109 protein-coding genes and 2 pseudogenes (1 of these 111 only partly in view) are annotated in these 110,219 nt (G+C 63.2%); 24 read left to right on the top strand and 87 right to left on the bottom strand.

The annotated features are described in order from the left end of the window. Positions 1-551 precede the first annotated feature (551 nt). The gene (locus MON38_RS19950) at positions 552-2,021 is read left to right on the top strand and encodes a Fic family protein (RefSeq protein ID WP_241937916.1); all 1,470 of its coding nucleotides are present in this window, start codon (positions 552-554) and stop codon (positions 2,019-2,021) included. A gap of 145 nt (positions 2,022-2,166) precedes the next feature. Continuing rightward, the gene (locus MON38_RS19955; RefSeq protein ID WP_241937917.1) at positions 2,167-3,246 is read left to right on the top strand and encodes a ComEC/Rec2 family competence protein; all 1,080 of its coding nucleotides are present in this window, start codon (positions 2,167-2,169) and stop codon (positions 3,244-3,246) included. 128 nt (positions 3,247-3,374) lie between these two features. On the opposite strand, the gene MON38_RS19960 is transcribed toward MON38_RS19955, so the two are convergent. After that, on the bottom strand, positions 3,375-3,566 hold the full coding sequence (locus tag MON38_RS19960; RefSeq protein WP_241937918.1) for a hypothetical protein: 192 nt from the start codon (positions 3,564-3,566) through the stop codon (positions 3,375-3,377). 102 nt (positions 3,567-3,668) lie between these two features. On the opposite strand from MON38_RS19960, the gene MON38_RS19965 reads away from it, so the two are divergent. Further along, positions 3,669-4,565 (top strand): nucleotidyl transferase AbiEii/AbiGii toxin family protein, encoded by an 897-nt coding sequence (locus tag MON38_RS19965; RefSeq protein ID WP_241937919.1) that lies wholly within the window; start codon positions 3,669-3,671, stop codon positions 4,563-4,565. On the opposite strand, the gene MON38_RS19970 is transcribed toward MON38_RS19965, so the two are convergent. The 5 genes from MON38_RS19970 to MON38_RS19990 form a co-directional block, all read right to left on the bottom strand. After that, positions 4,562-5,446 (bottom strand): type IV toxin-antitoxin system AbiEi family antitoxin domain-containing protein, encoded by an 885-nt coding sequence (locus MON38_RS19970; protein ID WP_241937920.1) that lies wholly within the window; start codon positions 5,444-5,446, stop codon positions 4,562-4,564. The two genes, MON38_RS19965 and MON38_RS19970, sit on opposite strands and share 4 nt — an antisense overlap. 561 nt (positions 5,447-6,007) lie before the next feature. Continuing rightward, on the bottom strand, positions 6,008-6,451 hold the full coding sequence (locus tag MON38_RS19975; RefSeq protein ID WP_241937921.1) for a type IV toxin-antitoxin system AbiEi family antitoxin domain-containing protein: 444 nt from the start codon (positions 6,449-6,451) through the stop codon (positions 6,008-6,010). Between the two features lie 476 nt (positions 6,452-6,927). Further along, positions 6,928-7,305 carry a hypothetical protein gene (locus MON38_RS19980; RefSeq protein ID WP_241937922.1) on the bottom strand — a complete coding sequence of 126 codons (378 nt, stop codon included), beginning with the start codon at positions 7,303-7,305 and terminating at the stop codon, positions 6,928-6,930. Position 7,306: 1 nt separating this feature from the next. Beyond that, positions 7,307-7,678, bottom strand: a complete 372-nt coding sequence (locus tag MON38_RS19985; RefSeq protein WP_241937923.1) for a hypothetical protein — start codon at positions 7,676-7,678, stop codon at positions 7,307-7,309. Positions 7,679-7,688: 10 nt separating this feature from the next. Then, positions 7,689-8,129: a hypothetical protein gene (locus MON38_RS19990; RefSeq protein WP_241937924.1), complete on the bottom strand. Its 441-nt coding sequence runs from the start codon at positions 8,127-8,129 to the stop codon at positions 7,689-7,691. Positions 8,130-8,673: 544 nt separating this feature from the next. Here MON38_RS19990 and MON38_RS19995 point away from each other — a divergent pair. Together MON38_RS19995 and MON38_RS20000 are read left to right on the top strand one after the other, a co-directional pair. Further along, positions 8,674-9,288 carry a DUF305 domain-containing protein gene (locus MON38_RS19995; protein ID WP_241937925.1) on the top strand — a complete coding sequence of 205 codons (615 nt, stop codon included), beginning with the start codon at positions 8,674-8,676 and terminating at the stop codon, positions 9,286-9,288. Between the two features lie 116 nt (positions 9,289-9,404). Beyond that, a complete protein-coding gene (locus tag MON38_RS20000; protein ID WP_241937926.1) occupies positions 9,405-10,184 on the top strand; it encodes a DUF6122 family protein in 780 nt (259 codons plus the stop codon). 60 nt (positions 10,185-10,244) lie between these two features. Here MON38_RS20000 and MON38_RS20005 read toward each other — a convergent pair whose 3' ends face one another. From MON38_RS20005 to MON38_RS20025, 5 genes are all read right to left on the bottom strand, one after another. Continuing rightward, positions 10,245-10,955: a DUF6577 family protein gene (locus tag MON38_RS20005; RefSeq protein WP_241937927.1), complete on the bottom strand. Its 711-nt coding sequence runs from the start codon at positions 10,953-10,955 to the stop codon at positions 10,245-10,247. Between the two features lie 36 nt (positions 10,956-10,991). Continuing rightward, on the bottom strand, positions 10,992-13,442 hold the full coding sequence (locus tag MON38_RS20010) for a TonB-dependent receptor (RefSeq protein ID WP_241937928.1): 2,451 nt from the start codon (positions 13,440-13,442) through the stop codon (positions 10,992-10,994). After that, complete coding sequence (locus tag MON38_RS20015; protein ID WP_241937929.1) at positions 13,423-14,787, bottom strand: HTTM domain-containing protein; 1,365 nt, start codon at positions 14,785-14,787, stop codon at positions 13,423-13,425. Before MON38_RS20015 ends, MON38_RS20010 begins: the two co-directional genes overlap by 20 nt. Beyond that, entirely contained in the window at positions 14,787-15,899 is a 1,113-nt protein-coding gene (locus MON38_RS20020; protein ID WP_241937930.1) for an imelysin family protein, read from the bottom strand. The genes MON38_RS20015 and MON38_RS20020 overlap by 1 nt, the downstream gene beginning before the upstream one ends. 98 nt (positions 15,900-15,997) lie before the next feature. Next, on the bottom strand, positions 15,998-17,146 hold the full coding sequence (locus MON38_RS20025; protein ID WP_241937931.1) for a DUF4856 domain-containing protein: 1,149 nt from the start codon (positions 17,144-17,146) through the stop codon (positions 15,998-16,000). Positions 17,147-17,375: 229 nt separating this feature from the next. Here MON38_RS20025 and MON38_RS20030 point away from each other — a divergent pair, with 229 nt between their 5' ends. Continuing rightward, positions 17,376-18,302, top strand: a complete 927-nt coding sequence (locus MON38_RS20030; RefSeq protein WP_241937932.1) for a toxin-antitoxin system YwqK family antitoxin — start codon at positions 17,376-17,378, stop codon at positions 18,300-18,302. Positions 18,303-18,338: 36 nt separating this feature from the next. Here MON38_RS20030 and MON38_RS20035 read toward each other — a convergent pair whose 3' ends face one another. The 12 genes from MON38_RS20035 to MON38_RS20090 form a co-directional block, all read right to left on the bottom strand. Beyond that, positions 18,339-18,578: a hypothetical protein gene (locus tag MON38_RS20035; protein WP_241937933.1), complete on the bottom strand. Its 240-nt coding sequence runs from the start codon at positions 18,576-18,578 to the stop codon at positions 18,339-18,341. A gap of 202 nt (positions 18,579-18,780) precedes the next feature. Then, positions 18,781-21,252 (bottom strand): multicopper oxidase domain-containing protein, encoded by a 2,472-nt coding sequence (locus MON38_RS20040; RefSeq protein ID WP_241937934.1) that lies wholly within the window; start codon positions 21,250-21,252, stop codon positions 18,781-18,783. A 7-nt stretch (positions 21,253-21,259) separates the two neighbouring features. Then, complete coding sequence (locus MON38_RS20045) at positions 21,260-22,426, bottom strand: DUF2231 domain-containing protein (RefSeq protein ID WP_241937935.1); 1,167 nt, start codon at positions 22,424-22,426, stop codon at positions 21,260-21,262. Between the two features lie 264 nt (positions 22,427-22,690). After that, positions 22,691-23,497: a cytochrome c3 family protein gene (locus MON38_RS20050; protein WP_241937936.1), complete on the bottom strand. Its 807-nt coding sequence runs from the start codon at positions 23,495-23,497 to the stop codon at positions 22,691-22,693. Then, positions 23,485-24,246: a hypothetical protein gene (locus MON38_RS20055; protein ID WP_241937937.1), complete on the bottom strand. Its 762-nt coding sequence runs from the start codon at positions 24,244-24,246 to the stop codon at positions 23,485-23,487. Before MON38_RS20055 ends, MON38_RS20050 begins: the two co-directional genes overlap by 13 nt. Before the next feature lie 6 nt (positions 24,247-24,252). Next, complete coding sequence (locus MON38_RS20060; RefSeq protein ID WP_241937938.1) at positions 24,253-26,325, bottom strand: 2Fe-2S iron-sulfur cluster-binding protein; 2,073 nt, start codon at positions 26,323-26,325, stop codon at positions 24,253-24,255. Between the two features lie 66 nt (positions 26,326-26,391). Next, positions 26,392-27,057, bottom strand: coding sequence for a hypothetical protein (locus tag MON38_RS20065; RefSeq protein ID WP_241937939.1), 666 nt, complete (start codon positions 27,055-27,057; stop codon positions 26,392-26,394). A gap of 52 nt (positions 27,058-27,109) precedes the next feature. Continuing rightward, entirely contained in the window at positions 27,110-27,529 is a 420-nt protein-coding gene (locus tag MON38_RS20070; protein ID WP_241937940.1) for a hypothetical protein, read from the bottom strand. A gap of 24 nt (positions 27,530-27,553) precedes the next feature. Beyond that, a complete protein-coding gene (locus tag MON38_RS20075) occupies positions 27,554-28,144 on the bottom strand; it encodes a hypothetical protein (protein WP_241937941.1) in 591 nt (196 codons plus the stop codon). 30 nt (positions 28,145-28,174) lie between these two features. Then, positions 28,175-28,540: a DUF6799 domain-containing protein gene (locus MON38_RS20080; protein WP_241937942.1), complete on the bottom strand. Its 366-nt coding sequence runs from the start codon at positions 28,538-28,540 to the stop codon at positions 28,175-28,177. Positions 28,541-28,923: 383 nt separating this feature from the next. After that, entirely contained in the window at positions 28,924-29,133 is a 210-nt protein-coding gene (locus MON38_RS20085) for a heavy-metal-associated domain-containing protein (protein WP_241937943.1), read from the bottom strand. Between the two features lie 180 nt (positions 29,134-29,313). Next, a complete protein-coding gene (locus tag MON38_RS20090) occupies positions 29,314-29,655 on the bottom strand; it encodes a four-helix bundle copper-binding protein (RefSeq protein ID WP_241937944.1) in 342 nt (113 codons plus the stop codon). A gap of 458 nt (positions 29,656-30,113) precedes the next feature. Between MON38_RS20090 and MON38_RS20095 the strand changes: the two genes are divergently transcribed. The 3 genes from MON38_RS20095 (at position 30,114) to MON38_RS20105 (ending at position 31,700) form a co-directional block, all read left to right on the top strand. Then, positions 30,114-31,064, top strand: coding sequence for an Abi family protein (locus tag MON38_RS20095; RefSeq protein WP_241937945.1), 951 nt, complete (start codon positions 30,114-30,116; stop codon positions 31,062-31,064). A gap of 42 nt (positions 31,065-31,106) precedes the next feature. Next, positions 31,107-31,265, top strand: a complete 159-nt coding sequence (locus MON38_RS22770) for a winged helix-turn-helix domain-containing protein (protein ID WP_338423790.1) — start codon at positions 31,107-31,109, stop codon at positions 31,263-31,265. A 285-nt stretch (positions 31,266-31,550) separates the two neighbouring features. Beyond that, on the top strand, positions 31,551-31,700 hold the full coding sequence (locus tag MON38_RS20105) for a hypothetical protein (protein ID WP_241937946.1): 150 nt from the start codon (positions 31,551-31,553) through the stop codon (positions 31,698-31,700). Positions 31,701-31,704: 4 nt separating this feature from the next. Here MON38_RS20105 and arsB read toward each other — a convergent pair whose 3' ends face one another. The 8 genes from arsB to MON38_RS20145 form a co-directional block, all read right to left on the bottom strand. Beyond that, complete coding sequence (arsB, locus tag MON38_RS20110; RefSeq protein WP_277881583.1) at positions 31,705-32,799, bottom strand: ACR3 family arsenite efflux transporter; 1,095 nt, start codon at positions 32,797-32,799, stop codon at positions 31,705-31,707. A 15-nt stretch (positions 32,800-32,814) separates the two neighbouring features. Further along, positions 32,815-33,309 carry a GNAT family N-acetyltransferase gene (locus MON38_RS20115; protein ID WP_241937947.1) on the bottom strand — a complete coding sequence of 165 codons (495 nt, stop codon included), beginning with the start codon at positions 33,307-33,309 and terminating at the stop codon, positions 32,815-32,817. A gap of 22 nt (positions 33,310-33,331) precedes the next feature. Continuing rightward, positions 33,332-33,775: a DMT family transporter gene (locus MON38_RS20120; RefSeq protein WP_241937948.1), complete on the bottom strand. Its 444-nt coding sequence runs from the start codon at positions 33,773-33,775 to the stop codon at positions 33,332-33,334. Between the two features lie 27 nt (positions 33,776-33,802). Beyond that, positions 33,803-34,576, bottom strand: coding sequence for a metallophosphoesterase family protein (locus MON38_RS20125; protein ID WP_241937949.1), 774 nt, complete (start codon positions 34,574-34,576; stop codon positions 33,803-33,805). Positions 34,577-34,646: 70 nt separating this feature from the next. Continuing rightward, positions 34,647-35,111: a DUF6428 family protein gene (locus tag MON38_RS20130; protein ID WP_241937950.1), complete on the bottom strand. Its 465-nt coding sequence runs from the start codon at positions 35,109-35,111 to the stop codon at positions 34,647-34,649. A gap of 46 nt (positions 35,112-35,157) precedes the next feature. After that, complete coding sequence (locus MON38_RS20135) at positions 35,158-35,469, bottom strand: hypothetical protein (RefSeq protein WP_241937951.1); 312 nt, start codon at positions 35,467-35,469, stop codon at positions 35,158-35,160. 11 nt (positions 35,470-35,480) lie between these two features. After that, positions 35,481-35,831 carry an ArsR/SmtB family transcription factor gene (locus MON38_RS20140; protein WP_241937952.1) on the bottom strand — a complete coding sequence of 117 codons (351 nt, stop codon included), beginning with the start codon at positions 35,829-35,831 and terminating at the stop codon, positions 35,481-35,483. Continuing rightward, complete coding sequence (locus MON38_RS20145; protein ID WP_241937953.1) at positions 35,828-36,097, bottom strand: hypothetical protein; 270 nt, start codon at positions 36,095-36,097, stop codon at positions 35,828-35,830. The genes MON38_RS20140 and MON38_RS20145 overlap by 4 nt, the downstream gene beginning before the upstream one ends. Before the next feature lie 112 nt (positions 36,098-36,209). Between MON38_RS20145 and MON38_RS20150 the strand changes: the two genes are divergently transcribed. Next, positions 36,210-36,854, top strand: a complete 645-nt coding sequence (locus tag MON38_RS20150; protein WP_241937954.1) for a hypothetical protein — start codon at positions 36,210-36,212, stop codon at positions 36,852-36,854. 90 nt (positions 36,855-36,944) lie between these two features. Continuing rightward, complete coding sequence (locus MON38_RS20155) at positions 36,945-37,289, top strand: hypothetical protein (protein WP_241937955.1); 345 nt, start codon at positions 36,945-36,947, stop codon at positions 37,287-37,289. A gap of 82 nt (positions 37,290-37,371) precedes the next feature. Here MON38_RS20155 and MON38_RS20160 read toward each other — a convergent pair whose 3' ends face one another. The 3 genes from MON38_RS20160 to MON38_RS20170 all read right to left on the bottom strand — a co-directional run bounded on the left by MON38_RS20160 (position 37,372) and on the right by MON38_RS20170 (position 38,377). Beyond that, positions 37,372-37,569, bottom strand: a complete 198-nt coding sequence (locus MON38_RS20160; RefSeq protein ID WP_241937956.1) for a hypothetical protein — start codon at positions 37,567-37,569, stop codon at positions 37,372-37,374. Between the two features lie 85 nt (positions 37,570-37,654). Further along, positions 37,655-37,927, bottom strand: coding sequence for a glutaredoxin (locus MON38_RS20165; protein WP_241937957.1), 273 nt, complete (start codon positions 37,925-37,927; stop codon positions 37,655-37,657). A gap of 57 nt (positions 37,928-37,984) precedes the next feature. After that, positions 37,985-38,377 carry a metal-sensing transcriptional repressor gene (locus tag MON38_RS20170; RefSeq protein ID WP_241937958.1) on the bottom strand — a complete coding sequence of 131 codons (393 nt, stop codon included), beginning with the start codon at positions 38,375-38,377 and terminating at the stop codon, positions 37,985-37,987. 182 nt (positions 38,378-38,559) lie between these two features. Between MON38_RS20170 and MON38_RS20175 the strand changes: the two genes are divergently transcribed. From MON38_RS20175 to MON38_RS20195, 5 genes are read left to right on the top strand one after another with little or no spacing between them, the layout of a single operon-like run. After that, positions 38,560-38,925 carry an ArsR/SmtB family transcription factor gene (locus MON38_RS20175; protein ID WP_241937959.1) on the top strand — a complete coding sequence of 122 codons (366 nt, stop codon included), beginning with the start codon at positions 38,560-38,562 and terminating at the stop codon, positions 38,923-38,925. Next, entirely contained in the window at positions 38,922-39,545 is a 624-nt protein-coding gene (merTP, locus tag MON38_RS20180) for a mercuric transport protein MerTP (protein ID WP_241937960.1), read from the top strand. The genes MON38_RS20175 and merTP overlap by 4 nt, the downstream gene beginning before the upstream one ends. Then, positions 39,545-40,900, top strand: a complete 1,356-nt coding sequence (locus MON38_RS20185) for a dihydrolipoyl dehydrogenase family protein (RefSeq protein ID WP_241937961.1) — start codon at positions 39,545-39,547, stop codon at positions 40,898-40,900. Before merTP ends, MON38_RS20185 begins: the two co-directional genes overlap by 1 nt. Before the next feature lie 13 nt (positions 40,901-40,913). After that, on the top strand, positions 40,914-41,150 hold the full coding sequence (locus MON38_RS20190) for a GDCCVxC domain-containing (seleno)protein (protein WP_241937962.1): 237 nt from the start codon (positions 40,914-40,916) through the stop codon (positions 41,148-41,150). Between the two features lie 44 nt (positions 41,151-41,194). Next, a complete protein-coding gene (locus MON38_RS20195) occupies positions 41,195-41,413 on the top strand; it encodes a hypothetical protein (RefSeq protein ID WP_241937963.1) in 219 nt (72 codons plus the stop codon). A 184-nt stretch (positions 41,414-41,597) separates the two neighbouring features. Here MON38_RS20195 and MON38_RS20200 read toward each other — a convergent pair whose 3' ends face one another. The 8 genes from MON38_RS20200 to MON38_RS20235 form a co-directional block, all read right to left on the bottom strand. Further along, positions 41,598-41,924, bottom strand: coding sequence for a four-helix bundle copper-binding protein (locus MON38_RS20200; RefSeq protein WP_241937964.1), 327 nt, complete (start codon positions 41,922-41,924; stop codon positions 41,598-41,600). 51 nt (positions 41,925-41,975) lie between these two features. Beyond that, positions 41,976-42,233 (bottom strand): heavy metal-binding domain-containing protein, encoded by a 258-nt coding sequence (locus MON38_RS20205; RefSeq protein WP_241937965.1) that lies wholly within the window; start codon positions 42,231-42,233, stop codon positions 41,976-41,978. 72 nt (positions 42,234-42,305) lie between these two features. Continuing rightward, a complete protein-coding gene (locus MON38_RS20210; protein ID WP_241937966.1) occupies positions 42,306-43,697 on the bottom strand; it encodes a heavy metal-binding domain-containing protein in 1,392 nt (463 codons plus the stop codon). Then, positions 43,690-45,090, bottom strand: a complete 1,401-nt coding sequence (locus tag MON38_RS20215) for a heavy metal-binding domain-containing protein (protein ID WP_241937967.1) — start codon at positions 45,088-45,090, stop codon at positions 43,690-43,692. The genes MON38_RS20210 and MON38_RS20215 overlap by 8 nt, the downstream gene beginning before the upstream one ends. Next, positions 45,068-46,333, bottom strand: a complete 1,266-nt coding sequence (locus MON38_RS20220; protein ID WP_241937968.1) for a TolC family protein — start codon at positions 46,331-46,333, stop codon at positions 45,068-45,070. Before MON38_RS20220 ends, MON38_RS20215 begins: the two co-directional genes overlap by 23 nt. Positions 46,334-46,336: 3 nt before the next feature. Beyond that, positions 46,337-48,229, bottom strand: a complete 1,893-nt coding sequence (locus tag MON38_RS20225) for an efflux RND transporter permease subunit (protein WP_241937969.1) — start codon at positions 48,227-48,229, stop codon at positions 46,337-46,339. Beyond that, positions 48,222-49,574 (bottom strand): efflux RND transporter permease subunit, encoded by a 1,353-nt coding sequence (locus MON38_RS20230; RefSeq protein ID WP_241937970.1) that lies wholly within the window; start codon positions 49,572-49,574, stop codon positions 48,222-48,224. The genes MON38_RS20225 and MON38_RS20230 overlap by 8 nt, the downstream gene beginning before the upstream one ends. A gap of 168 nt (positions 49,575-49,742) precedes the next feature. Then, positions 49,743-50,138 carry an HYC_CC_PP family protein gene (locus MON38_RS20235; protein ID WP_241937971.1) on the bottom strand — a complete coding sequence of 132 codons (396 nt, stop codon included), beginning with the start codon at positions 50,136-50,138 and terminating at the stop codon, positions 49,743-49,745. 218 nt (positions 50,139-50,356) lie between these two features. Between MON38_RS20235 and MON38_RS20240 the strand changes: the two genes are divergently transcribed. Then, positions 50,357-50,617: a hypothetical protein gene (locus MON38_RS20240; RefSeq protein WP_241937972.1), complete on the top strand. Its 261-nt coding sequence runs from the start codon at positions 50,357-50,359 to the stop codon at positions 50,615-50,617. Positions 50,618-50,651: 34 nt separating this feature from the next. Here MON38_RS20240 and MON38_RS20245 read toward each other — a convergent pair whose 3' ends face one another. Together MON38_RS20245 and MON38_RS20250 are read right to left on the bottom strand one after the other, a co-directional pair. Then, complete coding sequence (locus MON38_RS20245) at positions 50,652-51,386, bottom strand: DUF305 domain-containing protein (RefSeq protein WP_241937973.1); 735 nt, start codon at positions 51,384-51,386, stop codon at positions 50,652-50,654. Between the two features lie 382 nt (positions 51,387-51,768). Further along, the gene (locus tag MON38_RS20250) at positions 51,769-52,599 is read right to left on the bottom strand and encodes a murein L,D-transpeptidase catalytic domain family protein (protein ID WP_241937974.1); all 831 of its coding nucleotides are present in this window, start codon (positions 52,597-52,599) and stop codon (positions 51,769-51,771) included. 154 nt (positions 52,600-52,753) lie between these two features. Between MON38_RS20250 and MON38_RS20255 the strand changes: the two genes are divergently transcribed. Continuing rightward, positions 52,754-53,191, top strand: a complete 438-nt coding sequence (locus MON38_RS20255; RefSeq protein WP_241937975.1) for a hypothetical protein — start codon at positions 52,754-52,756, stop codon at positions 53,189-53,191. 17 nt (positions 53,192-53,208) lie between these two features. On the opposite strand, the gene MON38_RS20260 is transcribed toward MON38_RS20255, so the two are convergent. From MON38_RS20260 to MON38_RS20385, 26 genes are all read right to left on the bottom strand, one after another. Then, complete coding sequence (locus MON38_RS20260) at positions 53,209-54,030, bottom strand: phosphatase PAP2 family protein (protein WP_241937976.1); 822 nt, start codon at positions 54,028-54,030, stop codon at positions 53,209-53,211. A gap of 520 nt (positions 54,031-54,550) precedes the next feature. Beyond that, positions 54,551-55,252, bottom strand: a complete 702-nt coding sequence (locus tag MON38_RS20265) for a DUF305 domain-containing protein (RefSeq protein ID WP_241937977.1) — start codon at positions 55,250-55,252, stop codon at positions 54,551-54,553. Between the two features lie 127 nt (positions 55,253-55,379). Then, the gene (locus MON38_RS20270) at positions 55,380-55,658 is read right to left on the bottom strand and encodes a hypothetical protein (RefSeq protein WP_241937978.1); all 279 of its coding nucleotides are present in this window, start codon (positions 55,656-55,658) and stop codon (positions 55,380-55,382) included. 175 nt (positions 55,659-55,833) lie between these two features. Then, the gene (locus tag MON38_RS20275) at positions 55,834-56,559 is read right to left on the bottom strand and encodes a DUF305 domain-containing protein (RefSeq protein ID WP_241937979.1); all 726 of its coding nucleotides are present in this window, start codon (positions 56,557-56,559) and stop codon (positions 55,834-55,836) included. 183 nt (positions 56,560-56,742) lie between these two features. Further along, the gene (locus MON38_RS22920) at positions 56,743-57,513 is read right to left on the bottom strand and encodes a phosphatase PAP2 family protein (RefSeq protein ID WP_241937980.1); all 771 of its coding nucleotides are present in this window, start codon (positions 57,511-57,513) and stop codon (positions 56,743-56,745) included. A gap of 167 nt (positions 57,514-57,680) precedes the next feature. Further along, on the bottom strand, positions 57,681-58,490 hold the full coding sequence (locus tag MON38_RS20285) for a YfiM family protein (RefSeq protein WP_241937981.1): 810 nt from the start codon (positions 58,488-58,490) through the stop codon (positions 57,681-57,683). A 157-nt stretch (positions 58,491-58,647) separates the two neighbouring features. Next, entirely contained in the window at positions 58,648-59,583 is a 936-nt protein-coding gene (locus MON38_RS20290) for a bestrophin family protein (protein WP_241937982.1), read from the bottom strand. A 31-nt stretch (positions 59,584-59,614) separates the two neighbouring features. Next, on the bottom strand, positions 59,615-60,313 hold the full coding sequence (locus MON38_RS20295; protein ID WP_241937983.1) for a DUF1345 domain-containing protein: 699 nt from the start codon (positions 60,311-60,313) through the stop codon (positions 59,615-59,617). Positions 60,314-60,372: 59 nt separating this feature from the next. Next, complete coding sequence (locus MON38_RS20300; protein WP_241937984.1) at positions 60,373-61,572, bottom strand: family 1 glycosylhydrolase; 1,200 nt, start codon at positions 61,570-61,572, stop codon at positions 60,373-60,375. Between the two features lie 179 nt (positions 61,573-61,751). Next, entirely contained in the window at positions 61,752-62,474 is a 723-nt protein-coding gene (locus MON38_RS20305) for a DUF305 domain-containing protein (RefSeq protein ID WP_241937985.1), read from the bottom strand. A gap of 75 nt (positions 62,475-62,549) precedes the next feature. Next, the gene (locus tag MON38_RS20310; RefSeq protein WP_241937986.1) at positions 62,550-62,993 is read right to left on the bottom strand and encodes a putative quinol monooxygenase; all 444 of its coding nucleotides are present in this window, start codon (positions 62,991-62,993) and stop codon (positions 62,550-62,552) included. A 32-nt stretch (positions 62,994-63,025) separates the two neighbouring features. Then, positions 63,026-63,295 (bottom strand): hypothetical protein, encoded by a 270-nt coding sequence (locus tag MON38_RS20315; RefSeq protein WP_241937987.1) that lies wholly within the window; start codon positions 63,293-63,295, stop codon positions 63,026-63,028. Between the two features lie 41 nt (positions 63,296-63,336). Further along, complete coding sequence (locus tag MON38_RS20320; RefSeq protein WP_241937988.1) at positions 63,337-64,068, bottom strand: hypothetical protein; 732 nt, start codon at positions 64,066-64,068, stop codon at positions 63,337-63,339. A gap of 56 nt (positions 64,069-64,124) precedes the next feature. Beyond that, positions 64,125-64,970: a ZIP family metal transporter gene (locus MON38_RS20325; protein ID WP_241937989.1), complete on the bottom strand. Its 846-nt coding sequence runs from the start codon at positions 64,968-64,970 to the stop codon at positions 64,125-64,127. A 63-nt stretch (positions 64,971-65,033) separates the two neighbouring features. Continuing rightward, entirely contained in the window at positions 65,034-65,528 is a 495-nt protein-coding gene (locus tag MON38_RS20330) for an MgtC/SapB family protein (RefSeq protein WP_241937990.1), read from the bottom strand. Further along, positions 65,525-65,902 (bottom strand): hypothetical protein, encoded by a 378-nt coding sequence (locus MON38_RS20335; protein WP_241937991.1) that lies wholly within the window; start codon positions 65,900-65,902, stop codon positions 65,525-65,527. Before MON38_RS20335 ends, MON38_RS20330 begins: the two co-directional genes overlap by 4 nt. Positions 65,903-65,983: 81 nt before the next feature. Next, the gene (lpdA, locus tag MON38_RS20340) at positions 65,984-67,396 is read right to left on the bottom strand and encodes a dihydrolipoyl dehydrogenase (RefSeq protein ID WP_241937992.1); all 1,413 of its coding nucleotides are present in this window, start codon (positions 67,394-67,396) and stop codon (positions 65,984-65,986) included. 45 nt (positions 67,397-67,441) lie between these two features. Beyond that, on the bottom strand, positions 67,442-68,341 hold the full coding sequence (locus MON38_RS20345) for a cation diffusion facilitator family transporter (protein WP_241937993.1): 900 nt from the start codon (positions 68,339-68,341) through the stop codon (positions 67,442-67,444). 50 nt (positions 68,342-68,391) lie between these two features. Further along, a complete protein-coding gene (locus MON38_RS20350) occupies positions 68,392-69,288 on the bottom strand; it encodes a cation diffusion facilitator family transporter (protein ID WP_241937994.1) in 897 nt (298 codons plus the stop codon). After that, a complete protein-coding gene (locus MON38_RS20355; RefSeq protein ID WP_241937995.1) occupies positions 69,285-71,576 on the bottom strand; it encodes a heavy metal translocating P-type ATPase in 2,292 nt (763 codons plus the stop codon). Before MON38_RS20355 ends, MON38_RS20350 begins: the two co-directional genes overlap by 4 nt. Positions 71,577-71,631: 55 nt before the next feature. Then, positions 71,632-72,243: a hypothetical protein gene (locus tag MON38_RS20360; protein WP_241937996.1), complete on the bottom strand. Its 612-nt coding sequence runs from the start codon at positions 72,241-72,243 to the stop codon at positions 71,632-71,634. Between the two features lie 9 nt (positions 72,244-72,252). Continuing rightward, positions 72,253-72,576: a YnfA family protein gene (locus MON38_RS20365; RefSeq protein ID WP_241937997.1), complete on the bottom strand. Its 324-nt coding sequence runs from the start codon at positions 72,574-72,576 to the stop codon at positions 72,253-72,255. Positions 72,577-72,616: 40 nt separating this feature from the next. Continuing rightward, positions 72,617-73,822 (bottom strand): efflux RND transporter periplasmic adaptor subunit, encoded by a 1,206-nt coding sequence (locus tag MON38_RS20370; protein WP_241937998.1) that lies wholly within the window; start codon positions 73,820-73,822, stop codon positions 72,617-72,619. A 29-nt stretch (positions 73,823-73,851) separates the two neighbouring features. Continuing rightward, entirely contained in the window at positions 73,852-78,330 is a 4,479-nt protein-coding gene (locus MON38_RS20375; RefSeq protein WP_241937999.1) for a CusA/CzcA family heavy metal efflux RND transporter, read from the bottom strand. A gap of 161 nt (positions 78,331-78,491) precedes the next feature. Beyond that, the gene (locus tag MON38_RS20380; protein WP_241938000.1) at positions 78,492-78,815 is read right to left on the bottom strand and encodes a DUF6660 family protein; all 324 of its coding nucleotides are present in this window, start codon (positions 78,813-78,815) and stop codon (positions 78,492-78,494) included. 58 nt (positions 78,816-78,873) lie between these two features. Then, the gene (locus MON38_RS20385) at positions 78,874-79,299 is read right to left on the bottom strand and encodes a YybH family protein (protein WP_241938001.1); all 426 of its coding nucleotides are present in this window, start codon (positions 79,297-79,299) and stop codon (positions 78,874-78,876) included. 229 nt (positions 79,300-79,528) lie between these two features. On the opposite strand from MON38_RS20385, the gene lpcA reads away from it, so the two are divergent. Both lpcA and feoB read left to right on the top strand, forming a co-directional pair. Then, positions 79,529-80,122 (top strand): D-sedoheptulose 7-phosphate isomerase, encoded by a 594-nt coding sequence (lpcA, locus tag MON38_RS20390; protein ID WP_241938131.1) that lies wholly within the window; start codon positions 79,529-79,531, stop codon positions 80,120-80,122. A 511-nt stretch (positions 80,123-80,633) separates the two neighbouring features. Continuing rightward, the gene (gene feoB, locus MON38_RS20395) at positions 80,634-82,802 is read left to right on the top strand and encodes a ferrous iron transport protein B (protein ID WP_241938002.1); all 2,169 of its coding nucleotides are present in this window, start codon (positions 80,634-80,636) and stop codon (positions 82,800-82,802) included. A gap of 33 nt (positions 82,803-82,835) precedes the next feature. On the opposite strand, the pseudogene nadE reads toward feoB, so the two are convergent. From nadE to MON38_RS20445, 10 genes and pseudogenes are all read right to left on the bottom strand, one after another. Continuing rightward, positions 82,836-84,749, bottom strand: a pseudogene (gene nadE / locus MON38_RS23040) (NAD(+) synthase). 183 nt (positions 84,750-84,932) lie between these two features. Beyond that, on the bottom strand, positions 84,933-85,907 hold the full coding sequence (locus tag MON38_RS20405) for a hypothetical protein (RefSeq protein WP_241938003.1): 975 nt from the start codon (positions 85,905-85,907) through the stop codon (positions 84,933-84,935). A 336-nt stretch (positions 85,908-86,243) separates the two neighbouring features. Continuing rightward, on the bottom strand, positions 86,244-87,392 hold the full coding sequence (gene dgoD / locus MON38_RS20410) for a galactonate dehydratase (protein ID WP_241938004.1): 1,149 nt from the start codon (positions 87,390-87,392) through the stop codon (positions 86,244-86,246). A gap of 115 nt (positions 87,393-87,507) precedes the next feature. After that, positions 87,508-88,806: a TolC family protein gene (locus MON38_RS20415; protein WP_241938005.1), complete on the bottom strand. Its 1,299-nt coding sequence runs from the start codon at positions 88,804-88,806 to the stop codon at positions 87,508-87,510. A 79-nt stretch (positions 88,807-88,885) separates the two neighbouring features. After that, on the bottom strand, positions 88,886-89,341 hold the full coding sequence (locus tag MON38_RS20420; RefSeq protein ID WP_241938006.1) for a DUF6328 family protein: 456 nt from the start codon (positions 89,339-89,341) through the stop codon (positions 88,886-88,888). A 79-nt stretch (positions 89,342-89,420) separates the two neighbouring features. Then, positions 89,421-90,116 (bottom strand): DUF1345 domain-containing protein, encoded by a 696-nt coding sequence (locus MON38_RS20425; RefSeq protein ID WP_241938007.1) that lies wholly within the window; start codon positions 90,114-90,116, stop codon positions 89,421-89,423. 34 nt (positions 90,117-90,150) lie between these two features. After that, complete coding sequence (locus tag MON38_RS20430; RefSeq protein WP_241938008.1) at positions 90,151-91,431, bottom strand: sodium/calcium exchanger protein; 1,281 nt, start codon at positions 91,429-91,431, stop codon at positions 90,151-90,153. Positions 91,432-91,575: 144 nt separating this feature from the next. After that, the gene (locus tag MON38_RS20435; protein ID WP_241938009.1) at positions 91,576-92,358 is read right to left on the bottom strand and encodes a DUF2490 domain-containing protein; all 783 of its coding nucleotides are present in this window, start codon (positions 92,356-92,358) and stop codon (positions 91,576-91,578) included. A gap of 89 nt (positions 92,359-92,447) precedes the next feature. Continuing rightward, entirely contained in the window at positions 92,448-92,909 is a 462-nt protein-coding gene (locus MON38_RS20440; RefSeq protein ID WP_241938010.1) for an ATP-dependent zinc protease family protein, read from the bottom strand. A 4-nt stretch (positions 92,910-92,913) separates the two neighbouring features. Then, positions 92,914-93,207, bottom strand: a complete 294-nt coding sequence (locus MON38_RS20445; RefSeq protein WP_241938011.1) for a hypothetical protein — start codon at positions 93,205-93,207, stop codon at positions 92,914-92,916. Between the two features lie 1,329 nt (positions 93,208-94,536). Here MON38_RS20445 and MON38_RS20450 point away from each other — a divergent pair. After that, positions 94,537-95,526 (top strand): cation diffusion facilitator family transporter, encoded by a 990-nt coding sequence (locus MON38_RS20450; RefSeq protein ID WP_241938012.1) that lies wholly within the window; start codon positions 94,537-94,539, stop codon positions 95,524-95,526. 49 nt (positions 95,527-95,575) lie between these two features. Here the strand turns inward: MON38_RS20450 and MON38_RS20455 are convergent, their stop codons facing one another. Beyond that, positions 95,576-95,848 carry a hypothetical protein gene (locus MON38_RS20455; protein ID WP_241938013.1) on the bottom strand — a complete coding sequence of 91 codons (273 nt, stop codon included), beginning with the start codon at positions 95,846-95,848 and terminating at the stop codon, positions 95,576-95,578. 324 nt (positions 95,849-96,172) lie between these two features. Between MON38_RS20455 and MON38_RS20460 the strand changes: the two genes are divergently transcribed. The 3 genes from MON38_RS20460 (at position 96,173) to MON38_RS20470 (ending at position 101,637) form a co-directional block, all read left to right on the top strand. Beyond that, positions 96,173-97,498: an NRAMP family divalent metal transporter gene (locus MON38_RS20460; RefSeq protein WP_241938014.1), complete on the top strand. Its 1,326-nt coding sequence runs from the start codon at positions 96,173-96,175 to the stop codon at positions 97,496-97,498. A 229-nt stretch (positions 97,499-97,727) separates the two neighbouring features. Continuing rightward, the gene (locus MON38_RS20465; protein ID WP_241938015.1) at positions 97,728-100,592 is read left to right on the top strand and encodes a CehA/McbA family metallohydrolase; all 2,865 of its coding nucleotides are present in this window, start codon (positions 97,728-97,730) and stop codon (positions 100,590-100,592) included. A gap of 295 nt (positions 100,593-100,887) precedes the next feature. After that, complete coding sequence (locus MON38_RS20470) at positions 100,888-101,637, top strand: hypothetical protein (protein ID WP_241938016.1); 750 nt, start codon at positions 100,888-100,890, stop codon at positions 101,635-101,637. Between the two features lie 86 nt (positions 101,638-101,723). Here the strand turns inward: MON38_RS20470 and MON38_RS20475 are convergent, their stop codons facing one another. The 6 genes and pseudogenes from MON38_RS20475 to MON38_RS20500 form a co-directional block, all read right to left on the bottom strand. Further along, on the bottom strand, positions 101,724-102,587 hold the full coding sequence (locus MON38_RS20475) for a transporter (protein WP_241938017.1): 864 nt from the start codon (positions 102,585-102,587) through the stop codon (positions 101,724-101,726). A 533-nt stretch (positions 102,588-103,120) separates the two neighbouring features. Further along, positions 103,121-104,350: an MFS transporter gene (locus MON38_RS20480; RefSeq protein ID WP_241938018.1), complete on the bottom strand. Its 1,230-nt coding sequence runs from the start codon at positions 104,348-104,350 to the stop codon at positions 103,121-103,123. A gap of 56 nt (positions 104,351-104,406) precedes the next feature. Continuing rightward, positions 104,407-105,507 (bottom strand): PepSY-associated TM helix domain-containing protein, encoded by a 1,101-nt coding sequence (locus tag MON38_RS20485; protein WP_241938019.1) that lies wholly within the window; start codon positions 105,505-105,507, stop codon positions 104,407-104,409. Positions 105,508-105,563: 56 nt separating this feature from the next. Beyond that, positions 105,564-106,520: a cation diffusion facilitator family transporter gene (locus MON38_RS20490; RefSeq protein WP_241938020.1), complete on the bottom strand. Its 957-nt coding sequence runs from the start codon at positions 106,518-106,520 to the stop codon at positions 105,564-105,566. 97 nt (positions 106,521-106,617) lie between these two features. After that, positions 106,618-109,755: pseudogene (locus MON38_RS20495) on the bottom strand (efflux RND transporter permease subunit); the annotation flags it as partial. A gap of 128 nt (positions 109,756-109,883) precedes the next feature. Further along, positions 109,884-110,219, bottom strand: partial view of a hypothetical protein gene (locus MON38_RS20500; protein ID WP_241938021.1) — the 3' portion only. It continues 144 nt past the right edge of the window; the window shows 336 of its 480 coding nt (coding positions 145-480); its start codon lies off the right edge, out of view — the gene reads right to left on this strand; its stop codon occupies positions 109,884-109,886.

Consider the following 110,219-nt stretch of genomic DNA (forward strand, 5'->3'; position numbering starts at 1 on the left):
GGCCGACTGGGCCGAAGCCCCGGCGTACCGCTTAGGCCCACCCTCAAACTTGCCAGGCAAACGATGATAAAGCTTTTATTAAAACTGGTAACAGACAGGTTGGAAATGCTCTCCCGCGGGTCTAAAAGAGCCTTGTTGCGTTAACAGCAGCCGCACATGATAATGAACAGTGGGGCAGGTGAAGACTTGTTGCTGGAAGAGAATCAGCTGGATGCAGGGCACGATACGTTCGAACGCATCCGGCACATCGAGCGTCAAATAGCAGAGGCCGCGATTGAAATTGCTGTCGCATTTCATGTTGGAGCGCCCTGGTTATGAAATCCAAAATACAATTTGCAATGGCAGGATGACTTACCCCGACGACATGGTCATTGAGTTAAAGCTGAACGATAAGTAAAAGTTGTGATACCTGAAGTAATTCCAGCTGAGCTTTCTGTGGTATATCGCCATCATTAGTATTTCGTGCCAAATCAGTATTAATCTAAAAAAATGTCTCAAATTGATGCTTTAATCGAATAAAATTAACAGCTGGCCTGCTTGCGCCCTTCTTAATGGAAAAAAATGCACACTGGCCACTGCTGGTATTCGGGACTTCAGATTCGGCAGAGAATCGGCGGATTCGGGCCGCCCGGCAGCGGGGAGAACTGCGGGAGGTGGCGTCCCGCATCTACTCCCCGGACTTAATCACTCCTCCAGAGGTGCTGATTCGGAAGAATTGGTTGCCGGTGGTGCAGCACTTGTTCCCGGGCGCACTCATCAGCCACCGCTCGCAGCTTGAAGGCGGGCCCTCAGCTGATGCCCACTTGTTCCTAACCTATAAATATACCCGCAACGTGGAGCTGCCCGGCCTGACCGTCCACTTGCTGGAAGGGCCGGATGCCTTGCCCAGTGACACGCCCTTTGGGGATGGCAGTCTGCTTTTTGCTTCAGAAGCCCGCGGGCTGCTTGAAAACCTGCAGCCAGCCCGCGTTCGCAAGGGGGGCGTCAGCAAAAACCTGCCCATCGAAACCGTCGAGGAGCGGCTGGAAATGGTGCTCAGCATCCGGGGAGAAGACGGACTGAACGCCCTACGGGACCAAGCCCGCGAAGTGGCCGCGGCCCTAGATTGGCCAACTGAGCTGGCCTTGCTGCAACGCATTGTGGGGGCGCTGCTGACCACCCAGTCCAGCAAAGTGTTGAATTCTCCAGTCGCTCGGGCCCGGGCGCTCGGTCTCCCCTTCGATGCGGGCCGGGTGTCCTTGCTCACGGAGCTGCTCAGTGCTTTGCACCAAACAGCGCTCCCGGAGCGGCCCGACCCAGGGCCGGCTGCCCCGGCATTTTACACGGTAGCTTTCTTTGAGGCATACTTCTCCAACTTCATTGAGGGCACGGTCTTCCAGGTGGACGAAGCCCACCGCATGGTGGAATCCGGCCAGGCAATAGGCGGCCGGCATGCGGATTCCCACGATGTGTTGAGTACATACCAGCTCTGCAGCAACGTCGCGGAAATGAGGGTGGTCCCCCAAACGGCGGAGGAACTGCTCGCTATCCTGCAGCGGCGGCATGCTCAACTGATGCGGGCCCGGCCGGACAAACGCCCCGGTCAGTGGAAAGAATATGCCAACAAGGCCGGCCTGACCAACTTTGTGGACCCAGGTCTGGTGCGCGGCACCCTGCACGAAGGATTCAAGCTCTACCGGAACCTAACCGAGCCGCTTGCCCGGGCAATGTTCATGATGTTTCTAATCAGTGAGGTGCACCCCTTTGATGATGGCAATGGTCGGGTGGCCCGTCTAATGATGAACGCCGAGCTGGTGAATGCTGGTCAGTGCCGCATTATCATCACCACCCACGCCCGCGAAGGCTATTTGGATGCGTTGCGGGTGTTAAGCCGACAAGGAAGGCCGGACCTATATATCCGCATGCTGAGCAGTGCTCAACAGTTTGTGGCCAGTTTGCGGCCCGAGTCTTACGAGGCGGTAAAACAGCAGCTGGAAGCCCAGCAAGCCTTCACGGAAGTTTCCTCGCAGTTGCGCTGGTAACCAGAAGGCGTCGACCGGTATAGCCCTGACGACCCCTCACCGGTTAGCACGGTTACGTCTCAGCGAATACCTAGCAAAAGCGTAACGGTCAGCATCAGACATATTTGCATTAAAACGACTAACTACACCTTAATAGCAGCAACCCATGGATATTAAAGTCAATATTTTAAACGTCAAAGACGGCGATGCCATCATTGTCGAGCTGTTCAAAAGCGGCCAGTCGCTGGTTATGGTCATTGATGGTGGGGAACCGGCGTACTACGTAAAGAGAATGAAGCCGGTCTTGCAGGCAGTGCTGAAGGCCCACGGGAAAAAAGCGCCCGATGTCGTCGTGTGCACCCACTGCGACAGCGACCACATTGGCGGATTGATTCCCTTGTTGACCGATTACGGAGCCGATGTTGGCGAGGTGTGGGTGCATAAAATCCCAGCCGCGTTAAAAGAGTACATCGTTCAGGCCCAATTGCTACCTGGGAATGCCGGCTTGAGGAATATTCATTCCCGGGATAACCACCCGCTCAGCCTTTTGCTGGATTCATACCCGGCGGACAGCCAGGTCTTGGCTGAACAGAAGATTGGCTTACTCTTGGAATCGCTGCCCCAATTGCAGCAGCTGATGGACGTGATTCCACCGCAAAAGCTGGTGGAGGCGTTTACGAATGCTCGGCCCTTGGCCGCTTGGCCCGAGGTATCCATTTTAGGCCCCACGCGAGCCTATTTCAACACCCTTTTTCCGCCCAACAAGTCATTTGAGTCCTTCATTGAGGAAGAGGTGCCGGCGGGCCTGTTCCTGACGGAGCAAGAGTCGTTTTTACGGAAACAGGCCAAGCTGGCTGGAATAAAACCGTGCGACCGGTTAAAGACCCAGCAGGAGGCAGAATTGAGCAATACCAACAAAGCCAGTATCATCATTGCCATTGACGCGCAGCAGGGCCGTTACCTGTTTACGGGGGATGCTGGGATTGACTCTTTAAAGAACATCTCCGATTGGCAGAACGCCCTGAAAGACCTGTACTTTCTGAAAGTGCCGCACCACGCCAGCAATAACAACCTTTCCAAAGAACTCTCCGAAGTAATGCAGCCGGTGTATGCATACAGTTCTGGCGCTAATTATCAAGACGATGAGGTACTGGAATGTTTAAAATCCAACGCCCGAAATAAGCGGACTAAGACATCAAAAACGGATGGGGACCTGACTTTCGATAGTGCAGCACCGGAGAAGTAAAGGGCAAAAAGGATAATCTTGCCAACCTCAGATGACAGTCTTACTTGAACGACCGGACATCAAGCAGGTCTGAATTGTTGAGCCAAAGCTTAAGCGCCAGGAAATAGGCCTAATTCGGAAGCCAAGAATTAAAAAGGCTTGTAGCGCTCGCAAGGATTATAAGGATTTCGATTGGAGGCGTCACCCGGCTGGAAAGGCCGCCAGCATCGGCTCATGCCGTAAATCACGAGGCCCCGGGTGGCCGCCGCACTGCCCCAGACCGGAGCCCATGAGGAGTAGAGGAAGATAACAATAATGGCTAAAATCAGGAGCTTGCGCATAATCATTCATTATGATGTCTAAATTTCGTGACCTGCTCCAGTGGCTTCTTGACTTGGCTAAACCGTTTCGGAGCCAATCCCGGCAATGCGTACTTTTAGGGCATGGAATTATCGCTGCTCGATAAAATCAAGCGCTTGGTCATAATTGCTCTGGTGGCCGACGATGAGCTCATGGAAAAGCTTGTGCTCAAAGGCGGCAACGCCATCAGCATTGCCTACGAGGTGGGTAACCGGGGCTCGGCTGACCTCGATTTTTCCATGGCCGATGATTTTGAGGACCTGGAGGCAACATTTGCCACGATTGAAAAGTCCCTGGTGACGGTGTTTGCCGAGGAGGGCCTGCACGCTTTCGACGTGCGCTGGCATCAGCGACCCAGCAAGCTCGCCGAGCACCTTAAATCGTTCTGGGGCGGCTACCTGCTGGAATTCAAGCTGACTCCGGCCGCACAGGCTCGTCAGCATGCGGACGACTTGGCCGGCCTGCGGCGCAACTCGCTCACGTTTGACGAACAGCAGAACCGCAAGTTCACGGTCGACATCAGCCCCTTCGAATACTGCGAGTTGAAGGTGGAGAAAACTCTTAACGGGTACACCTACTACGTGTACCCGCCCCAACTCGTCGTCTTTGAGAAGCTCCGAGCCATTTGCCAGCAGATACCCGCTTATGGCGAGATTGTGGGCGGGCATAAGTCGCTGGGGCGGGCGCGGGATTTCTATGATATCTATACGCTCGCCCACGAATTTACCATTGATTCAACCAGTGAAGCCGCCTTGGAGGTACTGCGGCAGGTATTTGGCGCCAAGCGAGTACCGGAAGCCTACCTGGCTACCATCGCCGATTACCGCGACTTGCACCGCGCAGATTACAAATCCGTGGAAGCAAACGTGACGGCCGGTACCCAACTGCTGGGCTTTGATGCGTACTTCGACTACGTCGTTGCGCACTTCAGCCGCCTACTGGAGCCCTCCTCGGCGGCCGAACCGGCCGCTACTGCTTAAAAATGCGCCGGATAATATACCTGCCACTGGGCATCGTACGCCGGATTAACTAATTCGTGCGCCAAGTAGAAATCCAGGGTTGCCGGTTGAAATTTGCGTACGAGTTGCAGCTGCGAGGCTTTGTAGGTCCCTGCCCGCTCCAGGTAGAGTCCCACCGCCTGGTGATACGGGTAACGGTAGTTGAGCTTGGTGAGCAGCCCCAGTAGCCGGTTAATGGAAACGCGGCCCGCGGCCAGTCGGTAGGCCTCCTGCACCTGGTAGATGCCCCCGGCATATTCGGGCCGCACCGTCACATCCAGCAGGGTCCGCTCCACCCCAGTCAAGGCGACCCGGCCCGCGGCGAAGTGGTCCTGCGTAACCACGCCAAGTTGCCCCGTGAATTTGCCATGTAGCTGCACAAAGGCATAGTCCCCGTAGTACGCACTAGGCGGCGTAAGCTTCGCGGGACGGGCGTAGGCCGCCGTCAACTCGGCCTGGGTTAGGGTCGGCAGCGAAACCGGCTGCCGGGCGCTCTGCTCCTGATTAACAAAAATCTGCTTGGGAATCTGTTCGGTTAACCCATGCAGATAAAGGGCGGTGTAGTGCGAGAGGTAAGCGCGTGGTGCCAGGTGACTGCCCAACTCAAAGGCTGTTACTTCGCCCCAGGTGTAATAGGTTTTGGGCTGACCACTTGCTTGGATAACTGCCGGCCGTAAGGGGGTGGAATCCAGCATCAGGTCGAGAAAGTCCCGCACGCGAGTTCCTGCGGCCAGGCGCCAGCCCTCCCGCTGTTGGGCTAACAGCTGCTCTAATTCCCGTTCCCGGTAAACCCGCTGTTCCCGCTGGCTGAAAAAGGCGATAATATCCTTCTTCGCAATTTGAAAGCGCGTTTTATTGGCCATTTGGAAAGTGTTCGCTATGCCTAAGGTACTAGTACCTTAGGCACTCAGGCAAAGTTACAGGCTATTTTTGATAAAGTCAAGCCTATATGAGAGAAAAATGGAGTTTTTATTGCAACGGGTCTGGATTTGTTTCGTACCTTAGCAGGTACTAGTACCTGCTAAGGTCAAGATAAATTGGCCGTAGATGCTATAGTATGTGGGTAGGCGCCCATTGATGAGGTTTTACTGCCTGTTCCACACCGGCACGGTGATGGTAATTAGGTTGTGAAATTATTGCCCGTGGGTATGCAGTCTCATCGGATTTGCCATTGCGCACGGTTAGGTAGTGCCTGCTCGGACAGGCCAAGCTTATAGGTAGTTAAGGAATTCAGGGTGCCCTTTAATTTGCTGGCCAGCTTGTCTTCGCCCATTCCTTCCAGTAGCGCGCCCAACAGTGCGCGGGTGGCTGGGTTATAGTTCTGTGCTAGGCGGACAAGGGTGGTTTTATCGGCTGGCGGCAACTGCTTCACCTGCTCGCACAGGCGCAACAGAGCCGCGGCCGGGGAGGTGGCGGGCAGGCGTTTAATCTGCCGTAGGGCATCGAGCAGTTGACACAGCCTTGCCTTCTCTAGCCTTCACCTCACCCCGGCTGCGCACGAAGCGCACGCGTACGTTGCCGACTTTCTTCGGGCGCCCCGGACGGGGCGTGGCAATTCGGATTTCCTGGGCCACCTGCGTCGTCAGCCCCAGGCGATTAAAGGCCGCTACGCCGGTGGGGTAGCCCCGCAGTTTCTTATTGGGCGCCTGCAGGAGCATCTCCAATACCTGCTGCTCGGAAATCGGAACCGGGCCAAACCGGCTTTGCAGAGGGAGGCGATAGGTGCCCTTGGTTACCCGCTGCACCACGCCGGCTTGACGCAGCCGGCTCAGGTTCACGGCCACCGTGCCGGGCGCGATGCCGAGGCTGGCAAAGTCGCTATAACGCACGAGCGCGCCCGGCTCCAGCTTTTGCAAGCGGTTAAGCATTTTCTGGCGGGCAGTCATCGGTTTGATTGTTTTTTCTATCGGTTGCGGCCTGCAAGGTTAATCGCAATGTAAAGTTTTTCTGCTGCAAAACATTACAAGGTGTTCGAGGCGTTACTTGAAGCATTACAGATTATGGCCAGTAATCTCCGCATACTATGCGGAGATTGTGCTTGTCATTATCCGCAGCTATACCGGAGTCGGGAAGCCAAGAAGGCCTTTTAAGGCCAAAATTTAGAGTAAACATTAAAACCGGGCATGTTTTAATGTTTACCCATTTCGCGAATGGGCTCACGAAGGGCTCGTCAGCCCGGGGTCGGATTTGGCGAAAGGGGCTTTCCAACGCGCAGGGGCCGTTTTTAGCGTGAGTTCGCGCCATGGCAATGGGCTCACAATAGGCTCACCAGGTATGGGGTTGGGTCGCGTGGCGAGGAAGCCAGCGAGTGAAAATAGGTAGAGACTCCCGCTAATAACGTGAACTACAGCCCAGCGGCAGCGCGCTGCTGCTGCTCAAAGGCCCAGTCCTCCGGGGACAGGATGGCCTGCATGAAAGCCGAGTAGCCAACGTCGCGTCGCTCCAGCGCATGCCGCCGCAGGGCCAGACTATATTTAGCGCCCGCAAAGCCTCCCTTCACCATGGCCTGGCGAAAGCGCTCGGGCAATCCCTGCAGCCAGTGCCGGTAATCCTCCTCCGTGACTTCGCCGTCGGCCAGCTGCTGGTACCGGTACGTGGCGTTGCCCAGGCGGAACAGCCGGGCCATCTCGGCCCGCTGAATTTCGGGCAGCTGGTGCAAAACCTGTAGCTGGGCCTGGTGCTGCTTGTCGAGCGGGTGACGCGGCTGGAGCAGTTCTTCCATGTTATTGAGCCAGTCCTTGCTTGGCGAAGGTGGATAAGGCGTGGTTATTCTCATACAATAGACCCGCCCGTGCTCCGGCGTTGAAGTTAGGCCCATCCCCGCGCAGCACCTGCCAGACGTTGGGGTAAGATACGCGAACCGACGAGCGGGGCTGCTGGCGGCCGGGTTGGAGCAGCACCTCACACGTAAAGCCGTCGGCACCGATTTGTAGATTCCATACCGTGCTCTGGTGCAGATGCAGCGTGCCGAGCATGAGTGGGCCGTTCTCCGTCTCAAAGAAGGTCGTGCACACCATGAAATGATGCTGCGGGTTGGAGAGGCCAGCTTGCACCTGATGCAGAACGGCGGCTAAATCATGCGGCTCACGGGGCATAGGGTAGTAGTTATGGCTGGTTCATGGTCCACGGCGTTGGGTAATTTTCGCGATGGATGCGCTCGTTATAGTACACCGACTCAGGGGGCAGAAAGGTAAGCTGCGCGCCCGCTTCCTCGCCAGGCGGGATGATTTTGCGCAGCAGTTGATAGAGCTGCTCAAACGGAATAGTGGCGCGGAATCGGTCGACCCAGGGGCCCGGGGCGTGCGGCTCACCGTCTTCGGGGTAGCGCATGAATTCCGTGTCGAAGGCCACGAAGTCAGGCCCGATTTCCAGGTTAGCGACCTCGCCGTGGTGCAGGGAGAATACAGCCGGGTAGTGGCGCTGCCGCGTGTGGTTGTCGCGGTCGTAATAGTGCGCGCCCAGCAGATGGTACACGGTCGGGTCTTCAAGGTCCCGGGCGACCCGGGACAGCAGTGCAGGCAGGTCAGCAACAGCGGCTAATGGCATACGGCGGCACGAAGTAAGTTCCGGCAGGTAACTCAAATCTACTGAAAGCAAGGCAGTAAATGGGCGGCTATGAAATGCCAAGGCATGTTACCCACAAGCAAATTGGCTCACAATGGGCTCACCGCTGCCATATGATGTGCGGCTCCCTTGTACCAAGCGCATGGAAATCGGGCTGAGGACAAAATGGCAATCGCAGGCAACGGGCTCACGAAGGGCTCAGAGGGCCTTTTCCGGCTGCCGGCTGCATGCGCAGTACGTATCCGGCGAGGTTAACCTGGTAACCTTAGGGGCCCGTCACGACGAGCACCGGCGCCGAATGCAGGGCGCCAAGGTCGGCCCGGACGAGGCTTAGGGAGTTATTCGCGAGGGGCTCCACGCCGCCCCGAGACCGGCGGCGTTCCGGATGGGTTGCCTGCTGCAAAAGCTGTATTTACAAACAGCTGGGCTGGAAATTATGCAAGCAAATCGGCCGCACGATGCACAAACAAAGTACGTAAACTCGACTTTATACGGGTGTAATGCTCACCACTTTCAAGCCCCATTCATGAACCGATTGTTGCGTTTGCCCTTCCTCGCCCTGCTGGTCTTCAGCGTACTGTTCACGGCCTGTAAAAAGGACCACGACATGGACGACATGAAGCACGAGAGCCCGTACATGACAATCATGATGGACATGATGACCCAGATGGACACGCAAGTCAAAACTCAAGACCCTGACCACGACTACGCCACGCAGATGGTGATGCACCACGAAGCGGCCATCAAGATGGCCGAAGAGGAACTGCGCACGGGCAGCAACCAGGAAATGAAGACCACGGCCCAGGAAATCATCACCAAGCAGCGAGCCGAAATCGGGCAGTTCAACGCCTTCACCGCTGGCCACCAGCCCATGCAGCCCTTGGTGCCCCAGTTTAACACCGTGCAGAAATCCAACATGGATAAGATGATGAAGGCTAGTGACGCACGCACCATAACGATGCGGGCCGACTACGATTTCGCCCAGCTCATGGTGGACCATCACCAGGCTGCCATCGACAACTCGGAGGCCTTGCTGCAGTACGGCCGCAACACCACCACGAAGACCCTGGCCCAAAACATCATCACCGACCAGCGTCAGGAGATTGCCGCCCTGCAAAACTGGCTGACCCGCAACCGCTAGTTGAGGTTTTAGTCTCTGTGAAAAGGCAGCTCTTGCGGAGCTGCCTTTTTTGTTTCAAGCGACCGGTAAGTGGCTTAGTCGACCATCAGCAGGCTTCTTCCATGGCAATGTTTACCATGCGCCCATTGCGTGTTTTTCGTTATTTCCTATATCCCGGCATTGCCGCCGTCCTGGTGCTTGCCGGGTGCCGGTCAGCCGCCATTGTCCCCACGTTCCCCGCTGGAGCCGGGTACCACCACCCGCCGCGGTCCCCGCGCTCCGACACGGCGACGGCCGTCACCGCCCCCGAGCACCTCACCACCCCGCCGCGGCGGATTAAAGCGGATGTGCCGCCTCCCGTCGTGGACGCGCCGGACCACGCGCCCCGGGAGATAAACGAGCCAACGGGCGAGCCAAGCGGGAAGTATGCCCACGCCGCGCCCGGTGATACCGTGCGCAGGGCAACCCAGCCGATGCCTCCGCGCGGGCTACGCCGGCAATTCCCCACCAAACTATTCAGCGCCCAAACGCTGGTGCATTACACCCTGCACTTTCTGTTCCCGGCCGTGCTGGCGCTGGTGTTTTTCCCCGGAATGTGGCCAGCCGCCTACCTGCTGATGCTGGCCACGATGCTCATGGACGTGGACCACCTGCTGGCCAAACCCCTCTTCGACCCGCTGCGCTGCAGCATTGGGTACCACCCGCTGCACTCTTTTTATGCCATCCCGGTGTATGCGCTGCTGTTGCTGCTGCCGGCAGCACAACCGGTCGCCGTGGGCTTGCTTTTCCACCTGATTACGGATACGATAGACTGCTTTTGGAATTTCAGCCACTGCCACGAGTGCTACCTCCGTTCCCGTATTCATGCCTTGCGCAACTGGGTACGGAAGCTACTGGGCCGGGAGGTGGTCGAGTGAACGGGCCTGCCAGCGGGCGCCGCGACTTTCCGCTATGCCGCAATAATGTGTCGGCGTCTTTTAGTCGGGAACAGTGGCCACGTGTAGCAACGCTTTCCAGCGGGCTTCGGCACCGCAACGGGCCGCGTACTGGAGCAGCATCGATTGGTTGAAGCCCTGCCGGGCGAGCAGAACCGACAATGCTGCCGCGAGGGCGGCATCCGAAGTGGCCGGGGCTAGTTCCGGCATCAGGGCGGCGTCGACGAGCATTTTTTCCAGGCGCGCCGTGGGTACTCCCCGCACCCGCCGGACGGGGGATAGCGCCTGCCAGGCCCGCACCACCACTGGGTCCGGGGGCGGGGAGGAAACAGCCAGCACGCGTCCGGCTTGATTAAGCTCCGCCCAGCGCACTTCCACCACGAGTAGGGCGGGCAGGTGTGGTAGCACCGGGTGCAGCCAGCGGGTAGACCACAGGCACCCCAGCGGCAAGGCCAGCGCGGCCTGCAGCTGCTGCCACACGGCCAGCCACTCGGGCAGTAAAACCGGTTTTAGGAGGTCTCCGGTGGAGGACGGCTCAAACGAGAGCAGGCCGGGTATCACCTCGTGCAGCAGCTGGCTGCGCAGCAATCCCTGCCGGACCTGCGGCCAAGCATCGGCCGTTACTTCGGGCACCGACGCCTGAAAAAAGGCCAGCAACTCCGCTTCGGACAGCTGCTGACGGCCGCGGAAGTAGCCGCGCAGCTGGGGCCACGCCCGCAGCACCCGGTCTACCTGGGCGGTTGCTGGTTTCATGCGCGTTGGGGCTGATTGCCCCCGCGAAGATACCGTTTACCATTTCACGGCCACGGTCAGAAAGAAGCTGCGGCCATCAGAAGGCAGGATGCCGGGGCCGGGGTAGCCGGTGGCGCGGCGGGTGAAATAAATGGCATTGGCGAGGTTGTTGACGCTGCCTTCAAGCTTCAGCCAGCGCCGCTCCCAGGAAACTGAGGCATCAAGCACCGTGTAGGCGGGAATACGGCCCACGACCGCCGACACGCCGCCCAGCTCGGCTTTGGTGGCGTCGGTATACTGCTTCGACAGGTAGGTGGCCTGCAGCGACCCTTTGAACGGACCATATCCTCCGCGGGCACCAGCCTTGAGGTTGACATCCGGCACGAACTCGACCGGGTTGCCTTTCACGCCCGCAATGTCGCTTTGCGTGTAGCGCCCGCGAATCAGGGCCAGGTTGCCGAAGGTGGCCAGCGTCCAGCGTTCGGGCTCAGCCGTGGGGCGCAGGGCGCGCAGCAGGTCGACTTCGGCGTAGGACTCCACGCCCAGAATCAGGGCGCGGCCCACGTTACTGCGGCGGCGCAGCACCCGGTCGGCGGCGTCGTAAGTCTGCACTTCGCCGATGCGGTTGCCGTACTGCAGGGCAAAAAAGCTTACGTCGTAAGTCAGCCACTGGCCCTGCTCGCCGCGCAGACCCAGGTCGGCGGAGTAGCCGCGCTCGTCCTGCAGGTTGGGGTCGATGGTAGCCGAAGGGTTGGCAATGCGCATGTCACTGAACGTAATAGAGCGGTAGTTCTGCGAGATGTTGCCGTAGAGCTCCCGCGTTTCCACCGGCTTGTAGCTCACCCCGATGCCGCCCAGCACGAAGCCGCGCGGGCTAAGCCGCTCCTCATTCTTTTGGGTGATGGCGTCGATGTTGCCGGCGTTGTCGCGAATCACGTTGCCGTAGGTGCCCTGCGATTTCGTGCGGATGTACTCGTAGCGCAGGCCGGGTGTCACCGACACCTTGTCGCTGAGGTAGAAGATGTTTTCGGCGAAGACAGCCACGTTCTGGTTGGGAAACTCGAAGTCCGAGAAGCCGTTGGCGAACGTCACCCCTTCCGGGCCCACGAAGCGGAAGTCGGCGCCCCGGCCCGTGGGGCCAAACCCCTGCACGCTGTGGTTGTAGCCGTGGTAGTAGCGCGTGCCCAGCAGCAACACGCCGCTTTTGCTGCCCAGCGCGTAGCGGTTCAGGTAGCGGGCTTCCACGCCGTAGTTCTGAAACTCGCCGGTTATCAGGTCGCGCAGGTAGGTGTCGTTGTCGGGCAGGGCCACCTGGTTGGGCCGAAAGCCCAACGATTTGCGGGTGGCCCGCAGCCCGAAGGCCAGCACGTTGATATTCGATTGCGGCGTCAGCTTCCAGTCGGCTGAGGCGTTGAACAGATTCCAGTCCACGGCAAACCAGTTCCGCTCGCGATTGGACTGGCGGGCGTTCTGGGCATACTGCGCGTCGCTCAGGCCCCCCGGCTGCTGGGCCAGGTAATCCATGTGGGTGACCTGGGCGCCGACTTTGAAGTTCTCCGTGAACTGGTAGCGCACGTCGGCGTAGGCCGTTTTGGCGTCGAAGTGCGAATTGGGCCGCCAGCCGTCGCCGCGCTTGTACTGGGCAAAGGCGTAGTAGCTAAGCTTCTTGATTGTGCCGCTGACGCTGTTGAAGGAGTTGAAAAAGCCGTAGGAGCCCACCGTCTGCCGCGAGACTACCGACACGGTTTTGTCGGGTTCGGGAGCGCGCAGCTCAAAGTTGAGCAGGCCGCCGAACTGCGTGCCGTACTGCAGCGAGGCCGCCCCGCGCACCAGCTGGATGCGCTTGATGGCTTCCACGGGCGGCGTATAGTAGCTTTCGGGGTAGCCCAGGGCGTCGGCCGAGATGTCGTAGTTGTTCTGGCGCACGTTGAAGTTGCTGGTGCGGTTGGGGTCCAGGCCGCGGCCCCCGATACTGAGCTGCAGGCCGCCCTGGTCGCTTTCCCAGATGTTAAGGCCGGCCACGCGGCTGTACACCTGCCGGGCGTTGTTGGTGGCCAGGTTCGCCACCAGGTTATCGGGCACGATGACGTCCGACTTCTTGGCCGCGAAGATGGCCGTGCCCTCCACCTCGCGCAGGCGCTGCGGCCCGAAGCGGCCCTGCGGAGCAGCCACCACCACTTCCTTGAGCTGCCGCTGCCGCCGGGTCAGGGTGAAGTCGACGATGCCGCCGTCCACCGGCGCGTCCACTTCGGTCTTGAAGGGCTCGTGGCCAATGGAGGAAAACTGCAGCTGCTGGCGTCCGGCCGGGAGTTTGGCGATGGTGAACAGGCCGGCCGAGTCGGTGCGGGCAATCTGGCGGGAGCCGCGCACGTACACTTCGCAGCCCGCCACGGGCTGGTTGGTATCGGCCTCGCGCACCCGGCCCTGCAGGCGGGCCTGCTGGGCTGCGGCCGTGAACGAAGACAGTACACTCACCACTAGGGCAACACTATAAACCGGAAATCTCATCGTCAAAGGGTAAAATCCAGGACTTGGGCCGCAGGTCATCAGATGCCTGGGCCAGGTCCACGGTGGGGTCAATGAAGCTTTTGCCCAGGCGGCCGTTCAGGCTCACGTAGGCATCGGCGTAAACTTTGGGCTGCTGCACGCCGCGGCGGGCGTAATAGGCGCGCAGGTAGTGGGCAAACTGCACCAGCATGTCGGGCTGCGTGCTCATCATCTTTTCCTGCAGCACGCTCAAGTGCTCGTCGTTGTTGACGAGTCTTGCCCGCCCGGTCTGGCCATCAACCACCTTGAACTGCACCTGCCCCATCTTTTCCATCAGCATCACCCGCCAGGAAAAGCGGTAGCCTTCCTCGGTCCAGAACAGCTCGCGCGGGTAGAGCAGGTAGCGAAAAGGCAACAGCAGCTGCACCACGAAAAAAGTACCCAGCACCAGCAGCAGGGCCTGTTTGGTGCGCGGCGCGTACACTAGCGGCTGGGCCAGCCGGGGCGCCACCGGCGTGCGCAGCACCCAGCGCCGCAGCCGGGTCAGGGCCCGCAGGTGGGCATCGGCCGGGAAGAACACCAGCGCCGCCACTATCATCACGTAGGGGAACATACCGATGGGAAACAGCACGGCCGTGAGCACGTGAAACACCACTACGGCGGCGTAGGCCCAGGCCCGGGTGGGCCGGTAAAGCAGGAAAAAGGGCACCGTCAGGTCATAAAACGCGCCAAACCAACTGAAGGCGTAAGCCACCCACACGTGGTTGAACAGCGGCCCGACCAGCCACAAGTCGTTTTTGGCCGGCAGCCAGATGCGTAGCGGCATGGCGTGCCCCAGCCAGTCGGAGTTGAGCTTGGCCAGGCCGGCGTAGCAGTACACGACGCCCACGAGCAGGCGCAGCGCGTCCACCGTCCAGCGCGGCACTTGGCTGCGCCAGCGTGCGGGGTCAAGGTGGGCATCGACGGAAAAGAAGCGGCCAGCCGGCAGCAGCACGAGCAGGAAGGCCGCCAGACTCACGAAATAGTAGTGGTTGAGGTAGGTGCTTTTGTCCATGAGCTCGATGTAGGTGAAGCTCAAAAACAAGCCCAGAGCCGCCGTACGGTACCACCAGCCCAGGGCCACCAGCAAAGCACACAGCCCGCAGACCACGAACAGTCCGTACGTGTAGAGGCCCAGCGGCCGTACCCATTCGAAGCCGTAGTAGGGAAAGAAGAACTTCGGCTTCAGGTACAGCTCCGCAATCCAGCCCTTGGCCCAGAAGCGCACCACGCTGGCCAGCACCAAAACGCCAAAGGCCACGCGGAACGTGGCCAGTGGAGCGGCAGAAGTATCAGCCAGAAAGTAGCGCCGGAGCCCTTCCCCCATTAGTCGCCGTCGTTGTCGACGTAAGTCACCGTGATGCCCAGGGCCGAGGTCATGTCCACCTTAATTAGGCGTACGGCCTTCTGCATCTCATTATAAGAAGTAACGGCGTCGGCGTTGCGGGCCGTAATGGTCGTGAACAAATCAGGACCCAGGGAGCTGAGCTGCTGGTAGGAAACGCCGAACTGCGTGTTGATGATGCTGGTCAGGCTCTGACCCGTGCGGCTGTCCTTGGCGCCGAGCGCATCCAGATAGCTTTTGAGCGAGGGCCGGCCCGTGCGGCCGTTGAAGAATTGCTGCACCGTGGTGTGGGCCGTGGTGGCCAGCTGCAGCGGGAGGGCCCCTTTCAGGTAGTACGCCTCAATCTTTTCGGGCCGGGGCGTGCCGCTCATGGTGCCGGCCGGAATGCCCACCTTGCCGGCGCGCAGGTAGCGCTCAAAGTAGAGCGAGTAGGCATTGATAACCCGCGAAAGGGAGCTGCTGGCGTCGGTGCCGGCGTTGTTGACGAACGTATCGCGGTAGGAGCCGGTCCACTGCCCGTACACCGTGCCGAAGGTCTGGTCCATCTTGGCCACTACGTCGGTCAGGTAGCGGCGGTGGTTGGCCGAGGACACGTACTGCTGCACGATGGCCGCGTCGCCGCTGGCCACGCCGTTGAGCAGATAGTCCAGCGTCGGGAAGCCCTGCTGGGGAATGGCCGTGGCCACCTCGAAGTCGTAGCTGCCGGTCGTGATGTTGCGGTTGATGCCGGTTACGTCGGCCGGGTAGATGTTGAAGTGGTTGCGCAGGCTCACCGACTCGGCGGGGCCGAACTCAAACAGCTCCACTTTCTGCCATTCCAGGTAGGCCGCCTGCCAGGCCTGGCGCGCCTCCACGAGCGTGGCCGTGGTCGGGGCCGCTGTAAAGGCCGTGGTCTTGGTTTTGAGGGCCGCGAGCTTGTCGTTGAAGCGCTGGTAGCCGGGCTTCACCAAGCTGTCGGCCCACTGCGTGAGCAGGGCCTTGCGGTCCAGGGACGTATCCGGGGTGGGCGCGTCATCGCCCGTAGTCTTCTGGCAGCTGAAGATGCCAACCGCCGTGAATAGCAGCAGTAGGGCAAACAAAACGGTCTTTTTCATTGGGGCAATTTTTCGTGGCGAAGGCCAACGGACCACGCCGCCGGAGCTGCCTGATTCGTTGGCCTTGGGTCCGCTTACGCTAAGCGGGCCAAAAGTTATTAGATGCTAAACTTGGCCTTGATGGCGTTGATGGCCACGTCGGCCTGCGCGTTGGTCAGGCTCCAGGTACCGTTGGTTCCCGAGGTCAGGCCCGTGAGCAGGTTATCGGAGAAAGCCGCATCGGCACCGTACTTGGTGCAGAAGCGCAGCGAGTAGATAAAGCCCAGGCCTTCGCCCAAAGCGTGGGCTTTCACGTCCAGCGTGGAAGCCGACTTCCAGCTGCTCAGGTAAGACACCGCCGCCAGGGCAATGGTTTTCTCCAGCTCCGTGCGGATGAGGTCGGCCTGCGTTTTCACGCCCGCCGCGTCGTTGTTGACGATGGCCGCGCGGCCCTTCAGGAAGGCCATGTAAACCGCCGGCGAAGCAGTGGGGTTTTTCTCGTTGAGGTAGCTGGCCAGGAACCGCTCGCGGGGCATCAGGTTGATGTCCGTGGTCATGATGGCGTTGCTGGTCAGGAAGCCGTAGGCCAAATCCCAGTTGTGCTCCAGCTCGGAGTAGGCTTTGCCGTCCACCACCTTGCTGTTGTTGGCTTTCAGGCCGTTGTCGGTCAGCAGCACGTTGTCAATCTGGTCGAGCAGCAGGGCGCCAATCAGGGCTTTCTGAATCACCTGGTTCACCTCGATGCCGTTGCCGTCCACCAGGTAGCGGCCCAGGCGGCCGGCGGTGCCGGGCGTGGCCACGTTGTTCACCGACTGGCTGGCGGTGGCCAGCTGCGTCAGCTTGGTATCAACATACGTGCGCACGGTCTCGGCGTTGGTGGCCGAAAACGAGGCCGCCGTGGTGGTGCGCAGGGTCAGGCCCGAGCCGTTCAGGCCGGTGCCGGTGAAGTAGCCGCCGGTGTTGGTGTAGTAGCCGCGCAGCTTGGTTACGTCTAGGGTAGCGGGCGTGGCGGGAGCGGCCACGGCCACCAGGGCCATGTAGGAGTTAAGCTCCGAAAACATGTCCAGGCGCTGGTTGGAGCTGGTCAAATCCACCGTCGACTGCCCGCTGGCGTCTTTAAATGACTCGGTGTACTTGGAAGAAGCCGTCAGGGTGCTGGCATCCATCTTGGTGCGCAGAGCGGGTGCTGACTCGGCGTCATTCTTGTCGCAGGAGGTGAAGCCAAAAGCGAGGGCCAGCAGCGCAGCGGGAACGTACTTAAACGTCATGGGAACAGGGTTAACGAGAGAAGTGGGATTGATGCCTCAAAGGTATTGACCTTATTTGTAATTATTCCAAATAAGGGCGAAGTTTTTTTATAAGGTGTCTAAATAAGTATTCTGTATATATGGAATTATTTATCAAATGAAGAAGCCCGCATGAAGGATTTGGTGGCTGCGCGCAAGGGTTTACCTTTACCCTGCGAAATCCTCTCTCCTACCAGCCAGTTTACTTATTATGGCCAAACGCTACGCTTTCTATACCCTATTTCTGCTCGTTTCCATGCCCGCGCTGGCCCAGCGGCCCAAGCCGGCGGCCGTCAGCCTTCCGCCGGCCGATACGGTATACTTTGACCGCGACTGGGAACGCACCGAAACGCTGGAGGAAGTCAGCTACGCCCGGGTGGCCCGCCACGACGAGGCCGGCAAAACGGTGGGCACCGTCCGGGACTACTTCTACCCTTCGTGGAAAAAGCAGTGGGAAGGTAAAATGGCCGCGGAAAAGCCCGACAAGCCCACCGGGCTGTGCTGCGGCTGGCACGAGAACGGCCAAGTGAGCTTCCGCGGAACCTATGTAAACGGCGTGCAGCAGGCCGATTTTCGCAGCTGGCAGCCAAACGGCCGCGAAATCAAGTGCAGTTCCAAGATGGTTGAGGCCCTGCCTTTGAGCAATGCCACCATTCACTGCAGCAACTGCATGCACTCCAGCCGCAAGGTGTTCACGGTGGATATTCCGGACGGCACCGTGGGCATTGTGTACAAGCTTGATGTGCGGGACGAAGGACAGCCCCCGGTATCATGGTCGACGGCCCTGGCCGTAGCCGCCGTAGCGGGCAGCGGCGGAGCCGCAGCCCCGGCTTTGTTGGGAACCGCTGCCTCGGCGTTGGTCAAGCAAGGCAACAATGCCCCGCCTACCGTCAGCACCAAATGCCACTGGTACATCACGCCCGACGAGGACGCTGCCCAGCAATTCATGGACACCAAGGGCACTATCAGCCAGGATAAAGTGTGCCTGCGGGCGGCGCTGAATACGCCCCAGGAAACCCGCCCCATCACGTTGCCACCGGGCACGCGTCGCCTGTTCGTGTGCGTGAACAACGACAACTACACCACCGACGCGACGGCTACGCTGAGCGTCAGTGCCCTGGTGCAGGCCTGTAAGTAAGGGCCAGAAGTGCCCCCCCGGCTGATTTCATGCGCATTATTGCGTGAGCATGCCTGTTAGGGAACTGGTGTCGGGGCGTTCAACCGCTGATAACCGGCCATGCGGGCCGGGAAGGTCGACACAGATAAGCGCGCGCCACTCCCGGCTCATCCCCGAGTTCATCTTGGCCGAGGCGGTGAGCAGCTGCTGCCAGCCCACTTCAATTTCAGCTTCCGAGGAGGGCCTAACGGCCTGCGCCGCGCGGCGTATCAGGTAATCAAATTCCTCAGGGTGCATGAAGGGTCGCGCTATGGGGCTGATTTCAGGGCTGCCAGATTCCCGTAGAAAAAGGGAGTGCCGGTGCCGGCACTCCCTCAGGTTTCTTCCGGCCTGCTTACCTGCGTAATCGAAGAATCAGCCCTACTAAGTTGCCTGCCAATAAACTATGCAATGCTTTCGGGGAGTCGTGTAAGCACACTGCCCCGACTGCGGCACCCGCCTAGTAGTGGAAGGTGAGGCCGGCGCCCCAGCCGTACTGGTTGTCGTAGTTGGTGCTGAGCGAGGCGTACTTGCTGACCATGTAGCGGAAGCCGATGGTGAATTCGCGGTCCGTGTTGCCGCTGATGTCCATGAATAAGTTGTTGCTCAGGGGCAGGTCGCGGCGTTCCAGGCGCAGGCGCGCCTGGCCGGTCAGGTCCGTGCGCAGCTCGGCCCGCACCAGCATGGGCAGCAGGTAGTACACGCCCACTTCGGCCTGGCGGCGAAAGTTGCGGTTGTTTTCCGTCGTGCGGCGGTTGCCGCCTTCCGTGTCGGCGGCGGAGCGCAGGGTTTTGTTGTCGCGGAAGTCGTAACCGACGAAGCCGGCCCAGAGCTGCCGCTTGTCGAGGTAGTGCAGCAGGTGGGTTTCGGTTTCGTAGTTGCCCAGGTAGTTCACGCGGCCTTCAAATTCGAGTGCGTTGCGGTTGTTGGAAAGATTGCCTTCCAGGAAAGCACCCTGCGAATGCACCGACAGGTCGAACCACGGGTACACGGCGTTGTCTTCGCGCTTGAGCATGCGGTAGTTGCCTTGGGCAAACTCGTTCTGCGGGCTGGCGTCGTAGCTCACGATGCGGGCCATGCCGGCCATCATGTGGTAGAGGATGTGGCAGTGGAAAAACCAGTCCTGCTCCTCGTTGGCTTCGAATTCGATGGTGACCGTGCCCATGGCCGGAATGTCGAAGGTGTGCTTCATGGGCGAGTAGGCCCCCTGGGCGTTGACCATGCGGAAAAAGTGCCCGTGCAGGTGCAGCGGGTGGCGCATCATGGTCAGGTTGGTGAAGGTCATGCGCACGTTCTCGCCCCGGCGGATGGGGATTTTGTCGGCTTCGGACAGGGTTTTGTTGTCGAACGACCAGAGGTAGCGCAGCATGTTGCCGGTGAGCGTGAGCTTGACCTCGCGCCACTGCCGGGTGGAATCGAGCGTGGTGGGATGCAGGGCCCGCAACTGGTTGTAGTTGAAGTCGCTGCTGCTGCCGCCCATGCTCATGCCGCCCACGCCGCCGCCCATGTCCATGCCGGCCATGCTGCCGCCCTGGTCCTGCATGGTGCCCATGCTCTTGCCGGCTTTCTCCTGCTCGTTCAGCGGCCGGTCCTGCGGCGAGGGCGCCGTGCTGGCGGGCATGGTGCCGTTTTTCATGTCCATGCCCTTCATGGCGGGGTCGGCTGCTTGCTTGGGCTGCTGGCCCTGCATGTCCATGCCCTTCATATCCCCACCGCCCCCTTTCATGTCCATGCCCTTCATGCCCCCGCCCTTGGGGTCCATCTGGCCGTTGCCGCCCATGTTCATGCCGGTCATGTTGCCCATGCTGTTCATTTCCCGCATCATCTGGAAGTAGTTGATGCGCGGCAGGTCGGGCGCCTTCATCGGCGCGCCGGCCCCGAAGTAGCTGGACGAGTAGCCGGTGATGTCGTTAGCGGTGGCCCTGAATTCAGCGGCCCCCATTTCGGGCACGGTCACCAGTAGGTCGTAGGTTTCGGCGGTGGCAATTTCGAGCTTGGACACCGGGAAGGGCTCCACGTTGATGCCATCGGCGGCGATGACCTGCATGGGCCCGCCAGCGTATTGCAGGTGGAAATACGAGGAGGCGCTGCCGTTGATGACGCGCAGGCGCACCACCTCCCCGGGCTTGGCGTCGGGGTAGTAGCTTTTCTCGCGGCCGTTGGTGAGGAACTTGTTGTAGTAGATGTCGGTAAGGTCCATGGCCGGCATGCGCTGCCACTCCTGCTTCACCTTGTCCTTGAAGTAGCCGGCGGCAATAGCCTCGCCGTAGCTCTGCGTGGCCCCTTTCTGCACGGCAAACCACTCGCCGGCCCGCTTGAGGTAGCGCAGCACCTCCTTGGGCTTGTAGTCGGTCCAGTCGGAAAGTACCAATACGTACTCTTTAAGCTCATACTTCACTTCCTTGGGCTGAATGACGATGGAACCGTAGAGCCCGGACTGCTCTTGCAGCATGGTGTGGGAGTGGTACCAGTAGGTGCCGCTTTGAATGAGCGGAAACGTGAAGGTGTGCATGCCGCCCGGCTCGATGGGAGCCGTGTTGAGATAAGGCACGCCGTCGTACTGGTTGGGCAGCAGGATGCCGTGCCAGTGGATGCTGGTTTCCACGCCCATCTGGTTGTGCACCCGGATGATGGCCGTGTCGCCCTCGGTGAAACGCAGCGTGGGGGCCGGAATCTGGCCGTTGATGGCGATGGCCAGGCGGGTTTTGCCGCTGTAGTTGACCTGGCGCTCGTCCACGTACAGGTCGTAATCGACGCGGTGGCCGGCGTGGGTGGCCCGGGGCGCTACCACGTGGCCGCGCAGGTCCTGGTCCGGAGGCGGCGTGGCGATGCCGTTGGCATCCTTGCCCTTGGGCATGGCCTGGTGCTGCGGCATTTGGGCCGCCAGGGGCAGCGACCCAAGCAAAAAGAGTAGGCAGGTGAATAATCTCATGAATACGCTATTGTTTGTCGGTCTTGGGTTTGTTCCGGGCGGGGTTGTTGTCCTCAAAGCGGAACTTGTCCATTGGATTGGCCGGCATGCTCATGCCCGGCATGGTGCCCGCTGCGGGCATGGCCTGGCCTTTTTCCATGCCGGGCATGTCTTTCATGTTTCCCATTGCCGGCATGGGCTGGTTGGGCTGTTTGGGGGCGGAAGCCTTCATGCCGGGCATATCCGCCATGTTGCCCATGCCCGACATACCTACCCCACCCAATTTGGCTTTGGTAGGCTTTTTTGCGCCGGCCGGCGGTTTGCTCATGCCGGGCATGTCGGCCATTCCGGGCATGGCTTCCATCGGCGTGGGCCTGGTTTGGCGACCCATGCCCTTGGGCATGGGTTGGGCAGCCGGCGCGGCGGGCATTTTCATGCCTGGCATTTTCTGCGCTACGTTTGGTCGGGAGGCGGGTCGAGCTTGGCCGGCTGGCTGAGCGCTGGACATATCCATGGCGCCCATCGGGTCGCGGGCGGGCGGGCTACTCCTCTTTTTAGGCGAAGACTCGCGGCCCATGTTCATGCCCGGCATGTCAGTGGCAGCTGGCTTTTCAGTGGATGTTGGTGAGCCAGAGGATGCAGGGGGCTCGTTTTCGGAGTGGTCATCCGCATTTTCCCCTTCCTCGTGGCCTTCCTCCTTCACCTCCATGCCGGGCATCGGCGCTTCGCTCCCCTTGTCATGGTGGCCTTTCATCACCAGGCGTCCCTGCGGCCCCACCCCTTCCACGTACACCAGCTGCGCGCCCCGGTGCCCGGCCACCGACAGCACCCCCGCCGTGGCCACGGCCGACACCAGCACCAGTACTTCATAGGCCCGCCGCTCAATCTTGAAAAAGGTACCGATGCCGGCCAGCAGCAGCGTGATGCCCGAAAGCCAGAGCGTGTAGCTGGCAAACTGCTCGTGGGCCGCAAACACGGCCGCCGCCCGGGGGGGCAGGCCCATGGGCATGGCGTGAAAAATAGTGCTGGCGGCCAGGGCACCGAGAAAGCCCCCGGCCATGACGCCCATCGTAATCCACTTTACCGGGGGCCAGTCCTTGTACACGTTCAGCGCCTGCAGGCCAGCGCTGAGCAGGAGCAGGACAATGGGCAAATGCACCACCAAGGGGTGCAGGTTGGGGAAATCTGAAAACATAGAATGCCTGAGATAGGTGGCGGTTAGCAGGTGAGCCGTGCTCACCCCTAAACTCCTGAAAAGCAGTTCGCGGCCGAAGATTCCTGCGGAATGCGCGGGCCGGCACTTTACGCTCCCTTACGCCACCTAGCCCCCCTAATGTTTGCTGCTATTAACTGACTGCATTACATAATTCCCACTATTCCCCTGAAAATTGGGACTAATGGTCACCCTTACGCCAGGATGCCTCGCTGAGCTCGGCATACAGTTACCGCGGGGCAGCTGCTAATGGTGCTTGTAGAAGCCCACGCCCTTGATGTCGTTCCACGAAGTGGTCTGGTGGCACTTGTAGCACTGCGCAACCAGGACATTGCCGCCGCAGCATACCTGGTCCTCGACCCGGCCTTGCTCCACCACGGCCTTATCCACCATCGCAAAGTGCATCATGAGGTGGCTGGGCGGGGGCTTGTGGCACTGGTTGCAGCTGATGGATAGCACCGAGGGGTGCTGAAACTTGGGGATGGTCCACTGGGCCGTGCCGTGGCAGGAAGCGCAGTTTTTGCCCATCAGGCCGAAGTGCGGCGCGTACTTGGCGTTGTGGCAGCTGGAGCAGTTGAGCTTGGCTTCGAGGGTCGTGAGCAACGGGTGGTCGGCGGGCAGCTGCTCGTCGAGCAGGTATTGGGGCGTTTCCTTGCCGGCGGACACGAATTTTATTCCGACCCGCGCCAGGGCTGGGTGGTCCATCGTGCGCAGGTTCGCGTTGCGGCCCTGGTGCTCGCCGTGGCAGGCGGCGCAGTTGCCGATGGTGGCGTGAAAGGCCGTGGGCTGGCGGGCCAGCAGCGTTTTGTTGCCGCCGTGGCAGCTGATGCACTTGGCCACGTCCACGCCCATGACGGGGGTGTGGCAGGCGGCACAGTTGCTGGCCAGCATGGCGTGCGCGGCCGACAAATGACCCGGGCTGACCTGGCGCTGCCAGGTAGCTACCGTGGGCGGGCGAATCCCGAAATGCACGAGGCTGGCCACCAGCAGCGCCACCACCCCGACCGTTAAGCCGAGCAGCTGCGCCCAGTTCTTAGGGGTTAGTTGAACCATCGCAAGCCAAAATAAACCGAGGACCAGATGTGAAAAACGAGCAGTAAGTAGAACGCCACCGACGTAGCAGTGTGGGCGTAGAGCCAGCGCGCGGTGCGCTTTTTCAGGACTTCGTGCGTCTCAATGGCGTATTCCAGGTCGGCAATGGACTCGGCCAGGCGCAGGGCCCGCACGGACAGCGGCCCGGCCACGTCGGCCTGCGCCGGGGCGGTGCCCACGAAGCTGTTGAAGGCGTGCGCGGCCAGCTCGTGCGCGGCGGCGTAGGCTACCTCGGCGTTGGGCCGCCGGGCCAGGGCTCCCACCAGGTGGTTGTATTCGGTGGCGAGGCGGGTGAGCAGGTCCTGCTTTTCGCGCAGCTCCATGGACGAATACCCGAGAAAATAGCGGCCCACGAAGCCGCTGAACACCGTGAGCATCATCAGCGCCACCAGCCAGATGCCGAGGGTGCTTTCGAAGCGGTGCCCGGTGTGCAGAATGGCCAGTATGGCGCCGAGGATGCCCGTGTACACGTGCCAGGTGAGCAGCGTGCCCAGCGACACGCGCTTGGTGACGAGCTGCTTAACCACCTCGATGCGCTTGACGGCGGAATAGAGCAGCGGCGGCACCAGCAGCAGCAGTGCCGCGGACAGGCCGAGCACGCCGCCCGTGAGGCTACCAGCAAAGCGGGGCGCCCGATGAAACAGAAAGCCCAGCCACAGCACCAGCTGCAGGACAAGCAAGGCAATCATCAGGGCGCGTTCGTTTTTCATAGCGTTTTAGGCGTCCACCGCAATGGCTTCCGTTGCCTTGGCCTGGCAGGCCAGGATGATGTTTTGCCCCTTCTCCTCTTCACTCAGCGCATCCTGCACCGCCTGCGTGACGCTGCCGGACAGCAGCTGCGTTTTGCACACGCCGCAGGTTCCCACGCGGCACGAATAGTCGATGTTGACGCCGACGTCCTCCGAGGCTTCGAGCACCGACTTATCGGGCGTCAGGATGGCGGTTTTGTTGGATTTGGCGAACGTAACAACCGCCGCCGTCGCGGCGGGCGCGTCAGCGGCGGCGGTCGGTGGCGCCGGCTCTTGCCCGGCGGCTGGCACCAAGGCTTCGGGTGGGGGCGCGGGCGGCGGGCCCGCTGGTTCCGGGGCCGGCGGGGTAATCGGCGGCTCGCCGCCGCCTGTTGCCCCCAGGGGCTCCGCAGGGGGGCTGGCGAAGAGTTCGGTTTTGACGTTGCCTTTGGGGACGTCCAGCTCGTTGAGCATCTGAGCTACCGCGTCAATCATTTTCGGCGGGCCGCAGATGTGGATGCGCCGGGATGCTATTTCCGGCACGCGCTGGTTGAGCAGCTCTTTGGTGATGTGGCCGCCCAGATAGGGTTCCTTCAGCTCTCCTTCTGCCCGCGTCAAGATAATGAAGACGTGCAGGTTGGGATAGCGGTGCTGCAGGTATTCCAGCTCTTCGCGGAAAATGATGCTGCCCTGGTCGCGGCAGGTGAAGAACAGGTAGATGTCGCCTTTCCAGGAACGGTCGGTCAGGTAGCGGATAATGCTCATGAACGGCGTGACCCCCACCCCACCCGCGATGAGCACGACGCTGTCGCCGTCGGGTTCGGTGAAGGTGAACCGACCGGCCGGCCCCATGATTTGCAGCAGCTCGCCCACGTGCACCAGCCGGTGCAGGTACCCGGACACCACGCCCAGGTCTTCGCGCTTGACCGTGATTTCGCAGTAATCGGGCTGCGTGGGCGACGAGGCAATGGTATACGAGCGGGTGACGGGCTCGCCGTCCGGCCGCACCGTGAGGGTAACAAACTGGCCCGGCAGCTGCACAAACGGGATTTTTCCGCCCGCCACGTCAATCAGGCGAAACGTTTTGACCCCGGGCGTCTCCTCGAAGATTTCGGATACGAGCAGTGTTCCCGTCCACGCGTTGGGCTTGGAGGGCGCCCCGGGCCTGGCAGCAGCCGGGGCCGCGGCAGGCGCAGAAACGGGCTTGGCGGCCGCAGCGGCCGGCGGGGACGTGCTGGCGGGTTTTACACCGCTTACGGCCGCGCCGGGTGCCGGAGCGCCGGGGGGGACGACTCCTGGCGCCGGGGTGCTTCCGGCAGGTGCTCCTGTGAGCTTGGCCACCAGGGCGTTGGCCCGCTGCATCTTGTGGAAGTACATCCATATCATCGCGGCCACGAAGGCGGCCAGGGTCAGCATCACGACGTAGTGAAACCAGTTCAGTCCGAAAAACCCGTGCGGCTGCTCGCTGGCGAAGCGGGGCGTGAGGTTCATCTCGCCGTTGAACCACTGTAGCGCTGCCGCGCGCGGGTCCTCGTTTTCGGCCAGCGCGCGCTGCGCGGCCAGCCCACTTTCCAGCAAGTCCTGTCCGCGCCGGATTTGCTCGGTGGCGTCCTGCATGGCACCCAGGTCCTGGCGCCGGCCGTTGGATGCTTCCGCGAAACGTTGCAGGCCGGTATTTAACAGGGCGCTGCCCTCGCGCATGCGCTCGTTGGCCAACTGCCGGGCTTTGCTGCGCTGCCCGGGGTCCGGGTCCTGCATCATGGTGGGATACAGCGGCATTTCGGGCGTCTTGGTCATCTCCTTCATCATCTCGCCCATGCCGCCGCCCATGCCCCCCATGCCGCCGGGCTTCGCACCGGCCGCGCCGCTGCCCATGCCCGCCATGCCACCGCCACTGGGCGCGCTGGCGGCGCCCGCCGGGGCCACGGCCGGCGCACCAGTACCCGCCGCCGTGTCGGGATGGTGGCTGGCGTGGTCCGTTTGCGCCCGGACCGCTGGCGCTGGCGTGAGCAGCAGCGTGGCCGGCAGCAGCACGGAAATGGCAGCGTGGAAATACTTCATCGTCCGGGGGCTAGGGCTGAAAGGGTAGGCCTGGTAAGGGAAGGCAGAGACTCCGATGAGCCAACCTTACATGTCATCCTCCATGGGCATCTTCTTGTCCTTCATCGGCTTATCCGTCATGGGCTTGTCGTCGTCCATCATGGGCGGGTCCTGAGCCATGGAGTCCTTACTCGTGGCATCCTTTTTCATTTGGTCGTCCTTCATCATGGCGGCGCCTTTGTCGGCCATGGCCATGCCTTTGTCCATCATCGCCATGCCTTTAGCCATCATGTCGCCGTCCATCATGCCCGGCTCGGCCACTGAATCTGGCCCCATCGGGCCCATGCCTTTGCCAGCCAGGTCCTTGCCCTGGCTCATCATGCCCATGCCCTGGTGCATCATGCCCATGTTGTCGGCCATGTGCTGCTCTCCGGCTTCGGCGCGACGTTCTTTCGCCAGCAGGTTTTTGGCGACGTTCATGACGGCCAGGCCCTGGTCTACTACGCGCATGCCCCGGCCCATCATGGCGCGGTTCTCAGCCGCCTGGCCCCGGTCCACCAGCTCCTTGCCGGATTTCACCAGCTCGATGCCCCGGTGCATCATGTCCATGCCCTCGCTCGAATGGTCCAATTGGGCCTCATTCTGGACCACGGTGTTGGTGGTGTCACCGTCGGAGCGATTTTGGGTCTCGCAGCTACCGAGAAAAGCGGCCGCCCCGGCAGCGATGATGAGGTATATCTGGTTTGTTTTCATGGCGTTGATGGAATGTACTGGCTTGTTTAGCGTAGATAAGCGAATCGGGGGTTTACTTCTCGATTCGGTACAGCAGCAGGGCGGCCACCCACGGCAGCGTGAGGCCCGCCAGCAGCCACTTGTAGTCGGAGTCGAGTAGAAAATTCACCGTCGCCATCCAGCCAATCGAGCTGAGCCCCGCCAGCGCCACCACCGGAAAAGCCCCCAGCCGGAGAGCCCGAAAGGAGTAAAAAGCGACGTGGAGCGTCAGCATACCGGTTGCGGCCATGTAGCCGCCCATTACCCAGAACACCTTCTGGAGCCAGCGCCTCAGCCCCGGCACGGCCGCTTGCAGCGCGGGCAGGGAAGTGCCCAGGTAGCGGGCATCCTCGGGCAGCAAGGGCGGCCGCAGGAAAAGGAAGTAGCCTCCCATCCCGAGCAGGCTGAGGCCCCCGAGCGCCAAGGCTTTGGGGTAGTAAGGAGCGAACTTCATGTCGGTAGCGAAGGCGCTCTTAACTTAATGCGAGACCGTCGCCGGCTGGCTCTGGCGGAGCAGCCAGTTGAGCTTGGTCATGCGGTGCAAGGCATCGTAGGCAGCCAGGTCGCCGCCTTGAAACTGCGCGTCCAGCAGGTCGTGGAACCGGTGGTTGCTCGGGAATGCTTTTTTGACGGCCAGCAGCGTCAGGGGCTGGATGGGGGCCGCGGCCGTGGGGCTGAAATACAGGTGCACGTAACCGGGATTCTTGCCCACGGTGGGCTGCTCCACCTTGTAAATGAGCAGCTCCTCGCCCGGATTCAGGATGGGGTAGTGCTGGTTGTTGGAAGCAAACCGGTAGTCGCGGCCGTCGCAGTCGCGGAACCCAAACAGGCTGTCCTTGGCCACCTGATAGGGTTTGCCGCCGTGAATGACCGTCATGGTGGGCTTACCGCTGAATTCGTGCAGGCGCAGCTTGTGGGTCGCGGTTTTGCAGTCCACCGCCAGCGCCAGCCGGTGCTGGCGAAAGTCTGCGGCCGAGCGGTACAGTCCGCTGCCGAGCGGCGGGGACTGGCCCCGCGCTGCGGAAGCCAGGGCGAAAATGCCCCAAAGGGCTATTAGAAAGGTTTTCATGCGGATAGGTAATGCAGGCCGTGCGCCGGCTTACATTTTCATGTCGCCCATTTTGTCGCCCTTCATAGGGCGCTTGCCGGAGCCGGGATGAACCATCATTTTGCCGTTCATCATCATGCAGTGGTCCCCTTCTTTCATTTTGGTGATGGTGCCGTCCTTGGCTTTACAGGTGCCGTCGGTCATGCACACGGTGCCATCGGCCATGGTCATGTTTTTGGTCATGGGCATCATCTTGCCGCCGTGCGACATCATCATTTTGCCGTTCTGCATCGTCATGTAATCCTGCCCGGCTTTGGCCCCGGCGGCATGCTGGTGTTTGGGCGCGGTTTGGGCCTGCGCGGCGCTGCCAATTGCGGTGATAAGCAGCAGGGCAAGAAGGATGGGGAGCTTGTTCATGGTTGAAAAAGAAGGGGTTGATTGATAAGCTCCAGCCCCTTGCATCTCCCCGCCGGTGCTTGAACCGGACGGGGGAGGCGGAAGGGAAAGAGTCTGGTGCAAAATTCACCATTCCCTTCCCCCGCTGACATGACATTAGCGGCCCCGCGCAATGACTTTAATCAGCTAATGTGCACTGTATGAGCACATATTTGCACGATTAGACCTGTTAGCTTATTGAATTACCAGAAAGGCTGGAATCTGGTGCAGTCCGGGTAAGCACCACCGGCTCTGCGCGCGGCTTGAACCAAGCAGCTGCGGGGCGGGCCGTGCGCTTGGAACTGGCCCGAAACCAAAAACGCCCGGCAGGGCCGGGCGTTTTCAACGAGAGGAAGCGCGGGCGCTCAGGCGGCCTGAATCTTAAAGCCGGCGTTTTCAACGGCCTGCACTACTTGTTCGGCCGAGAGCGTGTCGGAGCTGACGGTGAGAATCTTGTTGGGGTTGGCGGTATCCACCTGCCAGTTGCCGGCCCCTGCTTCCTGGTTGAGGGTGGGCGTTACGGCCTTGATGCAGCCGCCGCAATTGATATTGGTTTTAAACTGAAGGGTTTTCATGAGAGTGTGAGTTAGGGTAAGCCGAGCGAGTCGGTTTCAAATAGGTAACGTCCAAAAGTAGCGGCCCGTGCGTCGGTACGGATACAGAATTGCGCTGTGGGCTTACATAATTTACCGACCCTTAAACGCCAAAAAAGCCAGCCTGCAACGTGCGGGCTGGCTTTTACTATCCGGGATTCTTTAAGCAGCCATGCTCATGCCCTGGCGGCAGGCCTGCTCGCAGCGGCGGCAGGCCTCGGCGCACTCCTTGCAATGCTGCATGTGGGCGCCGTGCTTCTCGCACTCGGTGGCGCAGATGCCGCAGATTTCAGCGCACTCGCGCATGACGTGCTGGGCGTGCTCCGAGCCGCGGGCCACGAAGCGAGCCGTGATGGCGCAGATGTCGGCGCAGTCGCGGTCGATGCTGATGCAGCGGGCCATCATTTTTACGTCCTGCTCGCCGAGGCAGGCAGTGGCGCAATGTTCGCACGAGGCGATGCAGGCGTTAAGTGCATCGAGAAGGGATTGGTTTTGAGCGTGCATGGGTGGGAAAGTTAAGTTGGTGTTGGTACCCACGTATGTACTCTTGGCGGCTGACCTAGTTGTACACGATTGACCGGTGTTTCCTGCATAATTAGTGCGGATGCATAATTAGTGCGGATGCCACGTGTTTTCTGGCTTTGTCCCCAGCGCATAAAGCTCCCGATGGCGGCTCGTTACAAGGAAAGGGCCTCTTCTCCACCGGCGCTCCACCGGCTCTTTGCCTAAGAAAGTTGCTTGGCAACGGATTATTTCGTATCTTTGACCCATTAATCCCCCTACACGCCTCTGCTAGCACGCGCCTCAACGGGGCTTTCTTGTTTTAACATCCTCAAATCCACTAGCCTAGCTAGTGGATTTGTTTGTTTAAGGAAAAAGGGAAAGTGAATGGCCGGCCACACCGCCAAGTCAATCGGCAATCTTTTACGGATTAGGCAGCCACCAAAAAGTAAACCCAGCGAATGGATTATACAAAAAAACCGGTATCAAGTGCTGACCATATCAATTTGCTAAAGGCAAGAGGGCTGGCCATCGCGGACGAGCAGCGGGCCGAACGGTACTTGGAAACTATCGGCTATTATCGGCTGAGCGGGTACATGTATCACCTGCAAAAAAGGGATAAGTCGCATCGGTTTTTGCCGAACGTCACGTTTGATACTATCGTCGATACCTACAAGTTTGATAAAAAGCTGCGGGCCGTGGTGGCGGAGTACATGGAGCGCATAGAGGTCGCCTTACGCGCCAAACTGACCAATATCTACAGTTTGGAGTATGGCTTCTACTGGTACAATGACCAGGCCTTGTTTTCGGATAATGCAGTGTTTATATCTATAAACGCGGATATCAACGACAAATTCAAGGAGGAGAAAGAACACTTCGTCAAGGCATTCAAAACCAATCACCCAGGCGAAACCCGCCTGCCCTCGCCAATGGCGTTGGAAGTCCTCTCGTTGGGGAAACTAGCCCGGCTGTACAAGGCGCTGGCCACCACGGAGGAAAAGAAGCGGGTATCCAAAGAGTTTGGCCTAATTATCACTTTGTTTGAGTCGTGGGCGATTTGGTTGGCGAACGTACGGAATATCTGTGCCCACCATTCGCGGCTGTGGAATAAGGTGATGACGCCCGACCGGCCCTTCTTCTCCCGGAAAAAGGAGTATCGGTTCAACGATACCCTGACGGAAGAAAACAGCATGACCACCTACGGAGCGATTTCGCTTATTAACCGGATATTGCTGTCATTCAATCCCGGTAACTCTTTTACCAGCAAAGTAGAAGCGCTAATTGATGAATACAACATCAATGCCAGGCACATGAGTTTTCCCGATGACTGGAAGACAACGGCTACTTGGCACCACGAGCGAAAAACAGGCCTGCTACCCCCTGCCGAAGGTGGGTTGCCTGCGCGTGGGTAGTGTAAGCAAATAGGCGCCTCCAACAACTCGAAGGCGGAAGGGATGTGCGCCTGCATCTGCTGCACTGTAGGCGAGTTGGCTGCTGGGCTGCTGCTTTCCCATAGCAACGTTTCGCAGCACCTCAAAGAATTGAAAACCGCCAGACTGGTTGATTGTGCCGACGATGACCTCCGCGAGTGCTACGGCCTTGCGCCAGCCTAGGGGGCCCAGGTGCGGCAGCTCTTCGGCAACGTGCTGGTAGAGCTTGCACCCCACGCACTGAAACGTAAAACAAAAAAGCGGCGCCGTACCCAAAGCCGGTTTGGGTTGTAAACAGTAACCGTTCTACGAGGGTAGGACGAACCTGCTAGCACAGTGCAAATGCAGGTGTGACTGCTAATCTTCGAGCAGCAAGCAGCCCTGCGCCTATTCTGGCCGGCCTCTAAAATCAGGCGGAAAGCCATACCGGTTGTTCTAACTGGTTACAATGCCCCCGCCATGTTCAAGATGTACTGGAAACTTCGCCGCCGCCGGCTCCGCCTCCTATCCATCAACGCCCGGGGTGAACTGGTGTTGCGGCTGTTCCTGCAAGCCACCTGCAAGCCGGTGTGGGGCCTGCGCGTCGTACGACACCGATACTTGTTCTTTGCCCGTTAGGGGGTTACGCCGCCCGCCCACCGTACCAGCGCCGTCGAAACCAGAACGCCAGGTTGACCAGCGCAATCAGCGCCGGCACCTCAATCAGCGGCCCAATCACGCCGGCAAAGGCCTGCCCCGAGTTCAACCCGAACACCCCGATGGCCACCGCAATGGCCAGCTCGAAGTTGTTGCCAGTGGCCGTGAAGGCAATGCTGACATTCTCCGCGTAATCCGCTCCCAGGTACTTGCCCGCCGCGAAGCTGAGCACGAACATGATGCCGAAGTACAAGGCCAGCGGCAGCGCAATGCGCAGCACATCCAGCGGCACGTGCACAATGGTTTCGCCCTTGAGGCTGAACATCACGACAATGGTCAGCAGCAGCGCCACCAGCGTAATCGGGCTGATGGCCGGAATAAACACCTGCTCGTACCACTCGTTGCCTTTCAGCCGGCGCAGCACCAGGCGCGAGAGAAACCCGGCCGCGAATGGAATGCCCAGGTACACCAGCACGCTTTGCGCAATGTCCCAGATGCCGATGTTCACCGCGTAGCCTTTCAGCCCGAAATACGGCGGCAGCACCGTGATAAACAGCCAGGCCAGCACCGAGTAAAACAGCACCTGGAAAATGGAATTGAGCGCCACCAGCCCGGCCGCGTACTCGCGCGAGCCGGCGGCCAGGTCGTTCCACACCAGCACCATGGCAATGCAGCGGGCAATGCCAATGAGAATCAGCCCCATCATGTATTCCGGCTTGTCGGGCAGCAGCCAGATGGCCAGGAAGAACATCAGCAGCGGTCCTACTATCCAGTTCAGAAACAGCGAGAGCCCGATGATGCGCGTGTTCTTAAACACCGTCGGCAGCTGCTCGTACTTCACCTTGGCCAGCGGCGGGTACATCATCAGAATCAGCCCTATGGCCAGCGGCACGTTCACCGTGCCCACCGAGAAGTAGTTGATGGCCCCGTTGATGCCCGGTACCAGATAGCCCAGGCCCACGCCCAGCGCCATGGCCAGGAATATCCACAAGGTCAGGCCGCGGTCCAGGCCCGAGAGTTTCTTTTCCGCCAGCGCGGCCGGAGCCGGTGCGGCGGGTACCGCTTGATTCAGAGTTGTCATAAGAAAGGAGTTCAGTTAAGCGACGCCGACGGTCGGGCTGCGCCGCTCCATCTGCACCGTGTTGCGCCACACGCCGTGGTGCTGGCCAATCCGCTCCCGGTGCCCCATCACCCGGAACCCCGCCTGCGTGTGCAGCCCAATGCTGGCTTTGTTTTCTTCAAACGTGCCGGCCTGCAGCGTCCAGATACCGTGGGCTTCCGAATCCGCAATCAACGCCTGCAGCAGCTGCCGGCCCACGCCCTGGCCCCGCGCTTCGGCCGCGATGTACACGCTGATTTCGGCCACGCCGCCGTACACGCAGCGGCTCGACACCGGCGAGAGGGCCGCCCAGCCGAGCACCGTGCCGGCGTCATCCATAGCCACCAAGCGGCTGTGTGTTAAGTGTGTTCGGTCCCAGGCCTCCCATTCCGGGGCCTGCGTTTCAAATGTGGCATTACCGGTGGCCATACCCGCTTCGTAAATGGCCTTCACCGCCGGCCAGTGCGCGGCGGTCATGGGTTGCAGCTTCATGGGTTCAGCAGAAAGAGGGTAATTATTTGCGGTTGAGCAGGTACGCACCGGCAACCAGGAACAGGGCGCCGGCGAATCGGGACAGGGTAAGGGGGCTGCGCACGAGGCCCAGCAGCCCCAATTGGTCAAAGAGCAAAGCCGTAAGCAATTGCCCGGTCACGACCAAAGCGAAGAGTGAAGCCGCGCCCACCCGTTGCAGGGAGAAGGTGATGGCCGCGATGTACACCATGCCCAAGGCCCCGCCCGTCCACTGGTACCACTTCACCCCCTGCACAGCGGCCAGCGTCGGCAGCGGCGCCCGGGTACTGGCCAGCACCAAAGCCGCCGCCAGGGTGCCCACCAGGTAAGAGGCCAGCACGGCCCACATCACGCTGTGCAGCCCCCCACGCAATTGGCTGTTGACTGCCGATTGCGTCGTCAAAGCCGCGCCAGCCAGCACCAGCACCAGTAAGGCAAAGTATTTCATAAGCGAAAAGCAGACGCTAGGCGGCCGCTAGTAGGCCTTGCGCAGCATGTCGGCGTACTCATTCGGCAGCGGCGAGGCCTCCACGGCCTGCGCCGCCTTCTCCACGTCGTATTCCACCCGCACCAGTTCCGAGCGCACGCTGGCGGGGTCCGTCAGCTTCGTGTTCTCGTCCAGGTGCAGCAGCTGGTAGGCGGCCCGCGGGTCACCGTCCTTGGGCTTGCCCACCGAGCCAATGTTCAGCGCGTGCCGGTAGCGGGTTTCGCCCTCGTGCTCGTAGGCAAACGTGCGATGATACGGCTTGTGGGTGTGCCCAAACAGCATAATATCCGCGTTGGCTTCCGCCAGCACCCGCAGAAAGCTGGCCTCCGGCCGGTCCTCGAACAGGTACTCGTTGATTTTGCGGGGCGAGCCGTGCACCATCAGCAGGTTCAGCGTGCAGGGCTCTTCCTGAAACTCCAACCGTATATGTTTCGGCAGCAAACGCAGGTAGCGCCGCTCCTCGGGCCCCACCACCTGGTTGGTGTAGGCAATGGACTGCGCGCCCAGCCCTTTTTCCACGTCCGTCTTGTAGGCGCAGCCGCAGTTCTCGCTGGCCAGCCCGATGCCCTGGTCGTAGTTGCCGGCCAGCGTCGGGATGCCCCGCCGCCGCACCTCGTTCACCACTTCGTTGGGCCAGGGCGCGTAGCCCACCAGGTCGCCCAAACAGAAAATCATGTCCGGCCGGCGCTGGTCCATGTCGGCCAGCACCGCTTCCAGCGCCGGCGAATTGCCGTGCACGTCCGAGAAAAAGGCAATTGTCATCAGAACGAGAAAGAAGAGGAAGTTAGAAAAGCCAAACGGCGCGCCCCCGGGAGCCGCACCGTTGGTCACCTTAGCAGCACCCGCCGCCCGGCGTGCAGCACGAGGCTGCTTGCAGCTGCGGCAGCCCCACCAGCTGGTGGCTCGGAATCCCGCAGGCATCCTGCGCCAGGCAGGCCGTCTGCTTCGGCGTCAGCACGAAGTCCTCCCCTTCTTGCGTCAGGCCAAACTTGCCGATGGTGTCCTGTTGGTATTCCACCTCAATATCCAAATCCTCGCTCCCCAGAATCTTTTCCGACAGCTTGAGGATGTGCAGGAATTTCTGGGGCGCTAAGCGGTGGTCGTAGTCGCCGGCCTCCCAGAGCTGGAAGTTGGCCACGGTTTCCTTGCGCTCCACGCCGCCGCAGTCGATGAAGTGCTTGCTCACCAGGCCCACTTCCGTGACGTGGAAGTGCGCGGGCAGGTACTCGCCCGTGGGCAGGCGGAAATTGATGGCTTCCACTTCAGCCAGGGACTTCTTGATTTCAGAGATTTTCATGGTTTCTAGGCGTAAACAGGTGGATGAAAAGGAGAAGAAAAGGGGCTTAATAGCCAAAGAATTCCAGGGTTTGGGCACGTTCCCGCACGAAGAGGCGGTAAATGCCCAGCAGCGCGGGGGCCAGGCACAGCGCCAGCCCGAGGGCATTGGCCCCGCCCCCCAGGGCGCTGACGAACAGGAGCCGGGCTCCCGCCACTCCCGCGAGGCAGGCCAGCACGTGGCCCAGCAGCAGCAGCGGGAACCGCTTGCTGAGCAGCAGGGCCAGCAGCCCCGCGTAGCCGGCAAACGCGGCGAGAAGCAACGGCCAGTGGTCGGCGGTGAGCGGGGCGGGCAGGTCGAAAAGCAACAGGGCAAGCATGGCGGGCCGGGTTAGCAGGCGCAGGCCTCGTCGGGGCCGCAGGCCGCGCCGGCCGTAGCCTCGATGAAAAAGGCGGTGAACTGCTGGTGCACCTTGTGCAGCAACTCGGTATTGAGGCAGTAGCACACCGTGAGGCCGTCGATTTCGCCGCGAATCAAATCCAGCGCCTTCAGCTCCTGCAGGTGCTGCGACACGGTGGTGCGGGACAAGGGCAGCTCGGCGGCGATGTCGCCGGAGATGCAGGTTTGCTTACTGGCCAGAAACTGGATGATGGCCACCCGCGCCGGGTGGGCCAGGGCTTTGGCCACGCGGGATAAGTACTGTTGCTCTTCGGTGAAGGCGGCGGTTTTAGCGTAGGTCATGAGGCGGAAGCAGGAGATGCGGTGGAGGGGGACAATGGCGCGGCGGCCGTGGCGGCCAGCAATTGGGTGAGCAGCGTTTCGGCGCGCTGGTAGGCCCGCTGCTCGGCGGCCTGCAGGCGCTCCTCGCCGCTGCCGCCCGGCAGGCCGTTGTAGCCGCCCTGGGTCTGAAGCCGGAGGCCTTCCAGCACCAAGCATTCGGTGCGCAGCACGCGTTCGAGCACCACGCGCAGCAGGGGGTGATTCAGATTATCCGCGTTGGAAGACATCGGCGTTAGGAGCAAAGCTGGAAGTATGTCGCAAATATACGACATTAAATGACGTAAGTTTACGACATAGATTGTTTTATTGAATTTCGGCCTTGCCTACCTTCGTCGGCCCATGAAAATACCCCTGTTCGTCTTGCTCGCACTACTGCTGCCCGACCCCCTCCTGGCCCAGCAGTCCCTACTGGTTGCTAACCAGGGTTCGCGGGTGGCTTTTCAACCCGCCCATACCGGGGAAATTCGGTTTAGCGCAGCGGCGATAGCCACTGGCGGCGAGGCGGAAGCCGATTTCATTGGCCTGAACACCTACGTCGTAAGCCCGCGCAGCAAACTGTTCCTAACGGCTTTTCAGGGCACTTCGCTCACCAGTGCCCTGCACCGCCTGGCCCCCCATGTGCCGCTAAATGAGTTGGCGCGAAGCGGAACGTATCAGTTCTCTTTCTACGTGGACGGTCAGCTGGTGTACCTCACCATTCTGCCCCCCGGTACCGTGCCTTTAGCCATCCGGAACGACGAAACGGTGCTGCACCAGGCCTTCATTAATCCCGGTGAGCCGGTCAGGGAATGGGGGCCGCTGCTGTGGGACCAGTTTCTGGCCCACGGCGGCGTCAGGGCCCTGGCGCAGGGCCAGCACTTGCTGCGAATAGAGCTCCGGCCCTACTTCCAAAACCCCGCGCTGCGTGACGCGCCCGTGCTCGCCGCCGGTCAGGTGGCCCTTGACGTTGCCCAAACGCTTGCGCCCCGAAGTCTGGCGCGTTAAGTTTCGGTCGCCTTTCAGCAGCGCGCAGCGGTAGTGCCCACCAGCTGCTTATCGCTCCGCGGCCGGCATTGGCGCCTAATGTATATCCCCATGAGCTACCTGCAGGTCATCCGGCACATCGAGCAAGTCCTCAACGGCTGCGGGGACCCGGTCCGATTCACGCCGACCGGCCGGAAGTTGTTGAATGCGGTTACCGCCCTGATGGCGGTGGAAGTCGTGCGGGTGGACATTATGCGCGAGAACGAGTGCTTTGCGGTGCCGCCCCCCGTACCAGCCTATGCCCACAACCGGGAGGGCCGGTACGCCGTGAATATTGTGCACGTTCCCCCGGAGATGGCCGACACCTATTCTCATGGGCACCGGCACACGGATGCGGAGCTGGAAAGCCTGATTCGAACCAATGCCACCCTTTTTTCCTGCTACCTCATTGCCTGAACGCGCGCAGCCCTCCGCCAACGCATTCACCAAAAAAGCCGGTCCCTGTTGGCAAGAACCGACTTCTTGCAAAATGAGCGGCTTATTTCTTGGCGCAGCAAGCCGGCACGCCGGCCAACGTGCAGGCTGCCGTTCCCTTGTCGGGGCAGTTCTTCACCAGCGGGCATTCCGGGGTGCCTTTTAGGGAGCAATCTGCCGTTTTCGTGGGGCTGGTAAAGCCGAATAAGGTACTGCCAGCCAGCAGGACTGCGGAAGTGAGCATCAACACTTTCTGTTTCATACAACCAGGGTTTTGAGAAAACCGGCCGGATACGGCAGCCGAGCCAATGGACAAATGCAGGCCGTGCCCTGCAATGGGTGGTAAGCTAGGCCGCTTGGCCAATGCCAGCCGCTTCGAGGGCTTCTTTGGTGATGCCCCCGGTTTGGCAGCACGCCAGCAAGGACCCGTTCACCGCCACCGCCGGCAGGGTCTGCACGCCCAACAAGCGGGCCCGGCGCAGGGCCGGGTTGCCGGCTTCAGTTTCGGTCAGGTTGTGAGTGATGACGTCGCAGCTGCTGCAGGCCGTGCTTTTGACCAGTTCCACCACGGGGTTGCACAAGGGGCAGCCGGCGGTAAATACTTCGATGATGCGTTTCATGGGAAATGGGCTAGCGAATACAATGAGACAAAGCTCCGCTCACCCCCCGGGTGTCGGTCAATACTTATTTTCATCTTTTTTCCCCAGGCCCGCATTGTGCTGCTCCAGCCGCCCGCCAATCTCGCGCAGCTCCTGCATTTTCTGCGTTAGTTCGCTTTCGCTCAGGTTCGGAAACTGCTGGCGCAGCTCCTCGATGCGCCCGGCGTCCTGGCAGTCGCCGGGGCAGGCTCCCACCACGTCCACGAGTTGCAAGGCCAGGCCCTTGCGAAACACCTCGTCCAGCAGCAGGTGCTCGGCGCTGCTCAGCCCGTTGGTCACGGCCTTGAACTGGACCAGCACCTGGTCGGGCTCGATGGTTTCCGCATCCAGCATCTTGCCGATGCCCTGCAGCTGGCCAGCCAACATGTTCAAGCGGCTTTTCAGGTCGCGGGTAAGGTCTTTGGGGAGCATGGGCAATTGGTTTCGGGCAATAACGAAGCGACCGGGGGTGTCGGTCAAGACGGCCACAGGTTTTATTTCGGGTGTTGTCTTTCCGGCATATCTCCCACTCAAGGGAAATTTTATCAATAGACAAAGAACTTTCTCCCGTACTTTAGCATTTGCTTAAATGCGACAGTAGTCCTTTTATCTCCATGAATCCAACCTCCTGCGTCCGGGTCTTTGCCGACACCGACCACATTCAACAGTGCCAAGCGCGACTGGCCCAAGCTGCCCCCGCGCTTAGCTCGCTGGCCAGTGTCCTGGCCCTGGCAGGCAACGAAGTGCGCCTCCAGATGCTCTTTTTGCTCGCCGACGAGCAGTTGTGCGTGTGCGACCTAGCCGACGTGCTCAAAATGAACATTTCGGCCGTGTCGCAGCACCTGCGCAAGCTCAAAGACGGCGGCGTGGTCACCGCCCGCAAAGTGGGCCAAACTGTGTTCTACTCCCTCAACGCCGAGCACTTGCCCGTGCTGCAGCCGCTGCTGGCCCGCCTCATCACCACTGAACCCGCCCAATGAACAACGCCCCCGCTCAGCCGTCTAAATCCTTGTTTGGCGCCGGCCTGCTGGCCGCGCTGGCCGCTTCGCTTTGCTGCATCACGCCGCTGCTGGCCGTGGTCGGTGGTCTCGGCGGCGTGGCCAGTTCCTTTTCCTGGCTCGAACCCTACCGCCTCTACCTGGTGCCCCTGACCGTGGCCGTGCTCGGCTTCGCCTGGTACCGCCAGCTGCGCCCTGCGCCCGTAGCGGCCGACTGCTGCGCCGTGCCCGAGAAACGCTCCGTGATGCAGTCCACCGGCTTCCTGGCTTCCGTCACCGTCCTTGCCGCCCTGCTATTGGCCTTTCCCTACTACGGTGCCAAGCTCTACCCAACGGCCAAGCCCAGCGCCCCCGTGGCCAACGCCAACGGAGCAGCCCCCATCTGGCAAACCCGTACCTACCGCATCGGCGGCATGACCTGCGAGGCCTGCGCCCACCACGTCGAAAGTGCCGTGCAGCAAGTGCCCGGCGTGCAAACCGTGTCCGTGTCCTACGATAAGGCCACCGCCCAGGTGCGTTACAACGCCGCCCAAGCCCAGGCCGCCCAGGTCGAAAGTGCCATCAACGGCACCGGCTACCACGTCCTGAACCCCACCCGCTGATGGCCGCGCCCCTCGAAGTGGACGTGCTGGTCATCGGCACTGGTGAAGGCGGCACCACCGCGGCCCAGAAGTGCGCCAAGGCCGGCCGCCGCGTCGCCATTGTGGACTTCCGGCCCTACGGCGGCACCTGCGCCCTGCGCGGCTGCGACCCCAAAAAGGTGCTGATTGGCGCGGCCGAAACGGTGGCCCATTCCCGCCAGCTGGTGGGCCACGGCATTGCCGCGCCCGCCACCATCGACTGGCCCGCGCTCATGCGCTTCAAGCATAGCTTTACCGACAAAGTGCCCGCCGGCCGCGAAGCCAGCCTGCAAAAGGCCGGCGTGGCCACTTACCACGGCACGGCGCAGTTCATCGACGCCCACACCGTTCAAATCGGCGACCAGCAGCTTCGGGCCCAGCAGTTCATTCTGGCCACCGGCGCGCAGCCCCGTCCCCTCCACATTCCCGGCGAAGAATTCCTGCTCGACAGCACCGCTTTCCTCGACCTGCCGGAGCTGCCCGCCGACATGACGTTTATCGGCGGCGGCTACATCGCCTTTGAGTTCGCCCACCTGGTGGCCCGCTGCGGCGTCAAGGCCCGCATCGTGCACCGCGGTGCCCGTCCCCTGGAACAGTTCGACGCCGACGTGGTGGAGCATCTGGTGACTGCCTCGCGGGAAGCCGGCATTGAAATCCTGTTGAACACGGCCGTGCTCGGCATCGAGCGGCTGCCCGACGGCCGGCTGCAGCTCCGCGCCGAGTCGGCCGGCCAGCCCCTGACCCTCACCACGGCCCAAGCCGTGCACGCCGCCGGTCGCGAACCGGCCCTGCAGGCACTGGCCCTGGAAAAGGCGGGCGTAGCCTACGGCCCCAAAGGCATTGCCGTCAACGAGTACCTGCAAAGCACGTCGCGCCCCGAGGTCTACGCCATCGGCGACGCCGCCGACTCCGGCTTGCCCCTGACGCCCGTGGCGGCCAAAGCCGCCTTCGTGGCTGCCAGCAACTTGCTCAAAGGCAACCACACGCCCGTCGACTACGGCGTGGTGCCCACCACCGTGTTTGCCCACCCGCCGCTGGCCGCCGTGGGCCTCACCGAAGCCGAGGCCACAGCCCAGGGCAAGCAGTTCAAGGTCAAGCACGAGGTGACCACCGAGTGGTTCACGGCTCGCCGCCTGCGCGAACCAGTTTCTGCTTACAAGGTGCTCATTGAGGAGGAAACCGACCTTGTCCTCGGCGCGCACCTGCTCGGCCCCCACGCCGAGGAAGTCATCAACATTTTCGCCGTCGCCATGCACACCCAGTTGCCGGCGCGCGAACTTCAAAAGCTGCTGTTTGCCTACCCTACCAGCGCCTCCGACATCGTGTACATGCTCTAATCCCAATTTTCTTATGACCCCGACCCAACCCGTTACCCTGACTTCCGTGCTCACCTGCCCCGTCTGCCAGCACGCGCAGGCCGAGCAGATGCCCACCGACGCCTGCCAGTGGTTCTACGAATGCACCAGCTGCCACACCGTGCTCAAGCCCCTGGCCGGCGACTGCTGCGTGTACTGTTCCTACGGCTCGGTGCCCTGCCCGCCCATCCAGGAGCAAGGCAAAGGCGCCTGCGGCAGCAGCTGCTGCTAATCAACTCCAACCCCCATTTTATAACCATTTTAAAGAACGAACCCATGAAAAACGTCCTGCTTGCCCTGACCCTGTTTGCCGCCATCGGCACCGCCGCCGCCAACGACGGCCAGCCCGGCAAAAAAGCCAAAAAGGCCACCGCCGCCACCAAGATGCAATGCTCGAAAGACGAGAAAGCCGGTGCCAGCTGCTGCGCGAAAAAGACCACCGCAACCGCCGCCGTTACGCCTACGGCTGCGGCTGCGGAAGCCGCCAAAAAATAGCTCTCTTTTCGCAGCCGGCAAATGGCCTGTTTGTTTCCCGACGCCTGACCATAACGGTCAGGCGTTCTGGTGAATTTAAAGCAGGTGTAACGCAATGACACTCGTTGCCGAGGCCCTCATCCGCAAAAAAGGAATGCCCAAAACGTGTCTAGGCATTCCTTTTTTGCTGGCAGACCGGGTTTCTTTACATGGCGGCGCGGCAGGCCTCCTCGCAGCGTCGGCAAGCATCGGCGCACTCCTGGCAATGCTGCATGTGGCTGTGCTTGGCGCACTCATCACCACAGGCTTTGCAGACTTCGGCGCACTCGCGCAGCAGGTGCTGGCCGTGGACGGAGCCGCGGGCAACCAGGCGGGCGGTGAGTGCGCAGATGTCGGCGCAGTCGCGGTCGAGGCTGATGCAGGGCACCATCATTTTCACGTCCGGCTCCTGCAGGCAGGCGGTGGCGCACCACTCGCAGGCGGCCACGCAGGCGTTGAGGGCGTCGAGCAGGCTCTGATGTTGGTTGTTCATGGGTTGGGGATTAGGTGGAAATGAACTGAAAAAAGCGCGTGGTCCGGGGCTTTACTTTTTCACCAGGTCCATGCCGCACTTGGGGCACTTGCCGGGCTCGTTGGTTATCACTTCCGGGTGCATGGTGCAGGTGTAGGTTTCGGCGGCCACGCCCGGTCCGGGGTTGCCGGTCGGTTTGGCCGTGCTGTCCGACGAGGCGGTGGCAGTGGCCGAGGTGGTGGTTTCGGTGCTGCCCTTGTTATCGGAGCAGGCCGTGGTGGCGGCGGAGAGGCCGGTGAGTACCAGGCCGAGGAACAGAAGCTTTTTCATGGAGTGAAAATGGGATGGTGAAAAAAGGGGCCGGACCGCGGCACCCAACGGATTACTGATTTGATGGAAGGGCTACATGCTCATGCCGTTCATGCTCTCGGTGGCGCCCTGGCGCAGGGCGTATTCGCTTTGCAGCAGGTAGGCCCCGGAGACGACGACTTTGGCTCCGGCCGGGAGGCCCGCCGTGACGGGCACGCTGCTGGCCGAGCCCTCGCCCGTGCTCACCCGCACGCGGCGGTACTGCCGCTCGCCGGTTTGCGTCCAGAGGTAGCTGCTCTCGCCGTCGCGGATAAGGGCCTCCACGGGCACACGCAGCGTGAGTTGGGCGGGAGCGGCCGTCGTTGGGGCATCAAGCAGGACGTTCGCCTGAGCACCCGGGAGCAGACGCCCGCCGGGGTTGGCCAGCTGGATGCGGGCCAGCGTGACCTGGCTGTTGCCGCTGAGCTCGGGGCTCAGAAAAACGACTTTGCCCCGGTGGGAGCCGGACTCCCCGGCCACCTGCACCGTGACGCTTTTGCCGAGCGGCAGCTTGGCCACGTCCGGCGAATAAAGCTGCGCTTCGACCCACACGGTGGCCAGGTTGGTGAGCGTCACCAGCGGGCTGCCTTCGCTCACGTACTGGCCCTGCACCACGTCGAGCGTCTGCACGGTGCCGGTCGTCGGGCTGTAGTAGGTGACCACCGGGTTGGGCCAGCCCCGGGCGGCCAGCTGCCGGAGCTGGCCGGCACTCAGGCCCAGCAGGCGCAGCTTTTGGGCCGTGGCCTCGGCGAACTGCCGGTAGGCCCCGCCCTGCTCGCGGCTTTGGGTTAGGGCCAGCAGGTACTCCTGCTGCAGGGCCTGCAGCTGCTCGCTGTACACGGAAAATAAGGGTGCGCCCTTCTGTAAGAGCTGCCCGGTCTGGCGCACGTATAGGTGCTCGATGCGCCCGGCCACCCGGCTGCTCACGCCCTCGGTGTGCAGCGCATCGGCGGTAACGGTGCCGGTGAGCACGGTGGCCGCCGGCCTTTCTTCGGGGCTGGCGCCGATGACCTGCGTGCGAATGTTGCCCAGCGTGACCTGCTGCGCGGTCAGCGTCAGGTCAGCGCTGCTGGCTGCCGCACTGCCCGCGGGCGTGGGGTGCCCGGCCTGCTTTACCAGGTCCATGCCGCAAATGGGGCAAAGGCCGGGTTTGGCCTGGTGCACCTGCGGGTGCATCGGACACGTGTACACGGCAGCGCTGGCGGTTGGCGTTGGCGTTGTCGGGGCGGTTTTTACCGCTATCAGGTCCATGCTGCAGATGGGGCACTTACCGGGAGCGTCCGCGTGAATCTGCGGGTGCATGGAGCAGGTGTAGTACCCTTTCTCCCCCACCGCCCCCTTATCGGCCGGCTTGTTTTCCTGGCAGGCCGCGCTGCTGAGCGCCACCAGCAGCACCAGCAGCCAACGGGCAGGAGCAAGCCGCCAAAAGGTTCGCAGACTATTCATGGGAAGCAGCGGGTGGGGTGGAAGAAGTTTGCAGGAAGCTTTCGCTGTCGACCAGGTACTGCCCGTTGGCGGCCACGTCTTCGGTGCCGAGCAGGCCCTGCCGGATTTGCACCTGCGCGCCCGTGCGCTGGCCGACCTGCACCGTGACCGGCACGAACGTGCGGCCGCGCCGCACAAAGGCCACCTGCCGGGTGCCGAGGTCCACCACGGCCGCCCGGGGCAGCCACAAGCCATTGGCAGGCCCACTCGTCAGCCGGGCCGTGAGGCGGGTGCCGCGTCGCAGCACCCCCTTGGGGTTGGGCAGGGACACGCGCACGGCCGGCGTGCTGGCCCCGGCCCGGTAGGTGGGCTCCACCAGTTCCACGCGGGCCGTCAGGGGATGCGTTGGGTCACCATCCACGAGCACCTGCAGCGTTTGACCGGGGCGCAGCTGCGCCGCTTCGCCGGGCCCGGGCTGGAACAAGCCCCACACCTGCGCGGTGTTCGTGACCTGAAACAGGGTCTGCCCGGTGCTTACGTACCCGCCTTCCTGCAGCGTGAGGGCCGGGGTTGGGGAGGCTGATGCCGTTGCGGTGGCTGGTTCAACGCCTGGACCCATCGCCGCTGCGCCGCCCATGCCGCCCGCCGGGGCGCTGGCTACGGCCATTTCCGAAGGAGACGGCGGCGCCAATGACGACGCAGCTAGCGTATTTTCAACCACGTAGCCGTCGTAGGGGCTGAACACAGCCACGCGGTAGTCGGGCCGCCGGGTGCGGGCCAGGGCGCGCAGCTGGCTTTCGCTCAGGCCCAGCAGCCGCAGCTTCTGCCGGGCACCATTCACCAAAACCGTGTTGTCGGCGTCGTTGCCGAGCAGAAAAATGTATTCTTGCTCGGCCGTCACCAGTTCGGGGCTGTAGAGCTCCAGCAGCGTTTGGCCCTTGCGCACGGGCTGGTAGTTGAAACGCACGAGCAGCCGCTCGATGCGGCCCCCCACCCGAGCCACCACGGCCCGGCTCCGGCGCGGGTCGTAGTCGACCACCCCGGGCAAGGTGAGCGTGTCCGAAGCCGCCCCCGAGCTTGGGCGCACGGTCGCGATGGCCGACACCACGGAGCCATTGGGGGAGGTAACCAGGTGGGCCAGGTCAGCCCCGGCCGTATCGACAGCGGCCACCGGGTTGTTCCCGCTGGCTTTGGGCACCAGGTCCATGCCGCAGATGGGGCACTGGCCGGGCGCGTCGCGCACGATTTGCGGGTGCATCGAGCAGGTGTACCGCTGCGCGGCGGCCGTGGCCACGGGCTGCGCGGGGGCCTGCGCGGCCGGGCCGTGGGCCTTGCCCTTGCAGCCGGCCAGCAGTGCCAGCAGCAGTAGCGCCTGCGCGCCGGTGCGCAGCTTATTGCTCCAGTTCCTGGTCATAGCGCACGTGTAAGTTTAGGAGTTCGGTTTGGGTGTCGAGGTACTGCAGACGGGTTTGCAGCCAGGTTTCCAGGGCTTCTACCACGGCCGGCAGTTGGGCGGTGTTCTGCTGGTAGGCCAGCAGCGTGACCTGGTACTGCTTGCGCAGGGAGGGCAGAATGGCCTTTTCAAAGTTTTCCACCTGTTGGCGCTTGGTGCGCAGGTCCGACTGCAGGGTGGTGATGCGGCCGGCGGCTTCGGTGAGCAGGCTGGCCCGCTGCTGCTGCACGGCCTGCGCCTCGTAGCCCAGCGCGGCGGTGTTGGCCTTGTACTCGCGGGATGCCCAGGGGGCAATGGGGATGGACACCATGCCCATGACGGTGAACTGATTTGGGGTGACGCCGATGCCTTTCATGTGGTCGTAGCGCACTCCGAAATCGGGCCGACGGCGGTTGGCTTCCACGTTCTGGTTGAGGCGGAGCGCGGCCAGCGAGCGGTCGAGGCTGCGTACGTCACTGCGCCGACGGGACAGGGCTGCCGTGTCGGGATACGGCCCGGCAAACGAGGTGGGCAGCAGCGTGTCCACCGCAAACTCCCCTTCCGGGTCGCGGGCCATGAGCGTATTCAGGGCAATGGTGTTCTGGCGCAGCTGCCCGTAGAGCTGCGCGTGGTCGTTGCCGTGCATGGCCACCCGCGCCTGCGCCTGGTAGATGCTGGCCAGGGTGCTCTGGTTGTAGGGGTAGCGGACCTGCGCCACCTTCAGCAGAAAGGCCAGCAGCTCCTCGCTTTCGTCGAGGACCTTGAGCTTCTTTTCCAGGATAACCCGGCCGTAGTAGAGGCTGCGGGCCTGCGCCCGTAGCTGGTTGAACTTCGCCGCTTGGTCGGCCTGGTCCACGGCCGACCAAGCGGCCAGGTACTCCCGCCTGGCCCGTTGTTTGGCGGGGTTGGGTATCATCTGCTCCACCGACACCATCTGCATGCCCTCGCCCTGGCCGTTGTTCATTTCCTTGATGGGTCGCTGGTTGTAGGGCGTCATCCAGTAGCCGGCACTCACCTTGGGCGCTTCCCAGCTGCTGGCGCCCGCCACGGCGGCCTGCTTGGCCTGGCTGCGGTAGCTGTACTGGCGCAGGGCCGGGTTACGGCGCTCCACGGCCCGCAGCACCGAGTCCAGCGGCAGCACCTGCTGGGCCCGGAGCGGCTGGCCGGCCAGGAGCAGCAGGGCCAGCAGTACACAGTATCTAAGTTTAGCTAACATGATTTTCATGGCTTAATGCTTCACGGCCAGCACGTCGAGCTTGCCGAACTTGCGGAGCTCGTACTCCTTGGTCATGAGAAAAATCAGGGGCGTGACCAGCAGAATGTGGGTCGAGGAGGTGAACACGCCGCCAATCATGGGCAGCACGATGGGCAGCATCACATCGGAACCGGTGCCCGTGGCCCACAGCACGGGCACCAGCCCGAACAGGGCCACCGACACCGTCATCAGCTTGGGCCGCAGCCGCTTGGCCGCCCCGTGAAATACGGCGTCCCGCAAATCCTGCTTCGTGATGGTCTCGCTGGAATTGCCCTTGGCGGCCACCAGCTGCTGCATGGCGTCGTTCAAGTAAATGACCATGATAACGCCCGTTTCCACGGCCAGCCCGAACAGGGCGATGAAGCCCACGGCCACCGCCACCGAGAGGTGCACCCCGTAGAAATACACCATGTAGGCCCCGCCAATCAGGGCAAACGGAATGGTAACTAGGCTCAATAGCGCCTCGCGCACCGAGTGGAAGGCGAAGTACAGGCAGCCAAATATTACCAATAGCACGATGGGCAGGATGAAAAGCAGTGTGCGCTGCGAGCTAATCAGGTTCTCGTACTGCCCGCTCCATTCCAGGTAGTAGCCGGCAGGTAATTTTCCCTGCAGGCTTTGCACCCGCTGCATGGCTTCCTTCACCGTGCCGCCCAGGTCCCGGTCGCGCACGTTGAACAGCACTGCCCCGCGCAGCTGCGCGTTTTCGGAGTTAATCATGGGCGGGCCGCCCGTGAAGCGCAGTGTGGCCACGGCCGAGAGCGGCACCGGCCCGTAGGCGGTGGTCTGGATGGGGATGCGGCCCAGGGCGGCCACGCTGTTGCGGAAGTCCTCGGCCAGTCGCACGTTGATGCTGAAGCGCCGGCGGCCCTCCACGGTGGTGGCCACGGGCGCCCCGCCGATGGCCGTTTCCACCACTTCGTTGACCTGGTCCACACTCAGGCCGTAGCGGGCCAGCTGGTCGCGCTTGATATCGATTTGCAGGTACTTGCCGCCGGTGATGGGGTCCACGTACAAATCCTGCACGCCGGGCACGCCGGTGAGCGCCGCCCGTACCCGCTGCGACACCTGGTAGATGGTGTCGAGCTGCTGGCCGTAGACTTTCACGCCCACGTCGGTGCGCACGCCAGTGCTCAGCATGTTGATGCGGTTGATGATGGGCTGCGTCCAGCCGTTGACCACGCCGGGAATCTGCAGCTTTTCGTTGAGCTCGGCAATGAGCTTGGCCTTGGTCATGCCCGCCCGCCACTCGCTGCGGGGCTTGAGCTGGATGATGGTTTCTATCATGCTCAGCGGAGCGTTGTCGGTGGCCGTGCTGGCCCGGCCGGCCTTGCCCAGCACGCCGGCCACTTCGGGCACCTGCTTGATAATCTTGTCCTGCACCTGCAGGATGCGCTTGACCTCCGTGTTCGACACGTCGGGCTGGGTGATGGGCATGAACAGAATCGAGCCCTCGTCGAGCGGGGGCATGAACTCGGTGCCGAGGCTCAGCAGCAGCGGGATGCTGATGGCCAGCAGCAACAGGTTGATGGCGATGGTGGTTTTGCGCCAGGTCAGGCACCAGTTGATGAGCGGCGCGTACACCCGCTCCAGGCCCCGGTTGATGGGGTTCTGCTCCTCGGTTTTGAACTTGCCCTTCATGAAAAAGGACAGCAGCACCGGGGCCAGCGTCACGGCCAGCACCGCGTCGATGAGCAGGATGAAGGTCTTGGTGTAGGCCAGCGGGTGAAACAGCTTGCCCTCCTGCCCGGTGAGCAAAAACACCGGCAGGAAGGAGGCCACGATGATGATGGTGGAGAAGAAAATGCCCCGCGAGACCTGCTGGCTGGACTTCTCGATGATGGCGAGGCGCTCGTCGTTAGTCATGGCGGACGGGTTCAAGATTGGAAATGGGAGCGACGGGTACGGGTGGGCCGCCCGGTGGCCCACCCGCGGCCGCTTCTTCGGCGGCCTGGTGCAGGGCCAGGTTGCGGTAGGCATTCTCGGCCATCACGATGCCGTTGTCGACGATGACGCCAATGGCCAGGGCAATGCCGGTGAGCGACATGATGTTGGAGGAGATGCCGAAGGCGTTGAGCAGAATGAAGCTCGCGGCGATGGTAATCGGGATTTGCAGCAGGATGCTCAACGCGCTGCGCCAGTGGAACAGGAACACCAGCACCACCAGCGACACGACGGCCATTTCCTCCAGCAGCGTGTGCTGGATGTTGGCCACCGACTCCTCAATCAGCCCGCTGCGGTCGTAGACGATGTTGAACGACACGCCCGCCGGCAGGCCTTTGGCTACCTCCGTCATCTTGGCTTTGACGCGGGTAATCACGTCGTCGGCGTTCTCGCCGTAGCGCATCACCACGATGCCGCCTACGGCCTCGCCCTCGCCGTTGTGGTCGAAGATGCCCAGGCGGCTTTCGCCGGTCATCTGCACCGTGCCGAGGTCCTTGAGGCGCAGCGGCACCCCGCCGGCGCGGGTGAGCACCGGCACGTTTTCCAGCGTGGCCACGTCCTGGATGTAGCCGCTGGTCTTGATGATGTAGCCGACGCTGGCCTGCTCAAACTTGCGCCCGCCGGCCTCGTTGTTGTTGCTGCGCACCGCCGCCAGCACCTGCGGCAGCGTCACGTTGTAGTAGGTGAGCTTGGTGGGGTCCACCGTCACCTGGTACTCGGGCTGAAAGCCGCCGAAGCTGGCCACCTCGCTCACGCCGGCCACGGTTTGCAGGCCGAACTTGACGTACCAGTCCTGCAGGGCGCGCTGCTCGCCCAAATCCAGCTTGGGCGCGTTGAGCGTGTACCAGAGCACGTGGCCCACGCCGGTGCCGTCGGGCCCCAGGGTGGGCGTAATGCCGGCCGGCAGCAGCCGCTGCGCGTAGTTGAGGCGCTCCAGCACCCGCTCGCGGGCCCAGTAGATGTCGGTGTTGTCGTTGAAGATGACGTACACGAAGCTCATGCCGAACATAGAGGCGGCGCGCACGGCCCGCACTTGCGCCAGGCCCTGCAGGTTGGTCACCAGCGGGTAGGTCACCTGGTCTTCGATAATCTGCGGGCTGCGGCCCATCCATTCGGTGAAGACGATGACCTGGTTTTCGGACAGGTCGGGGATTGCGTCAATCTTACTGGCCCGCACCGAAAACGCGCCCCACACGAGGAGGCCGGCAGCGACCAGCAGCACCAGCACCCGATTCCGCAGGGAAAAGGAAATGAGTTGCTCTATCATGGAGAAACAGCAGGAAAAGCGAAGCGTCGGGGAGCCGGAAACCCCCGCGGGGACCTCGGCGGGCACCATGGGCACAATAGCCCGGACGCGGAGGTGGCCCGACCGCCGGGGCCGGACGCACCAAAGCCCCAGCGCCAACCGGCGTTGGGAACGAAGCAACCCGAGAAGCTAGACTAAAAAGGCGTGCCCGCGCACGTAAACCGGGCATTCGGGCGGCGGGGCCGCGTGGGCCAACAGGTTGGCGGCCGGCTCATCGGCGGGATACGCCATTTGCGCGAGCTGCCAGACCAGCCGCAGCACGGCCGGGGCCGGCACCACGTCGGGGGCCTGCAGCTGGAAGTGGGCGGCCGAAAGCTTGACGTCCTTCAGCGCGCTGCTCACCTTTTGGTCGTGGCAGCAGCGCCCGGCGGGCTTGCCCGTGTCCTGGCAGCAGCAGTTGGTTTCACTGCCTTGCGCCACTGAAACCGCCGTCAGCTCCTGCCCGCAGAAGTGCATGCTGTACACCAGCCCGGGGCTGGATAGCAGGTAGCTAAAGAGCAGAAACAGACTAACGAAACGCTTCACGCGGGAACGGGTCCAATCGGACCAGGAGTGTTTGCAAAGTACGGGAACCCCGCCGGGAGGTTGTGAACAGGATTTTACCTCAATGTTGCAAGATTTCCCAGCCACCAAGACCGGGTTTGGCCGGCCACCGCGCTTATTGAGCGTACCTCATGGTTCGATAGGCTTTCGTTACATCGAAGCCAGCTGCCGTATAATGGCGGTAACTTAACAGCTCCGCTATGTCCCTTCCTGAAGATGATACTGCCGGCATGACGCAACTCCTGCGCTACGTGCTCACCATCGATAATATGTGCGCGCCGGACTGCATCGTCTGGGTCCGCGAGCAGCTGGTGGGCTTAGGCCTGGTGGTGGACCGCGTGACCGTGGGCGAAGCCGAAGTGGCCACTGCCCACGTCAATGGCCCGGACCTTAATGCTATTGAGGCCGCGCTGGAAGCCGGCGGGTACCGGCTGGTCGGTTCCATTACCAAGGTAGGCTAAGCCTTTGGTAGCGGTCGCCGGCGTTGCCACCTCGTTATTTTGCCTTGGCAGGGTGCTGGCGCAGCCAGCCCTGCACCTGGTCGATTTCCCGCTGCTGGTCCAGCAGAATGAGATAGGCGACTTTTATAAGTTCATCGTCTCGTCCCAGCTCCAGTTCCGCCCGAGCCAAGGTGATGGAGTTCTCGTGGTGGGGTAAGAGCAGGGCGGCGTAGTCCCGGTCAATATCACCCGTGCTGGCGTTTTCCACCGTGTGCTGCGTTGGTGCCGTAGGGGGCAAGTTGTCACCTTCGGTCCGGGCAATAATGCGGTGAGCGGCGGGGTGCAGGCCCGCCGTCGCGGCCTCCAGCAACTGGCTTAACCGTTCCGCCTGGAACGTATGGTCCGGAAATTCGGGCGGCAGGGCCCTAATGCGCGCAATAGCCGAGTCCAGCCCCGGGATGAGCTGCTGATGAGCCCGGTGAATGTCTTTCGCGATGGACCGCAGCACGGGGTCTTGGCCGCGCTGCAGCTCCAGGGCTGACATGGCCACAGCCGCCCGGTGGTTTTCGCGCATGAGCAGGGCAAAATAGAGGTCGAGATTTCCGTTGGGACGAAGGGCCTGGGAGTGCTCGGCCATGACATGCAGAGCGGCCATCATGCTGGCTGGTGGGTCCAGTTGGTGTACATCCGCGGCTTCCTCGGTTTTCCCCCGGCAACTGCTTAGCAGCAGGCCGCAGGCCACTACTAGAAGCCGCGATACGTGGAAAATCAAAAAAATAAGTTTAGCCATAGGGGCCGGGAAGACAACTGGAGCCCGCAAACATAAGCTACACGAGCGCTCACTACGGGCGGCCAGCGTCAGGCGCGCTCCTGACTTGCCCCAGCCAAATGGGCAACACCTTGAGGGGCCAGCCCAGGCTGCAGCGAACCGGTAACTGCAGGCCAAAGACCGCCTGGTGAGTTACAACTTGGCGCTGCAGGGCGAACTGCTCAACCGCCGCAACGCGTGCGTGCTACCAGCCTCGGCCATCCGCCGGACCGCAGCCCGCCTGGGGTTGAGCTACGCCAGCCTGCGGCTGGAGGCCCCGCTGACATGGGTTTCGCCCGCACTCACGGTCGCGCGCCCACTGGTGGAACACGCCCAGGCTTCTTTTCTCCCTCTAAGCGCGGCCTTACGAAAAGGCGGGCAGCGCCGCGCTGGCCTGCTGCTCGCTCAGGTAGGGAGATGAATAGCCAACCCCGGATTTGTGCATGAACAGGCCCGCCCCGCCCTTAAGCGTATCGATGATGGGCGCGTACAGGTCCAGGGGCAGGGCCGGGCAGCCCTGGCTGCGGCCCAGGCGGCCGTTTTGTTTGATAAAGTCCTCACTGACGTAGCCAGCGCCATGCACCACAATGGCGCGCGCTGCGGCCTGGTCGTTAAAGCCCGGGTCTAATCCGTTCAGACGCAGGGAACGGCCGTGTTTGCCCACGTACTCGGAGCCCGTCACGTAGAAGCCCAGGCTGCTGGCGTTGCTGCCGTTGGTGTTCGAGAACTGCGTGGCATCCAGCTGGCCGGAGTTGTTTCCGTGCGCCACCAACGAGCGATAGAGCACTTGATTGGTAGCTAAATCCAGCACCCAAAACCGTTTTTCCGAGGATGGCAGGTCGAAGTCAATCACGGCCAACCGCTGCTGCTGGGCCGGCACCTTGCCCTGCTGGCGCAGGTTCAGAAAGCCGGTCAGGGCCTGCTCGAACACGGCATAGCGCAGGCCCTGCTGCTCGGCTCCCAAAGCCGCGTATTGTGCCCGGAGCCGCGCGTCAAACCCGGCCACGTGTCCAGGAGTTAGAGCGGCGACCTCGTTACCTTCCAGGCGGCTGGTGCCGGCAGCCGAAGAAGGGAGGGAGCCCGCCAGGGGCGTGGCCAGAAAAAGCGCGGCCAGAAAGGGCAGCACCCGGCGAGTAGCAGGCCGGGTCGTGCGGCGCAGCGGGCGCAGCCGTTGAATAATGCTGGTAGTTTCCATAGCAGGTAGTGGTGAGGGGGGAGCAGGTCCCGCGATAGGTAATCCAAAAAGCGCACCAACTTACCAGACTCTTGCGCAGGGCGGCTGCCCTGCCATGGTTTTTGCTAACCAGGTAAGTGCGTAGCTTGCGAACTCTGCCTTACTGCCCCGCCTTATGCCGATGCCCAATCCGGAAAAAACACCCGTTCAGCTTTTTGACTTGCTTCTAGAGCTCATGCTAACCAAGGATATGCCGGAGGTGCTGGTGGCCAGCCGGCTTAAGTCTTTCGTGCAAGGCTCGCGTCGGGAGCCGGAACGGCTGGGCCGCACCTACTTTATCTGCAAGGGACTCTATTTCACGTTAACCGCCACGTTCGAAAAGCCTTCCTTTTGCCTCTACCAAATCACGGCCCGGCTCACTCCGACGGCCTATGCCCACATAAAGGCGCACGCTCAAGCGCTGCCTCAACCCGGAACTGTCTGGAAAAATAGTTGGCTTGGCCTGTGGCCACAACTGCAGGTGAGCCGGGGCGATGCCTCCCGGCCAGCCGTCACGGCCCGCTTTATGGGGCTGCTGCCGGGCCAGAAATTCATCGTCCTAACGCGAAGCTAACTCCCGGCAGGGCTTTTTCAGCGCAGCACGACCACGGCCGTCAAGCCCGCCGCGCCGGCTTGGTAGAAGGGCAGAACCAGGGCCTGGTCCTGCAGGCCCTTGACCAGCACCCGTTGCACCCGCGGGTAAATCCAATAGGCCAGTTCGGTGGACGCCAAGCCCACCCCCGCGCCGGCCAGTACGTCCGATAGCCAGTGGTTTCCCTTAATCAGGCGCAGCGCGGCCACGCCTGTGGCCACGGAATACCCTCCCACACGGTACCAGTTGCTGCTTTCCCCGTACTCGCGGTCCAGGAAGCGGGCCGCCGAAAAGGCGGCACTGGTGTGCTGGCTGGGAAAGGAGCTGAAGTCGCCGTTATTGCCGGGCCGCTCGACACGGGTAAGGTTTTTCAGATTACTGGTCAGCGTGTTGTTGATGGTATAGGTGAGGGCAAACAGCAACGCCTGATTGACGGTGCTGTGCTGGCCTTTCACCCCGGCCAGGCTCAGGCCCAGGGCCACTGCAGCCGGCACGTGGCGCAACTCGTCGTCAATGGTGGTCCGAACCGGCACTACGTGCTCGTTTAACTCTTCCCTCACTTCATTGTCCGAGTTCACGACCGCCACGCGGCGCGTGGTCAACGCCCCGGCAGTGAACAATATAGCGGGAATCAGTACCCGCTGGTTCGCAGGCTGGCCGGCCCAGTAAGTGGCCCGGCGCAGCGTGGAGGGGCGGGCCGTCACGGGTAGGGAATCGGGCACCCCGGCCGGGGACGGAAGCTGGGCAGCGGCGGTCAAGGGCAGCCCGAGGAGCAGCGCGCTCACGAAGTGCTTAAGGGGCAGCGAAATAAAAGTAGGCATAGGGTCACGGCAATGGGTATCGAAAGATACACACGAACCTTTGCTGCTGCCAAGCTACAAGCCGCTACAGGCTATAAAGCTGGCTTATCAGGACCAGTACGCCTACCGCGAAGTAGATGCCCATGCGTTGCAATTTGAGAGCGGGCTTATGGTGTTCACACATGCAGGCTCAACACAAAAGGCCGGGCTTGCGTTTCATAAATCTTTCAGGCACCCCCCCCGGCTGGCCGCTTCCCTGCGGCCCATTGCCCGGATGTTGGTTGCACTCCTTCTTTACCCGCCTTGCGATGATTTCCCCAAACCCCGTGGCAGCCCCCACCGCTGAGCAATCGCCCGCCTTGTCTCAAGCCCCGCGAGACGCTGGCAGCGTCTCCAGCCCAACTCCGTCTACCTCAACACCGGCCGACCACGAGGAAAACGGCGCAGACCCAGCGCCCTCGACGGCACCCGTGGACCCGGACGGCGACACGGACCCCGGGGCCAGCAACACCGGCGACGTTCACCCCTTATAAGCAAGGGCCTAGGGCGTGGGGTGCACCATGCCTCGGCGGTGGTCTTTGATGGTTTGCCACTCGCGCTGCAGAATGACGCGCCATTCGCGGGCCAGGGCGACCTGTGGGGCCTCGCGGCCGATACGAATTTGGGTTTCGGCCAGCAGCAGCGCGCTTTGGTAGTAGCGGTCCATGAACGCCACGTACTCCTGGTCGAGCGGGCCGGCGGGAACGGGCGTATCGAGCAGGCGTTGCCCGCGCTCCAGGGCCCGTAGCATCGCCCGCGACTGGGCCGGTGACGTGGAAAGGTAGTCGGCACCCGGCCGGTGCAGCCGCTTGTGCACCTTTTCCAAGTCGGCCAAGCTGCGCAAGGTGCGCCGCTGAATGGAGTCGGCCAGCTGCCGCAGGTGCGGGTCGGCACCCCGGCTTATCTCTTGGTCGGCCATGCGCTGGGCCCGCTCGTGGTAGATTTCCAACAGGTCGTTGAAGATGTGGTCGGGGTTTTCCAGCGCGCTCCAGTTCGTGAGGTCGTCCCGCAGGTCGGCCATGATGTCGCGCACCGATTCGCCCCCGGCATCATCCTGGTGGGTGGCCGGTTCCCGGGTGTCGCCGCCGTGGGTGTGAGGGATGACCACCGGTTGAACCGGCTTTTTGGCCGGGGGGGTGCGGTCGCAGCCGCTGAGCAGCCCGATTGCCAGCACCCCAACCACCAAGACACGCAAGTGTGGCATTAAAAAAAGCATTAAAGTCACCGTAAGCAATATATTGGACCGGGTCTTGTGGCGGCAAGGCCAAACGTAAAAACAGCCCATCTTGGGGTAAAGATGGGCTGTTTAAAGCGGGTTTCGGCTTGCCAACTTATTGCGGGCTGCTGCTCTGCTCGTGGGAATGGAGCGGTTCTTTGTGGCCGTGCTCGTGCGAGTGATGTAGCGCCGCCTCCTCGGCGTGTTTTTTGGCATGGGCCGCGAAGCCGTAAGCCGTGTAGCCGTGGTGAGCGGCTTTTTCGTGGTCACCCTTCTTCAGGTGCTCAGCGGCGGCGCGGTGGTTCTGCAGGGCGTGCTCAAAATAATGGGCGGCCTTCTCATGGGCATCGATGATTTTTTGATGCTCTTCGGGATGGTCTTGCTGAGGCGACATGGTACGACAGGTTGAGGTGAAAAATAACTTTGCAGGGTATACGGCCGGCAATGAATAACGGCTAAGTCAACATGGGTGTCTAGACCGGGATTCTTCCCGGTTTTAAGACCATCCCGAAAAAAACAGACGCACTAGCTTTCCGGCCGGTTGAGCTAGTTGGCCGAAGCTGTATTTTTCACTTAGGCTGCTGGGGATGCTGTGCCAGCCACGTTTGCGCTTGGTTTATTTCCTGCTGCTGGTCAAAAATAACCTGGGAGGCGGCCTGAAGGAGTCCTTTATCCCGTCCGTATTGCAACTCGGCGCGGGCGAGCTGAATCGAGTTTCGGTGGTGAGGTACGAGAAGAACGGCAAAATCCCGGTCAGTGCTGCCCGTTCCTGCATCCTCGTGGTACTCCCGCATGCCCGGGTTTGAGGAGCCGGTTCCACCTTCCGCTTGGGTAATGGTGCGGTGGATGGCCGGAGAGAGCCCCTGCGTGGCGGCGCTTAGCAAGCGGGTGAACGGCTCGTTGCCGGGCGTGTGCGCCGCGAGCTCAGGCGGGCGGGCCTGCAGGCGTTGCATCGCACTATCCAGCCCAAGGAGGAGTCGTTGGTGGGCGTGGTTCATTTCCTCCGCCATCCCGCGCAGGGAGGGGTCTTGGCCCTGATTTAATTCCAAGGCGGACATCGCCACGGCCGCCCGGTGATTTTCCCGCAGCAGGTGCGCAAAGTACAGGTCCGGGTCGCCGGTAGGCGGCAGGGCCCGGGAGTTCTGAGCCATGCTGTGCAAGGCCCCCATCATGGTACGGGGGAGCGCCGTGACGCCGGTGCCGTTGGTTTGGTCCGCTTCACCCGAACAGCTGCCCAGTAGCAGTATGCCCGCAAGCAGCAAGAGTCGGGAAGTGGCAAGAAAGGGAGGAGGCATAGACAAAGCAGGCGCGTGAGAGAGGCTAAAAGGTCCGGGTTCTATCCCACGTGGCGGGTGTTTTGGGTGGAGTGCCAACGGAAAATAATGGCCAGCAGCGACGTCGTTTCCACTGCCGGGGCGGTTGGGAAGAGCCGTGTAAATAAACGACCCCTGGCCATTGGGCTTTGACAGATAAGCCGCTTAACGCGCCCACCGATGCGAGGTTGGGCGCCAAGTCAGCGTGAGGGCAGCTCCGCCCACTGGGGAATAGCCCGGCGTCAGGCCCACCTCCCCCACGCCCCGCACCAGGGGCTTGCGGCCCCAGCGGTTGCGGTGGCTCAGGTAAGCCAGGTGGGCCGAGAGAATGCCAAAGCCGGCGCCAGCTACCACGTCGCTCTGCCAGTGCTTGTTGTTTATCATGCGAAAAGCGGCTACGCTCGTGGCCAGGGTGTACGCCCCGACCCCGTACCATTGGCTTTTATCGCGCAGTTCGGTGTGGACGATGCTGGCGGCCAGAAAGGCCTGCGCCGCGTGCCCTGACGGGAACGAGAGCCTGTCCGAGCCATCGGGCCGCAGAATGCCCGCCGTGGTTTTTACGGCGTACACCGAGCCGAGCATGATGGCCTCGGACTTGGCGATGATAAGCAGCAGGTTCAGGCGGTCGTCGCGGGTTTCTACGCCGGCCGTCACCAGGCCGGCCAGCACGGCATAGGGCGCAAACTGCAGATAGTCGTCTACCGAATTGCGGTAGGTGCCAAACAGGTGGCGGACGTCGTGCTGCGCGGTGTAACTGGAGTAGAACCCGTTGCCATTGATGGTGCTCACCCCGTAGCCGATGAGCACGGCCGGCACCAGACTGGCCCGCACCAGCTGGCGCTGCAAGAACGGGGGGCGGGCGGAAGGCACCGTACCGGGCAGCGGACTTTCGTACTTATGCAGGGTGTCGGTTCGCGCGGGTGCGGGACGGAGCACCTGCGCCCGGAGCAAAGGGGCGGGCACCGCTGCCAACAACCCTATGCTGAGCAACGCGCTACGGAACCAGGGCCGCCACCCGATGGAAAAAGTCCAGGCGGAACACGGCGCAGAGAAGAGAAAATGCATACCGATTCGGGGTGATAGTTGCTGCCGAAGGCAGCTGGCTAATAGGTTAGTGCGTGGCCGTGCCAGCCCCGGCGGGCATTCCATTCCAGGGCCGGCGCGGGCAGGTGCACGATGCTGGCCGCGTAGAACACCCGCCGCAGCCAGGCGTGCCGGGTGGGCAGGCGGCGCAGGTCCACGTCCAGCGAAAAGTAATACTGGCGGTAGGGACGCAGACCGGCTGCGGCGTTAGTGCCGTCGTCGTTGTACACCATTTCCTGGCCGCCATAGCCCAGCGCGGGTTGCAGCCAGCGGGGCCACCGGGTATCTTTTTTCAAAAAAGCCCCCACATCGGCGCAGAGCCAGTACGTTTGGCCATTGTAGTCTTTGAGCAGCCGTTCGGCCACGGTGCGGCCCAGCACGTTGGGGCGCTGCGCGGCGTAGCCGGTGAGGCGGAACGAGACTTTGGGCATGAGGCGGATGTCGCGCCAGGCCAGCTGCTGGCCCAGCACCCCGAGCGAGCCCAGCAGGTTGGCACCCAGGTCGCCGGGCGAAGCGCCGTAGGCCGGGTCGCGGCCGTCGAAGTATTCGATGGGGCTTTGCAGGACGAACCCCACGAAAGAGCCGTACCAGATGGCCTTTTTCTCGCTCAGGCCGGCCCAGCGCAGCATGTCCACGGCGCCCCGGCTTTCCTGAAACGCGCCCCATAAATGGCCGGCTTTGTCAAGCTGCTGCCACTCGGGCAGGTCGTTGAACCAGTGCAGCGGCACTTTCTCGCCGGTGTACCAACTGGCCGCCAGCCCCGTGTAGAAGGCGCCGTAGGCCAGCGCGGAGCCGCCTACTACCAGCGGCAGGCGGCGGCTGATTGCCATGTGCTGGCCGGAATCGAGCCGGACACCGTTGCTGGTAGGCACTGGTGCCGGTGACTGTGCCCGGCCCGCCGCCGCGAATAGCAACAGAACCAGCAGCCCCGCCGCCCGGATGCCGTGGGCCCAGCAATCAATATTCCTGGCAACGAAGGACGCGGCCCTAATACAGCACGCCGTCATGCGGTTGCATAGGGGTGGGCAGCTCGGTTTCGCCCAGCATCTGGCGCAGGTCGATTTCGATGGTGCGGCACAAGGCCGTCATGGGCACGTCGTTCATCTTGTTTTCAAACGGGTTTTCGCTGATGTGACCCACCAGCTCGATGGTGACGAACACCCAGGAGACGAGCACCGCAAAAGGCACCGTGAGCCAGTAATGGCCGTGGCCCAGCTTCTCAAATTCTCCTTGGATGCCCAGGGGCAGCAGCGCGATGAACAGCCACACGAATACTACGCTGGAAAAGGCGTACTGGCGCGGGAAGGGCGTATTCTTGATGCGCTCGGTGCCGCCCTGCAGGTTGGTCAGCTCGCGCAGGTCTTCGAGCAGGGTGCGGCGCTGGAGGTCATCAAACAGGCCGTCGGCTTCCTGCAGGGCCTGGCTTTGGCGCAGCAGCAGCTGGGCGGGCGCGTTCACCGTGGTACGCAGGTAGTCAGATTCGGTCGGGTCCAGGAAGGGGGCCACGTCCTCGTCCCAGCGCTGGGGCTGGCGGCGCAGGTGCAGGCGCAGGGCATTCACCCAGGCAATCTGCCGGTACACCAGTTGGCGCTGGGCATTGCGTTGCGCGGGCGTGAGGGCGTTGCGCGTGGGCTGGGTATTGGCCAGCACCAGCATGGTCCAGTTGCGGCTGCGGTTCACGATGCCGCCCCACAGCTGGCGGGCCTCGTTGAAACGGTTATAAGAGCTGCTGTTTTTGAAGCCGACGTAGAACGAAACCGCCACCCCGAGGATGCTCACCAGTTGCCAGGGAATGTCCAGCCACGTCATGCCCAGCGGGCCGTGCAGGATGGCCAGCGTCAAATCATAAACGAAAAATATCAGCAGGTCTTTCCAGGAGTAGCCCCATATAACGCGCCAGTGAATGTGCTTTTGAACGTACATGCAAAAAATACAGATTTGAGTAAAAGAAGAATTAGAGCAGGCCCGCCACCAGGTTGATGGTGAGGGCGACCACGCTGGTGTTGAAGGCAAAGGCCAGCAGGCCGTGCAACATGACCAGCTGCCGCATGTGCGTAGAGGAAATCGCCACGTCCGCCGTCTGGGCCGTCATGCCCACCACGAAGGCGAAGTAGGCAAAGTCCCAGTAGTTGGCGGGCGGGCCACCGGGGAAGTCGAGCCCGCCCAAATTGTCGGGCGGCACCGTCGCCAGGTTCTCGCTGTAGTACTGGTGGGCATAGCGCAGGGCAAACACCGCGTGCAACTGCAGCCAGGCCCCGACGACGGCCCCAATGGAGAGCAGCACGTGCACGGTTACTTCACTGCCACGCATTTTTGCTAGGCCCGACAAGAGCGCGACCACTGCCATTAACGAGGCACTGCTCGCCACCAGCACAGCGATGAAAGCCCAGGTCCGGCCCGGGTCCTGCCGGGTGGCCATGCGGCGGATGTGGGCGGTATCGGCGTTTCGGGTGCCGGCCCAGATAAGGGCCAGGCTACTCAGGCAAAACACGTCCCAGGCGGCAACCAGTCGGGTGGTCGGCAGTAGAGTGCCCGGCAGCAGCAGCCAGGTGATTCCGCCCACGGCGACGGCCAACAACAGGCGCTGCCGGGCGTTGAGGTTGAGCAGGTGTAGCTGCAGGTGGCGGTGCGAGAAGAATTGCGCGATGGCCATGCAAGAAGAGTATAGCGTGATTAGGGAAAAAGATGAGAGTCGAGCGGGTGCCTAATCACCTAATAGTTAATGTGCACGCCGTAGCTCTCGTCTGTGAGCACCTCTTTCCACTGGGCAATGAGCTTGCGGTACGCCACCCCAGCGGGGCGAATTTGGCGGTTGAGGTCGTAGAGCCCCAGGGGATTCACGCGGCCATTGTTTTCGCGCAGGGCGGTGTCCCAGTCCACCTGGTCGAGCAGCGAGTACCACGTGAAGCCGACAATCGGAATGCCGTCCTGCTTGAGGCGGTAGGCGTTTGCCCACTGGCGCCAGAGCCAGTTCACGGCATCGGGCTCCCAGAGATTGGTTTCCGTGTGCATGAGCGGCATGCGGTAGCGGGCAAAGTACTGGCGGGCGATGACGTAATAGCCGAACACGTCCCCGGCCGGGTAGGTATTGCCGTCTTCGCTCACCAGGTGCTCGTTGGTGCGGTAGTAGTCCGTGCCCATGATGCACTTGGCCTTGATGTTCTGGTCCAGGAACCAGTGATATTCTTCGTCCGTCATGCCGTTCTGCAGCAGGAATTCGTACATGGCCACGCTCAACGGGTAGCCGTAGGTCAGGTCCAGGCTCAGAAAGCGTTTCTGATTGAGAAAGTTGGCCAGCTTTCGTGCCCCCGGCGTTTCCGGGTGGAAATACTCGGCTGATTCGCTCTGAATGAAGGTGGCCCCGGGCTGCACGGCCAGAATGGCCTGCATGGCCAGCACGTTGGCCCGGCACAGGTGCTTGAGTGCCGTGACAAACGTCTGGTCGCTGGCCAGGCACTCGTTCCACCAGCCGTACTGGGCCGAGAACATGGCCGTGACGAAAATCTCGTTGATGGGCGTGTAAAACTGCAGGTCGGGAAACCGCGCGGCAAACGCCTGGGCATAGGCGGCGAAGTGTTCCGGGAAGGCCGGGTTCTGGAAGCTGCCCAGCCAGTCGGGCAGCCCAAAATGCAGCAAGTCCACGATGGGGGTGATGCCGAGTTCCCGCAGGTAGCCGAATACCTGGTCGGTGAAGTCCCAGTTGTACTGCCCGGGGCCGGTGTGCACGCGGTAGTAGGGCGGGCCATAGCGCAGAAATTCGATGCCCAGCCCTTTCACCAGGTCAAAGTCTTCGCGCCAGCGCTCGTAATGGCCGGTTTTTTCCAACTCGTCTACCCGGTGGGTAGTGCCGTCGGGCAGCCGGATGGTGGGGTAGCTGTTTTCGATGCCGGTGGCAAACATGAAAGCACTCATCGTAACGGGGGAGGGAGGTGTGGTAAAGTGCTGAAAAGAAAAATTTTAAAGAAAGCGCTGCCAGCGGGCGCCGGCATTGGACAAAGGCCCCACTTAGCGGGCTGGGCTTGCTGCCCGGTCCAGCCGTCGGGGGCATGAGACTGTTCCTGGCCTTGGCGTTGTGCTCACCGTTGGTTTCCTTAGGAACGAGGGCGGTGCCGCTGCTGCCAGAATTGCAGTTGGCGAATAAAGGGCTGGGCGCGCCGCTGCATCCCAGCGGCTGCCGCCTTCAGTTCCGGAGCACTGCCAAGTTCTTCTGCCGCGCGGGCGGTTTCCAGGGCGGCGCGCTGCTGCAGCAGCAGCAGGGTGGCAAAGTCCGCGTCGGTGTCGCCGGTGCCGTCGTCCTGGTGGCTCTGCATCATGCCCAAGTTGGGGGCTTGCCGCTGCCGGCCGGCTGCTTCCACCCGGGTCGCCTCTTCTACCTTTACCAACTGGGCTACTGTGGACCGTAGGCGCTGCCCAAACGCGGAATCGGCCGCACCGGGCTTAAGGCGCACGGCCAGCGCTTCGGCCTCGGGAAGTTGCTGCTGCTGGTCTTGGGCAAAGGCTGCTGCCCAACGCAGCAACGTGGAGTCGCGTCCCCGATGAGCTTCTGCGGCCGTGAGCGCCAGGGCCCCGCGGTGATACAGCACCAGCTGCCGCGCGGCCTCCTGGTCCGGGGAAAGAGCCGGCCGCGCGGCGGCCAGCTGCTGGGTCGTGGCGTGAAAAGTTGTGAGCAGGCCCGCCTGCGCATCCTTGTCCACGGTGAGCGAGGGCGTATCCTCGTGCTGGTCGGCGGTCTTGGCGTCCGGTGAGCAGCCACTGCTGAAGGGCAGCAACGGCAGGATGAGCAGCAGCGAAAGAAGGCGGGGAGTAGTTGGCATGAAGGCAGCGAGGGAAAAGATGCAGCGATAAATAGTAGGGAAAAGCGGGCAGCCAGGAAAACTCCGCGCCAGGCGCTAGCGGTGGGCGGCAGGCGAGGCCACCCGCGTACGCCTGCTCACCTGGTAAGCCGTGGCCGTGGCGGGCGCCGCCAGGAAGGCAGGCAATTGCTGCTGGTACGCCAGTTCATAAGGCTGTTGTTTGTGGGCGGCCAGGGCGGCTTCACTGGCCCACTCCCCGATGAGCAGAAAGGTGCCGGGCGTTTCGGTGCTCTCGTAAAGGCCAAGGTCCAGACAGCCGGTTTCGCTTCGCGCCAAATTGTTAAGGGTGGTGGTAGCGGTGAGAAAGGCGTCCCGGCTCTCGGGGCGGATGGGCAGCTTTTCCGTGTACAGCACCAGCGTGGTCCCGCCGGCCTCGTCGCGGTGAAGGAGCCCGGTATTACGCCGAATCTGCCCCACTGCCCGCGTAGTTGAAAGCGCGAGCAGAACAATCAGCACCAGGGAGGAAAAGTTGTTTTTCATGGAGTAGGAACGGCCATAAACCGATTTAAGCGTTAACTTCCGATGGTGGTGCGCACGATGTTGCTGTGCCCTTCGTAGGCATCCTGCTGGTTGAAGTGCTGCACGTGGTACTCGACGGTCGTACCGGGCGGAAACGCGTGCGTATCCACGAAAGGCGAGCGGGCGTTGACGGCCACTTGTTCCCAGGCCGCGCCTTCGCTGGCTACGCGGCGGTACACGTGGACTTTTTCCAGCATTTCCTTGGAAAAGGCAATGTGGCGGCCTGCGGGCGTGAGGGTGAGCTCTATTTTAATGGCATGCATAGGACTTGAGGAAAAGCCAGGGTTTGTATGATAAAGAGGAGCTAGCGGCTCCGACGGGGGGCATCGGGTAGGCTCACGCCCACACTTAGCAGATAGTGCGAGAACTGGTTGGGCGTACCAAAGGGCACGGTGCCGTACCACTGGCGGTACTGGCCCCGCATGGTGAGCCAGGGAGCGTTTTTGCCCTTAAGTTTATAAGTAGCCGAAAGGCCGACTTCGGTGAGGGGGGAAGCGGCCGTTTCCAGCAGCTTGGACTCGGTACAACCGCAGCTGCGGTATGTGCTGCTCTGCGAGGGCACTTGCTGGTTCCTGTCGCGCAGGTTAAGCCACCCGACGCCCGCGCCGCCCAGCACTGCCACGCGCCAACGAGGCTGGTCAAGCAGCAGCAGCGAATTGCTCCAGGTGGCGCTGAACATCTGCAGCGACGGACGAACGGATTCGCCGTAGTGGGCGACGGGCAATGCTCCGGCGGGCATTTGGCCGGTGAGCGTAGCGCGCAGCCCACTGCCCCAGCGCGGGGTCAGGTAGTAGGACCCTTCCAGGTCGAGGCCCGCAAAGGGGGTGCCGCGGCGGTCCCGCAGGCCCAGCACCCCGATGTAAGCGCCGAACCGACTGGGCTGAAACGGTTTTTGAACCGCGCACGAGTCCTTGCTGCTCCGGAACGCGTGATGCGCGGTAAATACCGGCGCGTGGCTGTGGCACTGGGCTTGCGCTGAGAAAGTGCTGAACCAGCACCCACAGATTGCCGGAAGCAGAAAAGATTTGGGTTTCATGGCTAAAAGGAAAGGAGTGATAAAAGACACCGACGAGGCCCTGAACTGCCCTCACTTTACACGAGCATGCCCAGCAGCAGAAACACGAGAAAGCCCAGAAAAAACGTGGAGGTGAGCCAGGGCGACTCCGGCTCCTCGTGGGCTTCGGTCAGGAGTTCCTCCGTGACCAGGAACAGCAGGGCCGCCAGCCCGAAGGAGAGCACCAGTTCCATGATATTGTCGGAAGCGCCCTGCAGCACGGTGATGCCGACGCCGGCCCCCACCACCAGCAGCGCCGACAGCGCCGCCACAATGCCCACCGTGCGGGCTTTGCCCTGGCCTTCCTGCCGCAGCTCCACGGCCGTGGCCAGGCCCAGCGACAAAATCTCAATGGTCAGGGCAATGGCAAGCAGCAGGCCTTCCTTGGCCCCGGTAGCGAAGCCGATGCCCAGCAGCAGGCCGTCGATGAGAATGTCGATGCCAACCCCGGTGAGCAGGCCCATGGGCAGGGTGGCAGCGGGGTTCGCCGCTTCCTGCGGGGCGGTTTGGGACGCCCACAGTACCCCGGCCGGCAGGTCAGGCGTCGGCGCGGCCTTTTCTTTTTCGGCTGCTTTGCGGGTAAAAAAGCGCAGGGCCAGCATCACCGCCACTCCCAGGGCAAAGCCCAGTCCTACTTCCAGCGGGCGGTGGCGCTTCACGATGTCGGGAAGCAGCTCGACGGCGACCACGGAGAATACGACGCCGGCGGCAAAGTGCAGTATGGCGCTGCGAACGGATGCCCCCGGCGGGCGCAGCACGGCCACGACGGCCCCCACCACCATCACGGCGGCGGGCACCAGCGCGTAAAGCAGCACCTGCAACCAGGAGGGCTGCACGGCTGGTGCGGCGGTTAGTAAGAAAGTGAGTAGCAAATGGTATGGCATGAGTGATTCATGAAGGTGAAAAACGATAAAAGGGGCAATGGCTTTCTGCAGGAAATTAAACCGTCACGCGTAGGGGGCAGCCGGTTTGGAAGGGTCGCTCCGCACGGGCCGCTCCAGTCGGCTGGCCACGGTCAGCACGGCCCAGGTTAGGCCCGTGCTGAGCAGCGCCAGCCCCAGGCTGCCCAAGCCCGTGGTCACGCCAATGGCGGCCGTTATCCAGATGCCCGCCGCCGTGGTCAACCCCTGAATCTCGCGGGTCTGACTAAGCTTGAGAATGGCCCCGGCGCCGATGAAGCCAATGCCGGTGACCAGGCCCTGGATGACGCGTGACACGCCGTCGGGCGACATCCCGCTCCCCGCCGCGGCCAGCACGAACACTGTGGTGCCCAGCGAGACGAGGATGTGCGTGCGCAGGCCGGCCGATTTGCCCGCCCGCTCCCGCTGCCAGCCAATGAGGCCGCCGAGCAGCGCGGCCGCCAGCAGGCGGATGACGGTGTGCACCAGCTGTGCTTTATTGGGCAGGCCCGCGGTCAGCTCGTCCCAGATAATGTCCATCATGGTCGGTTCGGGGTAGGAGGTTGGGTAAAAGCGTCAAAATTTCCGGCGCTGTCCTGCGCGTAGCACCAGATGGCATCTACTCGTACCCGGGGACTCCAGTGCTTGCCCGCGCCGTCGCGCAGGCTATCAAGCCGAATGATGCGCCGCGTTTGGGGACGCAGGGTGCCAAGCTCCCACCGAAAGGCATCGTTAACGTCCACCTCCGTCCGGTAGTAGGTCGCCTTGCTGGGATTCACCACCGTAAGCGTGGCACTGTCCACTGCCACCTGCAGGCGGAGGCGGAGGCTATGCGAGCCCAGCTTCTTGCCGCATCCCGCCAGCGGCCCCACCGCGACAGCCAGCAGCAACAGGCAGTAAAGCATCTTTATCAGCATAGCTCGGATACCTAATGGCAATGTGACGCGACTTATGGCGTTGAATGCTCGAACGCGGTCCACGAGAGGTTGACGTCTCGTTTACATGTTGAGGGCCCCGATGCCGGCCGCGTTCAGGCAGGCTTCCTTGAAGGCTTCGGCGTAGGTGGGGTGGGCGTGCGACATCAGGCCCACGTCCTCGGCCGCGCCGCGGAAATGCATGATGCCCACGGCCTCGGCGATGATGTCGGCGATGCGCGCGCCAATCATGTGCACGCCCAGAATCTCGTCGGTTTGCGCGTCGGTGAGCACCTTCACCAGCCCTTCCGTGTCGGCGCCGGCCAGCGCCCGGCCCGAGGCGGAATACGGGAACGAGCCCACCTTATAGGCTTTGCCCTGCTCTTTGAGCTGCTCTTCGGTGTAGCCCACGCCCGCCACTTCGGGCCAAGTGTACACCACGCCGGGGATGAGCAGGTAGTTGACTTCCGGGTGCTTGCCGGCAATCATCTCGGCCACGTACACGCCCTCGTCGGAGGCCTTGTGGGCCAGCATGGCGCCGCGCACCACGTCGCCCAGGGCCCAGATGCCAGACGCGGTGGTTTGCAGGTCGTCGTTGACTTTCACCCGCCCCTTTTCGTCCAGCTCCACGCCGGCCGCGGCCAGGTTCAGCCCGTCGGTGTAGGGCCGGCGGCCCACCGACACCAGGCAGTAGTCGCCTTCCAGCTTGAGCTCGGCACTTGGTCCGCCCTCGGCCGTGAGCGTCACGGTGTCGCCGGCTCGCTCCACGGCCGTCACCTTGTGGGAGAGGTAGAACTCCAGGCCCTGCTTTTTAAGGGAGCGCAGCAGCTCCTTGCCCAGGGTGCGGTCCATGGTCGGGATAATGGCGTCGGTGTATTCCACCACCGACACCTTACTGCCCAGCCGGGCGTACACCGAGCCCAACTCCAGGCCGATGACGCCGCCGCCCACGATAATCAGGTGCTTGGGCAGCTCGCGCAGCGCCAGCGCCTCGGTGCTGGTGATGACGCGCTCCTTGTCCAACGTGATAAAGGGCAGGGTGCTGGGCTTGGAGCCCGTGGCGATGATGATGTTTTTGGCCGTCAGCTGCTGCGCCTCGCCCCCACCCTCTCCGGTTGGCTGCACTTGTACGGTAGTGGCGTTGACGAACGAGGCGACGCCGTGAATAACGTCCACCTTGTTTTTCTTCATCAGGAACACCACGCCGTCGCAGACCTTTTTCACCACCTGGTCCTTGCGCGCCATCATGCGGGGCAGGTCGGCGCGCAGGTTGTCGGCCGCAATGCCGTGCTCGGCAAACTGGTGGGTGGCTTTCTGGTAAAGCTCGGTAGATTCGAGCACGGCCTTGCTCGGAATGCAGCCCACGTTGAGGCAGGTGCCGCCCAGGGTCGGGTACTTCTCGATGATGGCGGTTTTCAGGCCCAACTGCCCGCAGCGCACGGCGGCGATGTAGCCGCCGGGGCCAGAGCCGATGATGAGTACGTCGTAAGTAGTCATGGAAAAAAGGGGATAGAAAGTGTTACGAGTTAAAAAAGCTCGATTTTAGAAAGGCTCAATGTGCACGAGCACGTTGTACACGGCGGGGCGCGCCTGCTTGATGGCCGCTTTGACCGCGCCGGTAATGGCGTGGCCCTCGCGCACCGAGATGCTGCCGTCCACCACCACGTGCAGGTCCGCGAAGAACTCGAAGCCCATCTTGCGCACGAAGCACTTTTCGGTGGTCACCACGCCGGGCACCGCCTGGGCCAGGGCCCGGATGTCATCGGCCCAGGCGCGGGGCGGGGCCTCGTCCATGATTTCGCCAAACGCGGGCCGGAAAATGTGGTAGGCGTTGTAAACGATGAAAACGCAGGCCACCAGCGCGGCCCAGTCGTCGGCCGCTTCCCAGCCCTTGCCCCCAATCAGGGCAATGCTGATACCGACGAAAGCCGTGCTGGACGTGATGACGTCGGCCCGGTGGTGCCAGGCGTCCGCCTTCACGGCCCCGCTGTCCACTTCCTGGCCAATCTTGTGCACCCGCCGGTAGAGCGTTTCCTTGATGGCGATGACCACGCCCAGCACCGCCAGCGTAAAGGGTGCCGGCAGCTGGTGGGGCGTGAGAATGTGACGGATGCCTTCGGTGGCGATGTAACCCGCCGCGCCCACCAGGGCCACCGCCACCATGATGGCGGCCAGCGGCTCGGCTTTGCCGTGGCCGTAGGGGTGGTTCTCGTCCGGCTCCCGGGCCGCCGTGCGCAGCCCCAGCCAGACGATGCCCGAACTGAGGATGTCGGTGCCCGACTCGATGGCTTCGGCGATGAGGGCGTAGGAGTGGCCGACCACGCCGGCCGTGCCCTTGCCCAGCACCAGGACAATGTTGGCCCCGATGCCGACCAGGGTCGACACCTGGCCGCGCTCGGCGCGCTCCCGGTTGGTGGGCGCCGCGGAATGAGAATCAGGCATGGGCGGGGTGGTTAAGGTTTTCGGATGCCGGCACTGGCCGGTGCCGGCGGCTACTGGTGGGTTTCGTGACCTGCGAAGTCGCCGCGCTCTACCTGAATGGTGGCGTGCTGAATGGGGTGCTTGGCGGTAACGTACTCGTGGGCGCGGGTGAGCACGTCCTCGTGGTGCGCGTCGTCGGTGAGCACCACGTGCAGGCTCAGCGCGTTCACGCCCGAGGTGAGCACCCAGGCGTGCACGTCGTGCACGGCGGCCACGCCGGGCACCTGCAGCAGGCCCTGGCGCAGGGTTTCAAGGTTCACGTCCTTGGGCGTGCTTTCCAGCAGCACGTTCACCGCCTCCTTGAGTAGCACCCAGGTGCGGGGCAGAATGAACAGGCCGATGCCGGCCGAGAGCAGCGGGTCGGCGTAGTACCACTTGGTGGTGAGCATGATAACGCCGGCCACCATCACCCCTACGGAAGTGAGCAGGTCGGAGAGCACCTCGAAGTAGGCGCCTTTCATGTTCAGGCTCTCGCCCGAGCTTTTGCGCAGCAGGTATACCCCGTACAGGTTTACCAGCATGCCCACGCCGGCGACCCACATCATGGTGGTGCTTTCCACCTTGGGCGGGTTCAAAAAGCGCAGGTAGGCCTCGTAAAGGATGTACACCGAAATCAGGATGAGCACCACCGCGTTGGTCAGGGCGGCCAGGATTTCGAAGCGGTAGTAGCCGTAAGTCCGCTCGGGCGTGGCTGGTTTCTCGCCAAAGCGAATGGCCAGCAGGGCCAGCCCCACGCCCGCCACGTCGGTGAGCATGTGGCCGGCATCGGCCAGCAAGGCCAGGCTGCCGGTCCACCAGCCCCCGACCACTTCCGCCACCAGGTAGGTTAGGGTGAGAAAGAAGACAATGGTCAGGGGGCGCTTGTTACGGGCCGCCGCGCTCCGGCTGATTTCGTGGTCGCCACTCATATGGATTGGTCGTGATGTGCGCCCTGACGCATGTTAGCCGGCATCTTCTCCAGGACAGAACCCTCATTTGATACCGCTGGCGCGGTCGGAGCCGGACCAGCCGCTCTGGGCGTGGAGTAGTCCATGCGCTGAATGCGCACGGCATTCAGAATGGCCAGCAGGGCCACGCCCACATCGGCAAAGACGGCCTCCCACATGGTGGCCAGACCGCCCGCGCCGAGCGCCAGCACGATGCCCTTCACGATAAAGGCCAGCCAGATGTTTTGCCACACCACGCCGTGGGTAGCCCGGGCGATGCGACGGGCGGTGGCAATCTTGCTGGGATGGTCGGTTTGAATCACCACGTCGGCCGTCTCGATGGTGGCGTCGGAGCCGAGGCCGCCCATGGCGATGCCCACGTCGGCCAGGGCCACCACGGGGGCGTCGTTGACGCCGTCGCCCACGAAGGCCAGCTTGCGGCCGGCGTCGAGGTACTGCTGCACGTAGCGGGCCTTGTCTTCGGGCAGCAGCCCACCGTAGGCCTCGTCAATGCCGAGCTCATTGGCCACGCGCTGCACGATGCTGTCCTTGTCGCCGGAGAGCATCACGATTTTGGTGATGCCGTCGGCCCGCAGCTCCCGCACGGTCTGCGCCGCGTCTTCCTTCGGCGCGTCGGCCACGGTGAGGTAGCCCGCGTATTTTCCGTCGATGGCGGCCACTACGATGCTGTCCTGTATCTGGTCGACTTCGGCCGGGTAGGCCACGTTGAACTTGGCCAGCAGCTTGGTGTTGCCGGCCAGCACGTCGTGGCCATCCACCCGGCCGCGCAGGCCGTGACCGGCGATTTCCTCCACGTTTTCCACCGGCACGTTGCCCACCGTGGTAGCTTCCACGTGGGTAACCACGGCCTTGGCAATGGGGTGGGTAGATTTGGTTTCCAGGGCCGCGACCAGGCGCAGCAGCTCCGTGGTTTCGCGGCCGGGCACGGTCTGCACTTGCTGCACGGCAAACACGCCCTGCGTCAGGGTGCCGGTCTTATCCATCACCACGGTATCAATCTCGCGCATCACGTCCAGAAAGTTGGAACCCTTGAAGAGGATGCCCGCCTTGGAGGCCGCGCCGATGCCGCCGAAGTAGCCCAGCGGCACGCTGATGACCAGCGCGCAGGGGCAGGAAATCACCAGGAACACCAAGGCCCGGTATAGCCAGTCGCGGAACACGTAATCGTCCACCACGAAGTAAGGCACGGCCACCAGCAGCACGGCCAGCGCCACCACGATGGGCGTGTACACCTTGGCGAACTTGGTGATGAACTGCTGCGTCTTGGCCTTGCGGCCCACGGCGTCCTGCACCATGGCCAGAATTTTGGCCAGCTTGGTATCCTTGTAGTTGGCGGTGACGGCCACCTGAATCAGCAATTCCAGGTTGACCATGCCGGCCAGCACCACCTCGCCCGCTTGCTTGGTCTGCGGCACGGACTCGCCGGTGAGGGCCGAGGTATTGAAGCTGGCCGGGCCCTTGGCTAGCGTGCCGTCCAGGGCCACTTTCTCGCCGGGCTTCACCTCAATGGTGTCGCCGACCACCACTTCCTTGGGGTCGAGCACCTGGCTGCGGCCGTCGCGGATAACCGTGACTTCGGTGGCCTGGATTTCGAGCAGGGCCCGGATGCTGCGCTTGGCCCGGTTCACGGCCGCGTCCTGGAACAGCTCGCCCACGGTGTAGAACAGCATCACGGCCACGCCTTCGGGGTACTCGCCAATGGCAAACGCGCCGATGGTGGCGATGCTCATGAGCAGAAACTCATTAAAGATGTTGCCCGAAGGAATGCTGAGCACGGCGGCTTTCACCACGTTCCAGCCCACGAGCACGAACGCCAACCCGTACCAGGCCAGGCGCACGTAGCCGGTGAAGAAGCCCACTTTGTAGTAGTCCAGGGCGATGCCGGCGATGAGCAGGGCAAAGCTGATGCCCGGCACCAGGTAGGGGTTGTCGCCGGCCGGGCCGTGGTCGTGGTCGTCGCCGCTGCCGTGGTCGTGTCCGTCGTGGTCGTCCTTGGCGGCTGCCTCGCCTTTTTCCACCACTTTTTTGCCGGCCGGGTGGTGATGGCCCGCGTGGTCGTGGTTGTGGCCGGCGTGCTCGTCCGGGTCATCTGCCGGGGCGTGGTCGTGGCCGGGCACGTCGTGGCCCTGCGGCGCGGCGGCCGCTTCGGGGGTGAGCTGCTCACGACTGAGCGCGCCCACGTTTTCGGGCCGCACCTGCTTGGCAGTGTTCAGCTCCTCGTTGAGGTTGTCGGATGAAGGGTCGGGCATAGTAAAAGCAGGCAATAGAAACGGTGAGTAAAAGATGTCGGGGCCGTCGGGGCGGCTACCAGTCCACGAAAAAGCCGGCCACGCCCACCAGTACGAGTACTGCCCCGGTAAAGCGGCGCTCGTAGTGGGCCAGGCCCTCCAGGTTCAGGCGCCGCAGGCCCGAGTAGGCCAGCGCCACCAGCGTGCTCATGGCCCCCACCGACACCACCAGGTAAGTGCCCATAACCAGGGCCAGCGCGGGCGTGCCGTGGGTGCCGGCGGCCAGGAAAAAGGTTTGAATCTCCAGGCAGGGGGCCAGGAACATGGTGGCCGCCAGCCCCAGCACCACCCGCCCCCGGGGCCGAACCGGCACTGGGGAGGGGTCGGGGTGGGTGTGGCCCCGGCCGGAGAGGGCGTAGAGCAGGCCGATGCCGATGAGCAGGGCCGGGGCCGCCACGCCCGCAAACTGTGAAAACCGCGCCGAGAGCCGCCAGCCCAGCAGGCCCAGCCCGAGGCCCAGCAGCACCGTGCTCAGCACGTGCGCCAGGCCCGCCACCGCCGTCACGCCTACGGCCCGCCGCAGGGGCCAGCGCTCGGCCCGCGCCACAGCCAGCACCGGCGCCCAGTGGTTGGGAATCGCGGCGTGCAGCAGGCTGAGCAATAAGCATCCGGTGAGCAGTTCAAGCATGGGCAGGGATTACAGGCGGGGCCAGAAAAGAACGACGGCGATACCCAGCAGGATGATAACTCCACCGTACACGTCAAACCGGTCGGGCCGGAAGCCATCAAAGTAAGCCGCCCAGGCAAGGGACATGAGGATGAAAATGGCCCCGTACACGGCGTAGGTTTTACCAAATGAAGTGGGCTGCCAGGTGGCCACCCAGCCGTAAAGGGCCAGCAACAACGCCCCGACCAGTCCCGTCCACCCCGGTCGCCCCGACTTCAGCCATTGCCACATCAGGTAGCCACCCCCGATTTCGCAGAGGCCAGCCAAAAAGAAGACGGCTAGGGTTTTCAACATGGGTACCTGGGGTTAAACTGGGGGCCAATACCAACGGGAATTACTCTTCCTCTTCGGCGTTTTTGAGCTTGGCCAGCAGGGAATAAGCGCCGGCGGTGACCACCTTGGCTTTGGCTGACGCCACTTCTTCGGGTAGCGTTACCTGCGTGTAGCCATTCTCGCTCACCCCGGTCACCACGGGCACCATGCGGAAGCCAGTTTCGCCCTTAGGGGCTGGCTTGTCGTCGACGAGGAAAACGTACGGCCGGCCCCCAAACTGCACCACAGCCTGGTCGGGCAGGGCCGGTACGGTGGCCGAGTTGGTTTCGACCACGGCCCGCACGTAGGTACCGGGCAGGCGGCTGGCGTCCTCCCGGGCGAGGTGGGCGTACACCCGCACCGTGCGGTCTTCGCTCACGGCCCGGCCAATCAGGTAAACCTTGGCCTGGTGGTTGGTGCCCACCGAGTCGTTGGCCAGGGTGTAGCGCACGGTCTGGCCGTTGCGCACCTTGGGCACGTCCTTCTCGAATACCGTCAGCACCACGTCGAGGTGCGCGGGGTCCACGATTTCAAACAGCACGTCGGTGGGCGTCACGCTCTGGCCGGCGCTGGCGTTCACGGTTTTCAGGTAGCCGCCGCGCGGGGCTTTCACCGGCGCCGTGGTGGCCATGGCGCCGCCGATGGGCAGCCCGGCCAGGCGCAGGCGCGCGGCCTGCGCCGCTACCTGGGCCTGCAGAGCGCGGTAGTCAGCGCGGGCCTGCTGAAAGTTCTTTTGCGGCGCCACTTCCTGCTTGTAGAGCTCCTCCTGCCGGGCGTAGTTGGCGCGGGCATACTCCAGGCGGCTGCTGGTTTCGAGATAGTCCTGCTGCAGCTGCACGTATTCGGGGTTGCGGATGGTGGCCAGCACCTGCCCGGCCCGCACGCGCGCGCCCTGCTGCAGGGTGGTGCGCTCGATGATGCCCCCGAGCAGCGAACTGACAGCCACCGCGTTTTCGGGCGGCGCGTCCAGGGTGCCGTTGACTTTGAGCACCCCGCTCAATACCCGGTTTTCCACGTCGCCCAGCCGGATGCCGGCGGTTTGCTGCTCGGCGGGCGAGAGGGTGGCCAGAGTGGGCTGCTTTTCTTGTTCTTCGCCGGTCTCGGTTGTTTTAGCCGATGGGTCACCGGGCTTCTCGGTTTTTGTTTCTTCAGCCGCGGCTTCTTTCTTGTCGCCGCCGCAGCTGGCCAGGGTCAGGCCCAGCAGGGCCAGGAATGCAATATTCTTCATGGAGGAAATTCAGGTAATCAAAAAAAAAGTTACTGAGGCGTACTGTTGAGCAAGTAATCCAACTCAATAACGGTCTGGTTGTGGTCGAGCAGCACATCCAGGTAAGCGGTGCGGATGCTCAGGGCCCGCTCCAGGTTAAGCAAATACTCGCTGTAGCCGGTTTCGCCGGCCTTGAAGGCGCGGGTGCTCAGGCGCACGATGACGTCGGCTTGGGGCAGGCCGGTTTGCTGGTAAAACTGCAGACGCTGCTGCTGCTCGGCGTGCCGGGCCACCAGCTCGTCCTGCCGGCCGGCCAGCTCGGCCAGCTGCCGCCGGTAGGAGACCGTGGCGACCTGCTCCTGCAGGCGCGCCGCCTGCACCCGGGCCTTCTGCGGGCCGCGCAGAATGGGAATGCCCACCGAGCCCTGCACGCCCTGAAACCGGTCGCTGCCCGAGTAGTAGCGGTCGGTGCCGCCCACCCCGCCGATGGTCTGCGGGCCGATGAGCGACTGGTTGAAGTAGCCGAGCGTGACGTTGGGCAGGCCCTGGGCCTGCTCGGTGCGGGTGGCGGCCTGGCGCTGGGCAATGAGTTGGCGCAGCACCTGGGCCTCCGGGTTTAATGCCAGACGGGCGGTGTCGCCCGGGGCGGGCAGCACCACGGGCTCCAGGGGCCGCAGCAGGCTGTCGGCCACGTCCACTACCTGCGCCTGTTGCAGCAGGGCCTGCAGCTGGCGCTGGGCCACCTGGTAGCCGGTGCGGGCCTGCCGAATCAGGGCCCGGGTTTCGCCCTGCTGCACCAAGGCCGTGGCCGGCTCCAGCCGGGCCACTTCCCCGGTTTTAAAGCGCAGGTTGGCCGCCCGCAGAAACTCGGTGTAGAGGCTATCCTGCCCGCGCAGCACTTTCAGGCGATGCCGGGCAAAGACGGCCTGCTCGTAGTTGAGGCGCACCTGCCGGCGCAGTTCAGCCTGCGCCTGCGCGAGCTGGAACTGCTGCCCGCTCACCTGCGCGCCCAGCAGCAGGGCCTGGCTGCGGTACACGCCCGGCAGGGAGAAAGTCTGGCTGATGGTGAAGTTGTTATCCTTGCGGTAGGTGTTGTACTGCCCGTAGGTCACGCCGATGGTGGTGCGGCCCACGTCGGTGGCGGTACGGCGCAGCGCCTGCTGCGCTTCGAGCGAGCGCTGGGCGGCCGCCACGGTGCCGTTGCTTTGCAAGGCTTGGGTGACGGCCTGCTGCGCGGTGAAGCCTCCCCCGGCGTTCAGCTGCACCTGCTGCCCCCAGCCGGCCAGCGGCAAGGCCAGCAGCAGCAGAACGGCTCCCGCCACCAGTGGGGTACTGGCGGCCGGTCCGGCGACCTGGGGGTGAGGATTGGGCTTGGCCGCCGACTCGTCGTCGCCTTCGTATTCGCCGTGCGCCGCCTGCCAGGTTTCGGCCAGGGCGTAGAGCACCGGCAGCACCAGCAGCGTGAGCAGGGTGGCCGTGACCAGGCCGCCAATCACAACGGTGGCCAGGGGGCGCTGCACTTCGGCTCCCGCCGAGGTAGCCAGGGCCATGGGCAAAAAGCCCAGCGACGCCACCGTGGCCGTCATCAGCACCGGGCGCAGGCGGGTCGCCGTGCCTTCCAGAATGCGTTGCGTCAGGTCGGTCACGCCTTCTTTTTTAAGCTGGTTGAAGTAGCCGATGAGCACTACCCCGTTGAGCACGGCCACGCCGAAGAGGGCAATGAAGCCCACGCCGGCCGAGATGCTGAACGGCATGTCACGCAGCCACAGCGAAAGCACCCCGCCAATGGCGGAGAGCGGAATGGCCGTGAAAATCATGGTGGCCTGCAGCAGGGACCGGAAGGTGAAGAACAGCAGGCCGAAAATCAGCAGCAGGGCCACCGGCACGGCAATACTCAGCCGCTGCGAGGCTTCGCGCAGGTTCTCAAACTGGCCGCCGTAGGTGGTGTAGTAGCCGGGGGCGAGCTTGAGCTGCTGGTCTACTTTGCCCTGCAGCTCCTTGACCACGCTCTCCACGTCGCGGCCCCGCACGTTGAAGGCCACGGTGATGCGGCGCTTGGCGTCGTCGCGCTGAATCTGGTTCGGGCCTTCCACCAGGCTCACGTCCGCCACTTGCTCCAAGGGCACCTGCTCGCCGCGCGGGGTGGCGATGAAGAGCTGCTGCACGCTGCGGATGTCCTTGCGCAGGGCCGGGGGCAGGCGCAGCACCAGGTCGAAGCGCCGCTCCTGCTCGAACACCTGCCCGGCGGTCTGCCCGGCAAAGGCCGTTTGCACGGTGCGGTTCACGTCCTCCACGTTCAGGCCAAACTGCGCCAGCTTGTTGCGGTCGAGCTTGACCACAATTTGTGGCAGGCCGGTGACCTGCTCTACGTACACGTCCTCCGCGCCCTGCACCTGGCGCACCAGCTTCGCGGTGCGGGCGGCGTAGTCGGCGAGCTGGTCAAGGTCTTCGCCGTAAATTTTCATCACCACGTCCTGCTTGGCCCCGGAAATCAACTCGTTGAACCGCATCTGAATGGGCTGCTGGAAGCCGAAGGTGACGCCGGGAATCACGCTCAGGGCATGGGCCATTTTTTCAGCCAGCTCGGGCTGGGTTTTGGCCGAAGTCCACTCCTTGGGGTCTTTGAGCGTCACCATCACGTCGGCTGCCTCCACCGGCATCGGGTCGGTGGGAATCTCGGCCGAGCCGATTTTGGCCACGACTTCCTTGACTTCGGGGAACTGCTTTTTCAGAATGGCCCCCGCCTGGGTGGCCTTGTCAATGGTGTAGCTCAGCGACGAACCCGTCAGCACGCGCATCTCCACGGCGAAGTCGCCTTCGGACAGCTGCGGAATGAACTCGCCGCCCAGGGTGCGGAACAGCAGGATGGTGCCCACCAGCAGGGCGACGGCCGTGCCGAGCACGATGGTTTTGCGGGCCAGGGCCAGCGTAATGAGGGGCCGGTAGCGGGCTTCGAGCCAGCTCATCATCTTGTCGGAGAAGTTACGTTTGTGCTCCGTCTTGCGGCTCAGCCCGAGCGCGGCCATCATGGGCACGTAGGTGAGCGAGAGAATCAGGGCCCCGACGATGGCGAAGACCACGGTTTCGGCCATGGGCTTGAACATCTTGCCTTCGATGCCGGCCAGGGCCAGCAGCGGCAGGTACACAATGAGGATGATGACTTCGGGGAAGCCCGCCGAGTCGCGGATGCCCGCCGCCGCGTGGTAGGTTTCCCCGTCCATCTGCCGTTGGGAAAGCAGGCCGTCCTGGCCCTTGGCATGGCCGGAATGCAGCCGGTGAATGATGGCCTCGACGATGATGACGGCCCCGTCCACAACCAGGCCGAAGTCAATGGCCCCCAGGCTGAGCAGGTTGCCCGACACGCCAAAGAGCTGCATCATACTGATAGCGAATAGCATGGCCAGTGGAATGACCGAGGCCACGACCAGGCCTGCGCGGAGGTTGCCCAGAAACACCACCAGCACGAAAATCACAATCAACGCCCCTTCAATCAGGTTCTTGGTCACGGTGTGAATGGCGCGCCCCACCAGGTCCGAGCGGTCGAGGTAGACGTCGACCACTACCCCTTCCGGCAGGGACTTGCGGATGGTGACCATGCGCTCCTTGACGGCCTTGATGACGTCGTTGGCGTTGGCCCCCTTCAGCATGAGCACAATGCCGCCGGTGACCTCGCCCTCGTTGTTGCGGGTCATGGCCCCGTAGCGTACGGCCGAGCCCAGGCGGATTTCGGCCAGGTCACGCACCAGGATGGGCAGGCCGGCTTTGGTGCTTTTGACCACGATGTTGCCGATGTCCTGCGGGCTCGTCACCAGGCCCTCGGTGCGGATGGCGTAAGCCGTGGGGTTTTTGTCCAGGTAGGCCCCGCCGGTGTTCTGGTTGTTGCGGGACACCGCCTGGTAGACCTCGTCCACCGTCGTATTCAACGAGCGCAGGCGCTCGGGGTCGAGTGATACCTCGTACTGCTTGAGCAGGCCGCCGAAGGAAGAAACGTCGGCCACGCCGGGCGTACCAAGTAGCTGGCGGCGCACAATCCAGTCCTGAATGGTGCGCAGAGCCCGGGCGTCGTACTTTTTCTCGTAGCCGGGCTTGGGCCGCACCAGGTACTGGTAAATTTCGCCCAGGCCGGTACTGACCGGGGCCAGCTCGGGCCGGCCCACGCCGGCGGGAATCTGGCTTTCCGCTTCGCGCAGGCGCTCGGCTACCTGCTGGCGGGCCCAGTAAATGTCGATGCCGTCTTTAAAGACGATGGTGACCACCGAGAGCCCGAACCGGGAAAACGAGCGCACGTTTTCCTCGCCCGGCACCGTGGCCACGCTTTGCTCGATGGGAAAGGACACCAGCCGCTCGATATCGTTGGCGGCCAGCGAAGGGGCCACGGTGTACACCACGACCTGGTTGTTGGTGATGTCGGGCACCGCGTCAATCGGCAGCCGGTAGAGAGAATAGCCGCCCCAAACAATGAGCGCTAAAGTCAACAAAGCGATAATGAGCTTGTTGTGAATGGAAAAATATATCAGCTTGTTGAACATGCTGGCTTGCGGGTAAGTCTAGAAACCTGGAAATGGAGGCGGCCGGAGCCCGTGGGCTCAAGGGCGGCCAGGGCCGGGGACGCCGCGAATGCGCGTGCGCCAACGGGACCGGACCCCATAGTGAGGCCCGGTCCCGCGAGGGGACCCTAACAATCAGGAAACTAGGCTTGGGGGGGCTGCCAGATGCTGCCCGACCGCTGCCGGGCCGCGGGGGGCGCGAGGCGAGCAAACCGAATCGCGGGGGCATCAACCGCCGCGGGCGCGGCCAGCAACACCACGGTCCGGGTGGGCAGCGAGGTGCCCGCGCAGCAGTGGCACTGGCACAGGGGCGTACACCAGTCCGAGCGGGTATGGGCCGCGTCGGATTCATGCGAGGTGCTCACGTACGTCCGGGCGCCACCCTGGGGCACAGCCGCCTTGTCTGCGCAGGGCAGGCAAGCCAGAATGGCCAGGTAAAACGCAAACAGGACGGAGAAAAAACGCATGAAAAAACGCAGGACGGGCAAATGTACGCAGTTCCCGCCAGAAGGATATAAAAAGCCGCTACGGAAGCGACTCCCGGTACAGGGTCTGGCTGCTGATGAGCCAACGGCTGCCCTGCCGGCTGAGCACCGACACCGCGGTGTACTGCTGCCCCCGGGCCCGTCGGGAAGCAACAGGCGTGCCATAACGATAAGTTTCCACCGCCAGCGCGGTGGCCGAATCCGGCAGCACGGTCAATTGATAATGCGTGAGCGGCGGGCCGGGCCGGCACCAGCCCCGGCAGCCGTTTTGCCGCACCGGGCGGTGGTGCAACGGCCGCTCGCTCTCGTCCAGTAGCCATGCCGAGCGGGTAAAGGCGGCTTGGACCCGGGCCGAGTCTCCAGCCGCAAGGGCCTCGCGAAAGGCCGCCATGGCCGCCAATATGTTCGCCTCGTCGGACGGCGCGGGCCCGACGCCCGGGGCGGGGCGCGGGGTGGCGCCCAGCATAGGAAAAAGAAAGCAGCAGACGTGAATAGTAAGCAAGCGCATGGGTAGGCCAGACAGGGACAACTCCTCAAGCACGTGCCAGCGGCCAGCAGGGTTCGTTTTCGTCCTCAAAATTAGCAAGCGCTGGCGAGGCCGGGAAGCGCGGACCACTCCGGCGAAGTGGGGCCGCCCTCCGAACATCCGGGACCTGCTGCCGTACCAGAGGCCCTTACTGCTTTTTCCTTTGCGTATGCTCCAGCCGCTGATAGTTGCCGAACTCACCGAAGCCCGCGCCGTGCTCGACCGCTTTATGGCCGACCCGGAAAACCTAACCCGTATCGAGCAGGCGGCTCGACTCCTAACCAATTGCCTGGCCGGGGGCGGCAAAGTGCTGACCTGCGGCAACGGCGGCAGCCTGTGCGACGCCCAGCACTTCGCCGAGGAGCTGACGGGCCGCTACCGCCAGGACCGTCGTCCTCTGGCGGCTATCGCCCTCACGGAAGCTGCGCACCTGACCTGCGTGGCCAATGACTACGGGTTTGAGTTCGTGTTCTCCCGCGCCGTAGAGGCGCTGGGCCGGCCCGGCGACGTGCTGCTGGCCATCAGCACCAGCGGCTACTCCCCCAACGTGCTGCGCGCCGCCGAGGCCGCCCGCGAGGCGGGCATGGAAGTCGTCGCCCTCAGCGGCAAGGACGGCGGCCCGCTGGCCGCGCTGGCTCACGTCGAAATCCGGGTTCCCCACCCGGGCTATGCCGACCGCATCCAGGAAGTGCACGTCAAAGTGATTCACATCTTGCTGCGCCTGATTGAGCACTTGCTGGCACTGCCCCTGGGTGAAAAGTGAAGCGGTGGCCTTGTCCGCAGCCGAACGCGGCGAGCGACGGAACGCTCAGACTTCGCGTATTGATAGAGCATCGAAATCTATAGTGCAATTAGGCTGCGCGGCTTTCGGAAGGGTTTCCGCTGGCAGTGACCGGAAGCTAGGTGTCGGCGCTAAAGCAGCTGGTCAGCGCGGGCGGCAGGGCGCGCCATCGTGAATAATTCCACCCCTTGGTTAGCCCGCAGCGGCTTCGAGTGCCGCCCCACGAACGCCCATCGGCGCGATTGTACAGCTATTAGCTGCAGGAAGCATTGTCTGCGCCCTCCCCGAAACCATTTTGCCTGCTACCACCTCGAAGCAGCTTTTCTGATGCCACTGGCGGGCCTAGCCGCCGGCGAGGCCCGCTACCAAGTGCTTCGGGCTTACGCGGGGGGCACAAACCGCAAGGGCACTTCAGGCAAAGCCGTATTTATTGAACGAAAGAAACGCCATTTTAGTACCTTTGTTTAGAAACATTCCAAATAAACTCTGGTTCATGTCAGCAACTACCTCGGCGGAGGCTTTGGCGGCGCTTCCCCTCCCCAACAAGCCAGGTCCTGCTTTCCCGGCTTTTTCCCGGCTGGCCCTGATTGGCAATCCCAACTCGGGGAAGTCGTCGCTGTTCAATCAACTCACGGGGCTTAACCAGAAAGTGGGCAACTTTCCCGGGGTGACGGTTGACCGGAAAAGCGGCATCAGCCAGCTGACCTCGCAGCACCGGGCCGAAATCATTGACCTGCCCGGCACGTACTCGCTCTACCCCAAAAGCCTCGATGAGCACGTCATCACCGACCTGCTCTACGACCGGCGCAGCGCCCAGTACCCGGACTTTGTGGTGGTGACGGCCGACGCCAGCAACCTGCGCCGCAACCTGCTCCTCTTCACCCAGGTCGTGGACCTGGGCCTGCCGGTCGTTCTGGCCCTGAACATGATGGACGTGGCCGAGCAGCAGGGCGTGCGCATCGACCTGGCCGAGCTGCAGCGCCAGGTGGGCGTGCCCGTTATCCCGATGAACGCCCGGAAAGGTGTAGGAGTGGCGGCCTTAAAAATCGTGATGGCCCAGGAAGTCGGCCCCTCCTCGGCCACCTTCTACCAGCCTTCCGCGGAGCTGCGGCCCCTGGTCGAGCAGATTCGGCACCGCTTCGGGCTGGAAAACGACTACCTGGCGCTGCACTACGCGCACCAGTTCCGCCACATCAAGTTTCTGACGGCCGACGAGCGGGCTTACTTGCTGGCGTTGACGCAGCAATACGACTTCGAGCCCACGGCCCGGCAGGCGGAAGAAACCATTGCCCGTTACGTTCGCATCAACGAGCTGCTGCTCAACACCGTGTCGGTGACGCGCACGGAAAAAGCAGAGCCCTACAGCAACCGGCTCGACAAGGTGCTCACCCACAAGGTCTGGGGCTACCTGATTTTTTTCGCGGTGCTGTTCATGCTCTTCCAGGCCATTTTTACCTGGGCGCAGTACCCGATGGATTTGATTGACCGGGGCGTGGCCGGCCTGAGCGGGCTGATTCAGGCCCATTTCCACGGGCCCCTGGTGAACTTGCTCACCGAGGGGGTGCTGGCCGGCCTGGGCGGCGTGTTCATGTTCGTGCCGCAGATTGCGCTGCTCTTTGCCTTCATTGCCGTGTTGGAGGAAACCGGCTACATGGCCCGCGTCACGTTCATGATGGACAAGATTATGCGCAAGTTCGGGCTCAACGGCAAGAGCGTGGTGCCCCTGATTTCGGGGGTGGCCTGCGCCGTGCCGGCCATCATGAGCGCGCGCACCATCGAGAACTGGAAGGACCGCATCATCACCATCTTCGTCACGCCACTCATGTCGTGCTCGGCGCGCATCCCGGTGTACACCGTGCTCATTGCCCTGGTGGTCCCGCCGCAGAAAGTGCTGGGCCTCTTTAACCTGCAGGGCATCGCCCTGATGGGCATGTACCTGCTCGGACTGGGGGCGGCCCTGGTGTCGGCGCTGCTCATGAAGGTGGTGCTCAAGACCAAGGAGCGCAGCTACTTCATCATGGAATTTCCCGTGTACCGGTGGCCCCGCTGGAAGAATGTCGGCATCACCATTGTCGAAAAGGTCAAGACCTTCCTGTTTCAGGCCGGCAAGGTCATCGTGGCGGTCTCCATCATCCTGTGGGTGCTGGCCTCCTACGGTCCGGGCGAGGCCCTGGCGCGGGCCGAGGCGCGGGTGCGGGCCCAGGCCGCGCAGCAGCGGTGGCTGCCCGCGGAGACGGAAACCCGCGTGGCGTCGGCTAAGCTACAGCAATCCTACGCCGGGGTGTTTGGCCGCACGCTGGAGCCCGCCATCCGCCCCCTGGGCTACGACTGGAAAATCGGCATTGCGCTCCTCACCTCGTTTGCGGCCCGCGAAGTGTTCGTGGGCACCATGTCCACCATCTACAGCGTGGGCCAGGACGCGGACATGCGCACGGTGCAGCAGAAGCTGGCCGCCGAAAAAGACGCGGCCGGCCAGCCGGTGTTCACCGCGGCGCGCTCGTTTTCGCTGCTCGTCTTCTACGCCTTTGCCATGCAGTGCATGAGCACGATGGCCGTCGTCTACCGCGAAACCAAGGGCCTGAAGTGGCCGCTGCTGCAACTGGGCTACATGACGGGGCTGGCCTACGTCGCCGCGTTTGCCGTGTACCACCTGCTGCGGTAAGCCAGTGATGCACAACGGGAGTGGCCGCTTCCTTTACAGCGCCGCCAGCTCCTCGGCGAACCCGCCGCTGAGGATGGGAAAGCGCAGCCAGGAGCGCGGGTCCACGTTGTAGTCGTCGAGGTGGAAGCTGGGGGCGTAGCGCTCGCGCTTCCACTGGTTGCGGCTCCAGAGCTGGTAGAAGCGGCGCACGTCGGCGCGCAGCTGCTCGTCGTCAAACCCCGGTTTTTCGGCGATGAGCGTGGCCAGCACCTGCTTCGGACTGAGCCGGTCGTAGAAGGCCAGCCGCTCGATGCGGTTGAGCAGCGGGTAGGGCATCAGGTCCCGCTCGTCGGTCTGCTGGTCTTCGAGCGGGCGCAGCTCGGCGGTGGGCTGCAGGGCGTTCACGTGGCGCAGAGCCGGGTAGCCGAGCTCCGTTTCGGCCCAGCGCAGCCACTTTTTCACGAAGTCTTTGTCGACGCCCGCAATGGGCGAGATGCTGCCGGCCGTGTCGCCGTCCATGGTGCAGTAGCCCACGCTGGCTTCCGAGCGGTTGGAGGTGGTGATGAGCAGGCAGTTCTGCACGTTGGCCAGGAGCCAGATGGCCGGAGCGCGCACCCGCGCCTGGATGTTTTGCAGGGCCAAATCGTCGGTTTGCCAGGTCAGGTCGCGGCCCAGCGCGTGCTGAATTTTGTCCACGTAGCCGGTCACTTCCGCGTCGATGCCCCAGTGGTAAAAGCGGGCGCCGATGCTGTCGGCCAGCGATTTGGCCGAATTGAACGTATCGTCCGAGGAATTTACGGTGCCCTGGTAGGCGCAGGTCAACAGTTGGCGTACCAGTTGCTGGTTGTCCGTCAGAGCACTCGCGGGCGCAGGGTTTTCGACCACTTGGACGCCTTCGCCACCGGCGCCTTCCTGCTGCACCACCGTGGCCGTTTCGATGAAGCAGCCGCTGCGGCGCTTGAACTCCTCCACGCCCAGCTCTTCCACGCCCAGGCGCACCATTTCGGCGACGGCCACGGCGCAAAAGCAGGAGTCGGCCCCGCCGCTTAGACTGAGCACGAAGCCCCGGCTGCGGGCCTTGCGCAGGTAATCGAACAAGCCCAGGCTCATGGCCTAGTTCATTTCCTGGTACTCATCGGGCGCGGGCAGCGGCACAATCTCAGCGGCCGGCGCCAGCTCGGTGGTGAAGTCCACGTCCACCCATTCCATATCCACTTCCTGGAAGCTCAGCAGCTGGTTGCGCAGCAGCAGGTGCCCGTTGCGGGCCACCAGGATTTCGCCGTCGAAGATGATGCGGCCCGACTCGTTGCCCAGCAGGTTGGCGTAGAGGTAGGTGCAGTGGAACGTGCGCGAGGCCTGCATCACCAGCTGGTAGCGCACGTCGGTTTTGCTCAGGGCAAAGTGGCTGGCCGAGAGGTTGACAATCAAATCTACCTTGCCCGCCAAGCGGCCCGCGGGCCGCTCGTTGTCCGGCTGCCAGGCATCCTGGCAAATCTCAAAGCCAAAACGAACGCCCTGATGCTCAAAAATCAGGTCGCCCAGCGGCCAGGACTCATCCCCCAGCGCCACCGTGGTGGTGTGCCCGGCCGCCCAGGGCGTGAAGAAGCGGGTTTCGTAGTGCACGCCGTCGTTGGCCAGAAACTGCTTGGCGGCAAAACCCAGAATCTGGCCGTCGCGCAGCACGGCCGCCGTGTTGTAGGTGCGGTGGTGAAGGCGCACCGGCAGGCCCACCACCACGCACAGGCCCTGCGTCCACGCGCGCACCTGCTGCAGGTGCACCAGCGCGGCCTGCGGCAGCCACTCGCTAAGAAACAAGTCTTCGCAGCCGTAGCCGGTCAGGCACAGCTCCGGCAGGCACAGCAGCTGCACGCCGCTTTCCTTGGCCAAGTCAATGGCCGTGCGGATGGTGCGCAGGTTGTGCGCCCAGTCGATGGGTATCTGGTTGAGGGTGGCTCCGGCGATGCGCATGGGAACGGGTAAAGCGGCGGTTTTTGATGGCAAAGTGTCTTTTAGTCGGCTCCTGGTTGTTGCTGCCCGGCGCTACCGCGCCGCCCAGCGGAGCCGGCGCCGCGGTTTGCACAACCGTGCCGGCCGCTCCGGTGGCCGTTGCCAGATTCCACCGGATTCCTGCCCCGCGAGCACCAGGCGGTGCTAGGGCAGCGTGTATTCGTAAATAGCCCCCTGCTCGGTGGTGAGGAGCAGCGTGCGGTCGTCTTTGAAATAGGCCGCCTCGGTCTGGCCGGCGCCGGTTAAGTCAACGTGCCGGGGCATGGCTTTGAGGATGTCTTCCCAGCTATTGCCGTCGAGCAGGAACAGCTCGCCGCGGCCGGTTAGCACGAGCCGGTGCCCGTTGGGGCTCAGGGCCGCGTCCGTGACTTCGCCGGGAATGGCCAGCGACGTCACCAGTTGCGCGGTGTACTGGCCGGGGCGGTCGGGCACGGTGTACACCGTGCTGGTGCGTTTCTGCGCCAGGTCCTTGGTGAAAAGCCAGATTTTGCCGTCGTGCCACAAGCTGGCCTCGCAGTCAAAGCTGCGCGCATTCTTGGCCGGCGGAAACTCGGTCTGGTCGGGGTAGGCAAAGCGGATGCTGCCCACCTGCCGGGGCTGGTCCGGCCGCACGCGGTACAGGGCCAGGTTGCGGCGGTCGGAGTGATTGTTGCCGCAATCGCAGATGTAGTAGTTGCCCTGGTCGTCGCGGCTCATGCTTTCCCAGTCGTTGTTCGGAGCGGCAACGTCCACGGTGCCCAGCAGGTGGCCCGTCAGGTCGAACTTAAACAAACGCGGGGGATTGTCTACGTCGCCGAAGCTGTAATAGGCGCCGGCCTGCTCGGCGGGCACCAGCCCGGAATTCTCCGGGACCACGCCCGCCAGGGAGCCAATGGTGCGCAGCCCGGGGATGGCCGCGGCGGCGGCGGCGTCAAAGCGCGGGTCGCCGCCGGCTTTTTTGGTTCCCGCGCCCCCGTCCGGACTGGCTTGGGCTTCATCTTTCTTCTTCTTTTTCTTGTGGTGTTTGCCTTTGGACGCTTTGTCGGCGCCCTTCGCTTCCTGGGAGTCGGATTGGGCTTGCGAACAGGACGAGGCGAGCAATAGGACTATTGCGGCCGGCAGCAGAGGGAGAATACGCATGAGCGAAATAAAATTAGTTAAGGAGTCTTTGGGCGCTTTCCGGCCGGGGGGTATCTGGGGCAAACGGGCCCGTTACCAAGTGTAGGTAGACGCCGTGGTCGCCGTAATGGCGCACCGGGCCGTCCAAGTATAGCCGACGAAAGTCCGCCAGATACGATTCAACTATTTGTTTGCTGACACTCATGGGAAGAGGCGGAAAAGCGGGTTAGCAGGAGAATGCACGCGGGACGGGGAACCCCATCCGGTAACCAGTGGGGCAGGAAGGCCCGGGGCCGCTTTGTTCAGGGCCGGGCCGAGCAGAAGGGAAGAATAGGCAGTGAGGCCGCCCGCATTTGCTCACCACTCCGCCACGCTGCCGTCGGGGTTGCGCCAGATGGGGTTGTGCCAGTGGGCCCCACTGCCCACGCGGCTCAGCAGGTATTCCTCGTTTATCTCAATGCCCAGGCCCGGGCCCTGCGGGATGTTGCAGAAGCCGTCCTCGTAGTCGAACACCGTTTTGTCGACCAGGTAGTCGAGTAAATCATTCTCCTTGTTGTAGTGAATGCCCAGGCTCTGCTCCTGAATAAAGGCGTTGTGGCAAGTCGCATCGACCTGCAGGCAGGCGGCCAGCGCGATGGGTCCGAGCGGGCAGTGCGGGGCGGCGGCCACGTCGAAGGCCTCGGCCATGCTGATGATTTTCTTGCACTCGGTGATGCCGCCCGCGTGCGAGAGGTCGGGCTGGATGATGTCGACGTAGCCGTCGATGAGCACCTGCTTGAAGTCCCAGCGTGAAAACATGCGCTCGCCGGTCGCAATCGGGATGGCGCAGTGGTTGGCGATTTCGCGCAGGTCTTCGAGGTTCTGCGAGAGCACGGGCTCTTCGATGAACATGGGCCGGTAGGCCTCCAGCTCCTTGGCCAGCACCTTGGCCATGGGCTTGTGCACCCGCCCGTGAAAATCGATGGCAATGCCCAGGCCCACGCCGCCGGCTTCGCGCACGGCCGCCACCCGGGCGAGCACGGCGTCAATCTTGACGTAGGAGTCCACGTAGGCCATTTCGTCGGTGCCGTTCATCTTGATGGCGTCGAAGCCCTTGGCCATCATCTCCTTGGCGGCCGTGCCCACGTGCTCGGGACGGTCGCCGCCAATCCAGGAGTACACCCGCATCCGGTCGCGCACCTGGCCGCCCAGCAGCTGGTATACGGGGGCATTGTGGTACTTGCCCTTGAGGTCCCACAGCGCCTGGTCGATGCCGGCAATGGCCGACATCAGGATGGGGCCGCCGCGGTAGAAGCCGCCCCGGTACATTACCTGCCAGTGGTCTTCGATGCGGAGCGGGTCTTTGCCCACCAGGTTTTCCATCAGCTCGGTCACGGCCGCCGCCACCGTGGCGGCGCGGCCTTCGATAATGGGCTCGCCCCAGCCCACGAGGCCTTCGTCGGTCTCGATTTTGAGAAACAGCCAGCGCGGGGGCACCTGAAACAGGGTAAATCGGGTGATTTTCATGGCAAGGCGGGGGTGAAGGAGGTGAAAGTACTGGCGATTAAATCATCTAACGCGCAAGCATCAGGGGTGGTGAGGGCGGAAAGGCCGTGCAGCGCCCACGCATTCCGCCCCGGCCCTAGTCGGCCCGGAAGAGCAGCCGGCCCACGACCAGGTTGAGCTGCTCATAGGCGCGCATGCGGTCGGCCCGCAACGCGTACTGCTGAACTTGGGTGTTCTTGTAGCTCTCGTAGAAATCCAGGAACTCGACTATGCTTAACGTGCGCCGGTAGTAACTCGTCGCGATGCCGTCGATGAGGCGGTCGAACGTTTCGAGGTGGGAGTTACGATAGAGCGCTTCGATTTGCTGGGCCACGCGCCACGCCTGCCGCACCTCGGTGCGGGCAATGAGCCGCTGCTGGTCGAGCTGCGCGGTGCTGGCTTGCACCTGGGCCTGCGCGGCCTGAATGTTCCCTTGGTTCCGGTTGAACACCGGCACCGCCGCCCCCAGCGTGAGCGCGTGATAGTTGTTGATGTAGCTGTTTATTTTGTCATACACGTAGCCGACCTTCAGGTCCGGGACGGCGGCGGCCCGCTGCAAGCGCACGTTTTGCACTCCCAGCTGCACCCGGGCATTGAAGGCCTGCAGGTCGGCCCGCCGGGCGGCGGCCGTGTCGGCCAGTTGCGCTTCGGAGTACCCGGCCAGGTTCAGGGCACGCAGCCGGGCCGAGTCGGCCACCGGCAGGTAAACGGTCCGGCCGGCGCCGTGGAGCAGCACCCGCAGGTCCGCTTCATCGGCATCGAGCTCGGCGAGCAGGGCCTCGCGCTCGTTGGCCAGCTTAAACTGAAACGCTTTCAGGCGAATCACTTCTTTCAGCGCCACGTTGCCCTGCTCGAACTGCGCCTGGTAGCGGCCCACGGTGCGGCTAAAGTAGGCCACTTCCCGGTCGTAAACCGCCACGCTTTGGCGCTTGAAATAGACGTTGTAAAAAGTGCTGCGCAACTGGTAGCGCAGGTTGCGCAGCAAATCGGCCAGCTCGAACGCTTCGTTGGCGGCCCCTTGCTGTGCGAGGCGACCGGCGGCCCGGCGGCGCCCCCCAAGCGACACGAGCTGCTGCACCGTTACGGCCACTTCACTCGGCGGGTCGGCGTTGCGGAAATGGTCGCGGTTGAGGAGCTGAAACACCCCGTTCTGCTCCAGGCTCACCGTGGGGTTGTTGAAAAGAAGGGCCTGGACAACCTGCGCTTGGGCCGCCGTGACGTTGTACTGCTGCGCCAACAAGAGCAGGTTGTTGGCGACAAAGCGCTGTTCCGCTTCGGGCAGCTGCAGGCGAACGGTATCTTTCGGGGAGGCCTGCGCCTGCGCGGCGTGACCGGATAGCAACCCGGCCAGGACCACCAGGCCAAGCAGCCGCCGGGTTGAAAACAATAAGCGCATAAATAATAGGGTTTTCAGTTAAGGCAATCGGGTTGGGTGGGATTGATGAGCAGGAAGTAGACCGCCGGCAGCGCTTGGGTCAGCATTTCATTGCCCGGGGAAGAGCCCACCACAAAACGGTGACTAGCACGGCGGTAAACCCGGCAACCAGGGCCCCCGCCACGTGGCCCAGTACTTCGGAGATGACCAGGTAGGCCCCGAGTATCAGGGCAATTGACAGCGCCAGGGCGCCCGCGAGCATCTGCCACGTGACGAAGTGCTTGAATTTGCGGCGGTTCAGCAGCGGCCGCATCAGGCGGTGTTGAACGGCAGGCGCGGTGAACAGAATCAGGCTGATGATGGAAAACACGAAGGCGCCCATAAACACCCATTTTTCCGCTTGCACGATTTGCTTGAAGCCGCTGCTGAAGGGCAGCGTAATCAAAAACACGTTGAGGAGCTGCGCCCCGGGCAGCAACACCCGGAGCTCCGAGAGCATGTCGGTAAAGTCCTCCGCATCGTGCGCAGGCTCCTTAGGGGCGGGTGATTCGTTCATGGGAATACGCGTGTGACGGCGAACGTAAGCAGGGTGATAGGCAAGGGGAAGCCGTTTCCGGCCGCCCGCCGCTGAGGAGTTAGATGATGCCGGCCAGCACGTTGATGGTCAGGGCCACCACCGCCGTGTTGTAGCCGAAGGAGAGCAGGCCGTGGACGAGTGCCAGCCGCCGCATGCGCAGGGAAGTGACGCCGGTGTCGGAGGTTTGGGCCGTCATGCCGATGACAAAAGAGAAATAGGCGAAGTCACAATAGGTGGTGGGCGCGTCCCCCGGAAACTTGAGTCCCCCCAGCAAATCCGGCGGGCTGGTGGTCCGGTCCTCGCTGAAGTACGCGTGGGCATAGCGTAGCGCGAAGAGGGTGTGCAGCAGCAGCCAGGACGACATAACCGCTACCATGGACACGGCCGTCCGCAGCGCCCGCTCGGAGAAGCTCAGGGTTTTGAGGCCGTTCAGCAGCAGCACCACGGCCAGCAGGCTGGCGCCGGCGGCCAGCAGCACGGCCACGAAGGTCAGGGTGTGGCCGGGGTCCTGGCGGGTGGCAAACCGGCGGAGGCGGGCCGTGTCGGCCGTGGCGAAGACGGCCCCCACCAGCAGCAGGTACGCCACCGAAAACCCGTCCCAGCCCGCCACCACGCGCGTGCCCAGGTGAAAGTCCGCGGGGGAGAGCCAGAACGTGGCCAGGCCCGCCAGCACGGCCAGGCCCAGGCGGTGGCGCGCGGGCAGGCCGGTCAGCCAATCAAAGCGAGGGGGGGCGGATACAGGGGAAGAAAGCATGGAAAGTGGGGTCGGAAGAAAGAAGGACAGGCCTTTACCGCAAGGCCCGCGGGGCCACTGGTCCGGGGCCTTCGGCCGGCGCTGAGCGCGGCGCCCGGGCCAGCAGCCCCACCCGCAGGTGCTCGCCGAGCCGGGCCCGGCTCCACCAGAACAGCCCCGCGGCCAGCGCGAGGTACACCCAGCCGACCAGGGTGAGCACCTGCATCGTGCGGACCTCGTTGCGCTGCAACACCCAGGCCAGGGCAAATTGCCCGCTGAACAGCCCCAGCAGCAGCCCGGCGCTGCGCAGCTTAAGTTGCAGGCGCAGCAGCAGGGCCACCGCGAACAAGGATTGCGCGGCCGTTAAGAAAAACTCCTCGTGCTGGCGGGCATCGAGTTCGAAGTGCAGCACGCGCCCGGCCCCCAGCGCGTAGGCCAGCGGAATCATGCCCACGAGCAGGGTCCACTGGTTAATCTTATCGCTCACCAAGGTGCTCAGCGCGGCCTTGGGGCGCAGGTTGAGCACGAAGAGGACAACCAGCACGACCCCCGGGGTTTCGCTGGCGAGCGGGGCGACCCACTGCACCAGCAAAAACTGGCTGACTCCCCAGGCCCGTCCCGAAGCCAGCAGCGCCTCGGCGAAGGGCTCCGCAGCCGCCACGACGACGGTCACGGCGAGCAGCGTGAGCCCGCCCATGACGGCCCATTGCCAGCCCGTTGACAGGGTAGCCACGGCCGCCGCCGGGCCCACCTCTTCCGGTTCTTCCTCCGCCTCCCCTTGGGTTTTAGGCAGCTTGCCCAGGCGCCACAGGTACGCCGCGAAAATGGCCACCAGCACGACAAAATCGACCAGGTCGATGCGGTTTTTCAGCACAATGACAAAGGCGTAAAGACTGGCCAGCGTGAGGTAGGCAATCTCGGCGGAGTTGTCGCGGTGCAGCTCCACCACCTGGCGCCGGCTGCGCCACCAGTAAATGCCCGCCACTAGCGGCCAGGCCACGCCAATGAGCAGGCGGTTGGCCCCGGTCATGTTGGCGGCGGCAAAGCCGGCGTAGGCCGAGCCCGGGTGCAGCCCGGCCTGGTAGGTGTAGTAGAGGTCCACGGCGTACTCGGGCAGCACCGTGACCAGGGCCAGCACCCCGATGATAAGTCCTTGGGACACGTGCTGCTCGGCCGCCTCGGCGCCCCAGGATAGCAGAAAGCCCGCCGCCAGAATGGCCACGAAGAAGATGGCCGCTTCCAGGCCCGGAGCCACGTGGGTGCCGGTCAGCCGCAGGTAAAAGCCCGGCAGCGTGGCAAAAACGGCCAAGGCTACAAAAAAGATAAATTTGCGCATGAGGGTGACGAATGGGTGGTAAGCATTAGGGGCCGTTAAGCACAGGCATTCGGCGCGGGCCCAAACGGGTTCCGGCGTCGGAGGTCTTGGTGCCGGCTTCCTTGGGAAGAATTCTCATTTTTTTCTGCCTCGTTTTTTCTGTTCTCACTGGTCCCGGCGGCGGGTAAAATCCAGGCTGTAGAACAGCATCAGCTGAATGCCCTGGTTGACTTCCACCACCTCCCGGCCCGACGCCGGGTCGGGCCGGGCGTGCCGACTGAATTGCTGCAGGTAGTTCAGCTCCACGCGGGCCAGCAGGTTCAGCTGGTAGCCCAGCCCGCCGGCCAGGCGGTTTTCGCTGAACTCGTCCTCGCTTGCGTTGCGGCCGAAGCTCACAAACAGCTCGTCGTAAGCGTTCAGGTACCACCCGTGGTTTGCCAGCACGGGCCCGCCCAGCGGGAACAGGCCGGCCAGCTGGTACCGGACCCGCTGCTGAAATTTCCACTCCTGCACGCGGCCCTGCCCGTTGTCGGCCCGGGCCCCGAGCCAGCGCTGTTCAAGCCGCAGGCGGTGGGTGAGCACGAGGCGCTGCCACGGCGTTTTGAGCGTGAGCTCTTCGTAAGTGCGTCGCTCCGGGGCCGGCCGGTCCGCCACGGTAGGGTAGGCGCCGTAGCGGTGCGTCTGGGCGTAGGCAATGCCGCCCGCCGCCTTCAGGCGGGGGGTGAGCACCCGCTCCGCGCCCAGAAAGCCCTCCAGCTGCTGGGCGGTCCGCCCCCAGTCAACCCGGCGCCACTGCAGCTCGGTGTGCACCGCCCACTTCGATGTCACTTGCTGGTCGCCCATATACCCAACCCAGGTCAGCGGGTTGTGGTCCACCAAGGGGCTGCCCTGGCCGAAGCCAGGGGTCGCCAGGGCGCAGCCCCCCAGCAGGAGCAGAAGCTGTTTCATCCAAAAAATCCTTTACGGTGGAATGGTGGCGTTAACGGCCGTGCGCAACGGGGCAGGTGCCGGCCCCGCGCTGCCCCGGGCCGCGGACCTTAGGCGCTGCCTTGGAGCTGGTGGGATAGATTCTTCTGTGCTACGTCTACCACGAAGCGGTTGCGAACCAGCTGGCGGCCCAGTAAGATGGGCGTTTTGAGGCGCTTGCGGTTCGCCAGCGTGAATTCCACGCGGATGCGCCGGCCAAAGAGGACGACGCACGTGGTGATGACGTAGCGTTTTTGCGCGTCCCCAAACGAGTTGCGTACCGTGCGCTCGCTGAAGTGGTCGGTTTGTATTTCCCGGCCCGGGCCTTTGCGGCCGTCGGTTACCCAAAAACTTAGCCGGGTGGCGTTCCCGACCTGAATCAGCTGCACTCTTTCGCAATGCAGGGCGGACGTGTAAGCCCCCGTGTCCACCTTGGCGGGTACCCCGGCAAGGCCCATATCGGGTAAGTCAATGAGTTCGGTCAGGCCGATGATTTGCTTGGGCTTGCCGGCGCGTTTAATCGAAGTTTGCACGTGGTTATAAGGGGAATTCGTTGCAATTGATTGAGTTCGTGCAGACGATGTTGCTGGCTCCTCGATAGGCACCTTGCGGGCAGAAATACTGCACCTGGTACTCGAAAATGGTGCCGGCGGGATAGGGCTCCGCGTCTACAAAGGGGGAGTTGGCGTTCTGGTTAAGCAGCTCCCAGCCGGTACCAAAAGGGCTGAGCCGGCGGCACACCCGCGCCGTTTCCAGCCCCTGCTTTTCAAAAGTGAGGCGGCGACCTGCGGGCGTGCAGGTGAGGACGATGGGCGGGCGGGAGAAGCACATGGGCTTAGCGGAGCAACCGACGAGTTCCCGGACAGCATCGCAACGCCAGCCGGAAGGCATGAACCCTAGAACCTGCTAACTGCCAGGTTTCGGCGGCATGGCGGCTGTTTTCCAGGTCTTGAAGCAGTGTTTTCCTGCTCAAGGGCAAGGGGGCTGCATTTCAAAAACGCATTTATGAAATGCCGAGTCGACAGGCAAGCCCGTGCCCTGGGCACCGCTACGTTTTACGCGAACCCGGCATCGGCCCCGCCAGCTTCTTAAGGAACTCTATATCCCACCGCGATTGCGGTAAGCCAGGTTGCGGCTCATAGCGCACGCCGGTGGGTTTACAAGTCGACCGGCGCTCCATAATTCAGGTGAGGGCGGCTCCCAAGGGCTGGTAACGCAACGCGTTTATAACCCATAACCGTCCAGGAATCAGCCAGCCGCGCTGGCTAATTCGCAGGGGCAGGGCAGTTTCCCGTGGGGAGGCAACAAGTAGCCCGGTTAAGCTGCTGGGGCGGGCGGGTTCAAAACCGGGATGCGGTAATGCCGGGTCGGATTAGGCCCGCGGCGGCTGCCAACACGAGCCGGAGGCCGTGGTAAGAGCGGCCACTACTAAATGGCCATGCGGGCGACTGCTAACCCAATCCGCTGGTTGGGGGACTTCAACCTGCACCGCAGCTGACAAGGGCGTTATGGCCCCGCCACAGCTGTGGCACTGGCATAACGGGGAACACCAGTCACTCAACCCATTTGCTCCACCGTTGGTCCGGGTGACGGCAGTCAGGGTGCAGCCCTTGCCGTTCTGGTACCCCGTCACGCCATCCACGCACGAAAGGCACGAGATGAAGGTAACGTAGAAGGCCAAAAACAGAACGGTTGCTCGCATCAGGCTACAAAGTAAACAAGGAAAACCGTTGTTGCTCAACGAGCAGTTGCAGATGTTTGAGGGGTGGGGCACCTAAAACGGTACCATCCGCCGCCCTCCACAGCCCATTTCCGGATTGAGTTAAAAAATCACATACGTGCCGATTTCTCGAAAGTTGGCCTACATGGTTTCACTTTTTTCTTGCTTTCCGACGAGTCAGTGCACGATTTGCCTTTGCAATGCCGAAGGGTTCCACCGCTTGCTCGCCGGTGATTCCAGGGCTGGCACATCCCACACGCTCACCAAGTAGGCCGTGGCGGTGTCCGGCGCGGCCGAATACGGCCGCCACCCTAAGAGACTGAGTGCACAAACCTCGCGTATAAGCCGGCCGGGGCACGGCGTGGAGCGTTCATGCGCCATCCATCTGCTTGTCCGACCTTCGGCACTGCCCATTTTCCTGTTTACTAATTGCTATCCTGATGGCCCAAGTAGATTCTCACGACGACCACATTGGCCACGACCATGCCGGTCACGACCACGAAAGCCATGACCACAGTGGCCACGACCACGGCGCGGGTGGTCACCACCACGGCCCCTCCGCCGACACCCCGTTTAGCTTCGCGTTCGGCGTAGGCATTTTCCTGAACCTGTCGTTCGTGATTGCCGAGGCGGCAGGGGGCTTCTGGGGCCACTCGTCGGCGCTGCTCTCCGACGCGGGCCACAATCTGGGGGACGTGCTGGGTCTGGGGCTGGCCTGGGGCTCGGGCCGCATGGCGCTGCGCCCGGCCAGGGGGCGCTACACCTACGGCTTCAAAAGCCTTACCATTCAGGCCTCGCTGCTCAACGCCCTGTTTCTGTACACGGCGCTGGGCATCATCCTCTGGGAAACCATTGGCCACCTGCGCCACCCCGAGCCGGTGAATGGCAAGCTGGTAATGGTGTTGGCGGGCGCCGGCATTCTTATCAACGGCGTCACCGCCTGGCTGTTCCGGCGCGGGCAGAAAGGCGACGTGAACGTGCGCGGGGCCTACCTGCACATGCTCACCGACGCCGTCGTGTCGGCCGGGGTGGTCGTGGGCGGGGCCATCGTGTACTTCACCGGCTGGCAATGGGTGGATACGGTCATTGCCTTCGCCCTGCTGGGCGTCATCGCCTACGGCTCGTGGGGCCTGCTCACCGAAACCCTGCAGCTCAGCCTGAACGCCGTGCCGGTGGGCGTGGACCTGGAAGAAGTGCGCACCTTCCTGCTCGGGCAGCCCGGCGTGCTGCAGCTGCACGACCTGCACATCTGGCCGCTCAGCACCACGCACACGGCGCTGTCCGTGCACCTGGTGCGGCCCCGCGAGGACGATAACGCCTTTTTAGAATACCTGCAACAGGCCTTGCAAAAGGAATTCAAGATTGACCACAGCACGGTGCAAATCGAGCACGAATCCCCCATTCCCGGCGCGCACGGGGTGTGCGACTAGCGGGGCAACTCCTCCGTATCACGCGGACCCGGGAATGGGTTGCTGGACCTTATAGCTGGTCGGCCCAGAGAGCAAAGGCCTCCGCCGACAGCTGTTCGCGCATAAACCGCCACATGGAGCAGCCCCGCGCTTCCAGGCAGTAGCGCAGCAGGGTCGGCTCGGTCCGCTGGTCGTTGAAGCCGCGCTTGAGCACGGCGGCCCGGCGCTCGGTTGATAAGGAGGCCAGCCAGGCATAAAAATCCTGCGCCGTGAGTTGCAGCTTGCTTGCCTGAGCGTAATAGGCTTTCGCGGCGCTGGTGATTTCGGAAAGCAAGTCGGCCATTTACCCTTAATTAAACGGATTAAAAAGAATCGCAGCACACTTACGAATTCTGCTAAGGTAAGAGCAGCACTTGGTCTTGAAATGACCGAAAATGAGCACGGCAGGGGTTCCCCAGTGCACGTTCTTTGCCCGCGCAGACTTAGCGAAACAACCGGTGAACGCAACCCATGTGAATTCCCCACTAATCGTGGGAACCCTTGGGTAGGCCCGTCCGTAGCAAGCACAACCCTTTATTTTCCTTCCGCATAAAGCGGCACCGGCGGGTTCGACTCCGCGCTGGACGTTGCCTTAATTTCCCCCACACCTGGCGCGGGGCTGTTCCCTATGCTCCCCGAACCTAGTCTGACGCCCCCGCCCACCCGTCCCATGCCCGCCTACCCGCGCCTGTTGCGGGTAATCCGCTTCGTGCGCAGCCTGGGGCCTGGGCTTATCACGGGGGCCAGCGACGACGACCCGTCCGGCATTGCCACGTACTCGCAGGCCGGGGCGGCCTTCGGGCTGGCCACGCTCTGGACGGCGCTGCTCACGTTCCCCCTCATGGCGGCCATGCAGGAAATGTGCGCCCGCATCGGGTTGGTGACCCAGCAAGGGCTCGCGGGCACGCTGCGCAAGCATTACCCCCGGTGGGTGCTGTACGGCCTGCTGCTGTTCACTTTCCCGGCCATCGTGCTCAACATCGGCGCCGACCTCGAAGGCATGGGCGCCGTCGCCCACCTGCTGGTGCCGCAGGTGCCCACGTTTGCCTTCAGCGTGCTGTTCACGGGGTTGATGCTGGTGGCTATCATCCGCTTCCCCTACCAAAGGCTGGCGTCCATCCTCAAGTGGCTGTGCTGCGTGCTGCTGGTGTACTTGGTCGTGCCCTTTCTGGTGAAGCAGGACTGGGCCAACGTGGCCCATCACACATTCATCCCCGAGATTCAGTTCACCAAGGCCTTCGCGGCCATGCTGGTGGCCATTTTAGGCACAACGATTTCGCCCTACCTATTTTTCTGGCAGGCCGAGATGGAGGCTGAGGAAATGCAGCACCGCAGCATCGCCAACGGCCACGGCCGGCGCGTGATGGTGAACAAGCGCCTGCTGCAGGGCATGCAGGCCGACGTGAACGTGGGCATGTTCTGCTCGAACCTCATCATGTTCTTCATTATCCTCACCACGGGCGTGGTGCTCTACTCGGCCGGCATCCACCAGATTGACACCGTGGAGCAGGCGGCCAGCGCCCTCAGGCCGCTGGCGGGGGAGTCGGCGTACCTGCTCTTCGCCGGGGGCGTCATCGGCACCGGGCTGCTGGCGATTCCGGTGCTGGCCGGCTCGTTGTCGTATGCCACGGCCGAAACCTTCCACTGGCGCAGCGGCCTGGACCGCCAGCTGCGCCAGGCCCCGGCTTTCTACGGCACCATCGCCCTCTCGTTGGTGGCCGGCGTATTGCTGGATTTATTTGGCATCAGCCCCATCCAGGCCCTGCTGTACACGGCCATTCTCTATGGCCTGACGGCCCCGGTCATGATTGCCATCGTGCTGCACCTGGCCAACAACAAGTCAGTAATGGGCGAGCTGGCCAACGGCAAAGTTTCCAACACGCTGGGCCTAGTTACGTTGGTGCTGATGAGCGCAGCGGCCGTGCTGCTGCTTTATTTTCAGCTTGCCGGCTAAAGTTCGTCAGGTTACTGGCAGAACGATGAGTCTTGGTAACAGGCCCCTTTTCCGGCAATGTCTGTCGCATTGCAGTTCTTCAATTGAGCATTGCAACGCCTGCACATAACTTATGCGGTAATTTGCGCCACTTCGGTCCGGGCGTTGAACGCCTGCTCACAAGCTTAATCCGTTCTGCTATTCTGTAGGCAGACCCCGAATCATATCCGTACCCATCGCATTTTTAATCATGTCCATACCCGTTACCCTCCGCCGCTGGCTTTTTCAATGCGGGGCGCTCCTGGCGCCAGCCGCCGGCTTTGCCCAGGGGCAGGCCCCCACCCTGCTCGATGATTTCAACCGCCCCGACAGCCCCACCGTGGGCACGGGCTGGGTGGAAACCGAAACCACCCCGGGTCCGGGCGCGGCCATCGTCAGCAACCAGCTCAAGCTCAGCAGCGGGGTTATTGGCCGGGACTTTGTCTCGCGCGACGTATCGGCCCGCTACAGCCCGGTGCTGCGCCAGAACGCCGACCAGCTCACCTGGCTTTTCAACATGCAGCAGTCGCGCCCCAACCCCTCGGGCTTTGGGGCCAACAACTACGGGGCGGCGTTCGTGCTGGCCGGCAGCGCGGCCGACTTTGGCACCGGCAACGGCTACGCGGTGGTGTACGGCAACTCCGGCCAGCCCGACAGCCTGCGGCTGGTGCGCTACACCGGCGGGCTCACCGGCCCGGCCACACTGCGCACCCTGGTGGCGGTGAGCGTGCCGGCGGCCACGGGCGCCCTGACCGGGCCGGCGCACACGGTGCGGGTGCTCTTCGCGCCCGACGAGGACAACTGGACGCTGGAAGTCAGCGCCAACACGGCCACGTTCGACGACCCCACGACGGCCGCCTACACCCGCATCGGCATCCGCAAGGACTCGGCGTTCACCGCAACGGCCCTGCCCTGGCTCGGCGCCTTCTGGAACCACGGCGTCACGGGCACCGAAAACGCCGTGTTCGATAACATCTACGTGACGGCCCCCTGCGCGCTTGGTCCCGCGCCCACCCAGGCTGCCACGGCGGCCACGGCCACGGGCCTGACCAGCACCGGCGCCACGCTCAGCTGGACGGCCGGCAACGGCACGGCCCGCCTGGTGGTCGTGCGGCCGGCCAGCGCCGCCGCCACGGCGCCCAGCGACGGCAGCGTGTACAACGGCAACGCCGCCTTTGGCAGCGGCTCGGTTCTCGGAGCCGGGGGCTTCGTGGTATTTGCCGGCGCGGGCACGAGCGTGACCGTCACCAACCTGCAGCCCAACACGGCCTACGCCTACCAGGTCTACGAGCTGCTGGGCACGGGCTGCACCACCAATTACCTGCAGGCCGGCCCGGCCACGGGCACCTTCACCACCGCGCCCTGCGTGCTGGCGGCCTCGCCCACGGTAGCCCCCAGCGGCGGCACGGCCACGGCGGCCGGGCGCACGGCGGCCACCTTCAGCTGGACGCCCGGCAACGGCACCAACTCGCTGGTGGTGGTGCAGCCGGTGGGGACGACGGCCGCCTTGCCGGTCAACGCCACGGGCTACACCGGGAGCCCGGGCTACGGCGGGGGCAGTGCCCTGGGCAACGGGGCCTTCGTGGTATATGCCGGACCCAGTAGCACGACCAGCGTGACGGTGACCAACCTGGTGCCCGGCACGCAGTACCGGGTCACCGTGTTCAGCTACAATGGCGCGGGCTGCTCGGCCGCTTACCTGACCTCGTTCTTTGCGACGGTGGTGTACACCGTGCCCGTGCCGCCGGTGGGCACGCTGCTGCCCTTCCGTGGCAACCTGCACGCGCACAGCAGCTACTCCGACGGCAACCAGGACGGAACCTTAACGACGCCGCTGCAGGACTTTCAGTACGCGGCCGCCTCGCTGCACACCGACTTTCTGGGCATTGCCGACCACAACCACAGCCAGGCGGGCATGAGCCTGCCCAACTACGCGCGGGGCCTGAGCCAGGCCACCCAGGCCACCACCGCCACTTTCGTGGCGCTGTACGGCATGGAGTGGGGCGTGATTTCGGGCGGCGGCCACGTGCTGGTCTACGGCGTGAACCAGCTGCTGGGCTGGGAGCCGGGCAACTACGACGTGTTCGTGGCCAAGAACGACTACCAGTCCCTGTTCCGGGAAATCAACCGCCGGCCCGGGGCCTTTGCCACGCTGGCCCACCCCAGCCGGGGTGACTACGGCAACTTGGCCGGGGCCGCGTTCAGCGCCCGGGCCGACTCAGCCATCGTGGGCACGGTGCTGCGCTCGGGGCCTTCCACCTCCACCAACACGGCCTACGGCAACCCCTCGCGGGGCAGCTACACCAGCAACTTCCGGGCCCTGCTGGCCAAGGGCTACCACGTGGGCATCACCCTCGACCACGACAACCACAACACCACCTTCATGCGCACCACGCCCGCCCGCCTGGTGGTGCTGGCGCCGGCCCTGACGTCGGCCGACTTGCTCGATGCCCTGCGGCAGCGGCACTTCTACGCCTCGGATGACTGGAACGCCGAGGCCACGCTTACCCTCAACGGGCAGCCCATGGGCTCGGTCTTCACCGGTTCGGGCGCCGCCTCGCTCACGGTGAGCGTCGCCGATGCCGATAACGAGGCCGTGACCTCACTGCGGGTGCTGCGCGGCGTGCCCGGCAGCGGGGTGGCGCCGGTGGTGGTGGCCACGGCCGCGGCGGGGGCCACGGCCCTGAGCTACGTGGACCCGCAGGCCCTCAACACGACGGCCTACTACTACGCCGTGGCCGCGCAGGCCGACGGCGACAGCGTGGTCACCTCGCCCATCTGGTACAGCCGGCAAATTGTGACGGCCACGACGCCGGCAGCGACGGCCGTGGCCCTGGCCGTTTTTCCCAACCCCACCGCCGGGGCCGCCACGCTCTCGTATTTTCTGCCGGCAGCCGGCGCCGTGACGGCGGAAGTACTCGATAACCTGGGCCGTCGGGTGCTGCGCCTCGCGGCCGGCGAGCGGCAGGCCGCCGGCCCGCATACCGTGGCCGTGCCCGCCTTGCCGGCGGGGCTCTACACGGTGCGGCTCACGCACGAAGGCGGCGCGGCCTACCAAAAGCTGGTGGTGCAGTAGCGGGCAAGCGCACGGCGGCCCCGCGCGTCTAGCAATGGGCGAATGTGGTAAACATGATGCCGTCATTCCCGGGGCCCGGCAACAAGGTTCTGCGCGCCGCCCTGCGATGCGAAGACAAGCCGGAAAGCTGGGCGATGTAAGTGAGAAAAAGCCTCTTTTAGTCAGCTAAAAGGGGCTTTTTTGCGTATAACCAGATATGGTTGGAACCCAGAAAAGACCGTTGCAGCGGCCATTGCGTTGGCCCCGTTACCCGGTAAAAACGTTTCGCGGGGACCCCAACCGGCCCGCCTATACCTTGTTCAGCCTACGGCATTACCCGACTTATCTGGCGGTAGCTAACGAACTGGACGAACTCGTGGAGCAGTGGCCCCGAAACCGGCAGCGGACCGTGGCGCTACTGGCCGCGCGGGAGGCTTTTTTCGATGCCGGGGCCACGCATTGGGACGTGGAAACGGTTGCGGACGAGGACCTGACCAACGTGCACGCCCTGATGCGCCAGCAGCGGGAATGGGCGCGGCGGCAGCACCCGGCCCGCGCCGCGCGCTACGCCCACCTGATGACGCTGGCCAGGGCGGCCCTGGCCGAAAGCCAGCGCCGCAAGCAGGGCCCGCCGACCGGAAGCCTCCCGCACCGGCCCCGGCGCTCCCGGCCCCCGAAAGCCCTGCGGTTTACCCCGGCCGCGCCCCGGCCGAACAACCGAGCCGAGGCCCGCCCGCGCTACTCGCTGGGCCAGCTGCTGCGCGACCCGCTGGCCTACTACGCGTCCCTTAACGAGCTGGACGCGTTGTTGGAGCGCTGGCCCTACAAGCGGAATCGCATCCTGCATCTGCTGGCCGTGCACGAGGGACTGGCCCAGCGTGGCGGCCGGGTCGCGGATGAATCTCAGATGCTCGACCCCGGCAATCCGGCCCACCACCGCGAGCGGGCGCAGCACGTCCGGCGCGTCACGGCACGGGCCGCTGATGCGCCCCGCGCCGCCCGGCACGCCCAGCGGCTGCGCGAAGCCCTCGCCTTTCTGCGGTGCCGCGAGAAGTACGGAAAATAAGGGCTTTTACCGGCGCAATACCCCGGCCGAGCCGCCCAAACCGTTGGTGACAGAGCGGATGAGCAAGGCGAACAGGGCCGTTCAGGTCAGCGTCGGAAACTGAAACCGAGGAAGTAGCTGGTTTCGGTGGCCTGCGTGAGGGCCAGGTTGATGCCCAGGTCCAGCTGCAGGTTGTCGCTTACCCGCCAGATGGGCCCGCCGTTGAGTGTAGCGACCCAGGCGGTGGCCCGCGTGTCCCAGGCGCCGGCTACCTCCACGAAGCCGCCGAGGGTGCGGTACAGGTCGTGGCCCACCGTCACGGTAGGGGCGAGCTCCAAGTAGTGCTGCTGAGCTTCGGGGTCGCGGTTCCAGGAAGCCTGCAGCTGGGAGCCAAACGACCAGTCATGCGGGAGCTGCCACGCAAACGGGGCCACGAGGCCTCCCTCCCAGGCTTGGTTGCCGCAGCTGCGCCCGGTGGGCAGCTTCACGAAGGGCATCAGCGCCAGGGCGGTAGCGCCCCCGTCATTGCCCCAGAGGTTGCGCTTGAGCCGCAGGGTGACGTCGCCGAAGCCGGCGCGGCGCACGGGCTGCTCGGCGTCTTCGGTTTGGATGGTGTAGGACTCGACCACCACCTGCAGGTCCATCTGCCGGGTCAGGCCCAGCTTGAGGTTGGCGTGATTCAGGGCCAGCTGCTGGTTGGCTTCGCCGTCGAACCGCTGCTGGCCCAGGCGCACCACGTCGGTTTCCACCTGAAAATGGCCCGCGTCCACCGAGTAGGCGCTTTCCGTGGCGTCCGGCCGGTCGGTGCTCATGGGCCTGAGCCGGGCGCGCGGCACCGGCCGGAAAAGCGAGTAGCGCGGCCGGCTGCGCAACACCGAGTCCTGGCCAACCGGCCGCAGGGACAGTTGGGCTACGACCGGAATGCCCGGTAGGTAGCATAGAACACTTAAGAGGAGCAGAAATCGAAGCATACCGGCGCGTTTGATTAGTAAATTTAAGGTAGCCTAAATTAATTTTTAGGCTACTCTAAATACTGCTTTCGGAGCCGTATTGTTTGACTAGTTTAGAACCGCATGTGAATCATAGGTAGAAACACCATGCCGCAAGCCGACTTTTCTCAACCTATTAGCCAAACAACACGGCCCTGTTCACTGACGCGGATGCTAGCCTGGTCTACCTGGGACGGTGTTACCAGCTATTGCCTGGGCTTCGAGAGGGTATCGGCACCCAAGAACTCAGTAGGTGGGCCGCCAAGCTGCGCCCGCAGGAAAGCCCGAATGATTTTCTGAGAAGGAACGGCGAAAAGCGGAACCTGCTGAATGTGTTTGCCATGACCGGATACAGCATTGGGACAGGGCGCGGCGATGCCGTTTTTGGGTACTACCGACTGCTGTTGCGCAAACGGGAAGCGTGCCCGCTGACTTTCCTGGCATTATCCGCGGACAAAAGCTTCCGGGAAAAGATAACGAACCTGGAAGCCACTCAATTTCCTCAAAGGCATCCCCTATCGGTACTCGATGAGCCGTGTACGGGGCCGAAAAGCAAGGAGCCCCACTCCCAGCAGCCCCAGACTTACCAAACTGCCGACCAAGAAGGAGTTACCGGTAAAGCGCGTGCCCAGCCAGCCGGCCAGCGGGTAGGCAAAGGCCCACCACAAATGGCTCCAGGCGAAGTGCGCCCCGTACACGCGGCCCTGGTGGCTTTCATCGGTTTGCTCGGCAATCAGGGTTTGAGTGGAGAGGTTGACCCAGTTCTGACCGGCGCCGGCCAGCAGCCACAGGCCCATGAGCAGCCACAAGCCGACGTGGTTTCCCGGAAGGATGGCCAGGCTCGTCAGCGCCGCCCCCAGCACCACGAAGGTGGTATGCCGGATGCGCTTGGTGAACACGCCTACCAGCAGCGCGGCGACGGTAGCCCCTACGCCAAAGGCGGCCATCACCCACCCGTACTGCGCTTCAGGCAGCCCCAGCTGCCCGCGCACCAGCCCCACGGTGTTCACCAGAATCAGGGCCCCGCTCACGGCGGCCACCAGTTCCAGCAGCAGAGCGTAGCGCATCACCGTGTTTTTCCACAGCAGCTTCGTGCCTTCCAGCACGGCGGCGATGGTCACCCGCTCGTCAGCGGCCGTCTTGCTATCCTCATTGCGCAGCCGGGCCGGCAGGGTAAATATCAGCACCCCGGAAATCAGGAAGGTGGCCGCGTCAATGAAAAAAATGTCGCGTGCGCCCAGGAAGGCCGCTACCCCACCCGCAATGCCCGGCCCGAGCACGCCCAGTAGCTCGTTGGTGGCGCTGGACAAGCTCAACGCCTGCGGCAGCTCCTCGTCGGTGGTAATGGCCGGCAGCGTGGCCTGAAACGTAGGTGTGAAAAACGCCGTGAAGGCATTGACCGTGAACATGAGCCCGTACACCTGCCAGACTTCCGTCACGAAGGGCAGCAGGCCGATGACGACCATGCGCACCACGTCGGCCGTGACCATGATGGTCTTGCGGTTCAGCCGGTCCGCCAGCACGCCGGCCAGCGGGGAGAGCAGCACGAAAGCCGAAACCCGCAGCGTTAGGGCAAAAGCCAGAATTTGGGCCGAGTGGCCGCTGCCCAGTTCGTAGGCCAGCAGCGCCAGGCCCACCCAGGTCAGCGCGTCGCCGAGCAGCGAGGCCGTTTGAGCCGCGTAGAGTCGGGCAAAGACGGGGTTACGCAAGCTGGTAAAGGGGGCAAACAGGGAAGAAACGGACATGTGGCGGAGAAGTGGAACAAGCTGAAGGGTTGACCCGAATTGGTAGACCCATGATTTCAGGAAGCAACGAGCCGGAGCGCGCGGCGGAATCGGCGCCGGCGCCAAAGCGCGAACCCGCTCAGGGCCAGCACCCCCGGCGCAAGGCCGCCCACCGCGTAGAGAACCCGCAGGGGCCAGCCGCCCACGGAGCCAAAGTGCAAAGCCGGAGCCACCGCTTCCAGCCAGTCGGAACCCGTGGCCTCGGACGCGCGGCTGACTTCTTCCACCCGCCCGGTGCGCGGGTTTAGGCTCACGGCCACGGCCTGCTCGCCGTAGAGGGCCGGGGAACCAGCGGGCTTGCCGCTGACTCGAAAGGTGCCCGTGGCGGTGGTGGGCAGGTACACAAACGTGGGTTGCAGGGGTGAAGCGGCCAGCCCGGCTTGCAGCAGCTGGACGGCGGATTGCGGAAACAGTACATTGGGCGCCGCAGCCTGCGTGGCTCGAACCCAACTGGCGGACTCGAAGGCCGAGCGGTTCATCCAGAAGCCGGTGAAGAAAATCAGGCTGTTGAACAGCACGGTCCAGCTGCCCACCACGCGGTGCAGCCCCGAGGTGCGTCGCCGCCCGGCTGCCCTGCTTAGCGGCACGCGCAGCAGCAGGGCCTGGAGCACGTGCTTGCGGTAGACAATGAGCCCCGTGAGGCAGGACAGCAGCCCCAAGAGGCCCAGCCCGGCCGTGAGCAACATCCCCGGCAGGCCCCACTGGCCGCAGTAGTGCAGCTGCAGCAGCCAGTTCAGCGCCCCGCCGCCCCATTGCCGGTAAGAGCCTTCGCGCACGATGCGGCCCGTGTGCGGGTCCACGTACACGGCGTGCAGGTCGTAGGTATGCGGGTTGCCGTCGTTGCCGTAGAGGCGCAGCTCATACGTATCGGCCGGGTGCTGCGGAAAATGCGTAACGGCGATGCCGCGCAGGCGCGGGTAGCGCCGGGCCACATCGCGGTAGATGGCATCCAGCGACACCATCGGCCCGGAGCCGGTGGTTGCCGTCGGCCGCAACGCATTTTCCAGCTCGGGCTTGAACACCAGGGCCGAGCCGCTCAGCCCCATGGCCAGCAGAAACAGCCCGGCCAGCAAGCCCAGCCAGCGGTGCACGTTAAAAAGGAGTCGGGTAAATCGCATCGGAGTCAACAAGCCAGCTGCCGATTGGTGGCGCTGAGCCAGTAAAGGGGGTGAAATCAGGCGTGCTGGTGGGCCGCCGCCGAGGCCGCGTCGGTGTGCACCAGCGCGGTGGTCAGGTACTGCACGTCCTGCCGCAACTGCGCCACCACCTGCTCGCCCAACTCGTGGGCCTGGCCCACGTTCATCGTATCGGCCACGGCTACGTCCACTTCGGCGTTGAGCTTGTGGCCCAACCAGCGCAGGCGCACGCGGTCCACGCCCAGCACGCCAGGTACCTTGGCGGCACTGGCGCGCACCTCGTCCACCACGGCGGGGTCCACGCCGTCGAGCAGGCGGGTGAAGATGTCCTTGCCCGAGCGCCACACGATTTTCATAATTACAAAGCTGATGATGAGGCCGATGATGGGGTCGGCCAGCGGAAAGCCCAGCCAGATGCCAATGACGCCCAGCAGCACCGAGAGGCTGGCGATGCCGTCGGTACGGGCGTGGTAGCCATCGGCGATGAGGGCCGCACTGCCGATTTCCTTGCCCACCTTGATGCGGAAAATGGCCACCGCCTCATTCCCAATAAAGCCGACCACGGAAGCCGCCGCCACGGCCCACAAGTACTTCACCGGCTCGGGGTGGTAGAAGCGCTGGATGGATTCGTAGCCGGCCACGATGCCGCTGGCCAGGATAATCAGCAGAATGATAACGCCGGCCAGGTCCTCGATGCGGCCGTAGCCGTAGGTGAAGCGCTTGGTGGGGGCGCGGTTGGTGTAGCGGAAGGCAATCCAGAGCGGGATGGCCGTGGCCGCGTCGGCTACGTTGTGGATGGTGTCGGCCAGCAGGGCCGTGCTGCCCGAGAAAAAGAACACGATGACCTGCAAAGCCGAGGTGATGGCCAGCATGATAAACGACCATTTCAGGGCCCAGATGCCGCGCTCGGAGGTGGTGGCCACGGCATCGAGGCCTTTCTTGGCCCCGGCGGGGCCTTTTTTCAGGAAGTCCTGGAGAAACTGGGGGAGTTGCATTCGGGCAGTGGGATTAAGATGAATCAAAAAGTTGTTGCCGCTATTCGCGGGCTTGGTGCGCAGCGCGGCCGGTTAGCGTGGGCTGGGCCGCCCCGGATTTGCGGGCTGCCCGCCGCTCGGTCCAGCTTTCTTCCAGGGAATAGAGGATGGGCAGCACGACCAAGGTGAGCAGGGTGGCCGTGACCAGGCCGCCAATCACGACCGTAGCCAGGGGCTTTTGCACTTCCCCGCCGGCGGAGTTCGACAGGGCCATGGGCAAAAAGCCCAGCGAGGCCACCGTGGCCGTCATCAGCACCGGGCGCAGCCGCACGTGCGTGCCTTCCAGGATACGGCCGCGCAGGTCGCTCAGGCCTTCCTCCTTGAGTTGGTTGAAATAGCTAATCAGCACGATGCCGTTGAGCACGGCCACGCCGAAGAGGGCAATGAAGCCCACGCCGGCCGAGATGCTGAAGGGCATGCCCCGCAGCCAGAGCGAGAGCACCCCGCCGATGGCCGAGAGCGGGATGGCCGTGAAAATGAGCAGGGCCTGGCTAACCGAATCAAACGTGGCGTAGAGCAGCAGGAAGATGAGCAGCAAGGCCACGGGCACCGCAATCAGCAGCCGGTCGCGGGCCGACTGGAGGTTTTCGAACTGCCCGCCGTACGTGGCGTAGTAGCCGGGCGCGAATTTCAGCTTTTGGTCAATGCGCTGCTGGACCTCCTTCACCAGCGTTTCCACGTCGCGGCCGCGCACGTTGAAGCCCACCGTGATGCGGCGCTTGGCGTCGTCGCGCTGAATCTGGCTCGGCCCGGAAGTCATCTCCACGTCGGCCACTTGCTCCAGGGGAATCTGGCGCCCGTCGGCCGTACCGATGAAGAGCTGGCGCAGGCTGCCGATGCTCTGGCGGTCATTCGCCTGCAGGCGCACCACCAAATCGAAGCGGCGCTCCTGCTCAAACACCTGCCCGGCTACCTGGCCCGCAAACGCGGCCTGCACGGTGCGGTTGACCTGCGCCACCGTCACGCCGTATTGCGCCAGCTTGTCGCGGTCAATGTGGGCCACGATTTGCGCCTGGCCGGTGGCCCGCTCCACGTACAAATCCGTCGCGCCGGGCACCCCCCGCACCAGCCGGCCCACGCGGGTGGCGTACTCGTCCAGCTGGTCCAGGTCCTCCCCGAAAATCTTGATGACCACGTCCTGCTTGGCCCCCGAAATCAACTCGTTGAACCGCATCTGGATGGGCTGCTGGAAGCCGAAGGTCACGCCGGGAATGGTGTGCAGCCGAGCCGACATCTTTTCCACCAGTTCTTCGCGGCTGTCCGCCGAGGTCCAGTCCTTTTTGTCTTTGAGCACGATAATCAGGTCGCAGGCCTCCACCGGCATCGGGTCGGTGGGAATGGCCGAAGAGCCGACTTTGGCCACCACTTCTTTCACTTCCGGGAATTCCTTGAGTAAAATGCCCGCCGCCTGCTGCGCCTTTTCGGCCGTGTAGGTGATGGAGGAGCCGGGCAGCACGCGGGTTTCCACGGCGAAGTCGCCCTCCTCCAGCGTGGGAATGAACTCGCCGCCCAGCGTGCGGAACAGCAGGCCCGCGCCCACCAGCAGCACCAAAGCTGCGACCAGCACCAGGGTTTTGGCGCGCAGGGCCCAGGCCACGACACGCTGGTAGCGCAAGGCCAAGCTCCCAAGCAGGCGGTCGGAAATGTTGCGCCGGTGCTCCGTGCTTCGGCTCAGAGCCAGCGCCGACATCATGGGCACGTAGGTGAGGCTCAGGATAAAGGCGCCGAGAATCGCGAAGGCCACGGTTTGCGCCATGGGCCGAAACATCTTGCCCTCAATCCCGCCCAGGGCCAGCAGCGGCAGGTACACAATCAGGATGATGATTTCGCCAAAGGCCGCCGAGGAGCGAATTTTGCTGGCCGCGTGGTACACCTCCTCGTCCATTTCGGGGCGGGCCAGGTCGGCCGAGCCCGCCGGCCGCCGCAGCAAGGCCAGGCGGTGCACGATGGCCTCGACGATGATGACGGCCCCGTCCACAATCAGCCCGAAGTCAATAGCCCCGAGGCTGAGCAGGTTGCCTGACACCCCGAACAGGCGCATCATGCCGATGGCGAAAAACATGGCCAGGGGGATGACCGAAGCGACCACCAGGCCCGCCCGCCAGTTGCCCAGAAACAGGATGAGGACGAAAATGACAATCAGGGCTCCTTCCGCCAGGTTTCTCGTCACCGTGCCGATGGCTTGGTCCACCAGCTTGGTGCGGTCCAGAAAGGGCTCGATGACCAGGCCTTCGGGCAGGGTCTGCTGGATGACGGCCATGCGCTGCTTGACGCTTTTGATAACGGCCGACGAGTTGGCTCCCTTGAGCATGAGCACCAAGGCCCCCACCACTTCGCCTTCCGTGTTGCGCGTCATCATGCCATAGCGCACGGCGTGGCCAAACTGCACGTCGGCCACGTCGCGCACCAGCAGGGGGACGCCGCCGCTGGCGGCCGGCCGCACCACCATCCGGCCTACGTCCGCCAGCGAGCCGGCCAGCCCCTCGGTGCGGATGAAGTAGGCCGAAGGATTTTTATCGATGTAGGCCCCGCCGGTGTTCTGGTTGTTCTGCTCCAGGGCATTGAAAAGGTCCTCCATGGTGATGTTGTGGCTACGCAGGCGGTCGGGGTCCACGGCTACTTCGTACTGTTTGATATTGCCCCCGAAGGAGCTCACGTCGGCCACACCCGGCGTGCCCAGCAGTTGGCGGCGCACCAGCCAGTCCTGCAGCGTGCGCAGTTCGGTGGCGTTGTATTTCTTCTCGTACCCTTTTTTCGGGTGCAGCACATACTGGTAGATTTCCCCCAGGCCGGTCGTGACCGGGGCCAGCTCCGGCGTGCCGGTGCCGGGCGGAATTTGCTGCTCGGCGGCCTTCAGGCGCTCGGTGACCTGGTTACGGGCCCAGTACACGTCCACGTCGTCGGGAAACACGATGGTGACCACCGAGAGCCCGAAGCGCGAAAACGAGCGCACCTCCTGCACGTCCGGAATGGTGGCAATGGCCTGCTCGATGGGAAAGGTCACCAGCCGCTCCACGTCGGGCGCGCCCAGCGAGGGCGTTTGGGTGATGACCTGCACCTGGTTGTTGGTGATGTCGGGCACCGCGTCGATGGGCAGGTGGGCCACCGAGTAGCCGCCCCAGGCAATCAGGCCCAGCGTAAGCAGGCCAATGAGCAGCTTGTGCGTGATGGAAAAATGAATGATGCGGTCGAGCATAAGGTGCTGAACTGAGGGAGGAATACCCGGAATGAGAAGGGGAGAGGGCGGCCGGAGCCGACACGCAAAAAGGACCGCCCCGGACATGGCATAGCCATTCCAGCGCGGTCCTTACCAGACGCGGTTTATCAGATTACCAGGGAACCAATGAAGATTCGCAGGTCGGGGATTTTGGGTTTGAGGTGCGCGGGCGGCACCAGCACCACGGCCAGCTGCCGGTCCCAGGCCTGAAACGGCCGGAACCCGAAGCTCAGCGCGGGCGGCAAAGCCAGCACGGCGGGCGCGGCGTGGTCGGTGAGCAGCTTGGCCAGCGGGCTCACGCCCGCCAGCTGCTGCTCGTCGTCGCCGGTGCAGGCGTGGTGCCCGTGGTAAGACTTGGGCGCGTGCGCTACCTGGTGGGCCGCGGGGTGCTGCCCGGCCGGGTGGTCATCGTCGTCGTCCTCATCGTGGTGATGATGGGCCTG

Origin of the sequence: Hymenobacter cyanobacteriorum, assembly GCF_022631375.1 — a bacterium.
Lineage (GTDB): Bacteria > Bacteroidota > Bacteroidia > Cytophagales > Hymenobacteraceae > Hymenobacter > Hymenobacter cyanobacteriorum.

What these genes read in the sequence shown, in the direction of transcription:
- MON38_RS19950 (WP_241937916.1), top strand. Translation starts at nt 552, where the DNA reads ATGGAAAAAAATGCACACTGGCCACTGCTGGTATTCGGGACTTCAGAT.
- MON38_RS19955 (WP_241937917.1), top strand. Translation starts at nt 2,167, where the DNA reads ATGGATATTAAAGTCAATATTTTAAACGTCAAAGACGGCGATGCCATC.
- MON38_RS19960 (WP_241937918.1), bottom strand. Translation starts at nt 3,566, where the DNA reads ATGCGCAAGCTCCTGATTTTAGCCATTATTGTTATCTTCCTCTACTCC.
- MON38_RS19965 (WP_241937919.1), top strand. Translation starts at nt 3,669, where the DNA reads ATGGAATTATCGCTGCTCGATAAAATCAAGCGCTTGGTCATAATTGCT.
- MON38_RS19970 (WP_241937920.1), bottom strand. Translation starts at nt 5,446, where the DNA reads ATGGCCAATAAAACGCGCTTTCAAATTGCGAAGAAGGATATTATCGCC.
- MON38_RS19975 (WP_241937921.1), bottom strand. Translation starts at nt 6,451, where the DNA reads ATGCTTAACCGCTTGCAAAAGCTGGAGCCGGGCGCGCTCGTGCGTTAT.
- MON38_RS19980 (WP_241937922.1), bottom strand. Translation starts at nt 7,305, where the DNA reads ATGGAAGAACTGCTCCAGCCGCGTCACCCGCTCGACAAGCAGCACCAG.
- MON38_RS19985 (WP_241937923.1), bottom strand. Translation starts at nt 7,678, where the DNA reads ATGCCCCGTGAGCCGCATGATTTAGCCGCCGTTCTGCATCAGGTGCAA.
- MON38_RS19990 (WP_241937924.1), bottom strand. Translation starts at nt 8,129, where the DNA reads ATGCCATTAGCCGCTGTTGCTGACCTGCCTGCACTGCTGTCCCGGGTC.
- MON38_RS19995 (WP_241937925.1), top strand. Translation starts at nt 8,674, where the DNA reads ATGAACCGATTGTTGCGTTTGCCCTTCCTCGCCCTGCTGGTCTTCAGC.
- MON38_RS20000 (WP_241937926.1), top strand. Translation starts at nt 9,405, where the DNA reads ATGCGCCCATTGCGTGTTTTTCGTTATTTCCTATATCCCGGCATTGCC.
- MON38_RS20005 (WP_241937927.1), bottom strand. Translation starts at nt 10,955, where the DNA reads ATGAAACCAGCAACCGCCCAGGTAGACCGGGTGCTGCGGGCGTGGCCC.
- MON38_RS20010 (WP_241937928.1), bottom strand. Translation starts at nt 13,442, where the DNA reads ATGAGATTTCCGGTTTATAGTGTTGCCCTAGTGGTGAGTGTACTGTCT.
- MON38_RS20015 (WP_241937929.1), bottom strand. Translation starts at nt 14,787, where the DNA reads ATGGGGGAAGGGCTCCGGCGCTACTTTCTGGCTGATACTTCTGCCGCT.
- MON38_RS20020 (WP_241937930.1), bottom strand. Translation starts at nt 15,899, where the DNA reads ATGAAAAAGACCGTTTTGTTTGCCCTACTGCTGCTATTCACGGCGGTT.
- MON38_RS20025 (WP_241937931.1), bottom strand. Translation starts at nt 17,146, where the DNA reads ATGACGTTTAAGTACGTTCCCGCTGCGCTGCTGGCCCTCGCTTTTGGC.
- MON38_RS20030 (WP_241937932.1), top strand. Translation starts at nt 17,376, where the DNA reads ATGGCCAAACGCTACGCTTTCTATACCCTATTTCTGCTCGTTTCCATG.
- MON38_RS20035 (WP_241937933.1), bottom strand. Translation starts at nt 18,578, where the DNA reads ATGCACCCTGAGGAATTTGATTACCTGATACGCCGCGCGGCGCAGGCC.
- MON38_RS20040 (WP_241937934.1), bottom strand. Translation starts at nt 21,252, where the DNA reads ATGAGATTATTCACCTGCCTACTCTTTTTGCTTGGGTCGCTGCCCCTG.
- MON38_RS20045 (WP_241937935.1), bottom strand. Translation starts at nt 22,426, where the DNA reads ATGTTTTCAGATTTCCCCAACCTGCACCCCTTGGTGGTGCATTTGCCC.
- MON38_RS20050 (WP_241937936.1), bottom strand. Translation starts at nt 23,497, where the DNA reads ATGGTTCAACTAACCCCTAAGAACTGGGCGCAGCTGCTCGGCTTAACG.
- MON38_RS20055 (WP_241937937.1), bottom strand. Translation starts at nt 24,246, where the DNA reads ATGAAAAACGAACGCGCCCTGATGATTGCCTTGCTTGTCCTGCAGCTG.
- MON38_RS20060 (WP_241937938.1), bottom strand. Translation starts at nt 26,325, where the DNA reads ATGAAGTATTTCCACGCTGCCATTTCCGTGCTGCTGCCGGCCACGCTG.
- MON38_RS20065 (WP_241937939.1), bottom strand. Translation starts at nt 27,057, where the DNA reads ATGAAAACAAACCAGATATACCTCATCATCGCTGCCGGGGCGGCCGCT.
- MON38_RS20070 (WP_241937940.1), bottom strand. Translation starts at nt 27,529, where the DNA reads ATGAAGTTCGCTCCTTACTACCCCAAAGCCTTGGCGCTCGGGGGCCTC.
- MON38_RS20075 (WP_241937941.1), bottom strand. Translation starts at nt 28,144, where the DNA reads ATGAAAACCTTTCTAATAGCCCTTTGGGGCATTTTCGCCCTGGCTTCC.
- MON38_RS20080 (WP_241937942.1), bottom strand. Translation starts at nt 28,540, where the DNA reads ATGAACAAGCTCCCCATCCTTCTTGCCCTGCTGCTTATCACCGCAATT.
- MON38_RS20085 (WP_241937943.1), bottom strand. Translation starts at nt 29,133, where the DNA reads ATGAAAACCCTTCAGTTTAAAACCAATATCAATTGCGGCGGCTGCATC.
- MON38_RS20090 (WP_241937944.1), bottom strand. Translation starts at nt 29,655, where the DNA reads ATGCACGCTCAAAACCAATCCCTTCTCGATGCACTTAACGCCTGCATC.
- MON38_RS20095 (WP_241937945.1), top strand. Translation starts at nt 30,114, where the DNA reads ATGGATTATACAAAAAAACCGGTATCAAGTGCTGACCATATCAATTTG.
- MON38_RS22770 (WP_338423790.1), top strand. Translation starts at nt 31,107, where the DNA reads ATGTGCGCCTGCATCTGCTGCACTGTAGGCGAGTTGGCTGCTGGGCTG.
- MON38_RS20105 (WP_241937946.1), top strand. Translation starts at nt 31,551, where the DNA reads ATGTACTGGAAACTTCGCCGCCGCCGGCTCCGCCTCCTATCCATCAAC.
- arsB (WP_277881583.1), bottom strand. Translation starts at nt 32,799, where the DNA reads ATGACAACTCTGAATCAAGCGGTACCCGCCGCACCGGCTCCGGCCGCG.
- MON38_RS20115 (WP_241937947.1), bottom strand. Translation starts at nt 33,309, where the DNA reads ATGAAGCTGCAACCCATGACCGCCGCGCACTGGCCGGCGGTGAAGGCC.
- MON38_RS20120 (WP_241937948.1), bottom strand. Translation starts at nt 33,775, where the DNA reads ATGAAATACTTTGCCTTACTGGTGCTGGTGCTGGCTGGCGCGGCTTTG.
- MON38_RS20125 (WP_241937949.1), bottom strand. Translation starts at nt 34,576, where the DNA reads ATGACAATTGCCTTTTTCTCGGACGTGCACGGCAATTCGCCGGCGCTG.
- MON38_RS20130 (WP_241937950.1), bottom strand. Translation starts at nt 35,111, where the DNA reads ATGAAAATCTCTGAAATCAAGAAGTCCCTGGCTGAAGTGGAAGCCATC.
- MON38_RS20135 (WP_241937951.1), bottom strand. Translation starts at nt 35,469, where the DNA reads ATGCTTGCCCTGTTGCTTTTCGACCTGCCCGCCCCGCTCACCGCCGAC.
- MON38_RS20140 (WP_241937952.1), bottom strand. Translation starts at nt 35,831, where the DNA reads ATGACCTACGCTAAAACCGCCGCCTTCACCGAAGAGCAACAGTACTTA.
- MON38_RS20145 (WP_241937953.1), bottom strand. Translation starts at nt 36,097, where the DNA reads ATGTCTTCCAACGCGGATAATCTGAATCACCCCCTGCTGCGCGTGGTG.
- MON38_RS20150 (WP_241937954.1), top strand. Translation starts at nt 36,210, where the DNA reads ATGAAAATACCCCTGTTCGTCTTGCTCGCACTACTGCTGCCCGACCCC.
- MON38_RS20155 (WP_241937955.1), top strand. Translation starts at nt 36,945, where the DNA reads ATGAGCTACCTGCAGGTCATCCGGCACATCGAGCAAGTCCTCAACGGC.
- MON38_RS20160 (WP_241937956.1), bottom strand. Translation starts at nt 37,569, where the DNA reads ATGAAACAGAAAGTGTTGATGCTCACTTCCGCAGTCCTGCTGGCTGGC.
- MON38_RS20165 (WP_241937957.1), bottom strand. Translation starts at nt 37,927, where the DNA reads ATGAAACGCATCATCGAAGTATTTACCGCCGGCTGCCCCTTGTGCAAC.
- MON38_RS20170 (WP_241937958.1), bottom strand. Translation starts at nt 38,377, where the DNA reads ATGCTCCCCAAAGACCTTACCCGCGACCTGAAAAGCCGCTTGAACATG.
- MON38_RS20175 (WP_241937959.1), top strand. Translation starts at nt 38,560, where the DNA reads ATGAATCCAACCTCCTGCGTCCGGGTCTTTGCCGACACCGACCACATT.
- merTP (WP_241937960.1), top strand. Translation starts at nt 38,922, where the DNA reads ATGAACAACGCCCCCGCTCAGCCGTCTAAATCCTTGTTTGGCGCCGGC.
- MON38_RS20185 (WP_241937961.1), top strand. Translation starts at nt 39,545, where the DNA reads ATGGCCGCGCCCCTCGAAGTGGACGTGCTGGTCATCGGCACTGGTGAA.
- MON38_RS20190 (WP_241937962.1), top strand. Translation starts at nt 40,914, where the DNA reads ATGACCCCGACCCAACCCGTTACCCTGACTTCCGTGCTCACCTGCCCC.
- MON38_RS20195 (WP_241937963.1), top strand. Translation starts at nt 41,195, where the DNA reads ATGAAAAACGTCCTGCTTGCCCTGACCCTGTTTGCCGCCATCGGCACC.
- MON38_RS20200 (WP_241937964.1), bottom strand. Translation starts at nt 41,924, where the DNA reads ATGAACAACCAACATCAGAGCCTGCTCGACGCCCTCAACGCCTGCGTG.
- MON38_RS20205 (WP_241937965.1), bottom strand. Translation starts at nt 42,233, where the DNA reads ATGAAAAAGCTTCTGTTCCTCGGCCTGGTACTCACCGGCCTCTCCGCC.
- MON38_RS20210 (WP_241937966.1), bottom strand. Translation starts at nt 43,697, where the DNA reads ATGAATAGTCTGCGAACCTTTTGGCGGCTTGCTCCTGCCCGTTGGCTG.
- MON38_RS20215 (WP_241937967.1), bottom strand. Translation starts at nt 45,090, where the DNA reads ATGACCAGGAACTGGAGCAATAAGCTGCGCACCGGCGCGCAGGCGCTA.
- MON38_RS20220 (WP_241937968.1), bottom strand. Translation starts at nt 46,333, where the DNA reads ATGAAAATCATGTTAGCTAAACTTAGATACTGTGTACTGCTGGCCCTG.
- MON38_RS20225 (WP_241937969.1), bottom strand. Translation starts at nt 48,229, where the DNA reads ATGACTAACGACGAGCGCCTCGCCATCATCGAGAAGTCCAGCCAGCAG.
- MON38_RS20230 (WP_241937970.1), bottom strand. Translation starts at nt 49,574, where the DNA reads ATGATAGAGCAACTCATTTCCTTTTCCCTGCGGAATCGGGTGCTGGTG.
- MON38_RS20240 (WP_241937972.1), top strand. Translation starts at nt 50,357, where the DNA reads ATGTCCCTTCCTGAAGATGATACTGCCGGCATGACGCAACTCCTGCGC.
- MON38_RS20245 (WP_241937973.1), bottom strand. Translation starts at nt 51,386, where the DNA reads ATGGCTAAACTTATTTTTTTGATTTTCCACGTATCGCGGCTTCTAGTA.
- MON38_RS20250 (WP_241937974.1), bottom strand. Translation starts at nt 52,599, where the DNA reads ATGGAAACTACCAGCATTATTCAACGGCTGCGCCCGCTGCGCCGCACG.
- MON38_RS20255 (WP_241937975.1), top strand. Translation starts at nt 52,754, where the DNA reads ATGCCGATGCCCAATCCGGAAAAAACACCCGTTCAGCTTTTTGACTTG.
- MON38_RS20260 (WP_241937976.1), bottom strand. Translation starts at nt 54,030, where the DNA reads ATGCCTACTTTTATTTCGCTGCCCCTTAAGCACTTCGTGAGCGCGCTG.
- MON38_RS20265 (WP_241937977.1), bottom strand. Translation starts at nt 55,252, where the DNA reads ATGCCACACTTGCGTGTCTTGGTGGTTGGGGTGCTGGCAATCGGGCTG.
- MON38_RS20270 (WP_241937978.1), bottom strand. Translation starts at nt 55,658, where the DNA reads ATGTCGCCTCAGCAAGACCATCCCGAAGAGCATCAAAAAATCATCGAT.
- MON38_RS20275 (WP_241937979.1), bottom strand. Translation starts at nt 56,559, where the DNA reads ATGCCTCCTCCCTTTCTTGCCACTTCCCGACTCTTGCTGCTTGCGGGC.
- MON38_RS20285 (WP_241937981.1), bottom strand. Translation starts at nt 58,490, where the DNA reads ATGGCAATCAGCCGCCGCCTGCCGCTGGTAGTAGGCGGCTCCGCGCTG.
- MON38_RS20290 (WP_241937982.1), bottom strand. Translation starts at nt 59,583, where the DNA reads ATGTACGTTCAAAAGCACATTCACTGGCGCGTTATATGGGGCTACTCC.
- MON38_RS20295 (WP_241937983.1), bottom strand. Translation starts at nt 60,313, where the DNA reads ATGGCCATCGCGCAATTCTTCTCGCACCGCCACCTGCAGCTACACCTG.
- MON38_RS20300 (WP_241937984.1), bottom strand. Translation starts at nt 61,572, where the DNA reads ATGAGTGCTTTCATGTTTGCCACCGGCATCGAAAACAGCTACCCCACC.
- MON38_RS20305 (WP_241937985.1), bottom strand. Translation starts at nt 62,474, where the DNA reads ATGCCAACTACTCCCCGCCTTCTTTCGCTGCTGCTCATCCTGCCGTTG.
- MON38_RS20310 (WP_241937986.1), bottom strand. Translation starts at nt 62,993, where the DNA reads ATGAAAAACAACTTTTCCTCCCTGGTGCTGATTGTTCTGCTCGCGCTT.
- MON38_RS20315 (WP_241937987.1), bottom strand. Translation starts at nt 63,295, where the DNA reads ATGCATGCCATTAAAATAGAGCTCACCCTCACGCCCGCAGGCCGCCAC.
- MON38_RS20320 (WP_241937988.1), bottom strand. Translation starts at nt 64,068, where the DNA reads ATGAAACCCAAATCTTTTCTGCTTCCGGCAATCTGTGGGTGCTGGTTC.
- MON38_RS20325 (WP_241937989.1), bottom strand. Translation starts at nt 64,970, where the DNA reads ATGCCATACCATTTGCTACTCACTTTCTTACTAACCGCCGCACCAGCC.
- MON38_RS20330 (WP_241937990.1), bottom strand. Translation starts at nt 65,528, where the DNA reads ATGATGGACATTATCTGGGACGAGCTGACCGCGGGCCTGCCCAATAAA.
- MON38_RS20335 (WP_241937991.1), bottom strand. Translation starts at nt 65,902, where the DNA reads ATGCTGATAAAGATGCTTTACTGCCTGTTGCTGCTGGCTGTCGCGGTG.
- lpdA (WP_241937992.1), bottom strand. Translation starts at nt 67,396, where the DNA reads ATGACTACTTACGACGTACTCATCATCGGCTCTGGCCCCGGCGGCTAC.
- MON38_RS20345 (WP_241937993.1), bottom strand. Translation starts at nt 68,341, where the DNA reads ATGCCTGATTCTCATTCCGCGGCGCCCACCAACCGGGAGCGCGCCGAG.
- MON38_RS20350 (WP_241937994.1), bottom strand. Translation starts at nt 69,288, where the DNA reads ATGAGTGGCGACCACGAAATCAGCCGGAGCGCGGCGGCCCGTAACAAG.
- MON38_RS20355 (WP_241937995.1), bottom strand. Translation starts at nt 71,576, where the DNA reads ATGCCCGACCCTTCATCCGACAACCTCAACGAGGAGCTGAACACTGCC.
- MON38_RS20360 (WP_241937996.1), bottom strand. Translation starts at nt 72,243, where the DNA reads ATGCTTGAACTGCTCACCGGATGCTTATTGCTCAGCCTGCTGCACGCC.
- MON38_RS20365 (WP_241937997.1), bottom strand. Translation starts at nt 72,576, where the DNA reads ATGTTGAAAACCCTAGCCGTCTTCTTTTTGGCTGGCCTCTGCGAAATC.
- MON38_RS20370 (WP_241937998.1), bottom strand. Translation starts at nt 73,822, where the DNA reads ATGAAGAATATTGCATTCCTGGCCCTGCTGGGCCTGACCCTGGCCAGC.
- MON38_RS20375 (WP_241937999.1), bottom strand. Translation starts at nt 78,330, where the DNA reads ATGTTCAACAAGCTGATATATTTTTCCATTCACAACAAGCTCATTATC.
- MON38_RS20380 (WP_241938000.1), bottom strand. Translation starts at nt 78,815, where the DNA reads ATGCGTTTTTTCTCCGTCCTGTTTGCGTTTTACCTGGCCATTCTGGCT.
- MON38_RS20385 (WP_241938001.1), bottom strand. Translation starts at nt 79,299, where the DNA reads ATGCTGGGCGCCACCCCGCGCCCCGCCCCGGGCGTCGGGCCCGCGCCG.
- lpcA (WP_241938131.1), top strand. Translation starts at nt 79,529, where the DNA reads ATGCTCCAGCCGCTGATAGTTGCCGAACTCACCGAAGCCCGCGCCGTG.
- feoB (WP_241938002.1), top strand. Translation starts at nt 80,634, where the DNA reads ATGTCAGCAACTACCTCGGCGGAGGCTTTGGCGGCGCTTCCCCTCCCC.
- MON38_RS20405 (WP_241938003.1), bottom strand. Translation starts at nt 85,907, where the DNA reads ATGCGTATTCTCCCTCTGCTGCCGGCCGCAATAGTCCTATTGCTCGCC.
- dgoD (WP_241938004.1), bottom strand. Translation starts at nt 87,392, where the DNA reads ATGAAAATCACCCGATTTACCCTGTTTCAGGTGCCCCCGCGCTGGCTG.
- MON38_RS20415 (WP_241938005.1), bottom strand. Translation starts at nt 88,806, where the DNA reads ATGCGCTTATTGTTTTCAACCCGGCGGCTGCTTGGCCTGGTGGTCCTG.
- MON38_RS20420 (WP_241938006.1), bottom strand. Translation starts at nt 89,341, where the DNA reads ATGAACGAATCACCCGCCCCTAAGGAGCCTGCGCACGATGCGGAGGAC.
- MON38_RS20425 (WP_241938007.1), bottom strand. Translation starts at nt 90,116, where the DNA reads ATGCTTTCTTCCCCTGTATCCGCCCCCCCTCGCTTTGATTGGCTGACC.
- MON38_RS20430 (WP_241938008.1), bottom strand. Translation starts at nt 91,431, where the DNA reads ATGCGCAAATTTATCTTTTTTGTAGCCTTGGCCGTTTTTGCCACGCTG.
- MON38_RS20435 (WP_241938009.1), bottom strand. Translation starts at nt 92,358, where the DNA reads ATGAAACAGCTTCTGCTCCTGCTGGGGGGCTGCGCCCTGGCGACCCCT.
- MON38_RS20445 (WP_241938011.1), bottom strand. Translation starts at nt 93,207, where the DNA reads ATGTGCTTCTCCCGCCCGCCCATCGTCCTCACCTGCACGCCCGCAGGT.
- MON38_RS20450 (WP_241938012.1), top strand. Translation starts at nt 94,537, where the DNA reads ATGGCCCAAGTAGATTCTCACGACGACCACATTGGCCACGACCATGCC.
- MON38_RS20455 (WP_241938013.1), bottom strand. Translation starts at nt 95,848, where the DNA reads ATGGCCGACTTGCTTTCCGAAATCACCAGCGCCGCGAAAGCCTATTAC.
- MON38_RS20460 (WP_241938014.1), top strand. Translation starts at nt 96,173, where the DNA reads ATGCTCCCCGAACCTAGTCTGACGCCCCCGCCCACCCGTCCCATGCCC.
- MON38_RS20465 (WP_241938015.1), top strand. Translation starts at nt 97,728, where the DNA reads ATGTCCATACCCGTTACCCTCCGCCGCTGGCTTTTTCAATGCGGGGCG.
- MON38_RS20475 (WP_241938017.1), bottom strand. Translation starts at nt 102,587, where the DNA reads ATGCTTCGATTTCTGCTCCTCTTAAGTGTTCTATGCTACCTACCGGGC.
- MON38_RS20480 (WP_241938018.1), bottom strand. Translation starts at nt 104,350, where the DNA reads ATGTCCGTTTCTTCCCTGTTTGCCCCCTTTACCAGCTTGCGTAACCCC.
- MON38_RS20485 (WP_241938019.1), bottom strand. Translation starts at nt 105,507, where the DNA reads ATGCGATTTACCCGACTCCTTTTTAACGTGCACCGCTGGCTGGGCTTG.
- MON38_RS20490 (WP_241938020.1), bottom strand. Translation starts at nt 106,520, where the DNA reads ATGCAACTCCCCCAGTTTCTCCAGGACTTCCTGAAAAAAGGCCCCGCC.